General features: G+C 72.5%; 100 protein-coding genes and 4 tRNA genes (2 of these 104 running past the window's edge). 80 read left to right on the top strand and 24 right to left on the bottom strand.

Annotated elements, in window-relative coordinates:
- A protein-coding gene (locus tag ACW69E_RS00750) for a mycothiol-dependent nitroreductase Rv2466c family protein (RefSeq protein WP_457496209.1) crosses the window boundary here: on the top strand, positions 1-547 show its 3' portion. Its footprint begins 101 nt before the window's first position; only the last 547 of its 648 coding nucleotides appear in the window; its start codon lies beyond the left edge, outside the window; its stop codon occupies positions 545-547.
- 253 nt (positions 548-800) lie between these two features.
- Here the strand turns inward: ACW69E_RS00750 and ACW69E_RS00745 are convergent, their stop codons facing one another.
- On the bottom strand, positions 801-2237 hold the full coding sequence (locus tag ACW69E_RS00745; RefSeq protein WP_457496208.1) for an amino acid permease: 1437 nt from the start codon (positions 2235-2237) through the stop codon (positions 801-803).
- Positions 2238-2594: 357 nt separating this feature from the next.
- Here ACW69E_RS00745 and ACW69E_RS00740 point away from each other — a divergent pair, with 357 nt between their 5' ends.
- The 3 genes from ACW69E_RS00740 to ACW69E_RS00730 are packed head-to-tail and all read left to right on the top strand — an operon-like array spanning position 2595 to position 4564.
- Positions 2595-3203, top strand: coding sequence for a biotin transporter BioY (locus tag ACW69E_RS00740; RefSeq protein ID WP_457496207.1), 609 nt, complete (start codon positions 2595-2597; stop codon positions 3201-3203).
- A gap of 26 nt (positions 3204-3229) precedes the next feature.
- Complete coding sequence (locus ACW69E_RS00735) at positions 3230-3718, top strand: ribose-5-phosphate isomerase (protein ID WP_457496206.1); 489 nt, start codon at positions 3230-3232, stop codon at positions 3716-3718.
- 9 nt (positions 3719-3727) lie between these two features.
- Positions 3728-4564, top strand: a complete 837-nt coding sequence (locus ACW69E_RS00730; RefSeq protein ID WP_457496205.1) for an Fpg/Nei family DNA glycosylase — start codon at positions 3728-3730, stop codon at positions 4562-4564.
- 49 nt (positions 4565-4613) lie between these two features.
- Here the strand turns inward: ACW69E_RS00730 and ACW69E_RS00725 are convergent, their stop codons facing one another.
- A complete protein-coding gene (locus ACW69E_RS00725) occupies positions 4614-5843 on the bottom strand; it encodes a GNAT family N-acetyltransferase (RefSeq protein WP_457496204.1) in 1230 nt (409 codons plus the stop codon).
- 114 nt (positions 5844-5957) lie between these two features.
- Here ACW69E_RS00725 and ACW69E_RS00720 point away from each other — a divergent pair, with 114 nt between their 5' ends.
- Together ACW69E_RS00720 and ACW69E_RS00715 are read left to right on the top strand one after the other, a co-directional pair.
- A complete protein-coding gene (locus tag ACW69E_RS00720) occupies positions 5958-7112 on the top strand; it encodes a PP2C family protein-serine/threonine phosphatase (protein ID WP_457496203.1) in 1155 nt (384 codons plus the stop codon).
- A gap of 22 nt (positions 7113-7134) precedes the next feature.
- Entirely contained in the window at positions 7135-7863 is a 729-nt protein-coding gene (locus tag ACW69E_RS00715; RefSeq protein ID WP_457496393.1) for an endonuclease V, read from the top strand.
- Positions 7864-7879: 16 nt separating this feature from the next.
- On the opposite strand, the gene ACW69E_RS00710 is transcribed toward ACW69E_RS00715, so the two are convergent.
- Positions 7880-9121, bottom strand: a complete 1242-nt coding sequence (locus tag ACW69E_RS00710) for an acyltransferase family protein (protein ID WP_457496202.1) — start codon at positions 9119-9121, stop codon at positions 7880-7882.
- 502 nt (positions 9122-9623) lie between these two features.
- Between ACW69E_RS00710 and ACW69E_RS00705 the strand changes: the two genes are divergently transcribed.
- Positions 9624-9818, top strand: coding sequence for a hypothetical protein (locus ACW69E_RS00705; protein WP_093654442.1), 195 nt, complete (start codon positions 9624-9626; stop codon positions 9816-9818).
- A gap of 82 nt (positions 9819-9900) precedes the next feature.
- Here the strand turns inward: ACW69E_RS00705 and ACW69E_RS00700 are convergent.
- Positions 9901-9971, bottom strand: a tRNA-Gly gene (locus ACW69E_RS00700).
- Between the two features lie 114 nt (positions 9972-10085).
- Between ACW69E_RS00700 and ACW69E_RS00695 the strand changes: the two genes are divergently transcribed.
- From ACW69E_RS00695 to clpX, 5 genes are all read left to right on the top strand, one after another.
- Positions 10086-10162 (top strand) — tRNA-Pro (locus ACW69E_RS00695).
- Between the two features lie 98 nt (positions 10163-10260).
- Positions 10261-11670, top strand: a complete 1410-nt coding sequence (gene tig / locus ACW69E_RS00690) for a trigger factor (RefSeq protein WP_457496201.1) — start codon at positions 10261-10263, stop codon at positions 11668-11670.
- 253 nt (positions 11671-11923) lie between these two features.
- A complete protein-coding gene (locus ACW69E_RS00685; RefSeq protein ID WP_177213868.1) occupies positions 11924-12526 on the top strand; it encodes an ATP-dependent Clp protease proteolytic subunit in 603 nt (200 codons plus the stop codon).
- Positions 12527-12590: 64 nt separating this feature from the next.
- A complete protein-coding gene (locus tag ACW69E_RS00680; protein ID WP_457496200.1) occupies positions 12591-13277 on the top strand; it encodes an ATP-dependent Clp protease proteolytic subunit in 687 nt (228 codons plus the stop codon).
- Positions 13278-13456: 179 nt separating this feature from the next.
- Positions 13457-14752 (top strand): ATP-dependent Clp protease ATP-binding subunit ClpX, encoded by a 1296-nt coding sequence (gene clpX, locus ACW69E_RS00675; RefSeq protein WP_457496199.1) that lies wholly within the window; start codon positions 13457-13459, stop codon positions 14750-14752.
- Between the two features lie 102 nt (positions 14753-14854).
- Here the strand turns inward: clpX and ACW69E_RS00670 are convergent, their stop codons facing one another.
- Positions 14855-15793, bottom strand: coding sequence for a hypothetical protein (locus tag ACW69E_RS00670; RefSeq protein WP_457496198.1), 939 nt, complete (start codon positions 15791-15793; stop codon positions 14855-14857).
- A gap of 132 nt (positions 15794-15925) precedes the next feature.
- On the opposite strand from ACW69E_RS00670, the gene ACW69E_RS00665 reads away from it, so the two are divergent.
- The 25 genes from ACW69E_RS00665 (at position 15926) to obgE (ending at position 45579) form a co-directional block, all read left to right on the top strand.
- Positions 15926-18574: a valine--tRNA ligase gene (locus tag ACW69E_RS00665; protein ID WP_457496197.1), complete on the top strand. Its 2649-nt coding sequence runs from the start codon at positions 15926-15928 to the stop codon at positions 18572-18574.
- 102 nt (positions 18575-18676) lie between these two features.
- Positions 18677-20236 (top strand): bifunctional tetrahydrofolate synthase/dihydrofolate synthase, encoded by a 1560-nt coding sequence (gene folC / locus ACW69E_RS00660; RefSeq protein WP_457496196.1) that lies wholly within the window; start codon positions 18677-18679, stop codon positions 20234-20236.
- 4 nt (positions 20237-20240) lie between these two features.
- Complete coding sequence (locus tag ACW69E_RS00655) at positions 20241-20582, top strand: DUF4233 domain-containing protein (RefSeq protein WP_457496195.1); 342 nt, start codon at positions 20241-20243, stop codon at positions 20580-20582.
- Positions 20583-20703: 121 nt separating this feature from the next.
- Positions 20704-21117, top strand: a complete 414-nt coding sequence (ndk, locus tag ACW69E_RS00650; RefSeq protein ID WP_457496194.1) for a nucleoside-diphosphate kinase — start codon at positions 20704-20706, stop codon at positions 21115-21117.
- A gap of 284 nt (positions 21118-21401) precedes the next feature.
- Entirely contained in the window at positions 21402-22421 is a 1020-nt protein-coding gene (locus ACW69E_RS00645) for a rod shape-determining protein (RefSeq protein WP_457496193.1), read from the top strand.
- 129 nt (positions 22422-22550) lie between these two features.
- On the top strand, positions 22551-23558 hold the full coding sequence (gene mreC, locus ACW69E_RS00640; protein ID WP_457496192.1) for a rod shape-determining protein MreC: 1008 nt from the start codon (positions 22551-22553) through the stop codon (positions 23556-23558).
- A 9-nt stretch (positions 23559-23567) separates the two neighbouring features.
- Positions 23568-24257, top strand: coding sequence for a rod shape-determining protein MreD (gene mreD, locus ACW69E_RS00635; RefSeq protein ID WP_457496191.1), 690 nt, complete (start codon positions 23568-23570; stop codon positions 24255-24257).
- Positions 24258-24321: 64 nt separating this feature from the next.
- The gene (gene mrdA, locus ACW69E_RS00630) at positions 24322-26436 is read left to right on the top strand and encodes a penicillin-binding protein 2 (protein ID WP_457496190.1); all 2115 of its coding nucleotides are present in this window, start codon (positions 24322-24324) and stop codon (positions 26434-26436) included.
- Positions 26433-27626, top strand: a complete 1194-nt coding sequence (gene rodA, locus ACW69E_RS00625) for a rod shape-determining protein RodA (protein ID WP_457496189.1) — start codon at positions 26433-26435, stop codon at positions 27624-27626. Before mrdA ends, rodA begins: the two co-directional genes overlap by 4 nt.
- 157 nt (positions 27627-27783) lie before the next feature.
- Complete coding sequence (locus tag ACW69E_RS00620; RefSeq protein ID WP_457496188.1) at positions 27784-29712, top strand: TIGR03960 family B12-binding radical SAM protein; 1929 nt, start codon at positions 27784-27786, stop codon at positions 29710-29712.
- Positions 29713-30134: 422 nt separating this feature from the next.
- On the top strand, positions 30135-30644 hold the full coding sequence (locus ACW69E_RS00615) for a DUF6879 family protein (protein ID WP_457496187.1): 510 nt from the start codon (positions 30135-30137) through the stop codon (positions 30642-30644).
- Positions 30626-31474 carry a helix-turn-helix domain-containing protein gene (locus ACW69E_RS00610; RefSeq protein WP_457496392.1) on the top strand — a complete coding sequence of 283 codons (849 nt, stop codon included), beginning with the start codon at positions 30626-30628 and terminating at the stop codon, positions 31472-31474. The genes ACW69E_RS00615 and ACW69E_RS00610 overlap by 19 nt, the downstream gene beginning before the upstream one ends.
- A 295-nt stretch (positions 31475-31769) precedes the next feature.
- Positions 31770-31907, top strand: coding sequence for a hypothetical protein (locus tag ACW69E_RS00605; RefSeq protein WP_165869562.1), 138 nt, complete (start codon positions 31770-31772; stop codon positions 31905-31907).
- A 14-nt stretch (positions 31908-31921) separates the two neighbouring features.
- Positions 31922-33109, top strand: coding sequence for a cupin domain-containing protein (locus ACW69E_RS00600; RefSeq protein WP_206348763.1), 1188 nt, complete (start codon positions 31922-31924; stop codon positions 33107-33109).
- A gap of 29 nt (positions 33110-33138) precedes the next feature.
- On the top strand, positions 33139-34011 hold the full coding sequence (locus ACW69E_RS00595) for an aldo/keto reductase (RefSeq protein WP_457496186.1): 873 nt from the start codon (positions 33139-33141) through the stop codon (positions 34009-34011).
- Positions 33992-34846, top strand: a complete 855-nt coding sequence (locus tag ACW69E_RS00590) for a hypothetical protein (protein WP_457496185.1) — start codon at positions 33992-33994, stop codon at positions 34844-34846. The genes ACW69E_RS00595 and ACW69E_RS00590 overlap by 20 nt, the downstream gene beginning before the upstream one ends.
- A 118-nt stretch (positions 34847-34964) precedes the next feature.
- The gene (locus tag ACW69E_RS00585) at positions 34965-35393 is read left to right on the top strand and encodes a DUF5753 domain-containing protein (protein ID WP_457496184.1); all 429 of its coding nucleotides are present in this window, start codon (positions 34965-34967) and stop codon (positions 35391-35393) included.
- A complete protein-coding gene (locus tag ACW69E_RS00580; RefSeq protein WP_093849111.1) occupies positions 35390-35611 on the top strand; it encodes a DUF397 domain-containing protein in 222 nt (73 codons plus the stop codon). The genes ACW69E_RS00585 and ACW69E_RS00580 overlap by 4 nt, the downstream gene beginning before the upstream one ends.
- A 313-nt stretch (positions 35612-35924) precedes the next feature.
- Positions 35925-37097 carry a helix-turn-helix domain-containing protein gene (locus ACW69E_RS00575; protein ID WP_457496183.1) on the top strand — a complete coding sequence of 391 codons (1173 nt, stop codon included), beginning with the start codon at positions 35925-35927 and terminating at the stop codon, positions 37095-37097.
- 85 nt (positions 37098-37182) lie between these two features.
- Entirely contained in the window at positions 37183-37779 is a 597-nt protein-coding gene (locus ACW69E_RS00570; RefSeq protein ID WP_457496182.1) for a GNAT family N-acetyltransferase, read from the top strand.
- 152 nt (positions 37780-37931) lie between these two features.
- A complete protein-coding gene (locus ACW69E_RS00565) occupies positions 37932-38678 on the top strand; it encodes a TIGR03936 family radical SAM-associated protein (RefSeq protein ID WP_457496181.1) in 747 nt (248 codons plus the stop codon).
- Between the two features lie 240 nt (positions 38679-38918).
- Positions 38919-43070 carry an Rne/Rng family ribonuclease gene (locus ACW69E_RS00560; RefSeq protein WP_457496180.1) on the top strand — a complete coding sequence of 1384 codons (4152 nt, stop codon included), beginning with the start codon at positions 38919-38921 and terminating at the stop codon, positions 43068-43070.
- Between the two features lie 255 nt (positions 43071-43325).
- Positions 43326-43649 (top strand): 50S ribosomal protein L21, encoded by a 324-nt coding sequence (gene rplU, locus ACW69E_RS00555; protein WP_093654483.1) that lies wholly within the window; start codon positions 43326-43328, stop codon positions 43647-43649.
- 14 nt (positions 43650-43663) lie between these two features.
- Positions 43664-43921: a 50S ribosomal protein L27 gene (rpmA, locus tag ACW69E_RS00550; RefSeq protein WP_206348754.1), complete on the top strand. Its 258-nt coding sequence runs from the start codon at positions 43664-43666 to the stop codon at positions 43919-43921.
- Between the two features lie 212 nt (positions 43922-44133).
- The gene (obgE, locus tag ACW69E_RS00545; RefSeq protein ID WP_457496179.1) at positions 44134-45579 is read left to right on the top strand and encodes a GTPase ObgE; all 1446 of its coding nucleotides are present in this window, start codon (positions 44134-44136) and stop codon (positions 45577-45579) included.
- A gap of 100 nt (positions 45580-45679) precedes the next feature.
- Here obgE and ACW69E_RS00540 read toward each other — a convergent pair whose 3' ends face one another.
- Together ACW69E_RS00540 and ACW69E_RS00535 are read right to left on the bottom strand one after the other, a co-directional pair.
- The gene (locus ACW69E_RS00540) at positions 45680-47752 is read right to left on the bottom strand and encodes a hypothetical protein (protein WP_457496178.1); all 2073 of its coding nucleotides are present in this window, start codon (positions 47750-47752) and stop codon (positions 45680-45682) included.
- 365 nt (positions 47753-48117) lie between these two features.
- Complete coding sequence (locus ACW69E_RS00535) at positions 48118-49278, bottom strand: CDP-alcohol phosphatidyltransferase family protein (RefSeq protein WP_457496177.1); 1161 nt, start codon at positions 49276-49278, stop codon at positions 48118-48120.
- A 328-nt stretch (positions 49279-49606) separates the two neighbouring features.
- On the opposite strand from ACW69E_RS00535, the gene ACW69E_RS00530 reads away from it, so the two are divergent.
- The 6 genes from ACW69E_RS00530 (at position 49607) to ACW69E_RS00505 (ending at position 55375) form a co-directional block, all read left to right on the top strand.
- Positions 49607-49747 (top strand): hypothetical protein, encoded by a 141-nt coding sequence (locus ACW69E_RS00530; RefSeq protein ID WP_457496176.1) that lies wholly within the window; start codon positions 49607-49609, stop codon positions 49745-49747.
- A gap of 390 nt (positions 49748-50137) precedes the next feature.
- Positions 50138-51289, top strand: a complete 1152-nt coding sequence (proB, locus tag ACW69E_RS00525) for a glutamate 5-kinase (protein WP_457496175.1) — start codon at positions 50138-50140, stop codon at positions 51287-51289.
- 212 nt (positions 51290-51501) lie between these two features.
- Positions 51502-51966: a hypothetical protein gene (locus tag ACW69E_RS00520; protein WP_457496174.1), complete on the top strand. Its 465-nt coding sequence runs from the start codon at positions 51502-51504 to the stop codon at positions 51964-51966.
- Positions 51967-52058: 92 nt separating this feature from the next.
- Positions 52059-53336 (top strand): glutamate-5-semialdehyde dehydrogenase, encoded by a 1278-nt coding sequence (locus ACW69E_RS00515; RefSeq protein WP_457496173.1) that lies wholly within the window; start codon positions 52059-52061, stop codon positions 53334-53336.
- Positions 53337-53433: 97 nt separating this feature from the next.
- Entirely contained in the window at positions 53434-54147 is a 714-nt protein-coding gene (locus ACW69E_RS00510; RefSeq protein WP_457496172.1) for an SCO2584 family spore wall biosynthesis protein, read from the top strand.
- Between the two features lie 127 nt (positions 54148-54274).
- Positions 54275-55375 carry an SCO2583 family membrane protein gene (locus ACW69E_RS00505; protein WP_457496171.1) on the top strand — a complete coding sequence of 367 codons (1101 nt, stop codon included), beginning with the start codon at positions 54275-54277 and terminating at the stop codon, positions 55373-55375.
- Here ACW69E_RS00505 and ACW69E_RS00500 read toward each other — a convergent pair.
- Positions 55353-56459 (bottom strand): M48 family metallopeptidase, encoded by a 1107-nt coding sequence (locus ACW69E_RS00500; RefSeq protein ID WP_457496170.1) that lies wholly within the window; start codon positions 56457-56459, stop codon positions 55353-55355. The genes ACW69E_RS00505 and ACW69E_RS00500 overlap by 23 nt on opposite strands.
- A 140-nt stretch (positions 56460-56599) precedes the next feature.
- On the opposite strand from ACW69E_RS00500, the gene ACW69E_RS00495 reads away from it, so the two are divergent.
- The 7 genes from ACW69E_RS00495 to ACW69E_RS00465 all read left to right on the top strand — a co-directional run bounded on the left by ACW69E_RS00495 (position 56600) and on the right by ACW69E_RS00465 (position 61325).
- Positions 56600-56755 carry a hypothetical protein gene (locus ACW69E_RS00495; protein ID WP_457496169.1) on the top strand — a complete coding sequence of 52 codons (156 nt, stop codon included), beginning with the start codon at positions 56600-56602 and terminating at the stop codon, positions 56753-56755.
- 55 nt (positions 56756-56810) lie between these two features.
- On the top strand, positions 56811-57440 hold the full coding sequence (nadD, locus tag ACW69E_RS00490) for a nicotinate-nucleotide adenylyltransferase (protein ID WP_237878733.1): 630 nt from the start codon (positions 56811-56813) through the stop codon (positions 57438-57440).
- Between the two features lie 13 nt (positions 57441-57453).
- A complete protein-coding gene (locus tag ACW69E_RS00485) occupies positions 57454-59364 on the top strand; it encodes a LytR C-terminal domain-containing protein (protein ID WP_457496168.1) in 1911 nt (636 codons plus the stop codon).
- A 151-nt stretch (positions 59365-59515) separates the two neighbouring features.
- A complete protein-coding gene (gene rsfS / locus ACW69E_RS00480) occupies positions 59516-59941 on the top strand; it encodes a ribosome silencing factor (protein WP_457496167.1) in 426 nt (141 codons plus the stop codon).
- Between the two features lie 8 nt (positions 59942-59949).
- The gene (locus ACW69E_RS00475) at positions 59950-60591 is read left to right on the top strand and encodes a histidine phosphatase family protein (RefSeq protein ID WP_457496166.1); all 642 of its coding nucleotides are present in this window, start codon (positions 59950-59952) and stop codon (positions 60589-60591) included.
- Between the two features lie 154 nt (positions 60592-60745).
- A tRNA-Ala gene (locus ACW69E_RS00470) sits at positions 60746-60818 on the top strand.
- Positions 60819-61091: 273 nt separating this feature from the next.
- Positions 61092-61325 carry a hypothetical protein gene (locus tag ACW69E_RS00465; protein WP_093849089.1) on the top strand — a complete coding sequence of 78 codons (234 nt, stop codon included), beginning with the start codon at positions 61092-61094 and terminating at the stop codon, positions 61323-61325.
- Here ACW69E_RS00465 and ACW69E_RS00460 read toward each other — a convergent pair.
- Positions 61304-63004, bottom strand: a complete 1701-nt coding sequence (locus ACW69E_RS00460; RefSeq protein WP_457496165.1) for a glycosyltransferase 87 family protein — start codon at positions 63002-63004, stop codon at positions 61304-61306. The genes ACW69E_RS00465 and ACW69E_RS00460 overlap by 22 nt on opposite strands.
- On the opposite strand from ACW69E_RS00460, the gene ACW69E_RS00455 reads away from it, so the two are divergent.
- Both ACW69E_RS00455 and leuS read left to right on the top strand, forming a co-directional pair.
- Positions 62972-63044, top strand: a tRNA-Ala gene (locus ACW69E_RS00455). The genes ACW69E_RS00460 and ACW69E_RS00455 overlap by 33 nt on opposite strands.
- A gap of 331 nt (positions 63045-63375) precedes the next feature.
- Positions 63376-66273, top strand: a complete 2898-nt coding sequence (leuS, locus tag ACW69E_RS00450) for a leucine--tRNA ligase (protein WP_457496164.1) — start codon at positions 63376-63378, stop codon at positions 66271-66273.
- Between the two features lie 71 nt (positions 66274-66344).
- Here leuS and ACW69E_RS00445 read toward each other — a convergent pair whose 3' ends face one another.
- Both ACW69E_RS00445 and ACW69E_RS00440 read right to left on the bottom strand, forming a co-directional pair.
- On the bottom strand, positions 66345-67541 hold the full coding sequence (locus ACW69E_RS00445) for a (Fe-S)-binding protein (RefSeq protein WP_457496163.1): 1197 nt from the start codon (positions 67539-67541) through the stop codon (positions 66345-66347).
- Positions 67542-67586: 45 nt separating this feature from the next.
- The gene (locus ACW69E_RS00440) at positions 67587-69059 is read right to left on the bottom strand and encodes an FAD-binding oxidoreductase (protein WP_457496162.1); all 1473 of its coding nucleotides are present in this window, start codon (positions 69057-69059) and stop codon (positions 67587-67589) included.
- A gap of 279 nt (positions 69060-69338) precedes the next feature.
- On the opposite strand from ACW69E_RS00440, the gene ACW69E_RS00435 reads away from it, so the two are divergent.
- The 4 genes from ACW69E_RS00435 to ACW69E_RS00420 all read left to right on the top strand — a co-directional run bounded on the left by ACW69E_RS00435 (position 69339) and on the right by ACW69E_RS00420 (position 75060).
- Positions 69339-70130, top strand: a complete 792-nt coding sequence (locus ACW69E_RS00435; RefSeq protein WP_457496161.1) for a hypothetical protein — start codon at positions 69339-69341, stop codon at positions 70128-70130.
- 172 nt (positions 70131-70302) lie between these two features.
- Positions 70303-71181: a DegV family protein gene (locus ACW69E_RS00430; RefSeq protein ID WP_457496160.1), complete on the top strand. Its 879-nt coding sequence runs from the start codon at positions 70303-70305 to the stop codon at positions 71179-71181.
- A gap of 607 nt (positions 71182-71788) precedes the next feature.
- Complete coding sequence (locus ACW69E_RS00425) at positions 71789-72535, top strand: helix-hairpin-helix domain-containing protein (protein ID WP_457496159.1); 747 nt, start codon at positions 71789-71791, stop codon at positions 72533-72535.
- Complete coding sequence (locus tag ACW69E_RS00420; protein ID WP_457496158.1) at positions 72532-75060, top strand: ComEC/Rec2 family competence protein; 2529 nt, start codon at positions 72532-72534, stop codon at positions 75058-75060. The genes ACW69E_RS00425 and ACW69E_RS00420 overlap by 4 nt, the downstream gene beginning before the upstream one ends.
- 114 nt (positions 75061-75174) lie before the next feature.
- Here ACW69E_RS00420 and ACW69E_RS00415 read toward each other — a convergent pair whose 3' ends face one another.
- The gene (locus ACW69E_RS00415) at positions 75175-75645 is read right to left on the bottom strand and encodes a pyridoxamine 5'-phosphate oxidase family protein (RefSeq protein WP_457496157.1); all 471 of its coding nucleotides are present in this window, start codon (positions 75643-75645) and stop codon (positions 75175-75177) included.
- A gap of 127 nt (positions 75646-75772) precedes the next feature.
- On the bottom strand, positions 75773-76018 hold the full coding sequence (locus tag ACW69E_RS00410) for a hypothetical protein (RefSeq protein ID WP_206348734.1): 246 nt from the start codon (positions 76016-76018) through the stop codon (positions 75773-75775).
- 181 nt (positions 76019-76199) lie between these two features.
- Between ACW69E_RS00410 and holA the strand changes: the two genes are divergently transcribed.
- On the top strand, positions 76200-77192 hold the full coding sequence (gene holA, locus ACW69E_RS00405; protein WP_457496156.1) for a DNA polymerase III subunit delta: 993 nt from the start codon (positions 76200-76202) through the stop codon (positions 77190-77192).
- Between the two features lie 274 nt (positions 77193-77466).
- On the opposite strand, the gene rpsT is transcribed toward holA, so the two are convergent.
- A complete protein-coding gene (gene rpsT, locus ACW69E_RS00400; protein WP_457496155.1) occupies positions 77467-77733 on the bottom strand; it encodes a 30S ribosomal protein S20 in 267 nt (88 codons plus the stop codon).
- A gap of 219 nt (positions 77734-77952) precedes the next feature.
- On the opposite strand from rpsT, the gene lepA reads away from it, so the two are divergent.
- Both lepA and ACW69E_RS00390 read left to right on the top strand, forming a co-directional pair.
- Positions 77953-79830, top strand: coding sequence for a translation elongation factor 4 (gene lepA, locus ACW69E_RS00395; RefSeq protein WP_457496154.1), 1878 nt, complete (start codon positions 77953-77955; stop codon positions 79828-79830).
- 398 nt (positions 79831-80228) lie between these two features.
- Positions 80229-82118, top strand: coding sequence for an AMP-dependent synthetase/ligase (locus ACW69E_RS00390; protein WP_457496153.1), 1890 nt, complete (start codon positions 80229-80231; stop codon positions 82116-82118).
- Between the two features lie 93 nt (positions 82119-82211).
- On the opposite strand, the gene ACW69E_RS00385 is transcribed toward ACW69E_RS00390, so the two are convergent.
- The 4 genes from ACW69E_RS00385 to ACW69E_RS00370 form a co-directional block, all read right to left on the bottom strand.
- Positions 82212-83045 carry an SAM-dependent methyltransferase gene (locus tag ACW69E_RS00385; protein ID WP_457496152.1) on the bottom strand — a complete coding sequence of 278 codons (834 nt, stop codon included), beginning with the start codon at positions 83043-83045 and terminating at the stop codon, positions 82212-82214.
- A 168-nt stretch (positions 83046-83213) separates the two neighbouring features.
- The gene (gene hemW / locus ACW69E_RS00380) at positions 83214-84446 is read right to left on the bottom strand and encodes a radical SAM family heme chaperone HemW (RefSeq protein ID WP_457496151.1); all 1233 of its coding nucleotides are present in this window, start codon (positions 84444-84446) and stop codon (positions 83214-83216) included.
- A 112-nt stretch (positions 84447-84558) separates the two neighbouring features.
- Complete coding sequence (locus tag ACW69E_RS00375) at positions 84559-85428, bottom strand: DUF3097 domain-containing protein (protein WP_457496150.1); 870 nt, start codon at positions 85426-85428, stop codon at positions 84559-84561.
- A 75-nt stretch (positions 85429-85503) separates the two neighbouring features.
- Positions 85504-86217 (bottom strand): MBL fold metallo-hydrolase, encoded by a 714-nt coding sequence (locus ACW69E_RS00370; protein ID WP_457496149.1) that lies wholly within the window; start codon positions 86215-86217, stop codon positions 85504-85506.
- A 203-nt stretch (positions 86218-86420) separates the two neighbouring features.
- Between ACW69E_RS00370 and hrcA the strand changes: the two genes are divergently transcribed.
- The 13 genes from hrcA to leuA all read left to right on the top strand — a co-directional run bounded on the left by hrcA (position 86421) and on the right by leuA (position 100140).
- Positions 86421-87437 carry a heat-inducible transcriptional repressor HrcA gene (gene hrcA, locus ACW69E_RS00365; RefSeq protein WP_101254251.1) on the top strand — a complete coding sequence of 339 codons (1017 nt, stop codon included), beginning with the start codon at positions 86421-86423 and terminating at the stop codon, positions 87435-87437.
- A complete protein-coding gene (gene dnaJ / locus ACW69E_RS00360) occupies positions 87438-88565 on the top strand; it encodes a molecular chaperone DnaJ (protein WP_093849068.1) in 1128 nt (375 codons plus the stop codon). It begins immediately after the preceding gene.
- A gap of 137 nt (positions 88566-88702) precedes the next feature.
- On the top strand, positions 88703-89452 hold the full coding sequence (locus ACW69E_RS00355; protein WP_457496148.1) for a 16S rRNA (uracil(1498)-N(3))-methyltransferase: 750 nt from the start codon (positions 88703-88705) through the stop codon (positions 89450-89452).
- Between the two features lie 77 nt (positions 89453-89529).
- Positions 89530-89904 (top strand): histidine triad nucleotide-binding protein, encoded by a 375-nt coding sequence (locus tag ACW69E_RS00350; protein ID WP_206351173.1) that lies wholly within the window; start codon positions 89530-89532, stop codon positions 89902-89904.
- 5 nt (positions 89905-89909) lie between these two features.
- The gene (locus tag ACW69E_RS00345; protein ID WP_457496147.1) at positions 89910-90815 is read left to right on the top strand and encodes a ribonuclease Z; all 906 of its coding nucleotides are present in this window, start codon (positions 89910-89912) and stop codon (positions 90813-90815) included.
- Between the two features lie 246 nt (positions 90816-91061).
- Positions 91062-92378, top strand: a complete 1317-nt coding sequence (locus ACW69E_RS00340) for a glucarate dehydratase family protein (protein WP_457496146.1) — start codon at positions 91062-91064, stop codon at positions 92376-92378.
- A 53-nt stretch (positions 92379-92431) separates the two neighbouring features.
- A complete protein-coding gene (locus ACW69E_RS00335) occupies positions 92432-93502 on the top strand; it encodes a PfkB family carbohydrate kinase (RefSeq protein ID WP_457496145.1) in 1071 nt (356 codons plus the stop codon).
- Between the two features lie 154 nt (positions 93503-93656).
- Positions 93657-94685, top strand: a complete 1029-nt coding sequence (locus tag ACW69E_RS00330) for a PhoH family protein (protein WP_237881369.1) — start codon at positions 93657-93659, stop codon at positions 94683-94685.
- Between the two features lie 21 nt (positions 94686-94706).
- The gene (ybeY, locus tag ACW69E_RS00325) at positions 94707-95204 is read left to right on the top strand and encodes an rRNA maturation RNase YbeY (protein ID WP_457496144.1); all 498 of its coding nucleotides are present in this window, start codon (positions 94707-94709) and stop codon (positions 95202-95204) included.
- Positions 95201-96556: a hemolysin family protein gene (locus tag ACW69E_RS00320; RefSeq protein WP_457496143.1), complete on the top strand. Its 1356-nt coding sequence runs from the start codon at positions 95201-95203 to the stop codon at positions 96554-96556. The genes ybeY and ACW69E_RS00320 overlap by 4 nt, the downstream gene beginning before the upstream one ends.
- 87 nt (positions 96557-96643) lie before the next feature.
- A complete protein-coding gene (locus tag ACW69E_RS00315) occupies positions 96644-97009 on the top strand; it encodes a cytidine deaminase (RefSeq protein WP_457496142.1) in 366 nt (121 codons plus the stop codon).
- 56 nt (positions 97010-97065) lie between these two features.
- On the top strand, positions 97066-98037 hold the full coding sequence (gene era, locus ACW69E_RS00310; RefSeq protein ID WP_457496141.1) for a GTPase Era: 972 nt from the start codon (positions 97066-97068) through the stop codon (positions 98035-98037).
- Positions 98038-98373: 336 nt separating this feature from the next.
- Positions 98374-100140: a 2-isopropylmalate synthase gene (leuA, locus tag ACW69E_RS00305; protein WP_457496140.1), complete on the top strand. Its 1767-nt coding sequence runs from the start codon at positions 98374-98376 to the stop codon at positions 100138-100140.
- A 73-nt stretch (positions 100141-100213) separates the two neighbouring features.
- Here leuA and ACW69E_RS00300 read toward each other — a convergent pair whose 3' ends face one another.
- The gene (locus ACW69E_RS00300; RefSeq protein WP_457496139.1) at positions 100214-101128 is read right to left on the bottom strand and encodes an alpha/beta fold hydrolase; all 915 of its coding nucleotides are present in this window, start codon (positions 101126-101128) and stop codon (positions 100214-100216) included.
- Positions 101129-101368: 240 nt separating this feature from the next.
- Here ACW69E_RS00300 and ACW69E_RS00295 point away from each other — a divergent pair, with 240 nt between their 5' ends.
- From ACW69E_RS00295 to ACW69E_RS00285, 3 genes are all read left to right on the top strand, one after another.
- Complete coding sequence (locus tag ACW69E_RS00295) at positions 101369-102061, top strand: TerB family tellurite resistance protein (RefSeq protein ID WP_457496138.1); 693 nt, start codon at positions 101369-101371, stop codon at positions 102059-102061.
- A gap of 82 nt (positions 102062-102143) precedes the next feature.
- The gene (gene recO, locus ACW69E_RS00290) at positions 102144-102893 is read left to right on the top strand and encodes a DNA repair protein RecO (RefSeq protein ID WP_237882920.1); all 750 of its coding nucleotides are present in this window, start codon (positions 102144-102146) and stop codon (positions 102891-102893) included.
- A gap of 90 nt (positions 102894-102983) precedes the next feature.
- The gene (locus tag ACW69E_RS00285; RefSeq protein ID WP_457496137.1) at positions 102984-103841 is read left to right on the top strand and encodes an isoprenyl transferase; all 858 of its coding nucleotides are present in this window, start codon (positions 102984-102986) and stop codon (positions 103839-103841) included.
- Positions 103842-103930: 89 nt separating this feature from the next.
- Here the strand turns inward: ACW69E_RS00285 and ACW69E_RS00280 are convergent, their stop codons facing one another.
- From ACW69E_RS00280 to ACW69E_RS00265, 4 genes are all read right to left on the bottom strand, one after another.
- Positions 103931-104356 carry a Fur family transcriptional regulator gene (locus ACW69E_RS00280; protein WP_457496136.1) on the bottom strand — a complete coding sequence of 142 codons (426 nt, stop codon included), beginning with the start codon at positions 104354-104356 and terminating at the stop codon, positions 103931-103933.
- A 125-nt stretch (positions 104357-104481) separates the two neighbouring features.
- The gene (locus ACW69E_RS00275; protein WP_457496135.1) at positions 104482-105402 is read right to left on the bottom strand and encodes a metal ABC transporter permease; all 921 of its coding nucleotides are present in this window, start codon (positions 105400-105402) and stop codon (positions 104482-104484) included.
- The gene (locus tag ACW69E_RS00270; protein WP_457496134.1) at positions 105399-106202 is read right to left on the bottom strand and encodes a metal ABC transporter ATP-binding protein; all 804 of its coding nucleotides are present in this window, start codon (positions 106200-106202) and stop codon (positions 105399-105401) included. Before ACW69E_RS00270 ends, ACW69E_RS00275 begins: the two co-directional genes overlap by 4 nt.
- An 11-nt stretch (positions 106203-106213) precedes the next feature.
- On the bottom strand, positions 106214-107272 hold the full coding sequence (locus ACW69E_RS00265) for a metal ABC transporter substrate-binding protein (RefSeq protein WP_457496133.1): 1059 nt from the start codon (positions 107270-107272) through the stop codon (positions 106214-106216).
- A gap of 172 nt (positions 107273-107444) precedes the next feature.
- Here ACW69E_RS00265 and ACW69E_RS00260 point away from each other — a divergent pair, with 172 nt between their 5' ends.
- The 3 genes from ACW69E_RS00260 to dusB all read left to right on the top strand — a co-directional run bounded on the left by ACW69E_RS00260 (position 107445) and on the right by dusB (position 110637).
- Complete coding sequence (locus ACW69E_RS00260) at positions 107445-108827, top strand: glycine--tRNA ligase (RefSeq protein WP_457496132.1); 1383 nt, start codon at positions 107445-107447, stop codon at positions 108825-108827.
- 271 nt (positions 108828-109098) lie between these two features.
- Positions 109099-109410: a hypothetical protein gene (locus ACW69E_RS00255; protein ID WP_457496131.1), complete on the top strand. Its 312-nt coding sequence runs from the start codon at positions 109099-109101 to the stop codon at positions 109408-109410.
- Positions 109411-109494: 84 nt separating this feature from the next.
- On the top strand, positions 109495-110637 hold the full coding sequence (dusB, locus tag ACW69E_RS00250) for a tRNA dihydrouridine synthase DusB (protein WP_457496130.1): 1143 nt from the start codon (positions 109495-109497) through the stop codon (positions 110635-110637).
- A 48-nt stretch (positions 110638-110685) separates the two neighbouring features.
- On the opposite strand, the gene ACW69E_RS00245 is transcribed toward dusB, so the two are convergent.
- On the bottom strand, positions 110686-112161 hold the full coding sequence (locus ACW69E_RS00245; protein WP_457496129.1) for an MGH1-like glycoside hydrolase domain-containing protein: 1476 nt from the start codon (positions 112159-112161) through the stop codon (positions 110686-110688).
- 330 nt (positions 112162-112491) lie between these two features.
- Here ACW69E_RS00245 and ACW69E_RS00240 point away from each other — a divergent pair, with 330 nt between their 5' ends.
- Positions 112492-113697 (top strand): ROK family transcriptional regulator, encoded by a 1206-nt coding sequence (locus ACW69E_RS00240; protein ID WP_457496128.1) that lies wholly within the window; start codon positions 112492-112494, stop codon positions 113695-113697.
- 471 nt (positions 113698-114168) lie between these two features.
- Positions 114169-115343, top strand: partial view of a pyruvate, phosphate dikinase gene (gene ppdK, locus ACW69E_RS00235; protein WP_457496127.1) — the 5' end (the start) only. The gene runs 1564 nt beyond the window's last position; 1175 of the gene's 2739 nt are visible here — the first part of the coding sequence; it begins with the start codon at positions 114169-114171; its stop codon lies off the right edge, out of view.

The following is a 115343-nucleotide window of genomic DNA, read 5'->3' as shown; positions in this document are numbered from 1 at the left end:
GGAGAAGGTCCGCCCGGTCGAGGTGCGCTGGCACGTGATGAGCCTGTCGGTGCTCAACGAGAACCGGCTGGACGAGCTGCCGCGACAGTACGTCGATCTGATCCAGGCCGGCTGGGGCCCGGTGCGCGTGCTCATCGCCGCCGAGCAGAAGCACGGCCCCGAGGTGCTCGGCCCGCTCTACACCGCCATGGGCACCCGCTTCCACAACCGGGGCCTGCCCAACGAGCGCGCCACGATCGTGGACGCGCTGAAGGAGGCCGGCCTTCCCGGGGAACTGGCGGACGCGGCCGACACGGACGTCCACGACGAGCGGCTGCGCGCCTCGCACGAGGAGGGCATCGGCCTGGTCGGCCAGGAGGTCGGCACCCCGGTGATCGCCGTACCGGGTGCGGACGGGAAGCGGACCGCCTTCTTCGGCCCGGTCGTCACCCCGGCGCCCAAGGGCGAGGCCGCCGCCCGGCTGTGGGACGGCACGCTGATGGTCGCCTCCACTCCCGGCTTCTTCGAGTTGAAGCGGACCCGCACGGAGGACCCGAGGTTCGACTGAGCCCTCGTTCCCGCACCCTTCCCCGCGCCCTGTTCCCGTCCACGGACGGGAACCTCCCGTACCACCCGTCGTCCGTGCCGCGCGAAGGCTGAGAAGACGACCGCGCGGGCGGCGGGCGGTACGGGAGCGGCGGGGCCCCGCGCGACGGGGAGGCCGTACGGTGCGCGGGACCCCCGCCCGTTGTTGTTGCACATTATGTGCAACAACAACGGGCGGGCAACAGCGTGCGCCGGGGTGCGCGGAGGCGCGGCGGCTACCGTCCGCGCGCCGCCCCGGCGCCCGCCCTCGCGGCGGCCCGCCGCTGCCGCACCAGCCCGGCCGCGGACAGGGCCAGGGTGAGCCCGGCGGTGAAGGCGAGCTGGGTGCGGGTGTCGCCCTCGCGCAGCATCAGCAGCAGCACCGCGGCCACTCCCGCCAGGGACAGCCAGGTCAGCGCGGGGAACAGCCACATCCGCACCACCAGCCGCTCCGGCGCCTGACGCTCCAGCCTGCGGCGGGTGATGAGCTGGGAGACGGCGATGAAGCCCCACACCACCAGCACGGCGGCGCCCACCATGTTCAGCAGCCAGGCGAAGACGGTCTCGGGCCACCAGAAGCTCAGCAGCACGGCGAAGAACCCGAAGGCGGCCGAGGCGAACACCGTCCGGCGCGGCACCCCGCCGTCGACCCGCCCCAGGAAGGCCGGGCCCTCGCCCCGGGCGACCAGGGAGTACGCCATCCGCGAGGCGCCGTAGATGTTGGCGTTCATGGCCGACAGCAGGGCGACCAGCACCACCACGTTCATGACCTCGGCGGCGGCCGGGACGCCGATGTGGTCCAGCACGGCGGCGTACGGGCCGGAGAGCACCGAGTCGTCGTCCCAGGGGATCAGTGTGACGATCACCGCGATCGAGCCGACGTAGAAGACGGCGATGCGCCACATCGCCGTGCGCACGGCCCTGGCCACACCCCGCACCGGGTCCTTCGACTCGGCCGCGGCGATGGTCACCGTCTCCAGTCCGCCGTAGGCGAAGACCGAGGCCAGCAGGCCGACGACCAGACCCTCCGCGCCGTTGGGCAGGAAGCCGCCCTGACCGGTGAGGTTGGCCAGGCCGGGGGAGGGGGTGGAGGGCAGCAGGCCCAGGACGGCCACGAGACCCAGGACGATGAACAGGACGATCGCGGCGACCTTCAGCGCGGCGAACCAGAACTCGTACTCGCCGAAGTTCCGCACGGCCAGCAGGTTGCTGCCGGTGAACGCCGCCATGAAGACGGCCACCCACAGCCACTGCGGGGTGCCCGGCAGCCAGCCCGTCATGATCGTCGCCGCGCCCAGCGCCTCCACGGCGACGGCCACGCACAGCAGCACCCAGAAGATCCAGCCGGCGGTGAAGCCCGCCCACGGGCCGATCGCGCGCTCGGCGTGCACGGAGAAGGAGCCGGAGGCGGGGTGGGCGGCGGACATCTCGCCGAGCATCCGCATCACCAGCATCACCAGCAGCCCGGAGGCGGCGTAGGCCAGAACGATGGACGGGCCCGCGGCGGCGATGCCCGCACCGGAGCCGACGAAGAGGCCGGCGCCGATCACGCCGCCGAGGGCGATCATCGACAGATGGCGCTGCTTGAGGCCGTGGGAGAGGGCGGAGTGCTCGGTGCCGTCCGCCTTCGGACGGGGGGAGGCGGTGGTCTTCACATCGGGCGTGCCGGACATGGGGAAGGTGCCGTCCAGGGGGTCGGGGGGAAGCGGAACAGTTGGTTCCGCCTCGGTAAGTGTGGGCGTCCGACCCGGTCGGCGGCAACGCCCCCCGCCCCTCTGTCCGCTATCCGGACATCTTGGCCGCTCCGCGTTCACACCGGCGGCGCGCGCCGGCCGTGCCCTCGCGGGTGCCCCGCCGGGGCCGGGGGAAAGCGGCGCCGGCCAGGGCGCACGGCCGCCCTCCAGCTCCCCTCCAGCCGTCTCCCACAAGCTGGACCTGCCCTTCTTTGTCGCCAATCTCACGGGGGCGCCGGGGCTAACGTCGGTTAACGTCGGGGCGTCCCCCGAAGTCCTCACGAGACCGGAGCCGTGATGAGCACCTCTGCCACCACCACAGCCACCGTCCGCCCGGGCGCCGTCCTCGCCGACGTCCTGCCCGCCTCCACCGCCGCCCGCGCCCGCCTGCGTGACGTGGCGCTGGTCCTCGGCGGCGCCGCGCTCACCGGGGTGGCCGCGCAGCTCGCGGTCCCCGTGCCCGGCTCGCCCGTCCCCGTCACCGGCCAGACCTTCGCCGCCCTGCTGCTCGGCGCCGGCCTGGGGCCCCGCCGCGCCCTGGCCTCCATGGGCCTGTACGCCGCCGCGGGCGTGGCCGGGATGCCGTGGTTCGCCGAGGGCGCCTCCGGCGCCTCGATGCCCTCCTTCGGCTACATCATCGGCATGCTGCTGGCCGCCGTCGCCGTCGGCGCCCTGGCCCGCCGCGGCGGCGACCGCGGCGCACTGCGTACCGCCGGGACCATGGCCGTGGGCACCGCGATCATCTACGCCGTCGGCGTCCCCTACCTGGCGCTGGCCACGGGCATGTCCGTCGGCCAGGCCGTCGCCGCCGGTCTGGTGCCCTTCCTGATCGGCGACGCGCTCAAGGCGGCCCTGGCCATGGGGGCCCTTCCCACGGCCTGGAAGCTGGTCGGGCGCAAGTCCTGACCCGGCCCCGAATAGACTCCCGTCCCATGCGCGTGTACCTCGGCTCCGACCATGCCGGCTACGAACTGAAGAACCACCTCGTCCAGTGGCTGAAGGAGGCCGGGCACGAGCCCGTCGACTGCGGCCCCCACATCTACGACGCGGCCGACGACTACCCGCCCTTCTGCCTGCGCGCCGCGGAGCAGACGGCCGACGACGAGGACTCCCTGGGTATCGTCATCGGCGGCTCGGGCAACGGCGAGGCCATCGCCGCCAACAAGGTCAAGGGTGTGCGGGCCGCGCTGGCGTGGAGTGTGGAGACCGCCAGGCTGGGCCGTGAGCACAACGACGCCAACGTGATCAGCGTCGGCGCCCGGATGCACACCACCGAGGAGGCGGTCTCCTTCGTGCGGGCCTTCCTCGACACCCCGTTCTCCGGCGACGAACGGCACATCCGCCGCATCGACATGCTCTCGTCGTACGAGCGGACCGGGAACCTCCCGCCCGTCCCCGCCCACCACCCCCAGCAGGACTGAACCGCACCCGTGCCGGAAGGCCACACCATCCACCGGCTGGCCGCCGACCTCGATGACAGGTTCGGCGGCCGGCCCGTGCACGCCTCCAGTCCCCAGGGCCGCTTCGAGGCCGGAGCCGCCCTCGTCGACGGCCGGACGATGAGCGGCGCCGACGCCCACGGCAAGCACCTCTTCCTCGGCTTCACCCACACCCCGGGGGAGGCCGACGGCGAGTGGGTCCACATCCACCTGGGCCTGTACGGCTCCTTCGCCCTCGGCGAGGGAGCGCCCCCCGCCCCCGTCGGGCAGATACGCCTGCGCCTGGCCGCGGCGGAGACGCCCTTGGCCTACGCCGACCTGCGCGGCCCCAACACCTGCGAACTGCTCACCGCGGCGGAGAAGGACGCGGTCACCGGCCGCCTGGGCCCCGACCCGCTGCGCCCCGACGCCGACCCCGAGCGGGCCTGGGCCCGGATCTCCCGCAGCCGCACCACGGTCGCCGCCCTGCTGATGGACCAGAAGATCGTCGCGGGCGTCGGCAACGTCTACCGCGCCGAGGTCCTCTTCCGGCACAACATCGACCCCTTCCGGGCGGGCAGGGACCTCACCCGCGCCGAATGGGAGGCGGTCTGGGCGGACCTGGCCGGGCTGATGCGCGAGGGCGTGCGGAACAACCGCATCGACACCGTACGCCCCGAGCACACCCCCGAGGCCATGGGCCGCCCGCCACGCGTGGACGACCACGGCGGCGAGGTGTACGTCTACCGCCGGGCCGGGATGCCCTGCCACATCTGCGGCGAGGAGGTCCGCACCGCCCCGCTCGCCGCCCGCAACCTGTTCTGGTGCCCCGGCTGCCAGAAACCCTGACCCGCCGCCGGGCCCGCCGGTCGCCCGGGCCGCTCCGGGGCCCGGGCCGTCAGAAGCCGTGCGGCAGCCACGGAGCGACGGGCCAGGAGAACGCGGTGGCGGCCCCGGCCAGCGCCCCGGGGCGCAGCTCCCGCACCCGTCCGGCGCCCGCCAGCGCGGACAGGGACGTACCGCCCAGGTATATCTCACCCAACTCCCTCGCCCTCAGGGAGAGTTCGGCCGCGTCGCCGGTGCGCTCGCAGGAGGCGCCCGAGGCGTCGCCGGTCAGCCGCCACCGTCCCGTGTTCCAGGGGCAGAAGGCGTCCTCCACCTCCAGCACCACGTCCACCGGCGCCGCGTAGCGGCGGGCCGCCAGCGCCGCGCCCACCTCCACCGGACGCAGGTGCAGCAGATCGCGCAGAACGAGCCCGCACCGCCGGACGTCGCTGACCAGATGGAACAGCGGATCGTCCACCGGACGGGACCTCGCCTCCACCGCCGAGGTCAGGTCGATCCCGGACAGGAAGCGCCACAGCGCCGCGTACGCCGCCGGATCCAGCGCCTCCAGATCGTGCACCACCACCGTGCCGTTCGGTCCGGACGCGTCCCACTGGGGCTTGACGGAGTACCGGGCGTACCCGCGCAGTCCGCCGTCCGCCTCGGCCAGCACACAGCGCAGCGCCGACGCGCCCTCCCGCCAGGCCTCGGGATCCAGCACCCCCTGCCGCTCCCAGCCCGGACGCCGCTCCAGCATGCCGGGCCGGGAAGGCACCCGGTGGGCGTACAGCGCCTCGCACTCCTCCAGCGCCGCCACCGGATCGGCGTTCCGCAGCCGGACCCCGTCCGCACCCGGCGGCACCTCCAGGCGCACCCGGGCCGTGTCGATCCGCGCGCGCACATGACGGGCGGCGACGCCGTACCCGAAGCGGCCGTAGATCGCCGGCTCCGAGGCGGTCAGCACCGCCAGCGGCTCCCCGGCCGCCCGTACGCCGTCCAACTGCCGCCGCATCATGGCGGTCAGGATGCCGCGCCGCCGGTGCGTGGCGGCCACGCTGACCATCGTCAGCCCACCGGTGGGCACGATCGCCCCACCGGGCACCGACATGCGGAAGGAGAGCGTGCCGGCCGTACCGACGATCTCCTCCCCGTCCCGGGCGGCGACCGCCCGTTCGAACTCCGTCAGCTCCCGCCACAGCGCCCGGGCCTCGGGCGGCTCGGACTCCCCGAAGGCGAGTTCGAGCTTCCCGTACCAGTCGTCCCACTCCTCGGGGCGCAGCGTCCGCAGATCCGTACTCGTCATGCGCCCATCCCTATCAAGGAGGCGGGAGCGGGGCGACTGATTATCGAACACCGTTTCAGGTCACCCCATGTCGGGAATCGACGGACCCCCGAACGGGTGGATAAGGTCCCTGACATGGCAGGTCGCACGGGCAAGACCCCTCCCGCGCCCCGGTTGTACCAGGCCCGCAAGGCCGTCCACCGGGCCCGCACCGTCCTGCGCCGCTCCGCCGTCGACTACTTCCGCGGCGAGGGGTCCGACTGGATCGCCTTCGCCGCCCTGCTCGCCACCGTCCCCGCCCTCGCCTACGCCACCGCCGCCGAGCCGCTGTGGTTCGCGCCCGAGGCCCTGGTGCTGCCGGTCATCGCGGGCGGCCTGCTGCTGCGTCCGGCCAGCCTGCTGGTCCTGTACGCCGCCGCGGCCGGCGCCCTGGTCGTGGAGGCCACCGTGCTCGGCCCGTACACGGCCGGGCCCGGCCGCGTCACACCGGGGACGGTCCTGGTGGTGGGCGCGGTCGGGCTCTCCGGGCTGCTGATCGCCCAGTTCCGCAGCCGGGTCGGCGTCCCCTGGCGGCGCGGCAACACCATGCTGTTCGACCTGCGCGAACGCATCCGCGTCCAGAGCAAGCTGCCGAAGCTGCCCGCGGGCTGGCACCGGGAGATGGCGCTGCGCCCGGCGGGCGGGCAGTCCTTCTCCGGCGACTTCGTCGTCGCCACCCTCACCGGACCCGACCGCCGCACCCTGGAGGCCGTCCTCACCGACGTCTCCGGCAAGGGCATGGACGCGGGCTCCCGCGCGCTGCTGCTGTCCGGCGCCTTCGGCGGGCTGCTGGGCTCCCTGCCCCCGCACGCCTTTCTCCCGGCCGCCAACGACTACCTGCTGCGCCAGGACTGGCAGGAGGGCTTCGCGACCTCCGTCCACCTCGTCCTCGACCTCGACAGCGGCGACTACGAGCTGTTCTCCGCGGGTCACGTGCCGGCCCTCCAGCTCAACGCGGGCAGCGGCCGCTGGGAGGAGAAGAACGGGGAGGGGCCGCTCCTGGGCGTCTACGACGGCGCCCGGTTCGACCCGGTCAAGGGCAGCCTGCGCCCCGGTGACGTTCTGATGCTCTTCACCGACGGTCTGGTGGAGACCGCCGAGAGGGAGCTGAGCGAGGGCATCGACCGGCTGACGGGGGAGGCCGACCGCTATGTCGTCGCCGGCTTCGAGGGGGCGGCCTGGCATCTGATCGAGGCCGTCGCCCGCGACGTCAACGACGACCGGGCCCTGCTGCTGATCCGCCGTGACTGACGGCGCGGCGGGCGCGGTCGGCATGGCCGGCGCGCCCCGGTGGCCGGCCACCGAGGCGGAGGCGGTGGCCGAGCAGGAGCGGATCCGGGCCGCGGCCGATCCGGTGGGCCCGGGACCGGCGCCGGGGCAGGCGCGCCGGATCGCCGGGGTCGACGTCACCTACGACGGGGGCAGCGACCTGCTGGTCGCGGCGGCCGTGGTGCTGGACGCGGAGAGCCTGGAGGTCCTGGAGGAGGCCGTCCACACCGGCCGTAGCAGCTTCCCCTACATTCCCGGCCTGCTCGCCTTCCGCGAGCTGCCGCCGGTGCTGGCCGCGCTGGAGAAGCTCGGCACACCACCCGATCTGGTGGTCTGCGACGGCTACGGCTACGCGCACCCCCGGCGGGCCGGGCTGGCGGTGCACCTGGGTGTGCTGACCGGGCTGCCGTGCTTCGGGGTCGCCAAGTCACCCTTCGTCTTCGACCACACCGAGCCGGGGCCGCGGCGGGGCGACACCTCGCCGCTGCTGGACCGGAGATCCACCCCGGCCGAGACCGTGGGCCGCGCGCTGCGCACCCGGCCCGGCGTCAGGCCGGTCTTCGTCTCCGCCGGGCACGGGATCGGACTGGACCACGCCTGCGCCCACACCCTGCGCCTCACCCCGCGTCACCGGCTGCCGGAGACGACGCGCGGCGCCGACGGACTCAGCCGCAGGGTCCTGAGGGAGATCCGGCAGGGCCTGCGGGAGCCGTACGGCGCCGCGGAGCGGTGAGATCCCGGGCGGACGGTCAGCGGGGGTCGGACGTCCCGGCCGCCTGAGGGGCCGTACCGGAGGGCACCGCCGTCCCGTTCGGGTCGGCGGACCCGGCGGACCCGGCCGGTGCGGCGGAGCGCCGCCGGGCCGTCTCGGCGGCGTCGTGCCTGAAGATCCAGTCCATCCTGGGCTCCATCGCGAACCGGAACGTCCGCCGCACCGGCGAGCTGCACAGCAGCGCCGCCAGGGCCGCGGCGCCGATCGTCAGCGCGACGATGCCGGCCGGAGTGGTGATCCAGGGGAACTCGTCGTACCACCCGAAGATCCGCGAGGCCTGCACCAGGAAGCCGTGCAGCAGGTAGGCGTACAGCGTCCCCGCGCCCAGCGCGGTGAACCACGTGTGGCGCCGGGGGACCCAGGCGAAGAAGCAGACGGACAGCACCAGTGAGCAGGCGAACATCGCCAGGTTCATGGCGATGCCGATCCACCAGGGCACGCCGAGTTCCTGACCGCTGCTGTTGTGGTAGAACCACTCGAAGTTCATCCGGGGCCCCGACCAGTAGGCGAAGACCAGTGCCGCGGCGGCCACGGGGAGGCTCAGCAGCCGCGTCCCGCGCCGCCGCACGCGCTCGAAGTGCTCGGGGCGCAGGCAGAGGCCGAGGACGAAGAACGGCAGGAGCTGCAGCACCCGCTGGAGGTCCAGGTCGTTGCCGATGTCGGGCGACACGGAGGCCAGCAGGGCGATGCCCAGGGCCACCGGCAGAGGCCGGCGCAGCGCCTTCCAGACGGGCGTCGTCAGCCGCCACACGAACAGCGCGATCAGGAACCAGGTCAGGTACCAGGGGTCGAGCAGGCTTATGGGGTGCTCCGGGGAGTCCGCCGCCCGCTTGAACAGGCTGTAGGCGGTCTCGAAGATCAGGTACGGCACCAGTACGCCGGTCACCAGCCGCCGCACCCGGCTCGGGCGCATGTCGAAGCCGCGGGAGAAGTAGCCGGAGACGATGATGAAGGCCGGCATGTGGAAGGCGTACACGAAGTTGTAGGCCGCCAGCACCGCCCGCGAGTCGTCGATCACCGGCCGCCAGGCGTGTCCCACCACGACCAGCGCGATCGCCAGGAACTTGGCGTTGTCGAAGAAGGCGTCCCGCTGCTTGCCTCCTCCCGCTCCGTCTCCAGGTCCGGGCCGGACGGTCTCCGGTGCGGACGGCGCGGACGGTGTGGCCGCGTCGGGCCTGGCGGGAGGGAGCGGGGAGCGCTCATGGCCGACTTGGAACATCTGCCGCACCCTAGTGGGAACCCATCCGGAGGTAAATCCGAGGGGGTCTCCCCACTCCCGGAACGGGGAATTGTGACCGGCGCCTCCCGGACGGACCGCGATCGGCGACCTCTCTCGAGATGTGTCCGTTAAGTTCCATTCGCTCGCCCTTTCATTCCGTTTATGCCGGACTTGTCCCCGGGGTGTGCGCCGCTCTCTGCCCCGGAAGTGTTTCTCCGTCCGGCGCGGCCCGCGGCGCCGCCCAATTCCCGTGGTGAAGTTATTGGGAATGTTCTCGGAAGATCCGATCCGAAACACCGGTGCCCGCCGGCGCCCGCCCGGCCGGTGCCGGTGGGGCGCTCCGGCGGACCGGCGCGCTGACACGCCCGGGGCCCGCCGATCCTCCACCTGCCTCCACTGAAACGGCAGTTGGTGGCACGATGGTCACGCCGGGGGCGCGGTGGAGGGTCCCCGGGCCGGCGTTGCCGGCGCAGAGGCGTTGCGACCGAGGGTGTGATCAGTTGTGGCCATTTCACTGTCTGTGGTGCTGCTCTTGGCGATCATCATGGTCGTTCTCATGCGCAGTGGCTCGCTGAAGGCGGGGCCCGCGCTCGTCGCGATCCTCTTCGGCTTCTTCCTGGCTTCCACGGGCATCGCCCCGTCGATCAACCGCTTCCTCGACTCGCTCGCCGAGTCGATCAACCAGATCACTTTCTGAGCCGTGCGCCGGAAAACGGGCGCGGAAACCGGAAACGGAGAACGGCCCGGTCCTCGTCGAGGACCGGGCCGTTCTCCGTCTGAGCGGGCGACGGGAATCGAACCCGCGTAGCCAGTTTGGAAGACTGGGGCTCTACCATTGAGCTACGCCCGCAGCGCCGCCGTCGTTCACAGCGGCAGGCAGATCATACAGACTGCGACCGGCCGAGCGTGAACCGTGTGCGGCACGCTCCGCATCGTACGGCATGTACTCTACGTGTCGCACGGACGGGGTGTGGCGCAGCTTGGTAGCGCGTCCGCTTTGGGAGCGGAAGGCCGTCGGTTCGAATCCGGCCACCCCGACCACGTACTATGAAAGACGCGCCTGTCTGTGTCGTGTCCGCGTGCGGGGCGCCCCACAAGAAGTACGAAGTCCCAGCAGTCAGCCCCCAAGGAGACCGACCGTGAAGAGCGCCGTGGAGAACCTGAACCCCACCCGGGTTCGGCTCACTGTCGAGGTGCCCTTCGAGGAGCTCAAGCCCAGCCTCGACGCGGCGTACAAGAAGATCAACCAGCAGGTCACCGTGCCCGGCTTCCGCAAGGGCAAGGTCCCCGCCCGGGTGATCGACCAGCGGTTCGGCCGGGGCGCGGTCCTGGAGGAGGCCGTCAACGACGCGCTCCCCAAGCTCTACCAGGACGCCGTCGAGGAGGGTGAGCTGAGCCCGCTCGGCCAGCCCGAGGTCGACATCACCGAGCTCAAGGACAACGAGCTCCTCGCGTTCACCGCCGAGGTGGACGTCCGCCCCTCCATCGAGATCCCTGACTACTCCGGCATCGAGGTCACCGTCGACGCCGTCGAGGTCACCGACGAGGACGTGGACAAGTCGGTCGAGCAGCTCCGCGAGCGCTTCGCCTCCACCACCGTCGTCGAGCGCGCCGCCGCCGAGGGCGACGTCGTCAAGATCGACCTGGAGGCCAGCGTCGACGGCGAGGTCCTGGAGGACGGCGTCGCCAAGGGCATCGACTACACCATCGGCTCCGGTGAGCTGCTGGACGGCATCGACGAGGCCGTCACCGGCCTGGAGGCCGGCGGTTCCGCGACCTTCACCTCCGAGCTCAAGGGCGGCTCCGCCGCGGGCCGCGAGGCCGAGGTCAAGGTGGACGTCACCTCCGTCTCCGCCCGCGAACTGCCCGAGCTGGACGACGACTTCGCCCAGATGGCCAGTGAGTTCGACACCTTCGAGGAGCTGCGGGCCGACAGCCGCAAGCGCCTGGAGCGGATGAAGAGGTACGACCAGGCCACCCAGGCCCAGGAGAAGGTGCTCGACGCGCTGATCTCCCTGGTCGAGGTCCCGGTCCCGGAGAAGCTCCTCCAGGACGAGATCAACACCCGCAAGCACAACCTGGTCAACCACCAGCTCTCGCAGCTCGGCATGGACCTCGCGACCTACCTGAAGATGCAGGAGAAGTCCGAGGAGGAGTTCGAGAACGAGCTCAAGGAGCAGGCGGAGAAGGGCATCCGGACCCAGTTCATCCTCGACGAGCTGGTCAACAAGGAGAAGCTGAACGTCAACCAGGAGGAGCTCACCGAGCACCTCATGCGGCGTGCCCAGTCCTCCGGCATGAGCCCCGACCAGTTCGCCCAGGCCGTCGTCGAGGGCGGCCAGGTGCCGATGCTCGTCGGCGAGGTCGCCCGCGGCAAGGCCCTCGCGGTCGTCGTCGAGGCCGCCAAGGTCACCGACACCAACGGCGAGACCGTCTCCATGGAGGACGAGGAGGACGAGACGGAGTCCGGCGAGGCCGCCGACGCCTCCGCCGGTGACGCCTCCTCCGCCGAGTCCGCCGGGCAGAGCGGCGAGAAGTCCGAGGGCTGAGCGGAGGGGCCACGCCCCACGACCGGCCGAACGGGCCCGCGCGCGACACCGCGTGCGGGCCCGTTCGCGTACGGCGGAACACGCCGATTCCACCTGCGGGAACGCTCCCTGCGCTAACAGCGAACAGTTCTCGGACCGGGATGGCGCAGTCGGACCCGCGCGTTAGGGTCCAAGTACAGACGAAGACCCCAGAGACGGCCCTGCGGCAGACGCGGCCGTCCGTATACGAGCAGGTGGACACGTGACGCTTCCGATGCCTTCCGCCGCCACCGAGCCGACCATCGGTGGCCTCGGCGACCAGGTCTACAACCGGCTGCTCAACGAGCGGATCATCTTCCTCGGCCAGCCGGTCGACGACGACATCGCCAACAAGATCACCGCTCAGCTGCTCCTCCTGGCCGCTGACCCGGACAAGGACATCTACCTCTACATCAACAGCCCGGGCGGCTCGATCACGGCCGGCATGGCGATCTACGACACCATGCAGTACATCAAGAACGACGTGGTGACCATCGCCATGGGCCTGGCCGCCTCCATGGGCCAGTTCCTGCTGAGCGCCGGCACCCCCGGCAAGCGCTTCGCCCTGCCGAACGCGGAGATCCTCATCCACCAGCCCTCCGCCGGCCTGGCGGGCTCGGCCTCGGACATCAAGATCCACGCCGAGCAGCTCCTGCGCACCAAGAAGAAGATGACGAGGCTGTCCGCGCTGCACACCGGCCAGAGCGAGGAGCAGTGGACCCGCGACGCCGACCGCGACCGCTGGTTCACCGCCCAGGAGGCCAAGGAGTACGGCCTGATCGACGAGGTCTACGGCTCCGCCACGCAGCTTCCGGGCGGCGGCGGTACGGGCGCCTGAGCGCCTGACGTCCCGCAGCTCGACACCGCAGCCAGTCCATCTCTCCAGAACGGTGTACAGCCACATGAACAGTCAGCACAGCTTCCCCGGGGCCGGGATCCACGACCGCCTCGAGGCCCGCTACACCGGGCCGTCGGCCGAGTCCCGCTACGTCGTTCCGCGTTTCGTGGAGCGCACCTCGCAGGGCGTGCGGGAGTACGACCCGTACGCCAAGCTCTTCGAGGAGCGCGTGATCTTCCTCGGCGTGCAGATCGACGACGCCTCCGCCAACGACGTCATGGCGCAGCTGCTGTGCCTGGAGTCGATGGACCCCGACCGCGACATCTCGGTCTACATCAACAGCCCCGGCGGCTCCTTCACGGCGCTGACGGCCATCTACGACACGATGCAGTTCGTCAAGCCGGACATCCAGACCGTCTGCATGGGCCAGGCGGCCTCCGCCGCGGCCGTGCTGCTCGCCGCCGGCACCCCCGGCAAGCGGATGGCGCTGCCCAACGCGCGGATCCTGATCCACCAGCCCTACAGCGAGACCGGCCGCGGCCAGGTCTCCGACCTGGAGATCGCCGCCAACGAGGTGCAGCGGATGCGCACCCAGCTGGAGGAGATGCTCGCCAAGCACTCCAGCAAGCCGATCGAGCAGATCAGCCAGGACATCGAGCGCGACAAGATCCTCACCGCCGAGGAGTCGCTGGAGTACGGCCTGATCGACCAGATCATCTCCACCCGCAAGACCTCGGTGGGGCTGGGCTGAGCCCGCGGATTCTCCCGAACATTTCCGCCCCCCTCGGGTCGAGTCGGTCCGAGGGGGCCCATTCAGGGGGCCGGGCAAGGTACCGTCATAGGGGGTCCGGGGGCCGCCCCCGCCAAGGCCCAGAGCAAGCACCCGGGTTCGCGGAACTCGACGGATCCCAGGCGAAGGAGAAGCACCTCGTGGCACGCATCGGTGACGGCGGCGATCTGCTCAAGTGCTCGTTCTGCGGCAAGAGCCAGAAGCAGGTGAAGAAGCTCATCGCGGGGCCGGGCGTCTACATCTGTGACGAGTGCATCGACCTCTGCAACGAGATCATCGAGGAAGAGCTCGCCGACACCTCCGAGATGCGCTGGGACGAACTGCCCAAGCCGCGTGAGATCTACGAGTTCCTCGAGGGGTACGTCGTCGGCCAGGAGGCCGCCAAGAAGGCCCTCTCCGTCGCCGTCTACAACCACTACAAGCGGGTGCAGGCCGGGGAGAACGGCGGTCCGCAGGGCCGTGACGACGGGATCGAGCTGGCCAAGTCCAACATCCTCCTGCTGGGCCCCACCGGTTCCGGCAAGACGCTGCTGGCGCAGACCCTCGCCCGGATGCTGAACGTCCCCTTCGCCATCGCCGACGCCACCGCCCTGACCGAGGCCGGCTACGTGGGCGAGGACGTCGAGAACATCCTGCTGAAGCTGATCCAGGCCGCCGACTACGACGTGAAGAAGGCCGAGACCGGGATCATCTACATCGACGAGATCGACAAGGTCGCCCGCAAGAGCGAGAACCCGTCGATCACCCGCGACGTCTCCGGCGAGGGCGTGCAGCAGGCGCTGCTGAAGATCCTGGAGGGCACCACCGCCTCCGTGCCGCCGCAGGGCGGGCGCAAACACCCCCACCAGGAGTTCATCCAGATCGACACCACGAACGTGCTGTTCATCGTGGGCGGCGCCTTCGCCGGGCTGGAGAAGATCATCGAGTCCCGGGCAGGAGCCAAGGGCATCGGCTTCGGCGCCACGATCCGCTCCAAGCGCGAGATCGAGGCCAGCAACCAGTTCGAGGACGTCATGCCCGAGGACCTGGTCAAGTTCGGCATGATCCCGGAGTTCATCGGCCGTCTGCCGGTCATCACCTCCGTCCACAACCTCGACCGCGAGGCCCTGCTGAAGATCCTGGTCGAGCCGCGCAACGCGCTGGTCAAGCAGTACCAGCGGCTCTTCGAGCTCGACGGCGTTGAGCTGGACTTCGACCTCCCGGCGCTGGAGGCCATCGCCGACCAGGCGATCCTGCGCGGGACCGGGGCGCGCGGTCTGCGCGCGATCATGGAGGAGGTCCTGATGTCGGTGATGTACGAGGTGCCCTCGCGCAAGGACGTGGCGCGTGTGGTGATCACCGAGGACGTCGTCCACTCCAACGTCAACCCCACCCTGGTGCCCCGCTCCCGCGGCGAGCGCGACCAGGGGCAGGGGCCGCGCGAGAAGAGCGCCTGAGCGGCGCACCGCGCGACAGGCGATACGCGCGTACATGGCTGGGGCCGTCCGGATTCCGGGCGGCCCCAGTCGCGTGGTGTGCGCGGTGTTCGGCGCCCGAGGTCACCCGACTTCGACGCGCGCCTCCCTGTACAGCTCCGCCGCGATCTCGGCGTTCCCGTCGACGGACTGGCCCTCTTTGCCGGCGATGGCCGCCGCGATGTCCACCTGGGAGACCACGGCGAGGGTGCTGTAGTCGGCCCAGATGCAGACGGGGGCGGTCGTGCGCCGGGTGTCCGGCCCGAGGGAGGACTCCTTCCCGGCGAACTCGATCTTCTGGCACTTCATCACGGCGGTCTCCATCCCTTCGGGAGTCCTCTCCTCCGGGTCGCCCACCAGCTCGGCCCCTTCGTCCTCCTCCCGGGATCCGAGTTCCAGTTTCCTGAACATCGAGTCGACGGCCGCCTCGGGATCCTTCACCTCGCCCCACAGAGCGCTGAAGCTCAGCATCTTCCCTCTGCTGGGGTTGTCGCCGCTGTGGTACTCGGCGACGACCTCTTCGGTGTCGGAGACACCGACCCTCTCCAGGTCCCTCATGTCTCCTGAGTCGAAGCCGTCCGAGGTGGAGGTGGGGCTCTTCCTGTACTCCCCGGCGACCGTCTCCGGCGGGACGATCTTGTACCGCTTGCCGTCGTCGGGGAGGCCGCCGCCGTCGGAGAAGACGAGGTAGCCGCCCACCGCCAGGCCGGCGACCGCGAGGATGGCCACCAGGGCGCCGATCACCTTGCCCTTGCCGCCGCCGGGCGGCGGCGGGGGCATGTAGCCGCCGGGCTGCTGCGGGTAACCGGGCTGTCCCCAGCCCTGCTGCTGGGGGTGGGGGAAGCCCGGCTGAGGCTGACCGGCCTGACCGGGCTGCTGCGGGTAGCCGTATCCCGGCTGCCCCTGCGGGGGCATGCCCGGCTGCTGCGGGTATCCGTACCCCGGCTGAGGGCCGCCGCCGTACGGCGGCGGGGGCTGCTGGCCGTACGGACCGGGCTGTGGCGGTGGCTGGTTGTGACTCACGCTGGGGCTCCCCCTTGGTCGGACACGTTCATCAATGAGCGGTCCCATCCTGGCGGACCCCGGCGCTCCCCCGTCACCCGGACCCCCAAACCGGTTCGAGACCGCCGCACGGCCGCCCGTACACTGGCCGTCGTGACCGAGAACACTCAGCAGAGCCCGACCCCCGCGGGGGCGGAGCCGTCGAACAGCGCCCATGCCGACCTGCCGACCCAGTACGTCCCGGCCGAGGTGGAGGAGAAGCTGTACGAGCGCTGGGTAGAGCGCGGTTACTTCGAGGCGGACGCGGGGAGCGACAAGCCGCCGTACACGATCGTCATCCCGCCGCCCAACGTCACCGGCAGCCTGCACCTGGGCCACGCCTTCGAGCACACGCTGATCGACGCCCTCACCCGCCGCAAGCGGATGCAGGGCCACGAGACGCTGTGGCAGCCCGGCATGGACCACGCCGGCATCGCCACCCAGAACGTCGTCGAGCGCGAGCTGGCCAAGGAGGACAAGTCCCGCCACGACCTGGGCCGCGAGGCGTTCGTGGAGCGGGTGTGGCAGTGGAAGTCGGAGTCCGGCGGCCAGATCTCCGGCCAGATGCGGCGGCTGGGCGACGGCGTCGCCTGGTCGCGTGAGCGCTTCACGATGGACGAGGGGCTCTCCCGCGCCGTCCAGACGATCTTCAAGCGGCTCTACGACGACGAGCTGATCTACCGCGCCGAGCGGATCATCAACTGGTGCCCGCGCTGTCTGACGGCCATCTCCGACATCGAGGTGGAGTACGCCGACCAGGACGGCGAGCTGGTCTCGATCCGCTACGGCGAGGGCGACAGCTCCATCGTCGTGGCCACCACCCGCGCCGAGACGATGCTCGGCGACACCGCCGTGGCCGTCCACCCCGACGACGAGCGCTACACCCACCTCGTCGGCACCGAGATCGAGCTGCCGCTCACCGGCCGGCGCATCCCGGTCGTCGCCGACGAGCACGTGGACCCCGAGTTCGGCACCGGCGCCGTCAAGGTCACCCCGGCGCACGACCCGAACGACTTCGAGATCGGCCGCCGCCACGACCTGCCGGGCATCACGGTCATGGACGAGCACGCCGTCATCACCGCCCACGGGCCGTTCCAGGGCCTGGACCGGCTGGAGGCGCGTTCGGCGGTCGTCGGCGCGCTGCGCGCCGAGGGGCGCATCGTCGCCGAGAAGCGCCCCTACGTCCACTCCGTCGGCCACTGCTCGCGCTGCAAGACGACCATCGAGCCGCGGCTGTCGATGCAGTGGTGGGTGAAGGTCGGCCCGCTGGCGAAGGCCGCCGGCGACGCGGTGCGCGACGGCCGGGTCGCCATCCACCCCAAGGAGATGGAGTCCCGCTACTTCGGCTGGGTCGACAACCTCCACGACTGGTGCATCTCCCGCCAGCTGTGGTGGGGACACCGCATCCCGGTCTGGTACGGCCCGAACGGCGAGACCGTCTGCGTCGGCCCGGACGAGGAGCCCCCGAGCGGCGAGGGCTGGTACCAGGACAGCGATGTGCTGGACACCTGGTTCTCCTCCGGCCTGTGGCCGTTCTCCACCCTCGGATGGCCGGAGAAGACCGAGAGCCTGGAGAAGTTCTATCCGAACTCCGTCCTGGTCACCGGCTACGACATCCTCTTCTTCTGGGTCGCCCGGATGATGATGTTCGGCCTGTACGCGATGGACGGCACCCCGCCGTTCCACCAGATCGTGCTGCACGGCATGGTCCGCGACCAGTTCGGCAAGAAGATGTCGAAGTCCTTCGGCAACGCGGTCAACCCGCTGGACTGGATGGACACCTACGGCTCCGACGCGCTGCGTTTCACCCTCGCGCGCGGCGCCAACCCCGGTGTCGACGTCCCCATCGGCGAGGACTGGGTCCAGGCGTCCCGCAACTTCGCCAACAAGGTCTGGAACGCCACCCGCTTCGCGCTGATGAACGGCGCCACGGTCGAGGGCGATCTGCCCGAGCCCGGGGAGTTGTCGGCGACCGACCGCTGGATCCTCTCCCGGCTGAACACGGTCGTGGCCGAGGTGGACGCGTACTACGACGACTACCAGTTCGCCAAGCTCTCCGACCTCCTCTACCACTTCGCGTGGGACGAGGTCTTCGACTGGTACGTCGAGCTGTCCAAGACCACCTTCGCCGCGGGCGGCGACGCGGCCCGCGCCTCCGCCCGCGTCCTGGGCGAGGTCCTGGACACCACGCTGCGGCTGCTCCACCCGGTGATGCCGTTCGTCACCGAGACGCTGTGGACGACGCTGACGGGCGGGGAGTCCGTGGTGATCGCCGACTGGCCCTCCGACTCCGGCTTCCGCGACGCGGACGCCGAGCAGGAGATCGCCACGCTCCAGCAGGTGATCACCGAGGTCCGCCGTTTCCGCGCCGACCAGGGCCTCCAGCCCGGCCAGCGCGTCCCGGCCCGTCTCACCCTGGAGGGCACCGATCTCGCCGTCCACGAGGCGGCCATCCGCTCCCTGCTGCGCCTGCAGCCGGCCGGCGAGGACTTCCGGGCCACCGCGTCCCTGCCGGTGGCGGGCGCGAAGGTGGAGCTGGACCTGTCCGGAGCGATCGACTTCGCGGCCGAGCGCAAGCGTCTGGCCAAGGATCTGGCGGCGGCCGAGAAGGAACTGGCGCAGACCACGGCCAAGCTCGGCAACGAGGGCTTCCTGGCCAAGGCCCCCGACCACGTGGTCGCCAAGATCCGCACCCGCAGGGAGCAGGCCGAGGCGGACATCGCCCGGATCTCCGCCCAGCTGGAGGCGCTGCCACAGGCCTAGGAGCCCCCGCGGGCGGGTAGGACGACAAGTACGACGAGAGAGCGGTGGCCGCCGCGCCCGGCCCGGGCGCGGCGGCCACCGCCGTCTCCGTACACTGAAACGGTGAGTGAGCAGCCCCCGCACGACCCGCACGAAGGCCCCGGCGACGCCTCCGGTCAGGAGGGGGAGCACGGCGATCCCCTGGAGCGGTTCGACGAGATCATCGACGCCGAGACCGACCGCGACCCCGATCTCGCCGTGATCGAGGCCGGCAGCCGCACCCTGCGCACCCAGGCCGGTCCGGCCGGAGGCGGCGAGCTGCCGACCCGGCCCGAGGACCCGGAGCTGGACCGGGCGCTGCGGGCGGTGGAGACCGAGCTGGTGGGGCGGTGGCCCGAGACGAGGCTGGAGCCGTCCCTGACGCGGATCGCCGCGCTGATGGACGTGCTCGGCGAGCCGCAGCGCTCCTACCCGTCCATCCACATCACCGGCACCAACGGCAAGACCACCACCGCCCGGATGATCGAGGCCCTGCTGGGCGCCTTCGACCTGCGCACCGGCCGCTACAGCAGCCCGCACGTCCAGGCCATGACCGAGCGGATCAGCCTGGACGGCGCGCCGATCTCCGCCGAGCGGTTCATCGAGACCTACGAGGACCTGCGGCCGTACGTGGAGATGGTGGACGCCGCCCAGGAGCACCGGCTGTCCTTCTTCGAGGTCATGACGGGCATGGCGTACGCGGCCTTCGCCGACGCGCCGGTGGACGTGGCGGTCGTCGAGGTCGGCATGGGCGGAAGCTGGGACGCCACCAACGTGATCGACGCGTCCGTCGCCGTCGTCACCCCGATCGCCCTGGACCACACCGACCGGCTGGGGGAGACGCCCGAGGAGATCGCGGCGGAGAAGTCCGGCATCGTCAAGCGGGACGCCACCGTCGTGCTCGCCCAGCAGCCGGTCGAGGCCGCCTCGGTCGTACTGCGCAGGGCCGTGGAGATGGACGCCACCGTCGCCCGCGAGGGCCTGGAGTTCGGCGTCGCCTCCCGCGAGGTCGCCGTCGGCGGGCAACTGCTGACGCTGCGCGGCCTGGGCGGGGAGTACCCGGAGGTCTTCCTGCCGCTGCACGGCGCCCACATGGCGCACAACGCCGCCGTGGCGCTGGCGGCCGTCGAGGCGTTCTTCGGCATCGGCTCCCGGCACGCCCGCACCCTGGACATCGACGCGGTGCGCACCGCCTTCGCCGCCGTGGCCTCCCCCGGGCGGCTGGAGGTGGTGCGCCGCAGTCCCACGGTGGTGCTGGACGCCGCGCACAACCCCGCGGGCGCCCAGGCGACGGCCGCCGCGGTCACCGAGGCGTTCGGCTTCAGCCGTCTGGTCGGCGTGGTCGCCCCCAGCGCCGAGAAGGACGTCAAGGGGCTGCTGGAGGCGTTCGAGCCGGTCTTCGCCGAGGTCGTGCTGACCCGCAACTCCACCCCCCGGGCCATGGACGTGGACGAACTCGCCGCACTGGCCGTGGAGGTCTTCGGCGAGGAGCGGATCCAGGTCGAGCCCCGGCTGGACGACGCGCTGGAGGCGGCCATCACCCTGGCCGAGGAGGAGGGCGAGTACGCCGGCGCGGGCGTACTGGTCACCGGCTCGGTCCTCACCGTCGGCGAGGCCCGGCTGCTGCTCGGAAAGGACAGGTGACACGGTGCGTACGCTCTGCGCGTCCACGCTCGTCGGCGAGTTCCTCGTCATCGGCTTCGCCTCCCTGGTGGCGGTGCGGCTGGGGGAGCTGCCCGCGGGAACGGTGTGGGCCGTCGGCGGCACGGCGATGGCGCTGTGCCTGCTGCTGTGCGGGATGCTCGGCCGGCCCGGCGCGCTCCAGCTCGGCTGGGTGCTGCAGGTCGGCCTGATCGCCTCCGGTTTCGCCGTCCCGGCGATGTTCTTCCTCGGCACGCTCTTCGCCGGGCTGTGGTGGGCGTCGATCCACTTCGGCCGGTTGGTCGACGAGGCGAAGGCGCGGAGGGCCGCGGGAGCCGGTGCCGCCTGACCGGCGCCGCCTGGCCGGCGCCGCGTGACGGGTGCCGACGGGGCGCGGGCGGGCTCCCTGTAGCCTCTGAGCACTTGTGAAAGCCCGTACCTCACGCGAAAGTCCCAAGGAGCAGCCGACCATGAGCCAGCGCACCCTCGTCCTCCTCAAGCCCGACGCGGTCAGGCGGGGCCTGATCGGCGAGATCGTCGGGCGCATCGAACGCAAGGCCGGCTGGACGATCAGCGCGATGGAGCTGCGCACGCTGGACCGCGCCACCCTGGAGCGGCACTACGCCGAGCACGTCGGCCGCCCGTTCTACGAGCCGCTGCTGGAGTTCATGGCCTCCGGCCCGTCCGTCGCCATGGTCGTGGAGGGCGAGAGGGTGATCGAGGGAGTGCGCGCCCTGGCCGGCCCGACCGACCCGATCGCCGCAGCGCCCGGCTCCATCCGGGGGGATTTCGGAACGATCGTGCGTGAGAACCTTGTCCACGCCTCGGACTCCGAGGAGTCCGCCGAACGGGAGCTGAAGATCTTCTTTCCCTCCCACTCCTGACGGCACGTCATAAGTGCGAACCTCTTGACCTGGGGCGATCGATGGAATTCGATCGCCCCATGTGAATTCGCCCTCCACCGGGGGGAACGAATCACCCGGACGCGACGTCACCACATACGGGGATGAACCGCGTTCCGCCGACAATGACGGAGGAGGAACCCTCTCACCGCGTTCGAAGGAGCGCGACTACGATGGAAACTTCTCCGGGCCCCGCAGCGCACGCTGTCGTCCTCCCCTCACATCGCTCCAGTCGGAAGGCCTGACGTATCCTCATGGCGAACAACATGTCGTTCATCGGCCGTGACATGGCTGTCGACCTCGGGACCGCCAACACGCTGGTGTACGTCAGGGGTCGCGGGATCGTCCTCAACGAGCCATCGGTCGTCGCCATCAACACCAACACCGGCGGAATCCTCGCGGTCGGCGCCGAGGCGAAGAAGATGATCGGCCGCACCCCGGGCAACATCGTGGCGGTCCGCCCCCTCAAGGACGGGGTGATCGCGGACTTCGAGATCACCGAGCGGATGCTCCGCTACTTCATCCTCAAGATCCACAAGCGACGCTACCTCGCGCGTCCCCGGGTGGTCGTGTGCGTCCCCTCCGGTATCACCGGTGTCGAGCGACGCGCGGTCATCGAGGCCTCCACGCAGGCCGGTGCCCGTCAGGTGCACATCATCGAGGAGCCGATGGCGGCCGCCATCGGCTCGGGGCTGCCGGTCCACGAGGCGACGGGCAACATGGTCGTCGACATCGGCGGCGGCACCACCGAGGTGGCCGTGATCTCCCTGGGCGGGATCGTCACCGCGCAGTCCATCCGGGTGGCGGGCGACGAGCTGGACAACGCGATCATCCAGCACATCAAGAAGGAGTACAGCCTTCTGCTGGGCGAGCGCACGGCCGAGAGCATCAAGATCACGATCGGCTCGGCGCACGACCTGGAGGAGGACGAGCACACCGAGATCCGCGGCCGCGACCTGGTCAGCGGGCTGCCCAAGACCGTGGTCATCTCCGCCTCCGAGGTCCGCAAGGCCATCGAGGAGCCCGTCAACTCCATCGTGGACGCGGTCAAGACCACCCTCGACAAGTGCCCGCCCGAGCTCTCCGGCGACATCATGGACCGCGGCATCGTCCTCACCGGCGGCGGCGCCCTGCTGCGCGGCCTGGACGAGCGGCTGCGGCGCGAGACGGGCATGCCCATCCACATCGCCGAGGACCCGCTGGACTCGGTGGCGCTGGGCTCGGGCAAGTGCGTCGAGGAGTTCGAGGCGCTCCAGCAGGTACTCGACGCCCAGCCGCGGCGGTGACGCCGGGCCGGGGCGGCCCCACCGCGCCGCCGGCCCCCCGCCGGCGGCCATGAGACGGCGGGCGCCCCGGGAAACCGGATCGGCACCACGGTCAGACAAGTCCAACAAGGGAAGGCACGGCCGTCGCACGTGAGGGATACACGAGAGAGCCGGCTGCTGCTCGTTCTGCTGGTCGCCATCGCGTTCGCACTGATCACGGTGGACATCCGCGGCGGTGAGCGGTCGCCGCTGGACGGGGCGCGGCAGGTGACCGCGTCCGTCCTGGGCCCGGTGGAGAGCGGCGTCGCCACCGCCGTCGACCCCGTCGGCAACGCCATCGCGGCCGTACGGGACTCCGGCGAGCGCCACGACCGGATCAGCGTACTGGAGCAGGAGAACGCCGAACTGAAGCAGAGGCTCGCCGCCTCCGACCGGGACAACGCCCGGGTCGGGCAGCTCGACGAACTGCTGAGGACCGCGGGCGCCGGGCAGTACGGCATCAAGGCCGCCCAGGTCGTCGGGATCGGCGCCGCCCAGGGCTTCTCCTGGACCGTCACCATCGACGTCGGCCGCGCCGACGGCATCAGGCGCGACATGACCGTGATAAACGGCGACGGACTCGTCGGCCGGGTCACCACCGTCGGACCGAGCACCTCCACCGTGCTCCTGGCCAACGACCCCGACTTCACCGTCGGCACCCGGATGGAGGGCACCGGCGAACTCGGCTTCGCGGGCGGCCGCGGCGACAGCGCGCTGACCGTCCAGCTCCTCAACAGCAAGGCCAGGGTGAAGAAGGGCGACCGCCTGGTCACCTTCGGCTCCAGCAACGACCGGCCGTTCGTGCCCGGCGTGCCGGTGGGCGAGGTCATCCGGGTCGACCCGCACAGCGGCGGCCTCACCCGGACGGTGCGGGTGCGGCCGTACGTCGGTTTCACCAAGCTCGACATCGTCGGAGTCGTCGTCAAGCCGCCGCGCACCGACCCGCGCGACGCGGTCCTCCCGCCCAAGCCGAAGGACCGGCCCGCCCCGACGGTCACGGTGACCGCCGACCCCTCGGCCGCCGCCGAGCCGTCCGCCGCCGGCCCCTCGGCGAGCACCGACCCCGCCGCGGACGCCGCTCCCTCCTCGGGCGCCGCCCCCAGCCCTTCCAGGAGCTGACCGATAACGATGCACCCCAACCGGATCCTGCTCTCGACCGCGCTCGTCGTCGTCGCCCTGGTGGTCCAGGTCAGCGTGCTGGCCCGGCTCCAGCTGCCCGGCGCCGTCCCAGACCTGCTGCTGCTGACCGTCCTCGGCCTGGCGCTGGTCTACGGCCACACCGGCGGAGCCCTGGTCGGCTTCGCGGCCGGTCTGCTGGCCGACCTCGCGCCGCCCGCCGACCACGCCGTGGGCCGCTACGCCCTGGTGCTGTGCGTCGTCGGCTACGCCGCCGGCCTGACCAAGCCGGAGAACGGCCAGCACCGCTCGGCCACCGTCCCGATGTTCGTCGTGGCCGGCGCCGCGCTCTTCTCCACACTGCTCTACGCCGGCGTCGGCGCGCTGGTCGGCGACACCGCGGCCCGCCACGTGGGTCTGGGCCTGCTGCTGACCACGGCCACCGTCTACGACCTGCTGCTGGCTCCCTTCACCGTCCCGGTGGTCATGGCCCTGGCCCGCCGCACCGCGCACGACCCGCTCGCCGACACGGCCGGCAGTGCCGGCGACGGCGCCCGCACCTACGGCGGACTGCTCGGCTCCGGAGGGATCGGCGGGCTGCGCGGCCGGTCCGGACGGGCGGGCGCCGTCCGGCGCGGCGGCCTGACGGCCCGGGTCCCCAGGAGCGGAACGGGACGGATCAAGGGCGTCAAGCGGCTGTGACGGCGGCAGCGACTGTGACGGCGGCTGTGATGTCGGCGGCGACTGTGATTGCGACGGAGACGCAGTGAGCAACATTCCCGAGACCGGGCGCACCCCCCGGGTCACCATCCGGCTGGTCGCCATCCAGATCCTGGTCTTCTCCCTGATGCTCACCCTCGGCGGGCGGTTGTGGTACCTCCAGATCCGCAACGGCGAGGAGTACGCCGAGAAGGCCGCGGGCAACCATGTGCAGCAGGTCGTCCAGCCCGCCGTGCGCGGCGCCATCCTCGACGCGCGCGGTGTGCCGCTGGCCGACAACGAGACCCGGCTGGTGGTCTCCGCCAGCCGCACCGAGCTGATGAAGATGGACGACGGCGGCAAGACCGTCCTCACCCGGCTCGCCGACGTCCTGGACATGACGTACAAGGAGGTCTCCGACAAGATCCGCCTGTGCGACGCCGAGACCCCGCAGCCCTGCTGGAACGGCTCGCCCTACCAGCCGATCCCGGTGACCGACGAGGCCACCACGCAGCAGGCCCTCCAGATCCGCGAACGCCAGGAGGACTTCCCCGGCATCACCGCCGAACCCGTCGCCGTCCGCCGCTACCCGGCCCCCTACGGCGCGCAGACCTCCCAGGTCCTCGGCTACCTCTCGCCCGTCACGGACGAGGAGATCGCCCAGACCAAGGACACCGACTCCCCGCTGCTCAGCTCCGACCAGATCGGCCGCTCCGGCCTGGAGCGCCAGTACGACGCGGCGCTGCGCGGCGACGCGGGCGTGACGCGCTACAAGGTGGACAACCTCGGCCGCGTCATCGGCGAGGCCGAGAACGACAAGGGCGAGCCCGGCTCCTCCCTCGTCACCAGCATCGACGCACGCGTCCAGGCCATCGCCGAGAAGGAACTGGTCAAGGCGATGAAGGAGGCGCGCAAGCAGCACGACCGCAACACCAACCGCAACTACGAGGCGGACGCGGGCGCGGTCGTGGTGATGGAGTCGAAGACGGGCCGGATCGTGGCGATGGCCTCCGCGCCGGACTACGACCCCAACGCCTGGGTGGGCGGCATCTCCGCCAAGGACTACGCCAGGCTGACCGGCAAGAAATCCAACTACCCGCTGCTCAACCGGGCCATCCAGGGGCAGGCCGCGCCCGGCTCGATCTTCAAGGTGATCCCGACCGCCGCGGCCGTCAAGGCCGGCTACGAGTTCGACGGCCGCTACAACTGCCCCTCCTCGTACAGCATCGGCGGCCAGGTCTTCAAGAACTTCGAGTCCCAGAACCACGGCATGATCGACCTCGGCCGCGCGCTGGAGGTCTCCTGCGACACCGTCTACTACGCCCTGGCCCACCAGGAGTGGAAGAAGGACGGCGGGGCCGACCCCAAGAAGAACCCCGACGACTGGTTCTACAAGATGGCCCACGAGTTCGGCCTCGGCAAGCGCACCGGGATCGACCTGCCCAACGAGGTCACCGGCCGCGTCCCCGACCGGAGGTGGAAGCAGGAGTACTGGGAGGCCAACAAGGACGCCTGGTGCAAGTACGGCAAGAAGGACGGGGACTACGTCGAGAAGATCGCGTACGAGAACTGCCTGGAGGGCAACAAGCTGCGCGCCGGTGACAGCGTCAACTACTCCATCGGGCAGGGCGACACACTGGTGACGCCCATTCAGATGGCCACCATCTACGCGGCCCTGAGCAACGGCGGCACCGTGTACGAGCCCACCGTCGGCAAGGCCGTCGTCAGCCCCGACGGCAAGACCGTCGAGGAGATCGAGCCGAAGAAGCGCGGCAGGCTGCCGATGGACGCCAAGACCCTGCGCCAGACCGACAAGGCGCTGGAGGGCGTGGCCACCCGCGGCACCGCGGCCTGGCGCTTCGCCGACACCGGCTGGCCGCAGAAGGAGATCCCCATGCACGCCAAGACCGGTACGGCAGAGGTCCACGGCAAGCAGACCACCTCGTGGTTCGCGACCTACACCGACGAGTACACGATCGTCATGACGATCTCCCAGGGCGGCACCGGCTCCGGCGCCTCCGGCCCCGCGGTGCGCGCGATCTACGACGCGCTGTACGGCGTCGGCGAGGGCGGGAAGATCAACGGGAAGAAGGCCCTGCTGCCCAAACCGCAGAGGAAGCTTCCCCGGATCAACCCGGACGGCACCATCGAGGCCCTGCGCCAGGAGGGCTTCAAGCCGTGAGCACCCACTCCTACACCGGGCGGCCCTGGCAGGAGCGCTCCGCATGGAGCAGGCTGACGGCCCGCGACTCCGTCCTGCGCCGCCTGGACTGGACCCTGCTGCTGGCCTGCGTGGCGCTGTCCGTCATCGGCTCCCTGCTGGTGTGGTCCGCCACCCGCAACCGCACCGAGCTGAACGAGGGCGACCCCCAGCACTTCCTGTGGCGCCATCTGATCAGCCTCGCCATCGGCGTCGCGCTGTCCGTGGGCACCGTCTGGCTCGGCCACCGCAGGCTGCGCGGCGCGGTCCCGGTGCTGTACGCGCTGTCGGTGCTGCTCACACTGCTCGTGCTCACCCCGCTCGGCGCGACGATCAACGGCCAGCGCGCCTGGCTGGACCTGGGCGCCGGCCTGTCGCTCCAGCCCGCCGAGTTCGCCAAGATCACCATCATCCTGGGCATGGCGATGCTGCTCGCGGCCCAGGTGGACGCCGGCGACCGGCTCCACCCCGACCACCGCACGGTGATGCAGGCCCTCCTGCTGGCCGCCGTGCCGATCGGGGTCGTCATGCTGATGCCCGACATGGGCTCGGTGATGGTGCTGGTCGTGATCGTGCTGGGCGTGCTGCTGGCCTCCGGCGCCTCCAACCGCTGGATCATCGGCCTGCTGGCCACGGGCGGCGTCGGCGCCGTCCTGGTCTGGCAGCTCGGCGTGCTCGACGAGTACCAGATCAACCGCTTCGCGGCCTTCGCCAACCCCGCGCTCGACCCGTCCGGCGCCGGCTACAACACCAACCAGGCCCGCATCGCCATCGGCTCGGGCGGCCTCTACGGCAAGGGACTGTTCGAGGGCAGCCAGACCACCGGGCGGTTCGTCCCCGAGCAGCAGACCGACTTCGTCTTCACCGTCGCGGGCGAGGAGCTGGGCTTCCTCGGCGCGGGCCTGATCATCCTCCTGGTGGGCGTGGTGCTGTGGCGCGCCTGCCGCATCGCGATGGAGACGACCGAGCTGTACGGCACGATCGTCGCCGCCGGGATCATCGCCTGGTTCGCCTTCCAGTCCTTCGAGAACATCGGGATGACCATGGGCATCATGCCCGTGGCCGGTCTGCCGCTGCCCTTCGTCAGCTACGGCGGCACCTCGATGTTCGCGGTCTGGATCGCCATCGGGCTGCTCCAGTCGATCCGGGTGCAGCGCCCCGTCTCCGCCTGAGCCCCGGGCCCCGACCGTGCCCGCGTAACGGCCGCCCCCGGTACGCGGGCACGGGGCCCGCCCCGGCAGGCGTTACGCTGGATGGTCACTCCCGTCCGCCGAACGCGCGGACCGTCACCCGAGAACCCAGCGAACCCCAGCATCCGAGGACACACCCATGCCTGTCGAGTCGGTCTTCCCGCGCCTGGAGGCCCTCCTCCCGCACGTCCAGAAGCCGATCCAGTACGTCGGCGGAGAACTGAACTCCACCGTCAAGGACTGGGACGCCTGCGATGTCCGCTGGGCCCTGATGTACCCCGACGCCTACGAGGTCGGCCTGCCCAACCAGGGCGTCATGATCCTCTACGAGGTCCTCAACGAGCGCGAGGGCGTGCTCGCCGAGCGCACCTACAGCGTCTGGCCGGACCTGGAGAAGCTCATGCGCGAGCACCGGGTCCCGCAGTTCACCGTGGACGCCCACCGCCCGGTCGGCGCCTTCGACCTGTTCGGCGTCTCCTTCTCCACCGAGCTGGGCTACACCAACCTGCTCACCGCCCTGGACCTGGCCGGCATCCCGCTTCGGGCGAAGGACCGGGGCGTGGACCACCCGGTGGTCGTCGCCGGCGGTCACGCCGCCTTCAACCCCGAGCCGATCGCCGACTACATCGACTGCGCGGTCATCGGCGACGGCGAGCAGGCCGTACTGGAGATCACCGGGATCACCCGGGCCTGGAAGGCCGAGGGCCGCCCCGGCGGCCGCGAGGAGCTGCTGCTGCGCCTGGCGAAGACCGGCGGCGTGTACGTCCCCGGCTTCTACGACGTGGAGTACCTGCCCGACGGCCGCATCGCCCGCGTCGTACCCAATCGCTCCGGAGTGCCGTGGCGGGTGTCCAAGCACACCGTGATGGACCTCGACGAGTGGCCCTACCCCAAGCAGCCCCTGGTGCCGCTGGCCGAGACCGTCCACGAGCGGATGAGCGTGGAGATCTTCCGCGGCTGCACCCGCGGCTGCCGCTTCTGCCAGGCCGGCATGATCACCCGCCCGGTGCGCGAACGCTCCATCACCGGCATCGGCGAGATGGTGGAGAAGGGCCTGAAGAACACCGGCTTCGAGGAGGTCGGCCTGCTGTCGCTGTCCTCGGCCGACCACAGCGAGATCGGCGACGTCGCCAAGGGCCTGGCCGACCGCTACGAGGACGACAAGATCGGCCTGTCGCTGCCCTCCACCCGGGTGGACGCCTTCAACATCGACCTGGCCAACGAGCTGACCCGCAACGGCCGCCGCTCGGGCCTGACCTTCGCCCCCGAGGGCGGCAGCGAGCGCATCCGCAAGGTCATCAACAAGATGGTCTCCGAGGACGACCTGATCCGCACCGTCGCCACCGCCTACGGCAACGGCTGGCGCCAGGTGAAGCTGTACTTCATGTGCGGCCTGCCCACCGAGACCGACGACGACGTCCTCCAGATCGCCGACATGGCCGCCAAGGTCATCTCCAAGGGCCGCGAGGTCTCCGGCTCCAACGACATCCGCTGCACCGTCTCCATCGGCGGCTTCGTGCCCAAGCCCCACACCCCCTTCCAGTGGGCGCCGCAGCTGTCGGCCGAGGAGACCGACGCCCGCCTGGAGAAGCTGCGCGAGAGGATCCGAGCCGACAAGCGCTACGGCCGCTCCATCGGCTTCCGCTACCACGACGGCAAGCCCGGCATCGTCGAGGGCCTGCTCTCGCGCGGCGACCGGCGCATCGGCGACGTCATCCGCGCCGTCTACGAGGCCGGCGGCCGCTTCGACGGCTGGCGCGAGCACTTCTCCTACGACCTGTGGATGGAGTGCGCCGAGCGCGCGCTGGCCCCCCACGGCGTGGACGTCGACTGGTACACCACGCGCGAGCGCACCTACGAGGAGGTCCTGCCCTGGGACCACCTCGACTCCGGCCTGGACAAGGACTGGCTGTGGGAGGACTGGCAGGACGCCCTCGACGAGACCGAGGTCGAGGACTGCCGCTGGACGCCCTGCTTCGACTGCGGCGTGTGCCCGGCGATGGACACCTCCATCCAGATCGGCCCGACGGGCAAGAAGCTGCTCCCGCTGACGGTCGTCAACAAATAGCCGCCCGCCGCACGCGCACCGCGCCCCGCCCCCGGCCAGGGGTATCCGCTGGCCGGGGGCGGGGCGCGCTGACACACTGGCCGCATGCCACTCGTCGTGGGGTGCGGTTCCCGCACGGACGAGAGGCTTTCCCGTTCTGGAAAGCCAGGGATCTTGACCCCGCTGCCCGAAGGTCGGAAGCATCACTCGGGACACCGGCTGTCGACGTGAGGGGGAGGCTGTGGGCGCACCGCTGCGGAAGTTGTCGGGAGACCCGAACTGCAAGAACGGCACGTGTCCGACGCTGTGGGGTACGGACGATGGCGGAAACTACGTGGTACAGGGGTACGTGATCACGGACCCTGAGCGGCTGGCGCAGCTCGATCTGCCCGAGGGAGAGACTGCCGTCACGATCCCGGCTGCGGTTCTTGAGGAGTATTTCGGTGCTCGAGGGTGATGAGTTCGGCCGTCTCTTCGAGACCTTCGAGCGCACGGCCTTCCGGTTGGAGACTCTCGCGGTCTACGACGTCGACGAGGAGCGCGAAGAGATCGAGAGGTTCCTCGCGGGCGAGGACATGGGGCCGGACTGGGACGACAATCCGTGGGTGCGCTCGATGACGGACAAGGGCAAGAGCGTGTCGCGCGTGCACGTCCTGCGTTCCCCGCTGACGGACTACCTCCGGTACGAACTGGCCGCGTACCCCGGAAACATCAAGGCGGGCGAATCCATCGGGATCATCGATCTTGCCGAGCGGGAAGTGACGGGCCTCCCCGATCACGACTTCTGGCTCTTCGACGACCGCGCCGTGTACCGGATGCACTACACGCCCGAAGGCAAGTTCATCGGTGGTGAGCCGCTGCCCGCTGATCGACTCATGGAGTACCGGGGTTACCGCGACGCGGCACTCGCCCACGCCGTGCCGTTCGCTTCCTACTGGGAGCGGCACCACTGACCACGGACTCGATCGGGAAAGCCCTGCGGGCGCTGCGGGACGCATCGGGACTGACCGGTGATTCTGTGGCCCGCAGGGCTTCCATGTCCGCAGGGAAACTCTCGAGAATCGAGAACGGCAGGGTTCTTCCCACCGTCCAGGACGTCGATCTGATCCTTTCGGCGCTCGACGTCTCGGGTGAGGTGAAGGAAAATTTCCTCGCGACTGCCAGAGTAGAGGCTACGGAGGCGACAGCATGGCGCCTGCTGCGCCGCATGGGGCCATGGAAACACCAGAACACCATCAAGGCCATTGAAAGCAGCACGTCTTTGCTCAGGCTGTTTCAGGGACAGCTCATTCCCGGACTCCTCCAGACGCCGGAATACGCCACAGCGGTGTTCTCCCTGCCACCCGCGTTGCCGGAGGAGACCAGGAACCGAACGGTGGCCGCCAGACTGGAGCGGCAGGCGACGCTGTACGAGGACGGCCGATCGTTCCACTTCGTCATCTGCGAACACGTTCTGCGATGGCTGGTCTGCGAGCCGGCTGTCATGGCTACCCAACTGGATCGGGTCGTGTCCCTCTCCCGGCTTCCCAACGTGAGCATCGGCGTCGTGCCGCTGACTGGCCGGATGCCCGACTTCCCCATGACGTGCTTCAGCATCCACGATGACCGGCTTGTGATCGTCGAGACGTTCCACTCGGAGATCACCACGCGTGAACCCAGAGACATCCAGACGTACATCGAGATCTTCGGCCGCTTCTCCGCTGTGGCGCTCCACGGGGACGACATGCGCTGTCTCGTCGAGGGCATCCGAGACGATTTCTTGCCTCAACGGGAAAGAGGGTAGGACTGCCCCGCCAGACCCCCGAGGATGGGTGACGCAACAGAGCGCAGGCGGGGGCAGTTGCGCGAGTGAAAAGGATGATGGCGAAATCCGAGCCCGCGTATCCGGTACTTCCCCTTTCCAGCCGGAACCCGCGCCGGGTGTGGCATGTGCGCGGCGCTGGTCCAGCAGTGTCGGGCAGCCGTGACAGGGGCGAAGCGCCGGTGGTGACGAACGCCGGAGTGGAGTTCCCGAACCACCCGCATCCCGAGCTTCCCGCCTGATTCCCGGCGGGAGTCCCGAGAAGAGAGGTAAGCCGATGGATAAGCAGAGCACCGTCTTGGCCACCCCCGCGGGGGGTGGACTGCTCATCGCGAAGCGGAAGATCGTGGCCGCGCGCACCCGCGCCGAGCAGGAGTCGGACATCAGCAGTGGCCGTTCCGACGGCAACGACTGACGGGAGCGCCCACGTTGCTTGACGCAGCCTCGTGGGCGGGGCGTCTGGGCGGGGACGCGTTCCTCGCCCGGACGTACCACCGCTCCTACGCGCACTTCCCCAGGATCGCTGACGGGGCGGGCCTGTTCTCCTGGGACGACCTGAACCGGATCATCGCCACGCAGCGGCTGGAGCCGCCCCGGCTGCGCCTGTCGGCGGATGGCGAGATGGTCCCGCTGCACCGCTACGCGATCCCGACCACGAACCGCCGCGCGGTCACCTGGTCCCGTATCCAGCCGTCCGACTTCCACGCGCAGCTCAGGGATGGGGCATCGCTGGTCCTCGATGCGGTAGAGAAGATCCACCCCGCTGTGGGGGCGGCTGCCGAGGGGCTGGAACGCTTCCTCGGGACTTCTGTGCAGGTCAACGTGTACGCCTCGTGGACCGAGCGGGAGGGCTTCGGTCGGCACTGGGACGACCATGATGTCGTCGTGGTCCAGTTGCACGGCTCGAAGCGGTGGCGTTTGTGGGGGGCGACCCGTGAGGCGCCCACTTTCCGGGATGTAGAGCCGCCAAAGGAGCCGGAGGGCGAGCCGGTGGCGGACCTCGTCCTGTCCCCGGGGGACGTGCTCTATCTGCCACGCGGCTGGTGGCACGCGGTCACCGCCGACCAGGGGACGGAATCCCTTCACCTCACGTTCGGTATGGTCCCGCACACGGGTGCCGACCTGATGCTGTGGGTCGTCGATCAGCTCCGGGCGTCCCTCGCGCTGCGCAGGGACATTCCGCGCTTCGGCTCGCCGACGGAACGGTCGGACTTCATTGACGCGGTACGCCGCGAGGTGGCCGACATGATGGCGGACCCGCAGCTCGTGGAACGGTGGGCGGAGTCGATCGACACGACCGACCGGGGCCACGCGATCCCGTCCCTGCCGTATGTGGGCGGGCTCCCCGCACTACGGGAGATCACGGTGAAGCTCACCGCTCCGAGAGGCCGCCTGACGGCGAACCCGGCACAGGGCACGGTCACCTTCTCGGCAGCCGGTACCGCTTGGGAATTCGCCGAACCCGCCGCGCCCGCGCTGGGCGCGCTGCTGACCAACCAGCCGACCACGCTCGGCGAACTCGCCGACTCCGCGGGACTGGAGGCCAAGGACGTAGCCGAACTGCTCTCCGTCCTCATTGACGGCCATGCCGTCGCAGTCGTGGGTACGGCGCTGTGACCGCCGTACTCTCCCTGGGGACATACCGCGTGCGTGCCGTCAGCCAGGCGGCACGCACCGCCCTGGCTGCCGGTAGCCCATGGGTGGACACGGCACCCAACTACGCCTATGGCCGGGCGCATGAGGAACTGCGCCTGGTTCTCGGGGAGTACCCGACCGTGCGGGTAGCCACGAAGACGGGGTTCTTCACGGCGGAGCAAGGCCGCACCGCCCTGACCGAGGGCGTGCTCACCCGAGAAGAGGCGGCCAGTAGGCACAGCCTTGAACGGCACTTCGTCCGCTGGCAGACGGAGCGATCCTTGGCCGCGCTCGGGCGCGTGGACCTTGTGTTCGTGCACAACCCCGAGCACCACGGGCACGGCCTTGACCGTGCCGTTCTGCACGGGCGTGTACGGGAAGCCTTCACGGCGCTGGAAGAGTTCGCCCATGCGGGCAGGATCGGCGGGTACGGCGTCGCCACCTGGTCGGGCCTGACCTCCGGAGCGCTCAGCGTGCCCGAGTTGCTCACGCTCGCCCAGCAGGCGGCCGGTTCCGCCGAGCACCACTTCACGGGCTTGCAGATACCCGTCAGCCTGATCATGGATGCCCCGATCACACAGGCCCTGAACGGTGGCGGACCACTGGTACAGGCGAAGGACGCGGGGCTGATCACCTTCGGCTCCGCTCCCCTGCACGGAGGCGAACTCCTCGACGCCGTGACACCCGAACTGGTGAACCTCATCCGCCCCGGCCTGTCGGCCGCAGCCGCTGCCCTGCTGGCCGCTGGCTCGTGCCCTGGTCTCGATGTCGTCCTCACCTCCGCGAGCACCTGCGAGCACTGGGACGATGTGGCCAAGGCTCTGGCCGCGCCGCTGACGGCCCGGGAACTCAGGAAGGTGACGGATGAACTCGCCGGTGAATGAGGAGGTGCGGGCCCTGATGGAGGCCGCCCATGACCGGGCGGCCAAGGAACTCGGCCTCACCTGCACGGGGCCGCCGTCGTGGGGCTTCCTCGGTGTCACCCTCGGACGCCGAGCGGGAGACCGGTGGCTGAGGGTGAGCCGGACGGCGAAGAGGAACGCGGGCAGGAAGCGAGGGGAGGGCATCGTCGGCGCCTCTGAACTGGTGCCTGACGGCGTCCCCCGCCCCCGCCTGTACGAGGTGCACGACTGGACTGACAGGGAATGGGCCTTCGAGGCGGAAGTCCTGGACTACCTCACGCAACCCGTGGTGTCCCCGGATCGAGCCGACATCGACCATGATCCCGGGCTGCCCGACGAGTGGTGGGCGGACCTTCGCCAAGCCCTTGCCCTGCTCACTGAAGCGGAGGGTGTGAGGATGACCGTTCGGGACGTGTGGATCGAACGAGCCTTCCCGCAGTTCCTCGGAGTCCCGGCCCCCGCCGAGGTGAAGCGGGTGACCGGTCACGGTGATCTGCACTGGGGCAACCTCACCGCCGCACCTCTCACCTTGCTGGACTGGGAGCGGTGGGGTCTGGTGCCGTTCGGCTACGACGCGGGGCTCCTCCACGCCAACAGCCTGCTCGTTCCTGGCGTGGCCGCCCGCATCCGCGAGGAGTTCGCGCCGGTCCTCGACACTCCCGCCGGCCGGATCGGGGAGCTCACGGCCCTGGCGGAGATGCTGCAAGCCGTAGCCCGTGGCTGGTACCCCGATCTCGCCCCCCGGCTTGCCGCCCGCGCGGAAGCTCTCACCGGAGTGCGCCCACCCGTCCCGGTGCACTCCGAAGTCGCCGGCTGAAGGGCTCACCCTGTTGCCGAGGCCCCGGCGCATCTCCTCGCGCCGGGGCCCTGGTTTTCGGCTTCTGTGTCCATATGCGTTTGTTTGGGCGTTCTCTGTCAGGGGAGCGGGAGATCAGGTGGAGTCTCTCGCGGCGAAGTGCTGCCAGACCATACGGCAGGGAGCCCTGATTCGCAGCGCCCCGCTCAGCCTCTGGTGCATCCTGGACGAAGCCGCGCTACGCCGTGTCGTGGGCGGGCTGGAGGTCATGAAGAGCCAGCTCGAACGGCTACTGGAGGTGGCAGAAGAGCACGGTCACGTAGTCGTCCAGGTGCTCCCCTTCGAAGCGGGTGCTCATGCCGGCATCGACGGTTCTTTCCAGCTCCTCCACTTCCCGGCCGGATCACCGGTTGCCATCGTCGAGACGAAGACAACCTCTCTGCACCTGGGGGAGGATGGAGACGTGGACCGTTACCAGTCCGCTCTCGGCCCCCTCCGTACGCAGGCCCTCGATGCGCAAGCGACCCGTCGCTTCATCCAAGAACTGATCAAGGACTGCCGTATATGAAGAAGAGCGTCGATCTGACCAACGCCGTCTGGGCCAAGAGTGAACTGTCCAACGGAGGCAACAACTGCCTGGAGGTCGCGTTCGTTGACGGAGTCGTGGCGCTGCGCGACTCCAAGGACGTCGGCGACCCGGACGCGCAGGTCCTGATCATCTCCCGTAAGGACTACGAGCTGTTCACCGAGAGTGTTCGAGCGGGGCAGAAGAGCTTGCTGCCCTGAACCCGCTCCCGAGCGCGTAGCCCGGCCTCGCTCCCTGGGCGTGGGGCCGGGCTACTGTATCGGCCTGAATGCGCCCAGGGTTCACAGACGGCTACTGAGCCAGACCGGCTCGACCGTCGAGGAGCCGCTGCTTCTGAGGGCCGTCAACGCTGCAATCGGTGGTAACAGATGCTCGTAGGTGAACGCCCGTCGACGGCGAGAGCCCCGCTCACGTGCTACGGGGACATTTGACTCGTACAGCTCGCACCCAAGGCACGGGTAGAAGCCCCTGAGAGCATGGAGACTGGGACAACCGACCAGGAAGACATGGCGCATGAGTGCGGAGATCACCACGCCCGGGCCCGGCGCGAACGTCAAGGTTCTGCGTCTGCGGCGGGGTTGGCTGCAGGACCAGCTCGCCGCCAGGGCCGGTATGTCGAAGTCAATGCTCGGGAAGATCGAGCGAGGCGACCGGCCGCTCACCCAGAGCATGGGGGCGGCGCTCGCGAACGCCTTCGGGATCACGCTGGACGAGCTGCTGGGGCAGGCTCCGGTACGGACCGGCGACGAGGACCGGCTGAAAGAGCTGCGGACCGTCATGCGGCGCTTCGATCTCCCGACCGGTGAGCCGGTTCAGGATGACCGGATCGAGCGGGATCTCGCCGAGCTGTTCCGTCTGCGCGGTGACGACGACCTCTCCGCCGTGACCCGGGCCCTGCCCGGCCTGTTGCGGCGGGTGCAGGACCATGCCCACGGCACAGGACTGCCCGAGGACTGGGCAAAGGTCGCCGACGTGTACAGCGCGGTCTACTGGCTGGCGGCCCGGCACCGCTGGATGACACTCGCGGAGCTGGCGGTCACCAGGCAGGGGCAGGCGGCGGAGCGGGCGAACGCCCTGACCCGTGCCGTGGCGGCTCGTGACGAGGCCGGAACCTTCCTCAACGGCGGCGACTTCGCCGGAGGGCTGGCCCTGGTGGACCATGCGGTCGTGCTCGCCGAATCCACCATGCGGGGCAGGCCGCGCCACCTCGCACTGGGGCTGCTGCACCTCAGGGGGATGACCCTGGCGGGCCGGCTGCGGGACGACCGGACCGCCGAACGGCACATCAAGGCCGCACGGGAGGCCGCGGAGGCCGTCGGCACCGATGTCAACGTGCAGGGCGTGCACTTCGGCCCGGAGAACACGGTCACCCATGTGGTGGCGACCCGGGTGGACCTGAAGAGGAACACCGAGGCGCTGGAGGACGGAGAGAGGTATCTCCGCAGCGGGTACTCGCTGCCCGCGACCCGCATCGGCCCGCTCCACATGAACATCGCCAGGGCGAAACTGGCCCTGAAGGACCGGGACGGGGCGGTGGACTCCCTCATGGCGGCCTGGAGCGCCGCGCCGCAGATGGCGAAGGTGCACCCCACCAGTCAGGAATTGAGCAGGGTGCTCGTCTCCCTGCACCGGCGGAGCAACCCGAGGATCAACACTCTGGCGAAGAGGGCGGGCATCCACCTCTGACAGCGCATGACGGGCGGCATCGGAGGGAAGGCCCGGTCAGGGGCACCCGCTGGCCGGGGGCGGGGCGCGCTGACACACTGGCCGCATGCCCGAGCTGATCCTCCCCGACCCGCGCGTCCACGCCTCCTTCCTGGAGGCGATGAAGGAGTTCGAGGCCGAGGGCCGCGGCGGGCCGCAGGACAACTCGATGCTCGGCCGCGACATCCTCCGCTACGGCGGGCGCTGGCACGACCCGGAGGTCTTCGCCGAGTACACCGCCGCCGTCCGCGCCGACGCGGAGGAGGGCAGCCCGCGCCCCGAGGGCCACGTCCCGTGCACCACGCTGTGGTGGGTCGACGGTGACACCTACCTCGGCCGTATCGCCGTCCGCCACCGGCTCAACGGCTTCCTGCTCGACTACGGCGGCCACATCGGCTACGACGTCCGCGCCTGTGCCCGCCGCCGCGGCCACGCCACCGCGATGCTGCGCGCCGCCCTGCCCGTCGTCCACTCCCTCGGCATCGACCCGGTGCTGGTCACCTGCGACGACACCAACACCGCCTCCCGCCGCGTCATCGAGAAGTGCGGGGGTGTCTTCGAGGACCGGCGGGGGAAGAAACTGCGGTACTGGATCGCCACGGGACCAGCCGCGCCGCAGGTGCGCGAGGCCGGTCCGGGAGAGGGCGGGGCCGCCGGCGAGTAGGCTGGTGGGTAGGTACGGGCCTACCGGCCCCGCACCGGCGGGGACGGCCCGGCCGCCAGTGTTCGACCGAGGGGCGCTCGTCGCGCCACCCCGCAGCAAGGAGAAGGATCCTGGGCAAGCGACAGCCCGAAGGCCCGCCGCCCGCACCCGCGGTGCAGCGCATCCGCCTGCGTTACACCAAGCGCGGCCGCCTCCGGTTCACCAGCCACCGCGACTTCCAGCGCGCTTTCGAGCGGGCGCTGCGCCGGGCCGAGGTGCCCATGGCGTACTCCGCGGGCTTCACCCCGCACCCGAAGGTCTCGTACGCGAACGCGGCGCCGACCGGCACGGGCAGCGAGGCCGAGTACCTGGAGATCGCCCTCACCGAGCGGCGCGACCCGGAGGTGCTGCGGCGGCTGCTCGACGAGTCGCTGCCCGACGGACTCGACGTCGTCGACGCGGTGGAGGCGCACACCAGCGGCTTCGCCGACCGTCTGACGGCCTCCCGCTGGGAGCTGCGGCTCGACGGGGTGGAGCCGGAGGAGGCCCGCAAGGCGGTGGAGGTCTTCCTCGCGGCGGACTCGGTCGAGGTCCGCAGGCAGACCAAGAAGGGCGTGCGCACCTTCGACACACGTGCCGCCGTGGCCTCGCTGGAGGCCGACCCGGCCGGGTCCGATAGGCCCGGCGAGGGTCCCTGTGCGATACTGCGCCTGGTGGTACGGCACCTGACACCTGCCGTACGACCCGACGACGTCCTGTCCGGCCTCCGAGCTACGGCCGACCTGGCGCCGCCGGTCCCCGCAGCGGTGACCAGGCTGGCGCAGGGGCCGCTCGATGAGGAGACCGGCACGGTGACCGATCCGCTTGCGCCCGACCGCGACGCAACCCCCGCCGCGACGGTGCCGGACGGCACCGCGTAAGGCCGACGCCGCCGCGCCGCCGATGTGCGAGGCACCAGGGAGCCACCCGGGTCCGGCCGTCAGGCAGGCGCATCCACCAGCAGACTTTCGCCGTGTCCGGGCCCGACGGCACGGAACCGGCGAGCGAGACGACAGCTCCCGTGCGGCGCCCGCGCCCCGGACAGCGGCCCGCGCACATCACGCGGAGCCCGGCCGGATCGAGGCACGGCGCCCGGGAGCGTGAACGGGAGAACCGCCCGCATGCGCGAGCCCATGGAATCCGCGGAGTCCACATCCGCGGAGAACACCGACACCACGCCCGCAGTGCCCGCCGTGACCGGAACGGAGGCGGAGTCCGGGCAGAGCGGCCCCGGCGACACGCTGCCGCCGCGCCGGCGCCGCCGCGCCGTGTCCCGCCCGGCGGGACCGCCCGCTGCGGCCTCGGCCGGGCCGGAGGTCGTCACCACGGCGACCACCGCCGTACCGGCCGGGGACGCGCCGGCGCAGGCCGGCGAGCCCGAGCCCGCCGCCGAACCCGCCGCCGAGGCGCAGGCCGCGCCCGCGCGGCCCAGGCGCCGCGCCGTCCGCCGCGCCTCCGCCCCGGCGGGTCCGCCGCAGGCGGCCGAGACGGTGGTGCCCGCCGAGCCGGCGGACGCGGGGCCGGAGCCCGCCGCCGTTGCCCCCGAGCCGACCGTTGCCCCCGAGCCCGCCGCGGCCGATGAGCAGCCGGCCCCGGCGCGTACGCGCCGCCGCGCCACCCGCCGCGCCTCCGCCCCCGCGGGTCCGCCGCAGGCGGCCGCGCAGGGCGCTGAGCGGGAGGAGCCCGCCGCGGAGGCCGCGGAACCGGCCGAGCCCGTCGCGTCGGCCGCCGAGGAGCAGCAGGCGCCCGCCCGCGCCCGGCGGCGTACCCGCAGGACCGCGGAGAAGGCCGACCGGCAGGAGACCGTCCAGCAGGAGGCCGGGCAGGAGAAGCCCGCCGCCGAAGAGCCGGCCCGGGTGCCGGCCGAGGGCTCTGCCGGGTCCCCGGCAGAGGCGGAGAAGCCCGCGCGGAGCCGGAAGTCCGCGAAGGTGCGGGCGGCCGAGGCCGCCGAGGCGGAGAAGCCCGCGCAGGCCGCCGGGACCGAGCCCGCCGCCGAGCCCGCTCCTTCCCGGCGCTCCCGCAGGAAGCCCCCGATGGCGCCGGTGGCGGTGTTCCAGGCGCCCGTGTTCGCCGAGCCGGTCTTCCAGACCCCGGAGACCGTGGCGGCGGCCGCCGCCGAGTCCGGCGAGGAGGAGGAGCCGGAGACCTTCGAGGAGCACGGGACCGAGGCCGGCGACACCGCGGAGGCCGAGCGCGAGGACCGCTCCGCGGCCCGCCGCCGTCGTCGCCGCCGCAGGAGCGGCGAGCCCGCCGAGCAGGAGGAGCGGGACGAGCAGCCCGCCGCCGGGGCCGGGGAGACCCCGGAGGCCGGGGCCGGGTCCGCGGACGCCGAGGAGGACGGCGGGGAGGACGAGGAACCCTACGGCCGGGGCGAGGCCGGCGAGGGCGAGGAGCGTCCCTCGCGCCGCCGCCGCCGTGGCGGACGCCGCCGCCGTCGCGGCTCCGACGCCGAGACCTCCGAGGACGCCGGTGAGGGCGAGGAGGGCGACGAGACCCGCGAGAGCGCCGGGGAGAGCGGGGCAGTGGCCGACGGGGACGGCCGGGAGGACGAGGAGCGGGGCGAGGACGCCGAGGAGTACCAGGGCGGCTCCAGCAGCACCTCTCGTCGCCGTCGCCGTCGTCGCCGCCGCAGCGGCGAGGCCGAGCCCCAGGCCGCCGAGGCGGCCCCGGACGACCCGGAGCGCACGGTCGTCAAGGTGCGCGAGCCGCGGAAGAAGAAGGACGAGCCCTCCGAGAGCTCCGACGGCGTGCAGTCCATCAAGGGCTCCACCCGGCTGGAGGCCAAGAAGCAGCGCCGCCGCGAGGGCCGCGAGCAGGGCCGCCGCCGTGTCCCGATCATCACCGAGGCCGAGTTCCTGGCCCGCCGCGAGGCCGTCGAGCGCGTCATGGTCGTCCGCCAGAGCGGCGAGCGCACCCAGATCGGGGTGCTGGAGGACGGCGTTCTCGTCGAGCACTTCGTCAACAAGGAGCAGGCCACCAGCTACGTCGGCAACGTCTACCTGGGCAAGGTCCAGAACGTCCTGCCGTCGATGGAGGCCGCCTTCGTCGACATCGGCAAGGGGCGCAACGCCGTCCTGTACGCCGGTGAGGTGAACTTCGAGGCGCTGGGCCTGTCCGGCGGTCCGCGCCGGATCGAGACCGCGCTCAAGTCCGGCCAGTCCGTCCTGGTCCAGGTGACCAAGGACCCGATCGGCCACAAGGGCGCCCGGCTGACCAGCCAGGTCTCCCTCCCCGGCCGCTACCTGGTCTACGTGCCCGAGGGCTCGATGACCGGCATCAGCCGCAAGCTGCCGGACACCGAGCGGGCCCGCCTCAAGCAGATCCTCAAGCGGATCGTCCCCGAGGACGCGGGCGTCATCGTCCGCACCGCCGCCGAGGGCGCCAGCGAGGACGAGCTGCGCCGCGACGTCGAGCGGCTCCAGGCGCAGTGGGAGGAGATCCAGAAGAAGGCCCGCAAGGGCGGCGCGCCGACGCTGCTCTACGGCGAGCCGGACATGACCGTGCGGGTCGTCCGCGACATCTTCAACGAGGACTTCTCCAAGGTCGTCATCAGCGGCGACCAGGCGTGGGAGACGATCCACGGATACGTCTCGCACGTCGCGCCGGACCTCGCCGACCGGCTCCAGCGCTGGACCTCCGAGGTGGACGTCTTCGCCACCTACCGGATCGACGAGCAGCTGATGAAGGCGCTGGACCGCAAGGTCTGGCTGCCCAGCGGCGGATCGCTGGTCATCGACCGCACCGAGGCGATGGTCGTGATCGACGTCAACACCGGCAAGTTCACCGGTCAGGGCGGCAACCTGGAGGAGACGGTCACCAGGAACAACCTGGAGGCGGCCGAGGAGATCGTGCGCCAGCTCAGGCTGCGCGACCTCGGCGGCATCATCGTGATCGACTTCATCGACATGGTGCTGGAGTCCAACCGCGATCTGGTGATGCGGCGTCTGCTGGAGTGCCTGGGCCGCGACCGCACCAAGCACCAGGTGGCCGAGGTCACCTCGCTGGGGCTGGTCCAGATGACGCGCAAGCGGGTCGGCCAGGGGCTGCTGGAGTCCTTCTCCGAGACCTGTGTGCACTGCAACGGCCGGGGCCTGATCGTCCACATGGACCAGGTGCAGACCCAGGGCGGCGGCGGTGGCGGCAAGCGCGGCAGGAAGAAGGGCAAGGCCGCGGCCCAGCAGCCCGAGGCACTCGTCGAGGTCCCCGCCGCCGAGGAGCCGGCCGAGGCCCCCGCGCCCTCCGTGGAGGAGCCCGCGGCCGAGACGCCCGCCGAGGTGGCGGCGGAGGCCGCCGCGCCGACCGCGCTGCCGGAGCCGGAGTTCGTCCCGGACGAGGAGCTGTACAGCAGCGCCGCCGAGGCCGAGGAGGCCGCCCGGCGCGGCCGCAGGCGGCGGCGCACCGGCGGGCGCAAGGTGTCGGCTCCGGCGGGTCCGCCGAAGGCGGCTGCCGAGGTGGAGGCCGCGGTGACGGTGGTTCCGGCGGCCGATGAGGCGCCGCAGGCGCCTGCGGAGGAGCCGGCCGAGGCGGTGGCGGAGCCCGTGGAGGCCCTGTCCGAGGCCGCCGTGTCCGAGACCGCCGCGCCCGAGCCGGCCGCCGAGGCGGCGCCGCGTACCCGGCGCCGTGGTGCGCGCAAGGTGTCGGCTCCGGCGGGTCCGCCGAAGGCGGCCGCCGAGGTGGAGGCCGCGGTGACGGTGGTTCCGGCGGCCGACGAGGCGCCGCAGGCACCCGTGGAGGAGCCGGCCGAGATGGCGGCGGAGCCCGCCCCCGAGCCCGCCGCGCCGGCCCGTCCCCGCCGTCGTGTGGTGCGCCGTGCGGCGGCCCCGGCCGGATCTCCGGAGACGGCCGAGATCACCGAGCCCGCGATCCCCTCCGCCGGGCCCGCGGCCGAACCGGAGCCGGTCGCCGAGGCGCCGGCCGAGGTCTCCGGGGAGGCCCCCTCCCAGTCGGACGGGGAGGCTTCCGCCGAGGAGGCCGCTCCGGCGAAGAAGACGGCCCGCAAGACGGCCAAGAAGGCGGCCGCCAAGAAGACCGCGTCCACGGCGAAGAAGACCACCGCCAAGACGGCGGCCTCCAAGACCGCCGCCAAGAAGACGACGGCCAAGAAGGCGGCCGCCAAGAAGACCTCGGCGTCGGCGGCCAAGAAGACGACGGCGAAGAAGGCCGCGACCAAGACGGCGGCCTCCAAGACCGCCGCGAAGAAGACGGCCGCCCGCAGGACGGCGGCGGCCGAGCAGCAGAACCCGCCGTCCGTCTCGGCCCCGGCCGAGGACTGACGGAGGAAGGACCGGCCCCGGACGCCCATCGGCGTCCGGGGCCGGTTTGACCCCCCGCGACAAAGCCCCGTAACCTTGACTGTCGCGGCGTGTCGATGGACACGCCAGGCTCCTGAGCAAATCCCTCCACGCACTCCGCGAGGTGTCGCGTGAGCGCGAGGAGAGGCCGCTCAATCCACTCGGATCCGCACGGGCCCAGCCCGTGGCGAGCGGCTGGCATCAGGGGCCCCACCCACGAGCGAGAGAGAGTTCCGCGTGTACGCGATCGTGCGCACCGGCGGCCGCCAGCAGAAGGTGTCCGTCGGCGACGTCATTGAGGTTGACCGTATCTCCACCAGCAAGGTCGGCGACAGCGTCGAGCTCTCGACCCTGCTCATCGTCGATGGCGACGCGGTCACCAGCGACCCGTGGGTCCTGGCCGGCGTGAAGGTCCACGCCGAGGTCGTGGACCACCACAAGGGCGCCAAGATCGACATCATGAAGTACAAGAACAAGACCGGCTACCGCAAGCGGATCGGTCACCGTCAGCTGCACACCGCGCTGAAGATCACCGGCATCGACGCCCCGGCGACGAAGTAAGGGACTGAGGAGAGATGGCACACAAGAAGGGCGCATCGTCCACTCGGAACGGTCGTGACTCCAACGCCCAGCGGCTCGGCGTGAAGCGCTTCGGCGGTCAGGTCGTCAACGCGGGCGAGATCCTGGTCCGCCAGCGCGGCACCCACTTCCACCCGGGCTCCGGCGTGGGCCGCGGCGGCGACGACACCCTGTTCGCGCTGGCCGCCGGCGCGGTGCAGTTCGGCACCGCTCGTGGCCGCAAGGTCGTGAACATCGTCCCGGTCGCCGAGTAACCACCGGCACCGGTACGACCCGCAGCACCCTCCGAGGGCGGACCGCCTCCCGTCCGTACGTGCCCCGCGCGTACGGACGGGGAAGCGGTTCCGCCCTCGGCGCGTTGTACGAAGGCGGCCCGTGCCGCCGCACCGGCGCGCGGCGCCGCCCCCGATCGGCGGATCCGCACCCCCCCGCACACCCCTAGAACACCAGCCTGGAGGCACCCGTCATGACCACCTTCGTGGACCGCGTCGAGTTGCACGTCGCCGCGGGTAACGGAGGCCACGGCTGTGCCTCCGTCCACCGTGAGAAGTTCAAGCCGCTGGGCGGCCCGGACGGCGGCAACGGCGGCCGGGGCGGGGACGTGATCCTCGTCGTCGACCAGTCCGTGACCACGCTGCTGGAGTACCACCACACCCCGCACCGCCGGGCGACCAACGGCAAGCCCGGCGAGGGCGGCAACCGCTCGGGCGCGGAGGGCAGTGACCTGGTGCTGCCTGTCCCGGACGGCACGGTCGTCCTGGACCGGCAGGGCAACGTGCTGGCCGACCTCGTCGGCCAGGGCACCACCTTCGTCGCCGGACGCGGCGGACGCGGCGGCCTGGGCAACGCCGCGCTGGCCTCGGCCCGCCGCAAGGCGCCGGGCTTCGCGCTGCTGGGCGAGCCGGGGGAGACCCGCGACATCGTCCTGGAGCTGAAGACGGTGGCGGACGTGGCCCTGGTCGGTTACCCGTCGGCGGGCAAGTCGTCCCTGATCTCCGTCCTCTCCGCGGCCAAGCCGAAGATCGCCGACTACCCCTTCACCACCCTGGTGCCCAACCTGGGCGTGGTGACGGCCGGCGCCACCGTCTACACCATCGCCGACGTACCCGGCCTGATCCCCGGCGCCAGCCAGGGCAAGGGACTGGGACTGGAGTTCCTGCGCCACGTCGAGCGCTGCGAGGTCCTGGTCCACGTGCTGGACTGCGCGACGCTGGAGTCCGAGCGCGACCCGGTGACCGACCTCGACGCCATCGAGGCCGAGCTGGCCCAGTACGGCGGCCTGGACGGCAGGCCGCGCGTGGTGGTGCTCAACAAGGTGGACATCCCCGACGGCCAGGACCTGGCCGACATCATCCGCCCCGACCTGGAGGCGCGCGGCTACCCGGTCTTCGAGGTCTCGGCCGTCAGCCGCAAGGGGCTCAAGGAGCTGTCCTTCGCACTGGCGGGGATCGTGGAGGAGGCGCGTGCGGCCAGGCCGAAGGAGGAGGCGACCCGCATCGTCATCCGCCCCCAGGCCGTGGACGACGCCGGCTTCACCGTCACCCAGGAGGGCGACGGCTTCTTCCGGGTGCGCGGCGAGAAGCCGGAGCGCTGGGTGCGCCAGACCGACTTCAGCAACGACGAGGCCGTCGGCTACCTCGCCGACCGGCTCAACCGCCTCGGCGTCGAGGACGAGCTGATGAAGGCGGGCGCCCGCGAGGGCGACGGCGTGGCCATCGGTCCGGAGGAGAACGCGGTCGTCTTCGACTGGGAGCCCTCGGTGGCCGCGGGCGCGGAGATGCTCGGCCGCCGCGGTGAGGACCACCGCATGGACACCATCCGCCCGGCCGCCCAGCGCCGCCGCGACCGGGAGGCGGAGCGCGACGAGGCGCTGCGCGCGTACGAGGGCTTCGACCCCTTCGAGGAGCAGTAGCCGCGACGCGGCACGGACGCCGGAAGCGGCGGTGGCCCGCACTCCCCCGGGACGGGAGAGTGCGGGCCACCGCCGCTTCGCGGCTCGCCGGCCGGGTGTCTCAGGTGGTGAGGGAGTTCTCCGAGTCGCTGGGGTCGCTCTCCTGACCGGCCTCCGCCGCTTCCGCCGCTTCCGCCGCCTCGGCGGCCACGCGCGGCGCCGGGGCGTCGTCGGTGCGCAGGGCCATCAGCTCGCGGCGCCTGTCCGCCTTGGCGCACAGCGCCGCGACCGCCTGGTCGAAGCGGACGATCGACGGCGGGTCGGCCGGCCCCAGCAGGTGCGTCTTCAGCTCCGTACGGGCCCGCGCCATGGTGTCCCGGGACGGGTCCCGGACGGAGTCCAGCAGGGCGGGCACGCCGGCGGCGTCGGGCGTGAGGATCGTGGCCGCCCGCACGGTCGGCAGGCCGGCCCTGAACTCCTCCTCCGCCAGACCGCTGGTGTTGGCGACCGCGTACGGCTTCTCACTGGCCAGCCAGTCCGAGACCACGCTGGAGACATCGCTGATCAGCAGGTCGGACCGGTTGAAGCAGGCGTACAGGGCGGGGCGCGGCCCGGTGACGATCAGATGCTCCCAGTCGGGGAAGGACGCCCAGTAGGCCTCCTCCCAGGCGGCCGTCGCCGCCGTCACCGCCGCCTCCCGGTCCCCCTCGGGGGCGGACTGGAGCAGCATCCGCTCCATCTCGTCCGCGCTCGGCCGGAACGCCGCGCTGGTCAGCTCGTCCAGCTCGGCGGTACGGCGGGCCAGCTCGGCGGCGGCCTCCGGGCCGGGGCGCGGGCCGGAGCGCCGGGCGTTGGCCTCGGCGATCATCTGCTGGATGCGCTCGTTGGCGCGGGCCGCGCGCGGGTCCACCGAACCGGTCATCGGGTGGGGCTTGTACAGCAGCCTCACCTTCGGGTCCGCCAGCAGGGCGCGGACGATGTTCTCGCCGGCCAGGATGACGGAGGTGTTGCCCGGGTCGTCGGTCCAGCCCTCCCAGGTGGGCGCGTACAGCACAGTGACGGGGCCGTCCGCGGCCGGGGGTCCGGCGTACGGGCGGATCGGCGCGAGCTGCGGGCGGCCGACCTCCACCACGTCGCGGTCGTCGACGCCGATGTCGGCGAGCCGGTAGCGGTCCCGTGCGGCCCGGCCCGCGACCCACACCTCGTCGTATGCCTTGGCGTAGGGGTTGCAGCTGGAGAGCTTGTCGCTCTCGCCGTGGTTGATGAAGGCGTGCTTGATCGAGGGGATGCGCAGCACCTGCGAGGTCTTACCGGAGTTCGCCGGGTGCAGCATCATCTTGAGCGAGGAGTGCTCCAGCCGCATGAGGTGGGCGACCTTGGGGATGCACACGATGGGCACGTCGGTCGCGTCGATCTTCTGCACCATGAACCGCTCGCGCAGCACGATCAGCGGCCTGGCCTCCAGCTCGGAGAGCGTGCCCAGCCACATGTTGGCCTGGTAGGCGGAGGCGGCGCCGCCGGAGAAGTACATCGCCACCGTCGGCCGGTACTCGGCCAGCCAGCGGTCCAGCCACTCCAGCGCCTGCCGCTCGTTCACGGGCTGTGCGCCCGGCCGCAGCCAGGCGGCCAGCCGCAGTATGCCGCCCAGGTGGAGCGCCAGGGTGAGGCCCACGCCCAGCAGGCCCCACCGACCGTCGGTGGTCAGGGCCGAGGCCATCAGGCCGGCCGTGGCGGGCAGGGCGAAGTACAGCAGCCGGCGGCTGGGCTGGCGGGCCAGCAGCCGCGGCGGCGCGGAGGACAGCCGCAGGGCGGAGGCGTCGATGTTGCGGGTGACGAAGGGCAGGGTGCGCCGGCGCCTGATCAGCAGGGAGATCGCCTGGCAGCAGAAGTGCAGGAGGTAGCCGGCCAGCAGGGCCAGGGCGAGGGGCTGCTCCTCCAGCGGGTCGATGCCCGGCAGCCGGACCAGGCCGACGACGATCAGCGCGTCACGCAGCAGCTGGCGGGTGGTGACGTCGAAGCGCAGCCTGCCCAGCGCGGTGACCAGCCAGGGCTGCCGGTGCACCAGGTACAGGTCGAGCACGAGGCCGACGGACGAGCCCACGACGAACAGTGCGGTGTCCGCCAGCAGCGCGCCCAGCGCCTGCGTGAGGAAGGCCGCTCCCAGCAGCACGGAGAGGGCCAGAGCGTGTTTCACCGAGAAACCCGGGGGGGCGGGCCGGGCGGCACCTCTCTCGGACCGCTTCTTGCTGCGGAAAAGCCTCAGGGCTGGGAACGAGGCGGACATCAGGCAGGTCACGCTCCAGGAAGGGACGTCATGCGTGTCGTCTCGCCTACCGCCCACCTCCTGCCTTCCGGGCCTCCCGGCACCGCTCCCCAACGGCGATCGGCATGCGACGGAGTGTTCGACGACCACTCGGTGATGCGTTTGCGGCGCTCATCCTACGGTCACCGCGGCGGTGTCCTCGCGCGGTGCCCTCGCGCAACGCCGGGCGGGGCGGTGAACGGAAAGACATCGCCTCCGTCCGCCGCCCCGCCCGGTGGCGTGCGTGTCCTGCCCGCCTATCGTTTCGCGGCGGCTCCGTCGCGGGACGGCAGGCTCTCCCCGGCCGGGCCGCCGGGCTGGGCCGGGATCCCGGCGGCGGTGCCGGGAGCGGCCTCGGATGCGGTCTGCGGGGCGGCCTCGGGGACCGGGTAGGAGGCCAGAGTGCGCTCGAAGTCCCTGGTGGACAGCAGCAGCTTGTAGATGATCGCGAGCTCGAACACCATCAGCAGGGCACCCGCCGCGATGGTCACCGGCATGATCGCGCCGAGGATCGGCCCCACGATGAAGACGGCCATCTGGAACTCGATGCCGCTCACCAGGTGGGTGCGGACGCGGTGCCGGAGCAGGAAGGTGCGGAAGCGGCCGTACCAGGGGAAACGGCTCTTGAACTCCACGTGCAGGTCGATGACCTTCTTCTCCTGCGGCCGGGCCTGCGCACCGTCCCCGGCCCCGGTGTCCGGGTCGTCCTGACCGCCCTGCCCGGGGCCGTCGCCGAGGTCGGCCGTGGGGTTCTCACGGAGGAGGTCCTCCATGAAGGCGATCCCCTGCTCCTCGTCGGCCTCGTTCTCCCGTTCCTGCTCCCGCTCCCGTTCGCGCTGCTCGCGCTCGCGGTCCTGCTCCAGCTCCTCGGCGGTCATCAGGGCCCTCGCCGCGCGGCGGCTGGCCTTGGCGCGGGCCCTGATCTTCTTGCGCATGCTGTGGCGCACCTTGAAGATCTGGAGCGCGTCCAGGTAGCGCAGGGCGTCCAGGAAGACCACGACGAGGGCCAGCCAGACGTAGGCCACCTCCCCCGTGCGGGAGTACTGGCCGCCCATCAGTGCGATGGCGCAGATCAGCACCCTCACCCGGTCGAACACGTAGTCCAGCCAGCCGCCGAACTCCGAGCCCTTCCCCGTGAGCCGGGCGAGCTTGCCGTCCATGCAGTCCAGGATGAAGCTCAGGTGGTAGAGGCCGGCCCCGATCAGCAGCCACTTCCAGTCGCCGCGCGCGAAGCAGGCGGCGGCGGCGAGGCCGAGGAAGAGCGCCCCCCAGGTGATCTGGTTCGGCGTCACCCTGGTCCACTTCGCCGTCCACCGGACCAGGGGTGTGGCCACGGGATCGACGAGCAGCACCGTCCACCAGGCATCGCGCTTCTTCTCGGTGATGCGGCGCACTTCGGAAAGGGGGGGTATGTCCATGTCAGGTAGATAATCCTCGTAGCCGGTCGTGGGGTGGGCCGGAGCCAGGCGGCGTCCGCGGAACTTGCACACCCGGATGTTCCGCGCAACCCTCGCAAGGGCGCGCAGAGTGTACGCAGCCCGCAGATTGGGTGACCTGCGGGTGCAATCAATCTGAACCCGAAGTTAAGACACATGGGATGACCGGATGGTTGCCCTCGATTTCGGCCACATGTTCGCCGGATGGTCGAGCAGGCCCCGGTTCAGGTGCCGGAGACCGCGGCGCGCCGCTCCCGCCCCCGTCCGCGATGGACGCTCGGGCGCGAAGAACCACTCCACCCCCGGCTCCATGAGCCGGCGGAAGGCCCTGACCACCGGGGGCGTGGTCAGCGTCACGGCCACCGTGGCCGCGGCCGCCACCGGGGTGGCGGTGACGAACAGCACACCCGCCGGGCTGTTCACGAAACCGCCCTCGTGCCAGTCCCGGTAGTGCGCACCCTTGACCGGAAAGCCGTGCGGCGGGTGCGCGTACAGTCTCCCGGCCCCCAGTGCCGTGAAACAGGCGCGCGGGGGAGGGCGTCAGGCTCAGGAAGGCGGCGCTCAGCAGCAGGGAGCAGCCGAGCATGCCCAGCGTCATCAGCACCCCGACCCAGCCGGGAGCGCCGAATTCCTGGGCCGCGTAGCGGTGGCAGAGCCGGCCCGGGACCCCCTCCGGGGCACGGCCCAGTGGGTCGCCAGGGGGCTCTCCGGCGGAAGGCCGCCCCCTGCGGCGCCCGATCGGGCGCACCGTCCGCCGGGCGGAACGGGCGGGCGGGGCGGGTGGGGGCTCGCGTAGATTGCACAGCGACCGGACGAGGATCACACGCAGGGGACGACGCAGGTGGCAGCGGCAGAGCAGGGCCTTCGGCGGGATGTTCAAGACGCCCGCAGGATCGTGGTGAAGATCGGGTCGTCCTCGCTGACCACGGCCGCCGGCGGGCTGGACGCCGACCGGGTGGACGCGCTGGTGGACGTGGTGGCCCGGCACCTCGGCGCACCGGAGGACGAGGACAGCAAGGAGATCGTGCTGGTCTCCTCCGGTGCCATCGCCGCCGGGCTGGCGCCACTGGGACTGGAGAAGCGCCCGCGCGACCTCGCCCGCCAGCAGGCCGCCGCCAGCGTCGGCCAGGGCCTGCTGGTGGCCCGCTACACCGCCTCCTTCGCCCGCTACGGCCGGCGCGTAGGCCAGGTGCTGCTGACCTCGGACGACACCAGCCGCCGCGCGCACTACCGCAACGCCTACCGCACCCTGGACCAACTCCTGGCCATGGGCACGGTGCCGGTCGTCAACGAGAACGACACCGTCGCCACCGACGAGATCCGCTTCGGTGACAACGACCGCCTGGCCGCGCTGGTCGCCCACCTCGTCCGCGCCGAGCTGCTGGTCCTGCTCTCCGACGTCGACGGCCTCTACGACGGCAACCCGGCCACCCCCGGCACCTCCCTCATCGGGGAGGTACGCGGCCCGCACGACCTGGACGGGGTGGAGATCGGCAGCGCCGGGAAGGCCGGGGTGGGCACCGGGGGCATGGTCACCAAGGTCGAGGCGGCCAGGATCGCCGCCGGGGCGGGCGTCCCCGTGGTGCTCACCTCCGCCACCCGCGCCGCCGACGCCCTGGCCGGGCGGCCCGTGGGCACCTACTTCCACCGCACCGGCCGCCGCTCCGCCGGCCGGCTGCTGTGGCTGGCCCACGCCTCCGCCCCGCGCGGCGCGCTGGTGCTGGACGACGGCGCGGTACGGGCCGTGGTGGAGCGGCGCACCTCGCTGCTGCCCGCCGGGCTGGCCGGGGTGGAGGGGGAGTTCTCCGCGGGCGACCCGGTCGAGCTGCGGGACGCCGCCGGGCGGGCCGTCGCCCGCGGACTGGTCAACTTCGACGCGCGCGAGATCCCCCGGCTGATCGGCCGCTCCACCCGTGACCTGGCCCGCGAGCTCGGCCCCGCGTACGAGAGGGAGGTCGTCCACCGCGACGACCTGGTCCTGCTGCGCCACTGACGGCGCCTTCGACGGCGCCTCGACGGCACCTCGAGGGAGCCTTCGGGTCAGCCTTTCAACGGACAGCTTCCCGAAAACCGCCACACGGCGGCTCGAGTACTGGTCAACTTCTGTGGGAGGGCCGCGCCGGGACGGCGTTCCGGGAGGCGGCCGCGACAGCGCAGCCGCACAAGCGCGTTCGCACGAGTTCGGCACCACACGGGAGGCCGCCGGTGAGACGACTGACCAGCGTCGACTTGGGGTACCCCCAGCGAGGCGACGGGGCGGGGAGCCCCCTGCGGGGCCCGGCGGAGCCGGGCGCCCGCCGCGGCGGTGAGGAGGGCCGCTCCGACGGCGCCTCGCGCCTGTGGCACGTCACCCTCAGCGTCTCCGGGGCCGAGGCGCCGCTGCGGGACGTCAGACGGGCGCTGGAGCGGCTCGCCCACGACCACCCCTTCCTGCTGGCCGGCCGGTACGCCAACGACCACGCCGAGATCCGCTACTGGGAGGAGGCCCGCGACCTCCACGACGCCGCGGCCGTGGCGCTGCGGCTGTGGGGCGAGCACCGGGCGTCGGCGAAGCTGCCGCCGTGGGAGATCGTCGGGCTGGAGGTCATCGGCCGGGAGACGTACCACCAGCGGGTGGCGGAGGGCTACGGCCCGCACCCCGTCATCCCGGCCGGCGTCCACCCGTTCTGACCCCGTCCCGCACGGCGGTGGGACGGGCACACCACCCGTCTCGCACTGCGGACCTCCGGATGGACGCCGCCCGCCCTGGCTACGCTGGGAGCATGAGCAGCGCATCGCAGACCTCGCCCGTGACCGACACCGCCCGCCGTGCCAAGGAGGCGGCCGCCGCGCTCGCCCCGCTGCCGCGCACCGCGCGCGACGGCGCGCTGCTCGCGATCGCCGACGCCCTGGTGGCCCGCACCGGTGAGATCGTCGAGGCCAACGCCGCCGACGTGGACAGGGCCCGCGCCGCCGGGGCGGCCGACTCCATCGTCGACCGGCTCACCCTCACCCCCGAGCGGATCGCCGCCATCGCCTCCGACGTGCGGGACGTGGTGGCCCTGCCCGATCCGGTGGGCGAGGTGGTGCGCGGCTCCACGCTCCCCAACGGCCTGGAGCTGCGCCAGGTGCGGGTGCCGCTCGGCGTGGTCGGCATCATCTACGAGGCCCGGCCCAACGTCACCGTGGACGCCGCCGTGCTCTGTCTGAAGGCCGGCAACGCGGTGCTGCTGCGCGGCTCGTCCTCCGCGTACTCCTCCAACACCGCCCTGGTCGCCGTGCTGCGCGACGCCGTGGCCTCCGCCGGCCTGCCGGCCGACGCCGTCCAGCTCGTGCCCGGCGAGAGCCGCGACAGCGTCAAGGAGCTGATGCGCGCCCGCGGCCTGGTGGACGTGCTGATCCCGCGCGGCGGCGCGTCCCTGATCAGGACGGTCGTGGAGGAGTCCACCGTCCCGGTCATCGAGACCGGCACCGGCAACTGCCACGTCTACGTCGACGAGCACGCCGACCTCGACACGGCCGTGGAGATCCTGGTCAACTCCAAGGCGCACCGCCCCAGCGTCTGCAACGCCGCCGAGACCGTGCTGGTGCACTCCGGCATCGCCGACGCCTTCCTGCCGCGCGCCCTGGCCGCGCTGGAGAAGGCCGGCGTGACCGTCCACGGCGACGGGGCCTGGGTGAAGGCGGGCGAGGCGGGCGGCGTGGACGTGGTGCCCGCCACGGAGGAGGACTGGGCCACCGAGTACCTCTCCTACGACATCGCCGCCGCCGTGGTGCCCTCCCTGGACGCGGCGGTGGAGCACATCCGCCGCTGGACCTCCGGCCACACCGAGGCGATCGTCACCTCCGACACCTCGGCGGCCCGCCGCTTCGTGTCGCTGGTGGACTCCACCGCGGTCATGGTCAACGCCTCCACCCGCTTCACCGACGGCGGCCAGTTCGGCTTCGGCGCCGAGATCGGCATCTCCACGCAGAAGCTGCACGCCCGCGGACCCATGGGCCTGCCGGAGCTGACCTCGACGAAGTACGTGGTCACGGGCGAGGGGCACGTGCGCGACTGAGCCCGCCGCCCTCCCGGCGCACTCCCGCGGGGGGCGCGAAGCAGACGAATCACCGTTCTCCCTGCCCAAAGTCCTCCGGCCGGTCTAGGCTGGATCCGTGCCGGAGGATGTGGGGGGCCAGCCGCACCAGAGCGGCGAGGAGCCCGACGACCGCGACCACGCGGCGGCGGACGACGTGTTCGCCTCCGTGGTACTCGACGAGTCCTTCGTACGTGCCGCCCTGATCCACGAGCCCACCGCCGCCGAACGCACGCTTGCCGCCGCCCAGTCCCCCTCCGAGACCGAGGCGGCCCTCGCGCACGACGACCAGTACGGCTACGGACCGTGGCGGGACGATCCCGAGGGCGCCGAACACGACCGCGACCACGGCGGCGACCGCGACGCGGGGGCGGAGGACGGTGGCGACCACCACGGCCGGTACCGCTACGGCCGGCTGGAGTTCGCCGACCGCCTCGACCACCTGGAGTACGTGGAGGACGCCGAGTACCCGGAGGACGCCGGGTACGCCGCCTACACCGATGAGGCCGAGGGCCGGAGCGGCCTCCACGGGCACCCACCGCGCCCCTACCGCGGCCACGTCCGCTGGCAGCGGCCGGTGGCCTGGGTGCTCGCCGTGGTGATGGGCGTCGGCATCGTCGCGATGGCCTTCGCCGCCGTCCACCGGGGCGCCTCCGACCAGCGGCAGCAGACCCCGCCGGAGCCACCGCCGGCGACCAGCGGGGCCGACGCCCCGCCACCGGCCGGCCGGTCCGGCGCGCTGCCCTCCCTTTCCGGCCACTACAGCACGTCCTCGCTCGGCGGCCGGGCATAACGTCCGCCCGCCGGTCCGCCCGCCGGTCCGGCGCCGGGTAGGCCGCCCGGCGGACTCTGACCGATTTTTCCCTGAATCGGGGACTGGGGACGGGTTTGGCGGCCTTTGCCGGATCTACCCTGGGGGTATGACCGGGCCTGGAGAACCACCGCCCCGGGGCTTCTCCGGGGGCGGTGACGACGAGTACCGCTCCACCGTCTTCGACGAGTCGTTCGTCAGGGCTGCCCGTCTCCAGGAGTTCTCCGCGCGGGAGCGGCTGGCCGACCGCGAACACCCCGTACGCCCCCTCCCGCCCCGGCCGCTGCGCGGCAGGCCGTGGCGGGGCCTGGTCCTGGCGGTGCTGATCGTGTTCGCCTTCGGTGCCGTGGTCTACGCGGGGATCCGCACCCAGCAGCAACAGCAGTCCGTGAGCAGGCCGGGGCCGCGGGTTATAAGCAGTACGGTCGTCCCGCTCTCGCCGGGCGGGGAGAGCAGGGTGCCCGGCGGGCGGCCGGCACGGCTGCTCGAACGCAGCCCGGCGGCGGAGTTCTACACCGGGGCCGCCGGAGTGACGCTGCCCCCGGTCCGCTCCACCGCGCACTTCGCCGACAGCCAGGTGCTCGCCGCGCTGGCCGTCGCCAAGGAGTACGTGGTCGAGAGCTCCCTCAACCCCGAGGTGCTGAGCGGCGAGACCGCGCGGCCGGTGCGGATACTGATCGACCCGGACCAGCACGCGCAGTTCGACCGCAGCATCAAGCGGCCCGCGGCCGACGGCCACCACGCGGCGACCGGCTGGCTGGTGCGCTTCGCCCCCGGGCACACGGAGTTCGCCGGCGAGGGGGTGCGCGTCCGCGGCACGATGGAGGTCCGCGAGAGCGAGGCCGACGCGCTGGAGATCGTCACCGACCACGTCTTCGTCTACACCGTCCGCCCCGCCGGGGCGAGCGGCGAGCGGGCGGCCGGCGACCGGCCGGACGGGGAGGCCGCCTCACTGTTCACGGTCCGGCGCGAACTGCGGCTGCGCTTCGACCGCGAGGACCTGCGCGACCAGCACCTGACGGTGGAGCGCAGCGAGGTGCGGGCCGGGCCGATGTCCTGTGCGGCCCCGGCCCACGACGCCCTGCGCCCGCTGACGGCCGGGCAGAGCGCCGGCGCCGACCACCCGGCCGGCACCGACCCGTACGTGCGCGACGGCGGCGACAGCCCGGTGTGCGGGACGCTGGACCCTAGCTCCCTGCCGCGCCCGTAGCGCCCTCGCCGCCCTTCCGGTCCGCGCCGCCGCCGGTGCCGCCCGCTCCGCCCGTGCCGCGTCCGGCGAAGCGGTCGCGCAGCTTCCCGCCCAGGTCGCCGGCGCCGTCGCCCAGGTCCCGCAGCAGGCCCATGAGCGGGTCCTTGCTGGTGCGCACGGTGTCGGAGTAGTGGCTCGCGGACTGCCGGAACGACTCGTAGACCGAGGTGTCCTTGTCGTCCTCGCGCCGGTCGTAATGGCCTTCCATGATCCGCTGGTGGTCGCGGCTCGCGGCCCACTTGCGCAGCTCCGCGGCGCGCACGGTGGTGAAGGGGTGGCTGCGCGGCAGCACGTTGAGGATCTTCAGCACCGAGTCGCGCAGATCGCCGGAGGACTCGTACTCGTCGGCCTGCTTCAGGAAGGCGTCGACGTTCATCTCGTGCAGGTGGTTGCCGCCGGCGATCTTCATCAGGCCGCGCATCGACGCCTGGAGGTCCTGGCCGACCAGCAGCCCGGCCCGGTCCGCCGACAGCTCCGACTTGCGGAACCACTCGCGCAGCGCCGTCACGAGCGCCATGATCGCCACATTGCCCAGCGGGATCCACGCCACCTTGACGGCCAGGCCGGTCAGGAACAGCAGGATCGTCCGGTAGACCGCGTGGCCCGACAGGGCGTGGCCGACCTCGTGGCCGATCACCGCCCGCATCTCCTCCTCGTCCAGCAGCTCGACCAGCCCGGTGGTCACCACGATGACCGGCTCGTCCAGGCCGATGCACATGGCGTTGGGCTTCGGGTCCTGCGTGACGTACATCGCCGGGACCTTCTCCAGGTCCAGGATGTAGCAGGCGTCGCGCAGCATGGCGTACAGGTGGGTGAACTGCGCGTCGTCCACCCGGACCGAGTCCGACAGGAACAGCAGGCGCAGGCTGCGCTCGGGCAGCAGACCGCTCAGCGTCTTGAAGACCGTGTCGAAGCCGCTCAGCTTGCGCAGGGCCACCAGCGCGGAGCGGTCCGCGGGGTGCTCGTACGCCCGTGAGGAGATCCCCGGGAAGCGCCGCCTGCTGCGGCCGGGAAGATGTTCGGTGGTGCCGTTGCCGTCTGTCATGGTCCGCCCCCTGCGGGTCTGGTGTGGGCCCGTCCCCCTTGTCGGCCCCCAGCCTAGGTGGTGGGTGCCACACGCCACAGCACACCGCCCCGCTTACGATGTGCTCAAGTTTCCGCCCCTACCCGATAGGTCTGCCGACGATGACCCTCCCCGACACCGCGCACACCCTGTCCCTCCTGGCCTCCGGCGCCGAGGGCGGCGGTACCTCCGCCAACCCGTACGCCACCGGCTTCGGCGCTCTGGCGGTGCTGCTCCTGCTGCTGTGGATCACCACCCGCTTCAACCGGGACCGCTGAGGCGACGGGTCCGGGCGGCGGCGCGATCGGCGCCGGACGGCTAAGGTCGGCACGCATGGGAGAGCACATAGTGTCCGGCGCCGGCAGACGGCGGCTGGGCGTGATGGGCGGTACGTTCGACCCCATCCACCACGGGCACCTGGTCGCGGCCAGCGAGGTGGCGGCCAGGTTCCACCTGGACGAGGTGGTCTTCGTGCCGACCGGGCAGCCGTGGCAGAAGAGCCACAAGGCGGTGTCGCCGGCCGAGGACCGCTACCTGATGACGGTCATCGCCACGGCCTCCAACCCGCAGTTCTCGGTCAGCCGCATCGACATCGACCGCGGCGGCCGGACGTACACCATCGACACCCTGCGGGACCTCAGGGCGCTGCACGCCGAGGCCGACCTGTTCTTCATCACCGGCGCCGACGCGCTCGCCCAGATCCTGACCTGGCGCGACGTCGACGAACTGTTCTCGCTCGCCCACTTCATCGGGGTCACCCGCCCGGGGCACGCCCTCGCCGACCCGGGCCTGCCGGCCGGCGGGGTGTCCCTGATCGAGGTCCCGGCGCTGGCCATCTCCTCGACGGACTGCCGCGCACGTGTGGCGCAGGGGGACCCCGTCTGGTATCTGGTGCCGGACGGTGTGGTGCGCTACATCAACAAACGCAGGCTGTACCGGGACAGCCGGGCGCCGAAGGGCTAGAGGGGCGGCAGTCGTGAACGACCGACAGGACCCGTACGGGCCGGGGGACCCGTCGCAGACGAGCGGCCACGTCTACGGTTACGACGAGTACGGGCGGCCGGTCTACGGCGAGCCGGGAACCGGCGCGCCGCACGGCGACACCCCGTACGACCCCTCGTACGGCTCCGCGTACGGCCAGGGCGGTCAGACGGGGCAGCAGCCCGCGTACGACCCGTACGGCGCCGGCGCGTACGGCACGGGGTCCTACGACCCCGGCACGTACACCTCCGACCCCTACGCCGCCGGTCCCCATACGGCCGACCCCCACGCCGGGGGCGCCCGGACCGGATACGCGCCGGACGCGTACACCCAGGACCCCTACACCCAGGGCACTTACGTCCCCCAGCCCCGCGGGGGCGGATACGACGGGCAGGACGGCCGGTACGGCGACTGGGACACCTCCGCCACCGGGCGGCAGGACCCGGTGACACAGACGTGGATCCCGCAGCAGGCCCAGGAGCCCTGGTACGGGGAGGGGCCCGCGGAGCACGCCGAGTCCACCGGGCCTACCGGGGCCGCAGGGTCCGCGGAGGCCGGTGACGCGCCGGAGCCCGGGCCCGGCGCGGGCCGCGGAACCGGCGCCACCGTCACCACGGCCCCCGCCGGTGCCGATGCCGACGAGTACCGCACCGAGGAGTTCTCCTTCGTCGAGGAACAGGACGAGGAGTCCGAGGACGTCATCGACTGGCTGAAGTTCTCCGAGAGCCGCACCGAGCGGCGCGAGGAGGCCAAGCGCCGGGGCCGCAACCGCACGGTGGCCCTGGTCGCCGCGCTCGCCGTGGTGCTGGCCGGCGGCGTCGGCTGGCTCTGGTGGGCGGGGATGCTGCCCGGCACCTCCGGGGACGGCGGGACCGGCGAGGCGGCGTCGGGCGCCCAGAAGCGCAAGGTGATCGTCGTCCACCTGCGCGAGATCGACGGCGGGGAGATGTCCACCGCGCTGCTGGTCAACAACGAGACGGCGGGCAGGGGCACCACCGTCCTGCTGCCCAACTCCCTGGTCGTCGCCTCCGGCGGCGCGGGGGAGGGGACGACGCTGGGCAAGTCCTTCGAGGCCGAGGGCGCGGCGGCCACCCGCGACGCGCTGGGCCTGCTGCTGGGCACCGACATCAGGGGCACCTGGCGTCTGGACACCCCCTATCTGGAGAACTGGGTCGACCTGGTCGGCGGCATCTCCCTGGACGCCGACACCACCGTGCCCGGCGCGAAGGAGGGGGACGATCCGCAGGTGCGGCGGGGAAAGGGACGCGACCTGGACGGGAGGGCCGCCGTCGCCTACGCCACCCACCGGGCCGCGGGCGAACCGCAGACGAAGCAGCTCGCCCGGTTCGGACAGGTCCTGCGGGCCACGCTGGAGAAGATGTCCGACGATCCCAGGACCGCCACCGGCACGATCCGGGCGCTGACCCAGATCCTCGACCCCTCCCTGACCGACGGACAGCTCGGAGCCAGCCTCGCCTCGCTGGCCGGATACGCCAAGAAGGACGCCTACGGCACCGAACTGCTGCCGGTGGAGACGGACGGCACGCTCAGCGACGCCACCAGCGAGGGCCTGGTGAAGGACGTGCTGGGCGGCACGGTGAAGAACACCGACCCGAACGCCACGCCGCGGGTGAGCCTGAAGGACGCCACCGGGGACGAGAAGGCGGCGAACAACGCCCGGGTGGCGCTGGTCAACGGCGGCTACACCGTGGTCGGCGGCGGCAGCGCGGACGCCGCGCAGGCCACCACCAGCGTGACCTACTCCGAAGCCGGGGACAGGGCCAGGGCCGAGGAGGTCGCCAGGACGCTCGGTCTGTCAGAGAAGGCCGTGGCCGAGGGCAGGGGCGCGGCGAACGCCGACATCACGGTGGTGCTGGGCCGCGACTACGAGCCCGGGGGGCCGTGAGGCCGCGGTGGAGCGGCGGAAGGCCCGGTGGCGGCGGCGGTGGCCCGGCGGGTGGGGCTCCGCCGGGCCGCCGCCGGGCCCTACGGAGCCGGTCCGCGGCGGATCGTGAGACCCTGGAGGGGTTGTAGACCACCGACCGAAAGCGTTGCCTGTGACCGCCACGGACCGCTCCATCGAGCTGATCAACGCAGCAGCCCAGGCTGCCGCCGACAAGCTCGCCCAGGACGTCGTCGCGTACGACGTCAGCGATGTGCTCTCCATCACCGATGCCTTCCTGCTGGCCTCCGCGCCCAACGACCGCCAGGTCAAGTCGATCGTCGACGAGATCGAGGAACGGCTGCAGAAGGAGAAGGGCGCCAAGCCGGTGCGCCGCGAGGGCGAGCGCGACGGCCGTTGGGTCCTGCTGGACTTCGTCGACATCGTCGTGCACGTCCAGCACAGCGAGGAGCGGGTCTTCTACGCGCTGGAGCGCCTGTGGAAGGACTGCCCGGAGATCGACCTGCCCGAGGACGCCAAGGCCACCCGGGGCAAGGGTGAGGCCGGGGCCGCCGCGAGCGAGGGCGGTGAACCGAGCTGAACGGGCGCGTGGCGGGGCGCGGCCGCCGCATCGTGCTGTGGCGGCACGGACAGACCGCGTGGAACCTCGAACGCCGCTTCCAGGGCACCACGGACATCGAGCTGACCGAGGAGGGTCTGGAGCAGGCCCGCCGGGCCGCGCGGCTGCTCGCGGCGCTCAGGCCGGACGCGATCATCGCCTCCGACCTGAAGCGGGCCGTGGACACCGCCGCCGAGCTGGCCGCGGTCACCGGCCTGGAGGTCACCCGCTACGAGGGCCTGCGTGAGACGTACGCGGGCGTGTGGCAGGGGCTGACGCACGAGGAGATCCTCGAGCGCCACGGCGAGGAGTACGCCGCCTGGAAGCGCGGCGAGCCCGTGCGGCGCGGCGGCGGTGAGCTGGAGACCGAGGTGGCCGACCGCGCGGCGCCGGTGGTCGAGCGCAACGCCGACAAGCTGCCCGACGGCGGAGTCCTGGTCGTGGTCAGCCACGGCGGCACGATCCGCACCACCATCGGCCGCCTGCTGGACCTGGAGCCGGGCTCGTGGGAGTCGCTGGGCGGACTGACCAACTGCTGCTGGTCCGTCCTGGGCGAGGGGGCGCGCGGCTGGCGGCTGCTGGAGCACAACGCCGGAACGCTTCCCCAGCCGGTCCTCGGCGACGACGTCTGACACGCTCCGAGGGCAGGCCCGGAGGACCGGCCCGGAGACGGCCCGGAAGGCGCGCCCGGGGCGGGCCGGCGGCGGATTTCGCATTCGGGCAGGTCACCGGTTAAGCTTCTTCCCGTTCACGGCACCGCGGTGAAAGCGGCGGAGCCGGAGCGATGGGGCTATAGCTCAGTTGGTAGAGCGCTTGCATGGCATGCAAGAGGTCAGGAGTTCGATTCTCCTTAGCTCCACAGGCGACGAAGATCCCGTCCCCCACCGGGGGCGGGATCTTCGCTTTTCCGGCAGGGGCCGCCCCGGAGAGGCGAGGGGGAAGCGGAACCTCGCCGCCCCCGTTCGCGCCCTCCTGCCCGCGGACGGAGCATGGCAGAATCGGAACGCCGGACGGGCCGCCGCGCGCGGCGCGGGCCCGCCGGGGCGTTCGGAGACATCGAGGACGGCAGAGACAGCGGAGGGGTTCCCCACGTGCGCACGCCTGCGGTCACGGCTGGAGTTGACTGACGGACATGGGTGCACACAGCAGGAAGTGCGACTGGTGCGGCAGCGGGACCCCGATCGTCCGCGACATGGAACCGGTCAACACGGCGTACCAGTACTGGTGCGTCGAGTGCGCGCGGGCGCTGATCATCAAGGGCGACCCGATCGAGACCTACCGCGAGCTGGAGGGCGAGCCGATCTACGGCCGGCTCCTGGAGGAGCACTGCACCCTCAAGCGCTTCTACTCCTTCGTGGCGGCCTGACCGTCACCCGCCCCCGCACAAGGCCGTGAGGCCGTACGGGCCCTGGGAGCGGGGAGGGTGCCGAAGGAGCCGGGCGGCCCCTGGCACGGAGCGGGCCGCCGCAGCGCGCGTACCGCCAGGACGGCGGCGAGGGCGAGCAGCGCCGAGCCGGCCGCCGGGTAGACCGCCGACAGCGCCATCTGCGCACCGCTCTGCCGCAGTTCGAACCGCTCCAGGGACGAGCCGTGCGGCACCCACCACAGCGCGTACGAGCAGAACAGCAGCGTCGCCAGTACCGTGCCCGTCCACCACGGCGCACTGCGGCGGCGCAGCGCCTCCGAGCCCAGCAGCAGCACGGCGGGCACGCACCACACCCAGTGGTGCGACCAGGAGACGGGGCTGACCAGCAGCGCGGTACAGGCGACGCAGACGGCGGCCCAGGCGTGCGCGGAGGGCAGCCGGCGCGGGCCGGCGAGCACGGCGGCCACCGCGACGGCGAGCCCCGCCGCGGCCGCCGCGGCGGCGAGCACCGTCCAGCCGGCACCGGGCTCGGCCGTGTGCAGCAGCCGGGCCAGGACGCCGCGCAGCGACTGGTTGGCGGTGTCCTCGACCCGGCCGACGCGCTCGGGGGAGAAGACGGCCCCGGTCCAGAAGTTCCGCGAGTCCCGCGGCAGCACCAGCGCCGCCAGGACGACCGTCCCGGCGAAGGTGCCCGAGGCGACGGCGGCCCGGCGCAGCCAGTGGTTCCACAGCCGCGCCGAGGGGCCGGCGAGCCGCCTCTGCCGCCAGGCCAGCGTCAGCCCGCACAGGGCCAGGAACACCGCGAACAGGGCGGGGGTCAGTTTGATACCGGCGGCCACCCCGATGCCGGCGCCGGCCCAGCGGTGACCGGAACGCCGGGACAGGTCCCACAGCACCAGCACCGCCAGCAGCAGGTTGATCTGGCCGTACCGCAGCGTCGTCCACACCGGCTCGCACCAGACGGCGACCGCCGACAGCGCCAGGACGGCGGCCGGGCGGGGAAGGCGCAGCGGACGCCCGGTCAGCCGCAGCGACAGGTGGACCAGGGCGACCAGCAGGGCGAGGTTCGCCCCGGTCGCCAGCAGCCGCACCGTCGGCACGTCGACCAGGGTCAGCGGTATGAACAGCAGCGCGGCGAACGGCGGGTAGGTCATGGGCAGTTCGGCGTGCGTGGTGCGCATCGCGTACAGGTCGCCGCCGGTGCGGGCCGTCCAGCCCCCGGCCCGGTAGACCATCAGATCGATCATGGAGACGTCCGCCGCGCTCCGGGCCGCCAGGAAGGCGGTGAAGGAGATCAGGCAGAACACGGCGGCGAGCCGCGTGGACCGCTTCAGCAGGTACGCCCGCGCCGCGGGGAGCCGGCGTTCGGCGGTCAACTGCAGCGTACTCACGGGCGGCTCCGGGTCCTGGCGGTGGCGGTCGTCGGGTCGGGCGGGGTGGTCGGGACCTTCCACGGCCGGCCGTGTGCGTGGACGTGCGCGCGGGCGCGGCCGGTTGCCCGGACGCGGCGGGCGGGTGCGTACGGGCGTGGGGGTACGACAGTACCCGGACGGCCGTGACCTACCCGTTATGGGATTTGGCGAAGGACGCTCACAGGCGTGTACAGTAGGCATCGCCGCAGCGGGGGACCGCGGCGGAGAAAGCAAGGGGCTATAGCTCAGTTGGTAGAGCGCTTGCATGGCATGCAAGAGGTCAGGAGTTCAATTCTCCTTAGCTCCACAGTGGGAGAGCGGGCCGTCCGGAAGGGCGGCCCGCTTCCGTCTGTCCGGACCGTTTCCAGGCCGTGTCCGGGTCATGGCCGGGTCATGGCCGGGCCGTGTCCGCGCCCCGGACGGCCGCGGGAGCGGGAAGACGCCTTGCGGTACCCTGACGGCATGCGTGCCGTACGCCTTCTGCTTAGCGGGCCGCGCTGAACCAGCGCCGACCCTCCGGTCCCGGTTCCGGTGAGGTCGGAACCAGCGCGGCATCCCCTCCTGTGCGAGGGGTCTTTTCGTTTCCGGGCCGTGAGCCCTCCCGCAGGCAGACGACGACCGATGGAGCTTAGAGGACGATGAGCGAGACCACCGCCGCCGCGGAGACCGCGGCCCCCCATCGCTACACGGCCGCACTGGCCGCGGAGATCGAGGCGCGCTGGCAGGACTTCTGGGACGAGCGCGGGGTGTACGAGGCCCCCAATCCCACCGGGGAGCTGGCCGGCGATCCGGAGACCGTCGCCCGCCCCAAGCGCTTCATCATGGACATGTTCCCCTACCCCTCGGGCGCGGGCCTGCACGTCGGACATCCGCTGGGCTACATCGCCACGGACGTCACCGCGCGCTATCTGCGCATGACCGGCCACAACGTGCTGCACACCCTGGGCTTCGACGCCTTCGGCCTGCCCGCCGAGCAGTACGCCGTGCAGACCGGTACCCACCCGCGGGTGTCCACCGAGGCCAACATCAAGAACATGAAGGCCCAGCTGCGGCGGCTGGGCCTGGGCCACGACCAGCGCCGGTCCTTCGCCACGATCGACCCGGACTACTACAAGTGGACCCAGTGGATCTTCCTGCAGATCTTCAACTCCTGGTACGACGAGGAGGCCGGCCGGGCCCGGCCGATCTCCGAACTGGTCGGGCAGTTCGAGTCCGGCACCCGCCCCACGCCGGACGGCCGTGCCTGGAGCGAGCTGAGCGAGACCGAGCGGGCCGACGTACTGGGCGGGTACCGCCTGGCGTACGCCTCCGACGCGCCGGTCAACTGGTGCCCCGGTCTGGGCACCGTCCTGGCCAATGAGGAGGTCACCGCCGAGGGCCGCTCCGAGCGCGGCAACTACCCCGTCTTCAAGGCCAAGCTGCGCCAGTGGAACATGCGCATCACCGCCTACGCCGAGCGGTTGCTGCGCGACCTGGACGCGCTGGACTGGCCCGAGGCGATCAAGCTGCAGCAGCGCAACTGGATCGGCCGCAGCGAGGGCGCCCGCATCGAGTTCCCGGTCGAGGGCGCCGGCGGCCCCTCCGACGCCGGCCCCGGCGAGCGGATCACCGTCTTCACCACCCGTCAGGACACGCTGTTCGGGGCCACGTACATGGTGCTGGCGCCCGAGCACGAGCTGGTGGACCGGATCGTCCCCGACGCCTGGCCCGAGGGCACCCGCGAGGTGTGGACGGGCGGCCACTCCACGCCGTCCGAGGCGGTCTCGGAGTACCGCAAGCGGGCGGCCGCCAAATCGGACGTCGAGCGGCAGGCCGATGCCAAGGAGAAGACCGGCGTCTTCACCGGCGCCTACGCCGTCAACCCGGCGGGCGGTGAGCGGATCCCCGTCTTCATCGCCGACTACGTGCTGATGGGCTACGGCACCGGCGCGATCATGGCCGTCCCCGCGCACGACAGCCGCGACTTCGCCTTCGCCCGCGCCTTCGAACTGCCCATGCGCTGCGTCGTCGAGCCGACCGACGGCCGCGGCACCGACCCGGCCACCTGGGACGACGCCTTCTCCTCCTACGACGCGGCCATCGTCAACTCCACCGGTGTGGAGTTGTCACTGGACGGTCTGGGCGTGACCGAGGCCAAGGCCCGGACGACCGAGTGGCTGACCGAGCGCGGCATCGGCGAGGGCACCGTCAACTACCGCCTGCGCGACTGGCTGTTCAGCCGCCAGCGCTACTGGGGCGAGCCGTTCCCGATCGTCTACGACGAGGACGGCGTGGCGCACGCGCTGCCCGAGTCGATGCTGCCGCTGCAGCTGCCCGAGGTCGAGGACTACTCCCCGCGCACCTTCGACCCCGACGACGCCGACACCGAGCCCGAGACCCCGCTGTCGCGGAACGAGGAGTGGGTGAACGTCACCCTGGACCTGGGCGACGGGCGCGGCCCGCGCAGGTTCCGCCGCGAGACCAACACCATGCCCAACTGGGCCGGTTCCTGCTGGTACGAGCTGCGCTACCTGGACCCGCACAACAGCGAGAAGCTGGTCGACCCGGAGATCGAGCGCTACTGGATGGGCCCGCGCGAGGGGATGCCCACCGGCGGCGTGGACCTGTACGTCGGCGGCGCCGAACACGCCGTGCTGCACCTGCTGTACGCCCGCTTCTGGTCCAAGGTGCTGTACGACCTGGGTCACGTCTCCTCGGCCGAGCCGTTCCACAAGCTGTTCAACCAGGGCATGATCCAGGCCTACGTCTACCGCGACTCCCGAGGCATCGCGGTGCCCGCGGCCGAGGTGACCGAGCGCGACGGCGCCTACTGGTACAACGGCGAGAAGGTCGACCGGGCGCTGGGCAAGATGGGCAAGTCCCTGAAGAACGCCGTCACCCCGGACGAGATCTGCGCCGAGTACGGGGCGGACACCCTGCGGCTGTACGAGATGGCGATGGGTCCGCTGGACGTCTCCCGTCCGTGGGACACCCGCGCGGTCGTCGGCCAGTACCGGCTGCTGCAGCGGCTGTGGCGCAACGTCGTCGACGAGGCGACGGGCGAGGTCTCGGTCGTCGACGCCGAGCCGGACGAGGAGACCCTGCGCGCGCTGCACAAGGCGGTCGACGGGGTACGGCAGGACATGGAGGGCCTGCGCTTCAACACCGCCATCGCGAAGATCACCGAGCTGAACAACCACGTCACCCGGCTGCGCGAGGTGCCGCGTTCGGTGGCCGAGCACCTGGTGCTGCTGATCGCGCCGCTGGCCCCGCACATCGCCGAGGAACTGTGGCGCAGGCTGGGCCACGACACCGGCGTCGTCCACGAGGACTTCCCCGCGGCCGATCCGCGGTACGTGGTGGACGAGACGGTGACCTGCGTCGTGCAGGTGCGGGGCAAGGTCAAGGCCCGTCTGGAGGTCGCCCCGGACATCTCCGAGGCCGACCTGGAGGCGCGGGCGCTGGCCGAGCCGGCGGTCGTCGGCGCACTGGGCGAGGCGGGCGTCCGCAAGGTGATCGTGCGGGCACCGAAGCTGGTGAACGTCGTCCCCGCCTGATCTGCGGAGCACCCGCGCCACACGGCGGCGGGGCCGCGGCCGGTGAGCCGCGGCCCCGCCGCCGTGTGCGTTCAGCCCGCCGCCGGCCCGGTCCCCGGCTCCGACCGCGCCGCCATGGCGAGCAGTTCGGCCAGGTGCACGGCCTTCGTCCGGGAGCGCGTACGGCGCAGCCCCTGCCTCAACTGGCGCAGGCAGCCGGGGTTGACCGCCACCACGTAGTCCACGTCCAGCTTCCGCAGGGCCTCCAGCTTCGGGTCCAGCACCGCCCGGCTGTCGTCCGGCCGCAGCATCGCGTACGTGCCGGCGGCGCCGCAGCAGCCGTCCGCGCCGGGCAGCTCGACGTAGTCGGCCACCGCGGCGACGAGTTCGCGGGGCGGGCGGGTCACGCCCAGGCCGTTGCGCAGGTGGCAGGAGTCCTGGAGGGCGACCCGCGCCCGGCGGCCGCCGACCGTGACCCGGCCCAGGGGCCGGTGGCCGGTGCGCTCCAGGTACTCGCTCAGCTCCCTGACCCGGTCCCGGCCCAGGTGGTGGGCGAGATGGGCGGCGCAGCCGCCGGAGGTGGTCACGATGGTGCCGGGCAGCCGCTCGCCCAGCGCGCGGGCCATCCCGGCACCGGCGGCGGAGTCGCCGTTGTGGGCGTGCAGCGCGCCGCAGCAGCCCTGCCCGGCGGGGACGGCGACCTCCGGCCGCAGTTCGCGCACGGCACGCGAGACGGACGGATACAGCCCGCGCTCGACGCAGCCCAGCATCAGCGACACCGGCCGCTCCCGCTCCCCGCGCGCGGGACGGCGGTCCCGGGCGTGGCGCCGTACCAGCCCCTGGAGACGCAGCAGCCACGCCCGAGACACCACGGCCATCAGCAGACGGGCGATCATGGGCCGGCCGCGCCCCTGCCACTGGTGGTCGCGCCACTGTTCCAGCAGCTGCCCGTACTCCACGCCCGCCGGGCAGACCGGCTCACAGGCCCGGCAGCCCAGGCAGAACGACGACTCCTCGGCCAGGGTGGGGTCGTCCGGGGCGAGGTCGCCGGACTCCAGCGCCCGCATCAGGGTGATACGGCCGCGCGGGGAGGAGGGCTCCTGGCGGGTGAGGGCGTAGGTGGGGCAGGCGGGCAGACAGAACCCGCAGGAGATGCAGCGGTCGAGCAGCGCCTTGTCGAAGACGCCGAGCCCCTCGCCCTGCCCGGGGGAGGGGACGGGATCGGAAGGGGGCCCGGGGGAGGGCGCGGGATCGGGGCCGGGCGCGGGACGGGGTGCGGAGTCGGTCATCGGGGGTCCTTCCGTGGACACCCCCGCCGTCGGGCGGGGAGGAAGTCAGGATCCGAGCTTTCCGGGGTTGAGGATGCCCGCCGGGTCGAAGGCCTTCTTGACACGGCGCAGCAGGGCGACCTGGTCGTCCCCGATCCGGTCCGCGAGGTAGGGCAGCTTGGCGGCGCCCACGCCGTGCTCGCCGGTGATGGTGCCGTCCAGGGCGATGGCGGCCGCGAAGATCTCGGCGAACGCCCGGTGGGCGCGGCCGGCCCCCTCGCCGTCGTCGGGATCGAGTACGCAGGTGGGGTGGAGGTTGCCGTCCCCGGCGTGACCGAAGGTGGCGATCCGCAGGTCGTGGCGGTCGGCGATCTCGTCGATGCGGTCCACCATCTCGGCGAGCCGGTGGCGGGGCACGGTCGCGTCCTCCAGGATCGTGAGCGAACCCAGCCGGGAGAGCGCCGGCAGCGAGCAGCGGCGGGCGGCCAGCAGGGCGTCGGCGCGGGCGACGTCCTCGGCGAGGGTGACCTCCAGTGCCCCGGAGCCCTCGCACACCTCCCCGATACGGGCGAGGGTGCCCGCCACGGTGCGCCGGGAGCCGTCGTCGCCGAAGAGCAGCAGCGCCCCGGCGTCCCGCCGCAGACCGAGCCCGGCGAACTCCTCGACGGCCGAGACGCACTTGCGGTCGAGGAACTCCAGCGTGGCCGGGACGATCCCGTCGGCGATGACGGCCGCGACGGCCCGGGAGGCGTCGGCGAGCGAGTCGAAGTAGGCGACCCCGGTACCGGTCTCCTCGGGAGCGGGCAGCAGGGCCACGGTGGCCTCGGTGATCACCGCGAGGGTGCCCTCGGAGCCGGTCAGCAGCCGGGTGAGGTCGTAGCCGGCCACGTCCTTCCACAGTCGGCCGCCGGTGCGGATGACCTCCCCGGTGGGCAGGACGGCCTCCAGGCCGAGCACATGGTTGCGGGTGACGCCGTACTTCAGGCCGCGCAGGCCGCCGGCGCAGGTCGCCACGTTGCCGCCGACGGTGGAGACGGTGCGGCTGCCGGGGTCGGGGGCGTACAGCAGGCCCTCGCGCGCCGCCGCGTCCGCCAGCGCGGCGGTGGTCACCCCGGGCTGGACGCGGGCCAGCAGCTCGGCGGGACTGACCTCCAGGATCCGGTCGAGCCGAGTGAGCACCATGACGATGCCGCCGCGCAGGGGCACGGTGGCGGCGCACAGGTTGGAGCCCGCGCCGCGCGGTACGACGGGTACGCCCCGCTCGGTGGCGTACCGCAGGACCGCGGCGACCTCCTCGGTGCTGCCGGGCAGCACCACGGCCTGCGGCCGCGCGTGGAAGAGGGGGGTGGCGTCACGGGCGTAGGCGGCCAGCGCCCCGTCGTCGGTCCTGACGTGGTCGTGCCCCACGATGGCGGCCAGATCCCCGGGCAGGTCCCCGGGCAGTCCCCGGGGCAGGCCGCCGGCCGGACCGCCCGGCGGACTCCCCGCCGGTTCCCCGGCCCGGCGTCCGGCCGGGCCCGTCTCCGCGTGCGTGTGCATCGGCGCACCACCATCCAGTCCGACTACGGGCGTGGACCGACGGTAGACCAGCGGGCGGACGGCGGCGAGGAGGCGGGGAGAAGAGGAGGACCGGGCAGTGCTCAGGGAAGCGGCGGGGAAACGATCGGGGACCGCCGGAACCCCTACGGGACGGATGCGGGGGGCACTCCGGGCCCGCCGGAACCCGGGACCGGCTCCGCGCGTTTACCCTGGGAGGACGACCGCCCCCTCCGGACTGCCGGAGGGCGGCGGCACACCGGCCGACGAGGGAGCGGAGCTGTGGAGTTCGTCATCGGTCTGCTGGCCTTCCTCTTCGTGCTCTTCGTCGTCCTCGGCGCGATCGCCACGGTGAAGACCGTGCGAGCGGTCAGGCGCGGCGTGGAGCGGACGGGGCAGCAGGTGCGCCGCACCGTCGAGGAGACCACGCTCAAGGCCCGCAGCGCCCAGCCGGGCCCGGTGGGCGAACTGGCCCGGGTACGGCTGGAGCTGCGCAGCTCCCTGGACAGCACGCGCCGCGCGCTGGAGACCGGGGCCCGGCACGACCCCTCGCTGAGCGAGGCGGCCGGCCTGCTCGACCGGCTCGACGAGCACGCCCGCCAGCTCGACGGCGAGCTGCGGCTGCTGATGGAGCGCGAGCCGGACCGCCGCCGGATCGCCGCCCGGCTCCCGGACGCGCGGGAGCGCGCCGACCGCATCCGCGCCTCCGCCGACTCGCTGCGCTTCGCCGCACAGGACCGGGCCCGGCGGCACGACGAGGACGGACTGACCGCGCTGAGCGAGCAGATCGAGATCGAGGCGGGCGCGCTGCGGCACTGGACGGACCCGGTCGCCGGGAACGCATCCGGGGCCGCGGTCCCCGGGACGGCCTCCGGCGCGCAGAGCCCTGAGCGGGACCCGAGGGAGCGGCAGAGCCCGGACGCGGCGGACGCCCCCGGAGCGCGGGCCCGGCAGGCACCGGGCATCGAGGGCCCGAAGGGCGGTCCGCAGGACCGCACGGCGGACTTCGGCACCGACTTCACCAAGGAGTTCGGGCCGGACTTCGGCAAGGGCCGCCCGCAGAGCGCCTCGTGACCCCGGCGCGGCCGGCCCCGGCCGCCCGTCCGGATGGTCCGGCCCCACCGCCCGAACCGCACCACCGCGAAAGGCCGTCGAGTGAACCTCCGGGCAGCCGGCCGCCGTACCGCGGACCGCGGCGCACCGCTCGCTTCACCGCGGCGAGGAAAGGCCCGGTAATCTCCGCCCCATGTCCCGCCATGTCGCGATCGTCACCGATTCCACGGCCTACCTGCCGCAGGCGGCGCTCGAACACCACCGCATCGCCTCGGTACCGCTGACCGTGGTGCTGGGCGACCGGGCACTGGAGGAGGGCACCGAGCTCTCCGCCCGCTCGCTGGCCGAGGCCCTGCGGAAACGGCGGTCCGTCACCACCTCCCGTCCCGGCCCGCAGGTGTTCGCCGAGGTGTACCGCTCCATCGCGCGGGAGCCGGGAGTGGAGGGCATCGTCTCCCTCCATCTGTCGGCCGAGCTCTCCGGCACCTACGACGCGGCCGTGACCGCCGCGCGGGAGGCGCCCGTACCGGTGCGGGTGGTGGACACCGGCATGGTGGCGATGGCGCTGGGCTTCTGCGCCCTGGCCGCCGCCGAGACGGCCGAGGCGGGCGGCACGCCGGACGAGACGGTGGCCGCGGCCCGGAAGCGGGCCGAGGGGACCTCCGCGTTCTTCTACGTGGACACCCTGGAGTACCTGCGGCGCGGCGGCCGTATCGGCGCGGCCCAGGCCCTGCTGGGCTCGGCCCTGGCGGTCAAACCGCTGCTGGAGCTGGAGGACGGCCGTATCGGCATGCTGGAGAAGGTCCGCACCGCCTCCCGGGCCATCGCCCGCCTGGAGGAGATCGTGGCGGAGCGGGCGGGGGACGCCGAGGTGGACGTCGCCGTCCACCACCTGTCGGCCGCGGACCGTGCCGACCAGCTCGCGCAGAGGCTGCGCGCCCGGCTGCCCAGGCTTGGGGAACTGCACGTCAGCGAGGTGGGAGCGGTCATCGGCGCACACACGGGACCGGGGCTGCTGGGTGTCGTGGTGTCACTCCGACAGGTGACGAGGTTGTCCACAACCGGCGGGTAGTCCACGGAGAGAAGCCGCGACCGGACGGGGCGGGCACTCCCGCCTACCGTCGGGCGGCATGAGCACCCCACCGCGTCTCCGGTCACGCATTCCTGCCTCCCGTATCTCCACCTCCCGCCCTTCGGCCCGCCCGCCCCTGCGTCCTCTGGCGGCAGGCCCCGGCCGCCACCGGGGCCCCGGTCCGGCCGTCCCGTACGCGGGGCGGCGCGGGCGCCGGCGGGAGATCCGGCGGGCCGCCGAGGGGGCGCCCCTGAGGGCCCGCGCGGACGCGCTGCTCGGAAACGCCCCGCCGATGCCGGTGCCGGCGCCGGGGCATGGGCCTGCCAGGCCGGAGCCGGGTGGGCCGGACACCGGCGTCCCGGCCGCCCCGCTGTCGCGGACGGAGGCCGTCACGGCCGCGCGCGACGCGGTCCGGCAGGCACGGGCCGACCGCCTGGCGGCGGGGCGCCCACGGGAGCGGACGGTCGAGCGGGTGCCGGTGCCGCGCCCGGCCGGTTCCGTCCCCGGCAGCACGCCCACGCCCGCTTCCATGTCCACGCCCGCTCCCGTGTCCACGCCCGCTCCCGCTTCCGAGGCCGAGAAGGACGCAGGCTCAGGTCCCGGCCCCGTGGGCGCGTCCCGGCGCGCACGGCTGGCGGAGGCCGTACGGGACAGGCTGCCGCTGTGGGTGCGCACGCGGTGCGGAGTGGAACCGCGCACGCTGGCCGCACTCGCCCTGGCCCTGGCCGTGGCCCTCGGTTTCGCCCTGCACCACTTCTGGGGCGGGCGCCCGCAGGTGGTGCAGGCGCCCCCGGTGGAATCGGCCTCCCGCTCGACTCCCGTGCCCTCCCAGACCTCTGCTTCGGTGCCCTCCTCCGTACCGGCGCCCGCGGCGGCCCCGGGCACGGTCCCCGGTGCGGGTGCCGGGGGAGGAGCACTGCTGGTGGACGTGGCGGGCGAGGTCCGCAGGCCAGGGGTCCACCGGCTGCCGGCCGGCGCCCGGGTGACCGACGCCCTGCGGGCCGCGGGCGGCGTCCGGCCGGGCACCGACCTCCACGGCCTCAACCGGGCACGGCCGCTGGCCGACGGTGAGCAGATCGTCGTCGGGGAGCCTCCCACCGAGGCGGCCGCACCAGGCCCGCCCGCCGCCGGGGCCGTGGCCGGGGGCGGGCCGGCGGCGGGCGGACCGGTCAGCCTCAACTCCGCCACGGCCGAACAGCTCGACGCCCTCCCCGGTATCGGGCCCGTGATGGCCCAGCGCATCATCGACCACCGCACCGAGCACGGCGGCTTCTCCTCCGTCGAGGAGCTCCGCGAAGTCAGTGGAATCGGGGAACGCCGCTTCGCCGAGCTGAAGCCGCTGGTCGTACCGTGACCGCGAACACGCAGGCGGACAAGGAGGGCCGTACGACGGCCCGGCCGGCGGTCCACTCCGCCGCCGGCCGCCGGCTGGGGGCGGCGGAGCCGCGCCAGGAGGGCCCGGCCGACCTGCGGCTGGTGCCGCCGGCGCTGGCCGCCTGGGGCGCGGCGGCCCTGGCCCTGGGCGCTCCGGGCGGCGCGGCCGTCGCGGGTGTGGCGCTGTGCCTCCTCGGCGCGGCGGCGTGCCTGGCCCCGGGCCGGGGCCGGGGCGGAGTCCGGGGAGGCGGGCGTACGGCCGCCGCCATGACGCTGGTGTGCGCCGCCGCCGGCGGCGGGGTGGCCGCGGCGCACGCGGCCGATCTGCACCGAGGCCCCCTCCCGGCGGCGGCCCGGCAGTACGCGCACGTCACCGCCGAGGTGGCCGTCACCGGCGATCCGCGTGTGGTCCGGCCCCGCGTGCGCGGCTCGGAGCAGACGGCGGGCACGGTGATACTGCGGGCCGAGGCCCTGCGCGTCACCGCCGCCGACGGCACGGTGACCGCGACCCGGTCGCCGGTGCTCGTCCTGGTACGGGACACGGACTCGGCGGCCGGACCGCCCGCGGGATGGCTCGAGCTGCTGCCCACCACCCGGCTGCGGGTCCAGGCCCGGCTCCTGCCACCTCAGGACGGTGCCGGGGGGCGCGACATCGCCGCCGTCCTGAGGGTGAGCACCGGCGGACCGCCCACGGTGACCGCTGGGCCGACGGCGGTCCAGCGCATCGCGGGAGAGTTGCGCTCCGGGCTGCGGGAGGCCAGCGACGGCCTGCCGGGCGACGCGCGGGCGCTGCTGCCCGGGCTGGTCGTCGGCGACACCTCGCGCATCCCGGCCGACCTCGACGCCGCCTTCCGGGCCGCCGACATGCTCCATCTGCTGGCGGTCAGCGGGTCGAACCTCGCGATCCTGCTGGTGCTCCTCATCGGGCCGCCGGGCAGGGCCGTACGCGCCGAACGCCGGGGCATGGCACCCCGGCTGGGGATGTCGCTGCGCACCACCGCGGTCGCCGGGGCGCTGCTCACCCTCGCCTTCGTGGTGGTCTGCCGCCCCGAGCCCAGTGTGCTGCGGGCGGCGGCCTGCGGGCTGATCACCATCGTGGCGATCGGCACCGGAAGGCGTAGATCCCTGCTGCCGGCCCTGGCCGCCGCCGTACTGCTGCTCGTCCTCTACGACCCGTGGCTCGCCCGCGACTTCGGCTTCATCCTCTCGGTCCTGGCCACCGGTTCGCTGCTCACCGTCGCACCCCGCTGGAGCGAGGCCCTGCGCCGCCGACGGGTGCCGGGGAGGCTCGCCGAGGCGCTGGCGGCGGCCGCGGCGGCGCAGGCGGTGTGCGCGCCCGTGGTCGCGGTCCTCGCGGCCCACGTCAGCCTGGTGGCGATCCCGTGCAACATGCTGGCCGAGTTCCTGGTCGCGCCCGCCACCGTGCTGGGCTTCGCCGCCCTGGTCACCGCGCCCCTCGCGCCGCCGATGGCCGAGGCGCTGGCCCGGCTGGCGGGCTGGCCCACCGGGGCCGTCGCCGCCATCGCCCGGACGGGGGCCTCCCTGCCCGGCGCCGAGATCGACTGGCCCGGCAGCTGGACCGGCGCACTGCTGCTGGCCGCTCTCACCGCTGCGGCGGTCCTGGCGGCCCGCCGGCTGGTGCGGCACCGCTGGCTCTGCGCGGCCTGCGCCGTACTGCTGGCCCTGGCGGTCCTGCGCCCCGCCCCGCTGATCCGCCCGCTCACCGGCTGGCCGCCGCCGGGCTGGCGGCTGGCGGTCTGCGACGTGGGCCAGGGCGATGCGCTGGCACTGGCGGCCGGGGACGGCGCGGCCGTGGTCGTCGACGCCGGCCCCGAGCCGGAGACGGTGGACCGCTGCCTGCGCACCCTCGGCGTCACATCCGTTCCCCTGCTGGTGCTCACCCACTTCCACGCCGACCATGTCGCGGGACTGGCCGGGGTGCTGCGGGGTCGTGCGGTCGGGGCGATCCAGACCACCTCCCGGGGCGAGCCGGCCGGGCAGGCGGCGGCGGTGCGCCGGGAGGCGGTCCGCGCGGGGGTGCCGGTGATCGGGGCTGAGCCGGGGGAGCGGCGCCGGATCGGCGACCTGTCCTGGGAGGTGCTCTGGCCCCGCCGACCGCCGCCTCCCGGGCCGCCCTCCGCCTCGGGCGAGGACGCCAACGACGCCAGCGTCACCCTCCTCGTCCGCGCGGCCGGCCTGACCGTCCTCCTCCCCGGAGATCTCGAACCCCCGGCGCAGCGAGGCCTGCTGGCGGCACACCCCGGCCTGCCCGCGGTGGACGTCCTCAAGGTGGCCCACCACGGATCGGCCCACCAGGATCCGGCTCTGCTGGAGCGGCTGCGTCCCCGCGTCGCCCTCGTCTCCTGCGGGGAGGGCAACCCTTACGGCCACCCGTCACCGAAGGTTCTCGCCGGACTGCACGCCCTGGGCTCCGCCGTCGTGCGCACCGACACCCACGGCTCCCTGGCCGTCACCGCGGACGGCACGGTGGTTCCATCGGGCTGACGGGACACCGGGGTGCCGGCCGTGTCCGGCGGGCAGGCCGGAGCGGGAGAGTGGTGTGCGCGTCCACCGGTCGCCGTCGGGGCCGCCTCGCCGCGGGGTCTCACCGCAGGCCCGTCAGCACGCGAGCCACCGCCCGCCGCGCACCAGCTCCCGGCCGGCCAGCTCGTTCTCCTCTCGCCAGGCCAGCAGCCTCTCCGGCCGCAGCCGGAGGTAGACCCATCCGGACTTCTCACGCGGATCCCAGCCCAGCTTCGCGGCGAACGCGTCCGCCTCCGGTCCGGGCAGCTCGCCGGGGGCGAGGATCTCGGCGCGGGTGTCGATCAGGACCACGTCCCGTGTGTGTCCCAGCGCCACCCGTGCCCGCGCCTCCCGGCCCGCCGCCCGCAGGTTGCGGACGGTGGGCCGGGAGGCGCGGGTGGAGATCAGCAGCGAGCCTTCGGACCAGAGGAACGACAACGGCACGAGACAGGGGGTGGCGTCGGGATTCACCGTGGACACCCATGCGTCCACGTCCTCCTCCAGCCGCTTCAGGACATCGCGTCTGCGCTGCTCCGCCGTACGCGGAGCCGGATGAGGGGCCGTCATACGCCGGACGCTAACCGGCGGCCCGGCCCGGCGCATCGGGCGGACGCCCCGGGCCGCAGGCCCTACGCCGCCCACCGCCCGGACAAACCGTTTCCGGCCCGTCCGCCGGACACCGCCCGCGCCGGTCTCAGTCCCTCTCCAGCCAGCCGTCGTACTCGGCGGCGAGGGCGTCCAGTCCGGCCGGGTCGTACGCGCCGCCCGGGTCGTCGAGGACGACCAGCCACTGGGCGTCCTCCGCGTCGTCCTCGCCGGCCAGTGCCTCACGGACCGGCCGCGGCTCCTCCGCCAGGCCGAGCCGCTCGGCGACCTCCTCGGCCACCTCCTGCGCGGCGTCGCGGTCGGGGAGCACCAGGATGTGTCGTACGTCGTCCACCGCGCCATTGTGCGACAGCCGCCGGAGCGTCCCGCGGACAGGTCCCGACCAGCCCGCGGACAGGTCCCGGCCGGTCCCGACCGGCCCCGGCCGACCTCGCCTGGCCCCGGCCGACCTCGCCTGGCCCCGGGCGCCCCCGGCGCCCCCGGACTGTCGGCGGCTCATGGGATGCTGGTGCGCGATGGCCGGTAAAACCAGGAAGTCCCCGACCGACGACCCCCTCGCCCCCGTCACGCTCGCGGTGGGCCAGGAGGATCTGCTGCTCGACCGCGCGGTGCGCCAGGTGATCGACGCGGCCAGGGCCGCCGACGCCGACACCGACGTGCGCGAACTCGCCCCCGCCGACCTGCGGCCCGGCACGCTGGCGGAGCTGACCAGCCCGTCCCTGTTCGCCGAGCGCAAGGTCGTGGTCGTCCGGGACGCGCAGGACCTGGCCGCCGACACGGTCAAGGACGTCAAGGCGTATCTGGGCTCCCCGGCCGAGGAGATCACCCTGGTGCTGGTGCACGCGGGCGGTGCCAAGGGCAAGGGGCTGCTGGACGCCGCCCGCAAGGCGGGCGCGCGCGAGGTCGCCTGTCCGAAGATGACCAAGCCCGCCGACCGGCAGGCGTTCGTGCGCGGCGAGTTCCGTGCCGCCGGGCGATCGGCCACGCCGGAGGCCTGCCAGGCCCTGGTGGAGATCCTCGGCAGCGATCTGCGTGAACTGGCCAGTGCCTGCTCCCAGCTCACCGCCGATGTCGAGGGCACCATCGACGAGGCGGTCGTGGCCCGCTACTACAGCGGGCGCGCCGAGGCGTCCAGCTTCACCATCGCCGACCGGGCGGTGGAGGGCAGGCTGCCCGAGGCGCTGGAGGCGCTGCGCTGGTCGCTGTCCACGGGGGTGGCCCCGGTGCTGGTCACCAGTGCCCTCGCCCAGGGGGTGCGGGGCATCGGCAGGCTGATGTCGGCCCCGCGCGGGATGCGTCCCGGGGATCTGGCCCGTGAGCTGGGGATGCCGCCGTGGAAGATCGACCGGGTCCGCCGGCAGATGCGCGGCTGGTCGGCGGCCGGGGTGTCGGCGGCGCTGCGCGCGGTGGCCGAGGCGGACGCGGCGGTCAAGGGCGGCGGGGACGACCCGGAGTACGCCCTGGAGAAGGCCGTCATCACCATCGCCCGCGCGGCCCGCTCCCGCTGAGGCGGAGAGACACGAGGGGAACCCGCGGGGAAGCGACGCGCGGCGGAGCGATGCGCACGGGGTGCGTACGGAGGCGGAATGTGTACTGCCCGCCGGGGGGAATCCGGCGGGCAGTCTCGCTTTACGGCCTGTGAGCAGGCTCTTTGTCGTGCGCCGCACCCGCGTGGCGAACGCAGGCCGCGTGCGGCGCGGTGGGCCGGCGCGGAGCGGTGAGAGGGTCCGCTGGATTCCGCTTCGGCACCGGGGTGGGCCGTCAGACGGAGGCCCGGGGGTTTCAGCCCTTGAGAGCGGAGACCTTCTGGGCCAGAGCCGACTTCTTGTTGGCGGCCTGGTTCTTGTGGATCACGCCCTTGCTGGCGGCCTTGTCGAGCTTCTTGCCGGCCACGCGCGCGGCCTCGACGGCCTTCTCGGCGTCACCGGCGGCGATCGCCTCACGGGTGCGGCGGATCGCGGTCTTCAGCTCGGACTTGACCGCCTTGTTGCGCTGGCGGGCCTTCTCGTTGGTCTTGATCCGCTTGATCTGGGACTTGATGTTCGCCACGAAGGAGCCTTCTCGGGTGTGATGAGGTGTGATTCCGTGCCCGTCTCCCCGTGCGGTCCCGTCGCACCGTCCGCGCGCCGGGCCCCGCGCGAGGGCATTGAGACACAGTCGGTCAGGGTACCAGCAGGCCTGATCGGCTCCCAAACCGGACCGTAAGCGCCACTCATGGGACGATGGGGGAGACGTACCGATCCGAGCCATGACCCGACAGGACCCTGCGTGCCCGCGACCCCATCGAACGTGCCGGAGCCGAGCCGTACCGACCCGGCGCTGATCCGCAACTTCTGCATCATCGCGCACATCGACCACGGCAAGTCGACGCTCGCCGACCGGATGCTCCAGCTCACCGGTGTCGTCGAGCAGCGCCAGATGCGCGCCCAGTACCTCGACCGCATGGACATCGAGCGCGAGCGCGGCATCACGATCAAGTCCCAGGCGGTCCGCCTGCCGTGGGCCCCCACCGAGGGTGAGGAGAAGGGGACGACCCACATCCTCAACATGATCGACACACCCGGGCACGTCGACTTCACCTACGAGGTGTCCCGCTCGCTGGCCGCGTGCGAGGGGTGCATCCTCCTGGTCGACGCCGCCCAGGGCATCGAGGCCCAGACGCTCGCCAACCTCTACCTGGCGATGGAGAACGACCTCACGATCATCCCCGTCCTCAACAAGATCGACCTCCCGGCCGCCCAGCCGGAGAAGTTCGCGGCCGAGCTGGCGCACCTCATCGGCTGCGACCCGTCGGAGGTCCTGAAGGTCTCCGCCAAGACCGGCGAGGGCGTCGACGCGCTGCTGAACGAGGTCGTGCGGCAGGTCCCAGCCCCGGTCGGCGTCGCGGACGCCCCCGCCCGCGCGATGATCTTCGACTCGGTCTACGACGCCTACCGGGGCGTCGTGACGTACGTGAAGGTCGTCGACGGCAAGCTCTCCAGGCGCGAGCGCATCCAGATGATGTCCACCGGCGCCGCCCACGAGCTGCTGGAGATCGGCACCAACAGCCCGGAGATGCTGCCCTCCGACGGCCTGTCCGTCGGCGAGGTGGGCTATCTGATCACCGGCGTGAAGGACGTGCGCCAGTCCAAGGTCGGCGACACCATCACCCAGTTCTCCAAGGGGGCCACCGAGGCGCTGGGCGGCTACAAGGACCCCAAGCCGATGGTGTTCTCCGGCCTGTATCCGCTGGACGGCTCGGACTACCCCGAGCTGCGCGACGCCCTGGACAAGCTCCAGCTCAACGACGCCGCGCTGGTCTACGAGCCGGAGACGTCCGCCGCCCTCGGCTTCGGCTTCCGCGTGGGCTTCCTCGGCCTGCTGCACCTGGAGGTCATCCGCGAGCGCCTGGAGCGCGAGTTCGGGCTCGACCTGATCGCCACCGCGCCCAACGTGGTCTACCGGGTGGACATGGAGGACGGCACCGAGCACATCGTCACCAACCCCAGCGAGTACCCGACGGGCAAGGTCGCCCAGGTGCACGAGCCGGTCGTCCGCGCGACGGTGCTGACCCCGAACGACTTCGTCGGCGCCGTGATGGAGCTGTGCCAGTCGCGGCGCGGCAACCTGCTGGGCATGGACTACCTGTCCGAGGACCGCGTCGAGCTGCGCTACACCCTTCCGCTGGCGGAGATCGTCTTCGACTTCTTCGACGCCCTCAAGTCCAAGACCCGCGGTTACGCCTCGCTCGACTACGAGCCGACCGGTGAGCAGACCGCCGACCTGGTCAAGGTCGACATCCTGCTGCACGGCGACAAGGTGGACGCCTTCTCCGCGATCGTCCACAAGGACAAGGCCTACAGCTACGGGGTCAGGATGGCCTCCAAGCTGCGCGAGCTCATTCCCCGGCAGCAGTTCGAGGTGCCCATCCAGGCCGCCATCGGCTCGCGCGTCATCGCCCGCGAGACCGTCCGCGCCATCCGCAAGGACGTGCTCGCCAAGTGCTACGGCGGTGACATCTCCCGCAAGCGGAAGCTGCTGGAGAAGCAGAAGGAGGGCAAGAAGCGCATGAAGGTGGTGGGCCGGGTGGAGGTCCCGCAGGAGGCCTTCATCGCCGCGCTCTCCTCGGACTCCGACGCCGGCGGCGACGCCAAGGGCAAGAAGTAGGGTCCGCCCGGGCCCGCCCCCGCGGGCCGGTGCGCGGGCCGGAAACCGCGGGACGGAGCAGGACGGAGCGTTCGTGAGGGCGTCGGCAGGGCCCGCTCGGGCCCTGCCGACGCCCTCACACGTGCGGACCGGTGCGCGGGCGCACGGGCGGGCGGCGGTGTATGTGGTGTATGTATCGCACAGGTCACGGCTTCACGCAGGCGGTGTGCAAGCTCTTTCAAGGCGGGGCCTTCCGTCTTAGGCTGATCGCCCGCTCGGTTGTTACTCGCGAGTCACTCAATACGCACAGAGCAGTACGCACAGCACGGAACCGTTCCGTCTTTTCCCCACCCCAGCACTCGCGGTGGACCGAGCCTTGGAGCCACCCCCCTGCACCGTCGCGGGCCCCGGAGGATGTTGTGAGCGACAACCAGTCCCTGATCCAGAACCGTCCGCCCTCGGTGGCGAACCTCTTCCTGGAGCGCATCGAGGCGACCCCGGACGGCGAGGCGTACCGCTATCCCGTGCCCCCGGCCTCGGGCGAGGGCCCGGACGAGTGGCGCTCCTACACCTGGGGCGAGGCCGCGCGGCGGGTCTTCGCGATCGCCGCGGGCCTGATGGACCTCGGGGTGAGGCCCGAGGAGCGGGTCGCCATCGCCTCCAACACCCGGGCCGACTGGATCCTGTGCGACCTGGGAGTGCTGTGCGCCGGAGCGGCCACCACGACCGTCTACCCCAGCACCAACGCCGAGGAGACCGCCTACATCCTCGCCGACTCCGAGAGCCGTGTGCTGATCGCCGAGGACGCCGGGCAGCTCGCCAAGGCCCGTGAGCGCCGCGCCGAGCTGCCGGACCTCGCCCACGTCGTCGTCATCGAGGCGGAGGGCGCCGTGGCCGCCGAGGGCGACCCGGAGGGCTGGGTGCTGTCGCTGGACGAGCTGCGCAAGCGCGGTGAGGCGTACCTGGAGGAGCACCCCGAGGCGGTCAAGGAGACCGTCGGCGCCCTGCGCTCCGACCAGCTCGCCACCCTGATCTACACCTCCGGCACCACCGGCCGGCCCAAGGGCGTACGGCTGCCGCACGACGCCTGGTCCTACATGGCCAAGGCCATCGCCGCGACGGAGCTGGTCCGCGCCGACGACGTGCAGTACCTGTGGCTGCCGCTGGCGCACGTGTTCGGCAAGGTGCTCACCGCGGCCCAGATCGAGGTCGGCCACGTCACCGCCGTGGACGGCCGGGTCGACAAGATCATCGAGAACCTCCCGGTCGTGCGGCCCACCTACATGGCCGCCGTCCCCCGGATCTTCGAGAAGGTCTACAACGGGGTCGCGGCCAAGGCGCGGGCGGGCGGCGGCGCCAAGTACAAGATCTTCAAGTGGGCCTCCGGGGTCGCGCGCGAGTACGCCAAGGTCACCCAGGACAACTTCCGCCGCACCGGCACGGCCTCCGCGCCCGCCGGCCTGAGGATGAAGCACGCGGTCGCCGACAAACTCGTCTACGCCAAGCTCCGCGAGGCCTTCGGCGGAAGACTGCGCGCCTGCGTCTCCGGCTCCGCCGCCCTGGCGCCGGAGATCGGCTACTTCTTCGCCGGCGCCGGCGTCCACATCCTGGAGGGCTACGGCCTCACCGAGTCCAGCGCCGCCAGCTTCGTCAACCCCGGCGAGGCGTACCGCACCGGCACGGTCGGCAAGCCGCTGCCCGGCACCGAGGTGCGCATCGCCGAGGACGGCGAGATCCTGCTGCGCGGCCCCGGCATCATGCAGGGCTACCACAGGCTGCCGGAGAAGACCGCCGAGGTCCTGGAGGAGGACGGCTGGTTCCACACCGGCGACATCGGCGAGCTGTCGGAGGACGGCTACCTGCGGATCACCGACCGCAAGAAGGACCTGATCAAGACCTCCGGCGGCAAGTACATCGCCCCGGCCGAGGTCGAGGGGCAGTTCAAGGCGGTCTGCCCCTACGTCTCCAACATCCTGGTGCACGGCGCCGACCGCAACTACTGCACCGCGCTCATCGCGCTCGACGAGCCCACCATCATGGGCTGGGCCGAGGAGCACGGGCTCGGAGGGAAGAGCTACGCGGAGGTCGTCGGCTCCGAGGAGGTGCACAAGCTCGTCGACGGCTACGTCCAGCGCCTCAACGAGGGCCTCCAGCGCTGGCAGACGATCAAGAAGTTCCGGATCCTGCCGCGCGACCTGGACATCGAGCACGGTGAGCTCACCCCGAGCCTGAAGCTGAAGCGGCCCGCGGTGGAGAAGGAGTTCGGCCACCTGATCGAGGAGATGTACGAGGGCGCACGCGAGGCGTGAGACCCGGGGCCCGGAAGGGGCCGGGGACGTCGTGACGCGGGCGTCCCCGGCCCTTCCGGCCTTCTCCCCCCGGGCTCCGTGCGGGCCGTGGGCCTAGGGCTTGCGCCCCACACCGCAGAAGGCGTCGACCTCCTCCTCGTCCTCCCCGGGCCGGCCTTCCCGCGCGAGGTCGGGCCGCCAGCGGTTGCACGACACCACCCCGGGCTCCACCAGTTCCAGGCCGTCGAAGAAGGCGGCGATCCGCTCGGGGCCGCGCAGGACGAGCGGTGCGTTGCCGGAGGAGTTCCACACCTCCACGATCCTGTCCGACCGCTCGCCGTGGATGACGTTGGTGCCGTCGTACAGCACCAGATGGCTGCCCTGCGGCAGGGCGGCCATCAGCCGGCGCACGATGCCGTACGCCTCGTCGTCGTCGGTGACGAACTCCATGATGCCCATCAGCAGCAGGGCGACGGGCCGGGTGAGGTCCAGCGCCGACGCGGCGCGCCGGATGATCGTCTCGGGGTCGCGCAGATCGGCGTGGATGTACTCGGTCGTGCCCTCGGGCGAGCTGGTGAGCAGGGCGCGGGCGTGGGCCAGTACCAGGGGGTCGTTGTCGACGTAGACGACGCGCGACTCGGGGGCCAGCCGCTGCGCGATATCGTGGGTGTTGTCCACGGTGGGCAGCCCGGTGCCGATGTCCAGGAACTGGCGGACGCCGGCCTCGGTGACCAGGTACCGCACGGCCCGGCCGAGGAGGGCCCGGGAGGCGCGGGCCAGCCGGGGCACGTCGGGGAGGATCGCCGTGATCTGGTCGCCGACCGCGCGGTCGACCTCGTAGTTGTCCTTCCCTCCCAGCCAGTAGTTCCAGATCCGGGCCACGTGCGACACCGTGGTGTCGATCACCGGCGGCGCCTGCGGTTCGGGTACGGGCGGGTGGTCGCTCACGGGAGGTGCCTCCTGTCGCGAATCACGGCGATGGTCGTCGCACAACGTAACCCGACTGCCCCCTCGGCGAGGCAAGTTGGCACCCGGTCGGCACGGCGGCCCGATCCCTGCGGAGATCCGGCGTGTTCCGTGCGGCACCGTTCCGTGCGGTGGAGCGGAGGCGCCCGCCTAGTCCACCAGGTCGCGGACGACCGCGTCGGCCAGCAGCCGGCCGCGCAGGGTCAGCGCCGCGCGCCCGCGCTCGTACGCCTCCGGGCGCAGCAGCCCGTCCGCCAGCGCCCGCTCGGCGGCGCGCGCCCCGGCCGGGGCCAGGACGTCCAGCGGTACGCCGTCCACCAGCCGCAGCTCCAGCAGGATCCGCTCCACGCGCCGGTCCCCGTCGTCCAGCACCTCGCGGCCCACGCCCGGTGAACGGCCCTCGGCGAGCGCCTGGGCGTACGCGCCGGGGTGCTTGGCGTTCCACCAGCGCACCCCGCCGACGTGGCTGTGCGCCCCCGGACCGGCGCCCCACCAGTCGGCGCCCGTCCAGTACAGCTCGTTGTGGCGGCAGCGGGCGGCCTCCGTCACCGCCCAGTTCGACACCTCGTACCAGTGAAGACCGGCAGCCGACAGCATCTCCTCGGCGATCAGGTAGCGGTCGGCGTGCACGTCGTCGTCCGTCATCGGCACCTCGCCGCGCCGGATGCGGGAGGCCAGCCGCGTGCCGTCCTCCACGATCAGCGCGTACGCCGAGACGTGGTCGGGCCCGGCGCCGAGGGCGGCCTCCAGCGAGGCCCGCCAGTCGTCGTCGCTCTCGCCCGGGGTGCCGTAGATCAGGTCCAGGTTGACGTGCTCGAAACCCGCCGCGCGGGCCTCGGCCACGCACGCCTCGGGACGGCCCGGGGTGTGGGTGCGGTCCAGCACGGCCAGCACATGGCGCCGGGCGCTCTGCATGCCGAAGGAGATCCGGTTGAAGCCCGCCTCGCGCAGTCCGGCCAGGTACGCCGGACCGACGGACTCCGGATTGGCCTCCGTGGTGACCTCGGCGCCTTCGGCCAGCCCGAACTCCTCGCGGATCACCGCCAGCATCCGCCCCAGGTCGGCGGCGGGCAGCAGGGTGGGGGTGCCGCCGCCGACGAAGACCGTCCGAACCGGCCGGGGATCGTCGCCGAGCACCTTGCGGGCCAGCCGCACCTCCTCGGCCAGCGTCTGTGCGTAGTTCTCCCGGGAGGCGAGCGCGCCGCCGGAGCCGCGCAGCTCGCTCGCGGTGTAGGTGTTGAAGTCGCAGTAGCCGCAGCGCGTCGCGCAGTACGGCACGTGCAGGTAGAAGCCGAGGGGGCGCCGTGCGGCGTCCGCCAGGGCGTGCGCGGGCAGGGAACCGTCGGCGGGGACGGGCTCGCCGTCGGGCAGTGCGGAAGGCATGGGGTCCATTGTCCCGCACCCGTTCCGAACCGGGCCGCGCCCCGGCGGCCCGCGGCAGGCCGGGCCGGAGGGCGGAGGGCCGGGCGGGCGGATGGCGCACCGGCCCCGGAGCTCACCGCCCGTCGGGCCCGCCCGCCGGTGAGCCCACCGTGACGTGGTCGATCAGCCGCTCGACCGGGCCGAGCAGCCCCGGCTCCAGATCCGTGTAGTCGCGCACGCTCCCCAGGATCCGCTTCCACGCCGCGCCGGTGTTCTCCGGCCAGCCCAGCGCCCGGCACACCCCCGTCTTCCAGTCCTGGCCGCGCGGCACCCGGGGCCAGGCGCCGATGCCCAGGGCGGACGGCTTCACCGCCTCCCAGACGTCGATGTACGGATGGCCGACGACCAGCACGTTCTCATCGGTTACCTCGGCGGCGATCCGGGACTCCTTGGAGCCGGGCACCAGATGGTCCACCAGCACGCCCAGCCGGGCCTCGGGAGTGGGGCCGAAGGCCTCCACGACCGCCGGGAGGTCGTCCACGCCCTCCAGGTACTCCACGACCACGCCCTCGATCCGCAGGTCGTCGCCCCAGACCTTCTCCACCAGCTCCGCGTCGTGGCGCCCCTCGACGTAGATGCGCCCCGCCCGCGCCACCCGCGCGCGGGCGCCCGGCACCGCCACCGACCCCGAGGCCGTGCGCCGGGACGCCTTCGGGGCGGGCGGGGCCGCCGCCCGGGGCCGGACGAGGGTGACGGTCTTCCCCTCCAGCAGGAAACCGCGCGGCTCCATCGGGAAGACCCGGTGTCTGCCGAAGCGGTCCTCCAGCGTGACGGTGAACCCCTGCGCCGTCCTCTCGCAGCGCACCACGGCCCCGCAGAAGCCGGTCGTGACCTCCTCCACCACCAGATCCGGTTCGGCGGGCACCTCGGGCGCGGGCCTGTGGTTCCGCGAGGTCCGCTTCCACGGAGGGGTCAGGTCGGGGCCGTACTGTCTGCTGCGCATGCGGTCATTGTGTTACGTGATCTCCGCTGTGAAACCTGGGTCGGAGCCCCGCCGCGAAACCCGCCGGGGCACCCGTCAGACGGTGCCGAAGCGCTCCGCCAGCCCGTCACGCTGGGCGCGGACGAAGGCGGCGTCCACCACCGCCCCGTGGCCCGGCACGTACCGCGCGTCCTCGCCGCCCAGGGCGAGCAGCCGGTCCAGCGCGGCCGGCCAGTGGACGGGGTGGGAGTCCGGGCCCGCCTGCGGCTCGCCGGACTCCTCCACCAGATCGCCGCAGAAGACCACGTCCGGCCCGCCCAGGGCGCCGGGGACCACGACCGCCAGGTCGTGGGCGGTGTGCGCCGGACCGACGTTGGCCAGGAGCGCCTCCCGGCCGCCCAGCTGGACGGTCAGCTCGCCGGCTACCCGGTGGTGCGGGTGGACGAGTACGTCGACCGCCTCGGCCGCCTCCCGCGGGTCCACGCCGTGCCGCACGGCGTCCTGGCGCAACTCGTCCTTCGAGTGGACCAGCAGGTCCTCGATCCCCACCGCCCCGTAGACCTCCACCCCGGCGAAGGCCGAGGCGCCCAGGACGTGGTCGAAGTGCGGATGGGTCAGCGCCACATGGGTCACCGGCAGTCCGAAGCGCTCGTGCAGGTACCGCCGGACGCGCGCGCCGTCACCCAGCGTCGCGCCCGTGTCGACCACCAGCATCCCCGACTCGCCCGCCACGGCCCCGACCGTCTCGTCCCAGCCGGGCATGCGGCGGCGTACGACTCCAGGCGACAGCTCTTCCCAATCCGTCTCCATACCGCGACGCTAGCGCCATCACGCGGGCGGTGCCCGCCGGGATGTGGCGGGGATCGCCCTCCCGGTCGGCGCCCGCCCTTGCCCTGGCCACGGTCACCGGCCGTACACTGGCACAGGGTGACTGGCACTCACCGGCTGAGAGTGCCAGAGAACGCCAGGGAAAGAGGACCGGAAAGAGACGGCCGGACGGGAGGTGCGCCCAGATGCTCAGCGAACGCAGACTCGAAGTCCTGCGCGCCATCGTCCAGGACTACGTGGGCACGCAGGAGCCGGTGGGCTCCAAGGCGCTGACCGAGCGGCACAACCTCCAGGTCTCCCCGGCCACCGTGCGCAACGACATGGCGGCCCTGGAGGACGAGGGGTACATCGCCCAGCCGCACACCAGCGCGGGCCGAGTTCCCACCGACAAGGGGTACCGCCTGTTCGTCGACAGGCTGGCGGGCGTCAAGCCGCTGTCCAAGCCGGAGCGCCGGGCGATCCAGAACTTCCTGGAGGACGCCGTCGACCTCGACGACGTCGTCAGCCGCACCGTACGGCTGCTGGCCCAGCTCACCCGCCAGGTCGCCGTCGTCCAGTACCCCTCGCTGACCCGCTCGACCGTCCGCCACGTCGAGCTGCTGCTCCTGGCCCCCGCGCGTCTGATGCTCGTGCTGATCACGGACACCGGGCGGGTCGAGCAGCGCATGGTGGACTGCCCCGCCCCCATCTCGGAGTCGTCCCTGGCCGATCTGCGCGCCCGGCTCAACAGCCGGGTGGTCGGCGAGCGCTTCTCGGAGGTGCCCAGGCTGGTGCAGGACCTGCCGGAGTCCTTCGACGCCGAGGACCGCGGCACGGTCTCGACGGTGCTCGCCACCCTCCTGGAGACTCTGGTGGAGGAGACCGAGGAGCGGCTGATGATCGGCGGCACCGCCAATCTCACCCGCTTCGTGCACGACTTCCCGCTGACCATCCGGCCGGTGCTGGAAGCTCTGGAGGAGCAGGTCGTCCTGCTCAAGCTGCTGGGGGAGGCGAAGGATCCGGGCATGACGGTGCGAATCGGTCATGAGAATGTTCACGAGGGGCTGACGTCCACGTCGGTCGTCTCGGTCGGTTACGGTTCGGGAGACGAGGCGGTCGCCAAGCTCGGTGTGGTCGGGCCGACCCGCATGGACTACCCCGGAACGATGGGAGCGGTACGCGCAGTGGCACGTTACGTCGGACAGATCCTCGCGGAGTCGTAAGTGGCAACCGACTACTACGCGGTCCTGGGCGTACAGCGCGATGCCTCGCAGGACGAGATCAAGAAGGCCTTCCGCAGGCTCGCGCGCGAACTGCACCCTGACGTCAACCCGGACCCGAAGACGCAGGAGCGGTTCAAGGAGATCAACACCGCCTACGAGGTGCTCTCCGACCCGCAGAAGAAGCAGATGTACGACCTCGGCGGCGACCCCACGGGCGGCGCGGGCCGGGGCGGCGGCTTCGGCGGGGGCTTCGGGAACTTCTCCGACATCATGGACGCCTTCTTCGGCGCCGCCTCCCAGCGCGGGCCGAGGTCCCGCACCCGGCGCGGCCAGGACGCCATGATCCGGCTCGACATCGAGCTGGACGAGGCGGCCTTCGGCACCACCAAGGACATCCAGGTGGACACGGCGGTCGTCTGCACCACGTGCAGCGGCGAGGGGGCGGCCCCGGGCACCTCCGCGCAGACCTGCGACATGTGCCGCGGCCGCGGAGAGGTCTCGCAGGTCACCCGGTCCTTCCTGGGGCAGGTCATGACCTCTCGTCCCTGCCCGCAGTGCCAGGGCTTCGGCACGGTCGTGCCCACCCCCTGCCCGGAGTGCGCCGGTGACGGCCGGGTGCGCTCGCGGCGCAACCTGACGGTGAAGATCCCGGCCGGCGTCGACAACGGCACCCGCATCCAGCTCGCCGGCGAGGGCGAGGTCGGCCCGGGCGGCGGCCCGGCGGGCGACCTGTACGTCGAGATCCACGAGGTGCCGCACCCGGTCTTCCAGCGGCGCGGCGACGACCTGCACTGCACGGTCACCATCCCCATGACGGCGGCGGCGCTGGGCACCAAGGTCCCGCTGGAGACGCTGGACGGCCTGGAGGAGGTCGACATCCGGCCCGGCACCCAGTCCGGCCAGTCGGTCCCGCTCCACCAGCGCGGCGTGACGCATCTGCGCGGCGGCGGCCGCGGTGATCTGATCGTCCATGTGGAGGTCCAGACGCCGAACAAGCTGGACCCGGAGCAGGAGGAGCTGCTGCGCCGCCTGGCCAAGCTGCGGGGCGAGGAGCGGCCCACGGGCCAGTTCCAGCCGGGGCAGCAGGGGTTGTTCTCGCGGTTGAAGGATGCGTTCAACGGTCGCTGAGACGGTGCTCAGGCGGTGCTGGGGCGGGTCGGCCGGGGGTCCGGGGGCCGTCCACGGCGGGCGTGGCAGGATGCCGTCATGCCCACCGAGCTGATCACCCCGGCCACCGGGCCGGCGCACCCCGCCGGGCGGCCGGTGTGACCGCCCCCGTCTTCCTGGCCGAGACCGCCGCCCTGGCCGGTGCCGCCCCCGGCGCCGTGCTGGCGCTGGAGGGGCCCGAGGGCCGGCACGCCGTCGCGGTACGGCGGCTGCGCGCGGGTGAGGAGGTCGTCCTCACCGACGGGGCCGGCACCGGGGCCTTCGGCACCGTCGCGGCGGTCGAGGGGAAGGACCGGCTGGAGGTCGCCGTCACCGAGGTGCGCACCGAGCCGGAGCCGCGCCCGCGGATCACCGTCGTCCAGGCCCTGCCCAAGGGCGACCGCGGCGAGCTGGCCGTGGAGACGATGACGGAGACGGGCGTGGACGCGATCGTGCCCTGGTCCGCTTCGCGCTGCGTCACGCAGTGGCGGGGCGAGCGCGGGCAGAAGGCGCTGCGCAAGTGGCGTTCCACCGCGCGCGAGGCCGGCAAGCAGTCGCGCCGGCTGCGCTTCCCGGAGGTCGCCGAGCCGGCGACCACCCGGCAGCTGCTCCCGCTGCTGTCGTCCGCCGCCTTCGCCGCGGTCCTCCACGAGGAGGGTTCGCTGCCGCTGGCGACCGCCGGGCTGCCGGACGAGGGCGAGCTGGTGCTCGTCGTCGGCCCGGAGGGCGGGGTCGCCCCGGAGGAGCTGGAGGCGTTCGCGCGGGCGGGCGCGCGCCCGTACCGGCTGGGCCCGAGCGTGCTGCGCACCTCCACGGCGGGCACGGCGGCGGCGGCGCTGCTGCTGGGACGCACCGGCCGCTGGTCCTGATCACCCGCGCCGGGGCCGGGGTACGATCGGCGCTGCGTGACCACCGATCGACCCACCTCACAGCGGGAGGCGCCACCGTGGCGGAGGAACCGCAGGCGGACTGCCTGTTCTGCAAGATCGTCGCGGGGGACGTTCCGGCGACGATCGTCCACGAGACCGACACCACGCTCGCCTTCCGGGACATCAACCCGCAGGCGCCCACCCATGTGCTGGTGATCCCCAAGGAGCACCACCCCGACGCCGCGGCGCTGGCCGCCGCCGCCCCGCAGCTGGCCGCCGACGTGTTGCGCGCGGCGGGCGAGGTCGCCGAGCAGGAGAACATCGCCCCGCCCGGGGGCGCCACCGTCGGATACCGGATCGTGTTCAACACCGGTGCGGGCGCCGGGCAGACCGTCTGGCACGCGCACGCCCACGTCCTGGGCGGACGCGGTCTGAACTGGCCCCCCGGGTAAGCCCGTTGTCCGTACGCGAACTGGTCGTGCTGGGCACCGCCAGCCAGGTGCCAACCCGCCGGCGCAACCACAACGGCTATGTGCTGCGCTGGGACGGCGAGGCGCTGCTGTTCGACCCCGGCGAGGGCACCCAGCGCCAGATGCTCCGCGCGGGCGTGGCCGCCCACGACCTCACCCGGCTGTGCGTCACCCACTTCCACGGCGACCACAGCCTGGGCCTGGCCGGGGTCATCCAGCGCATCAACCTCGACCGGGTGCCGCACCCGGTCACGGCGCACTACCCGGCGAGCGGGCAGCGCTTCTTCGACCGCCTTCGGTACGCCACCGCCTACCGCGAGACGGCCGAGCTGCGCGAGGAGCCGGTCGGCGCCGACGGCACGCTGGCCGCCACCGCCGCGTACACGCTCCAGGCCCGGCGCCTGTCCCATCCGGTGGAGTCCTACGGCTACCGCCTGGTCGAGCCCGACGGGCGCCGGATGCTGCCCGAGCGGCTCGCCGCCCACGGCATCCTCGGCCCGGACGTCGGCCGCATCCAGCGCGAGGGCGAGCTGCGCGGGGTCACGCTCGACGAGGTGAGCGAGACCCGTCCAGGGCAGAGCTTCGCCTTCGTGATGGACACCCGGCTGTGCGAGGGCGTGCACGCCCTCGCCGAGGGCTGCGACATGCTGGTCATCGAGGCCACCTTCCTCGACGAGGAGGAGGCGCTGGCGCAGGAGTACGGCCACCTCACGGCGGGCCAGGCGGCCTCCGTCGCGGTGCGGGCGGGGGTTCGGCACCTGGTGCTCACGCACTTCTCGCAGCGCTACGACGACCCGGCCCGGTTCGCCGCCCAGGCCCGGGAGGCGGGGTTCGCCGGGGAGCTGACCGTGGCCGAGGACCTGATGCGGGTGCCGATGCCCCGGCGGCGCTGACCGCCGCCCGCGCACCCTCTCCGCCCGCACCCTCCCCCTCCCCGGCGCCCGCCCGGCCCGCTTCCGGCCGCGCCGCCGCGCGCCCCTTTCCGAAAACGTACGGGCGCCCTTGACGCCCTCCTCCGCCGTACCTAGTCTCCGTCTCCGCACATGGACAGGGTTCACATAGGAGAACATGTTGGTGGCGGGGCTGCTCCGTGATCCGGGAGCCCGGCGCCGCCGGCCCCGACCCGGCAGGAGCCGCCGATGAAGGACCTGACCGTCACCGAGGTGCGCCTGACCCCGATCCTCGTCGCCGACCCGCCCCTGCTCAACACCCAGGGCGTCCACCAGCCCCACACCCCGCGCCTGATCGTCGAGGTGGTCACGGCCGGAGGCGTCACCGGGGTCGGGGAGACCTACGGCGACACCAAGTACCTGGACCTGGCACGCTCCCTCGCCCGGCGGCTGCCCGGACATCCGGTCAGCGACCTGAACGGGCTGCTCGCCCTCGCCGGCGGACTCCCCCTGGACGGCCACCGGACGGACGGCTCGGTGGACGTCGGCGGACTGCGCGGCGTCCAGACCGCCGGCAAGCTGCGGCTGTCCGTCGTCTCCGGCTTCGAGGTGGCCTGCCTGGACGCCCTGGGCAAGGCACTGGGGATGCCCGTGCACGCCCTGCTCGGCGGGAAGGTGCGCGACCGGGTCGAGTACAGCGCCTACCTGTTCTACCGCTGGGCCGAGCACCCCGGCGGCGCGGCGGGCGGCAGCGGCGGCCGAGGCACTGCCGGCGACGACTGGGGCGCCGCCCTCGACCCGGCCGGGATCGTCGCCCAGGCCCGCCGTCTCGCGGCCGACCACGGCTTCGGCTCCTTCAAGCTCAAGGGCGGGGTCTTCCCGCCCGAGGAGGAGACCGCCGCCGTCCGGGCACTGGCGGAGGCGTTCCCCGGCAGCCCTCTGCGCCTGGACCCCAACGGCGCCTGGTCGGTGGAGACCTCTCTGAAGGTCGCGGACGAACTGCGCGACGTGCTGGAGTACCTGGAGGACCCGGTCACCGGCACGCCCGCGATGGCCGAGGTCGCCGCACGGGCCGGAGGGCTGCCGCTGGCCACCAACATGTGTGTGACCACCTTCCCGGAGATCGCCGAGGCGTTCACCACCGGCGCCGTCCAGGTACTGCTCAGCGACCACCACTACTGGGGAGGGCTGCGCAACACCCAGCAACTGGCCGCGATCTGCCGCGCCTTCGGCGTCGGGGTGTCCATGCACTCCAACACCCACCTGGGCGTCAGCCTCGCCGCCATGACCCATGTCGCCGCCACCGTCCCCGGCCTGGAGCACGCCTGCGACACCCACTACCCCTGGCAGACCGAGGACGTGCTCACCGAGCGCATCGCCCTCCGCGGAGGCGCCGTCACCGTCCCCGACGCCCCCGGCCTGGGCGTCACCCTCGACCGCGAGCGCCTCGACGCCCTCCACCGCCGGTGGCTGGCCGACGACGGCCCGATGCGCGACCGGGACGACGCCGCCGCCATGCGCCGGGCCGACCCGGAGTGGGAAACCCCCTCCGTACCGCGCTGGTGACGCCGTACGCAACTCGCGGCCGGCCCACCGCGCCGATCGTGCACACTGGCCGCATGCTCGACCCGCTCGCCGCGCTCCGCACCCCCGACGACCCGCCCTGCGACGTCTACCTGACCGGGACGGTCTTCCTGGACATCGTCTTCACAGGCCTGGACTCGGCGCCGGTGCGCGGCACCGAGTCCTGGGCGCGGGGCATGGGGTCGAGCCCCGGCGGCGTCGCCAACATGGCCACCGCCCTGGCCCGGCTCGGCCTGCGCACCTCGCTCGCCGCCGCCTTCGGCGACGACATGTACGGCGAGTACTGCTGGGAGGCGCTGGAGAAGGGCGAGGGCATCGACCTGTCGCTGTCGCGCACCGCACCCGGCTGGCACTCGCCGGTCACCGTCTCGATGGCCTACGAGGGCGAGCGGACGATGGTCTCCCACGGGCACGAGGCCCCCCGGCCCGAGGAGCCCGCACCCGGCGACCCGCCCGCCGCCCGCGCCTGCGTCGCCTCCCTCCGGCCCGGCAGGCGCCAGGAGTGGATCGCGCGGGCGGCCCGGTCCGGCAGCCGGGTCTTCGCCGACATCGGCTGGGACGAGACCGGCCGCTGGGACCCGGACGACCTCGCCGACCTGGAGCACTGCGAGGCGTTCCTGCCCAACGCCCAGGAGGCGATGCGCTACACCCGCGCCGACTGCCCCCGCGCCGCCGCCCGCCGCCTGGCCGAGAGGGTGCCGCTGGCCGTGGTGACCATGGGGGCCGAGGGCGCCGTCGCGGTGGACGGCGCCACGGGCGAGACCGCCGAGGTGCCCGCCATCTCGGTGGAGGCACTGGACCCCACCGGCGCCGGGGACGTGTTCGTGGCCGGCTTCGTCACCGGCAGCCTGGCCGGCTGGCCGCTGGCCGACCGGCTGGCCTTCGCCGTCCTCACCGCCGCCCTGTCGGTACAGGAGTTCGGCGGTTCGCTGTCCGCGCCGGGCTGGGCCGAGATCGCCGCCTGGTGGCAGCGCGTACGCGACTTCGACGAACAGGATCCGGCCGCCCTGAGCCGCTACGGCTTCCTGGAGGCCCTGCTGCCCGGCTGCGCCCGGCCGTGGCCGCTGCGCCGCGCGGTGCCGACCATCGGCTTCCGCCTGCCCTGACCCGGCTCCGCGGCATCCGCCCGCGGAGCCGGGCATGCAAATCGCTACTGACCTGTCAGCGCCACGTCGTACCCTGGAGGTCCAGGCGCGCGGCGGCGACAGACCGGCGGCACAGCAGCGACAGAGAGGGACGCGCAGGCCACAGAGCCGGCCCATGACTCAGACACAGACGGACCAGGCACGGTCCACCCAAGCGAGTGCCCGTTTCACCGTCCCGGCCAAGCACCCGATGGTGACGGTGCTGGGTTCCGGCGACTCCCTCCTCCGCGTGATCGAGAAGTCCTTCCCGTCGACGGACATCCATGTACGCGGGAACGAGATCACCGCGACCGGCGAGGCGGCGGAGGTCGAACTCGTCCAGCGGCTCTTCGACGAGATGATGCTGGTGCTGCGCACCGGCCAGCCGCTGACGGAGGACGCGGTGGAACGATCGATCGCCATGCTCCGCGACGCGGACGGCGGCGCCGAGGAGACACCCGCCGAGGTGCTCACGCAGAACATCCTGTCCAACCGCGGCCGCACGATCCGCCCCAAGACGCTCAACCAGAAGCGCTACGTGGACGCGATCGACAAGCACACCGTCGTCTTCGGCATCGGCCCGGCGGGCACCGGCAAGACCTACCTCGCCATGGCCAAGGCGGTGCAGGCCCTGCAGTCCAAGCAGGTCACCCGCATCATCCTGACCCGGCCCGCCGTCGAGGCGGGGGAGCGGCTGGGCTTCCTGCCCGGCACCCTCTACGAGAAGATCGACCCGTATCTGCGGCCGCTGTACGACGCGCTGCACGACATGCTCGACCCCGACTCGATCCCGCGCCTGATGGCCGCCGGGACGATCGAGGTCGCGCCGCTGGCGTACATGCGCGGCCGGACGCTCAACGACGCCTTCATCATCCTGGACGAGGCGCAGAACACCAATCCCGAGCAGATGAAGATGTTCCTCACCCGGCTCGGCTTCGACTCCAAGATCGTGATCACCGGCGACGTCACCCAGGTCGACCTGCCCGGCGGCACCAGGAGCGGCCTGCGCCAGGTGCAGGAGATCCTCGAGGGCGTGGAGGACGTCCACTTCTCGCGGCTCACCAGCACCGACGTCGTGCGGCACAAGCTGGTCGGCCGTATCGTCGACGCCTACCAGCGCTACGACGACAGCCACGGCACCACCGACGGCAGTGACCGAAAGTAACGGAAAGCAACCGCCATCCACATGTCGATCGACGTCAACAACGAGTCCGGCCGCGAGATCGACGAGCGGGCGATCCTCGACATCGCCCGCTACGCCCTCGCCCGGATGCGCATCCACCCGCTGTCGGAGCTGTCGGTGATCGCCGTCGACACCGACGCCATGGAGCAGCTCCACAAGCAGTGGATGGACCTCCCCGGCCCGACCGACGTGATGTCCTTCCCCATGGACGAGCTGCGCCCGCCCTCCAAGGACGGCGACGAGCCCCCCCAGGGCCTCCTCGGCGACATCGTGCTCTGCCCCGACGTCGCCGAGAAGCAGGGCGCCGACGCCCCGACGAAGCACTCCATGGACGAGGAGCTGCAGATGCTCACCGTCCACGGGGTGCTCCACCTGCTCGGCTACGACCACGAGACGCCCGGCGAGCGGACCGAGATGTTCGGTCTCCAGACGGCGATCGTCGACGGCTGGCGCGCCGAGCGCGGCATGGAGGGGCCCTCCCCGGCCCCGACGACGACATGAGCACTCCGCTGATCGCCGCGGCGGTCCTGCTGGTCGGCCTCGCCTGGCTGGCCGCCTGCGCCGAGGCCGGCCTGGCCAGCACCACCAGCTACCGCGCCGAGGAGGCCGTACGTTCCGGGCGGCGCGGCGGTGACAAGCTGGCCGCCGTCGCGGCCGACCCCACCCGGTACCTCAACCTCGCCCTGCTGCTGCGCGTGACCGCCGAGATGTCGGCCGGAGTCCTGGTCACCTACGGCTTCCTGCACACCTTCGAGGTCACCTGGCAGGCGCTGGCGGCGGCCGGCGGCGCGATGGTGCTCGTCTCCTACGTCGCCGTCGGGGTCTCGCCGCGCACCATCGGCCGCCAGCACCCGCTGAACACCGCCACGGCCGCCGCGTACGTGCTGCTGCCGCTGGCCCGTGTGCTCGGCCCGCTGCCGCAGCTGCTGATCCTCCTGGGCAACGCCCTGACCCCGGGCAAGGGCTTCCGCAAGGGCCCGTTCGCCACCGAGGCCGAACTGCGGGCCATGGTGGACCTGGCCGGGCGGGAGGCGCTGATCGAGGACGAGGAGCGCCGCATGGTGCACTCGGTCTTCGAACTGGGCGACACCCTGGTGCGCGAGGTGATGGTGCCGCGCACCGAACTGGTCTCCATCGAGCGGTTCAAGACCATCCGCCAGGCGCTCACCCTGGCCCTGCGCTCGGGCTTCTCCCGCATCCCGGTGACCGGCGAGAACGAGGACGACATCGTCGGCATCGTCTACCTCAAGGACCTCTCCCGGAAGGTCCACATCAACCGCGAGACCGAGAACGACCTGGTCTCCACGGCGATGCGGCAGGCCGTCTTCGTCCCCGACACCAAGAACGCCGGCGACCTGCTGCGCGAGATGCAGAAGGACCGCAACCACGTCGCCGTCGTGGTCGACGAGTACGGCGGCACCGCCGGGATCGTCACCATCGAGGACATCCTGGAGGAGATCGTCGGCGAGATCACCGACGAGTACGACCGGGAGCTGCCGCCCGTCGAGGACCTGGGAGAGGGCCGCCACCGGGTCACCGCCCGCCTGGACCTGGGCGACCTGGGCGAGCTGTACGGCCTGGACCTGGAGGACGAGGACGTGGAGACGGTCGGCGGGCTGCTGGCCAAGCTCCTGGGCCGCGTCCCCATCGCGGGCGCCGCCGCGACGGTGGAGCTGCCCGAGGGGCGCGGCGGCCACCACACCGACCACCTGGGCGAGCCGGCGCTGCGCGGCCTGCGGCTCACCGCCGAGTCCCCGGCCGGCCGCCGCAACCGCATCGTCACGGTCCTGGTCGAGCCGGTCCGCGCCTTCGAGCCGGAGCCGGAGGACGAGGCGGCCGGGACCGGCGGCTGACGGCCGCCGACCCAAGGGCGGCGGGCGCGGGCGGCCGGCGGGGCGCCCGTTCCCGGACCGGGCCGCCCCTTCGCGCGGTGAACACATATGCTCACCCGCATGAGCGAAGCCGCCGACCTGGATCCCGAAGACCGCAAGATCGTCACCCTCGCCCGCAGCGCGCGGGCCCGCAACGCCGTGCCCGAGGGCGCGGCGGTGCGCGACGAGACCGGGCGCACGTACGTGGCCGGAACCGTCGCCCTGAAGTCGCTCCGGCTGAGCGCGCTGCAGACGGCCGTCGCGATGGCGGTGGCGTCCGGAGCCAAGTCCCTGGAGGCCGCGGCCGTGGTCTCCGAGGCGCCCGCCGTGCCCTCCGCCGACCTCGCCGCCGTCCACGAGCTGGGCGGCCCCGCCACCCCGGTACTGCTGGCCGGCCCCGACGGCGCGGTCCGCTCCACCGTCACCGTGGGCTGAACGGCCGGGCGGGGGGCGGGGCGGCCGGTGCGGGGGCACCCCGCGAATCGGGGAGAATGGCCACCATGAGCGACCGTTCCCCCTCTTCCCGGCCCGAGCAGCAGGCGGAGTCCGCACCGCACCGCGCGGGCTTCGCCTGCTTCGTCGGCCGCCCCAACGCGGGCAAGTCGACCCTCACCAACGCCCTGGTGGGGACGAAGGTCGCGATCACCTCCAACCGCCCGCAGACCACCCGCCACACCGTGCGCGGCATCGTCCACCGCCCCGACGCGCAGCTCGTCCTGGTGGACACCCCCGGCCTGCACAAGCCGCGCACCCTGCTGGGCGAGCGCCTCAACGACGTGGTGCGCACCACCTGGGCCGAGGTCGACGTGATCGGCTTCTGCCTGCCGGCCGACCAGAGGATCGGCCCCGGCGACCGCTTCATCGCGGGCGAGCTGGCGGCGCTGAAGCGCACCCCGAAGGTCGCGATCGTCACCAAGACCGACCTGGTGGACTCCAGGGCACTGGCCGAGCAGCTCGTGGCCGTCGACCGGCTCGGCAAGGAACTGGGCATCGAGTGGGCCGAGATCGTCCCCGTCTCCGCCACCGCGGGCGACCAGGTGGGCCTGCTGGCCGACCTGCTCGTCCCCCTCCTGCCCGAGGGCCCGCAGCTCTACCCGGACGGCGACCTCACCGACGAGCCCGAGCAGGTCATGGTCGCCGAGCTGATCCGCGAGGCGGCGCTGGAGGGGGTGCGCGACGAGCTGCCGCACTCCATCGCCGTGGTGGTCGAGGAGATGACGCCGCGCGAGGGGCGCCCGGCGGACCGGCCGCTGCTGGACGTCCACGCCAACGTCTTCATCGAGCGCCCCAGCCAGAAGGGCATCGTCATCGGCCCCAAGGGCAGCCGGCTCAAGGAGGTCGGCACCAAGTCCCGCAAGCAGATCGAGGCGCTGCTGGGCACCCCCGTCTACCTCGACTTGCACGTCAAAGTCGCCAAGGACTGGCAGCGCGACCCCAAGCAGCTGCGCAGGCTCGGCTTCTAGCCGCTCCCGGAGGAGGGCGCGCCCGCAGGCCGCCGTACGCCGTACGACCCGGCCCCCGCACCCCGCCTCGGCGCGGTGCGGGGGCCGGTCCGCGAAAGCCGTGCTCACCCATGTGAGTTCTCGCATACTGATACGCGCCGCCACGCACCGTCCGCCTCGGTTACGCTGAATCGCATCATGCGTTTTGGGCTGCTTCTCCTTAGCTGCCGCGGCGAGGGCCTGTAGTCATACGGCCGACCCCCTCCCCGCGGAGTTCGGTGATGCCGTCGTCGGCCCCTTCGAAAGCGTTCGGAAAGCGCTTCGAAGCCCATCGCCCTCCACAGGAGCCCAGTCCACATGAGCAGTGATTCCTCCCGCGTAGGCCGCCCCACGCCCGTCACCGCCGCCACGGTGGCCCAGAAGCCCTCGGGCATGCCGATCCACCGCTACCACGGCTACGAGGCCGTCGAGCTGCCCGACCGCACCTGGCCCGGCAAGCGGATCACCAAGGCCCCCCGCTGGCTGTCCACCGACCTGCGCGACGGCAACCAGGCGCTGATCGACCCGATGTCGCCCGCCCGCAAGCGCGAGATGTTCGACCTGCTGGTCCGCATGGGCTACAAGGAGATCGAGGTCGGCTTCCCCTCCTCCGGCCAGACCGACTTCGACTTCGTGCGCTCCATCATCGAAGAGGGCGCCGTCCCCGAGGACGTGACGATCTCGGTGCTGACCCAGGCCCGCGAGGACCTGATCGAGCGCACCGTGCAGTCCCTGGCCGGCGCCCACCGGGCCACGGTCCACCTGTACAACGCCACCGCCCCGGTCTTCCGCCGCGTGGTCTTCCGCGGCTCCAGGGACGACATCCGCCAGATCGCCGTGGACGGCACCCGTCTGGTGGTCGAGTACGCCGAGAAGATCCTGGGCGACGAGACGGTCTTCGGCTACCAGTACAGCCCGGAGATCTTCACCGACACCGAGCTGGACTTCGCCCTGGAGGTCTGCGAGTCGGTCATGGACGTCTGGCAGCCCGAGGAGGGCCGCGAGATCATCCTGAACCTGCCCGCCACCGTCGAGCGCTCCACGCCCTCCACTCACGCCGACCGCTTCGAGTGGATGTCGCGGAACCTGTCGCGGCGCGAGTTCGTCTGCCTGTCCACCCACCCGCACAACGACCGCGGGACCGCCGTGGCCGCCGCCGAGCTGGCCGTGATGGCCGGCGCCGACCGGGTCGAGGGCTGCCTGTTCGGGCAGGGCGAGCGCACCGGCAACGTGGACCTGGTCACGCTGGGGATGAACCTGTTCAGCCAGGGCATCGACCCGCAGATCGACTTCAGCCGGATCGACGAGATCCGCCGCACCGCCGAGTACTGCAACCAGATGGAGATCCACCCGCGCCATCCGTACGCGGGAGATCTGGTCTACACCGCCTTCTCCGGCTCCCACCAGGACGCCATCAAGAAGGGCTTCGAGGCCATGGAGGCCGACGCGGCCGCGGCCGGCAAGCCGGTGGAGGAGATCGAGTGGGCGGTGCCGTACCTGCCCATCGACCCCAAGGACGTGGGCCGCTCCTACGAGGCGGTCATCCGCGTCAACTCCCAGTCCGGCAAGGGCGGCGTCTCCTACGTCCTGAAGAACGAACACAAGCTGGACCTGCCGCGCCGGATGCAGATCGAGTTCTCGAAGATCATCCAGGCCAGGACCGACGCCGACGGCGGCGAGATCACCCCGGCGCAGATCTGGGAGACCTTCCGCGACGAGTACCTGCCCAACCCCGAAAACCCCTGGGGCCGCGTCCAGGTCCGCAACGGCCAGACCACCACCGACACCGACGGCGTGGACACCCTCACCGTCGAGGCGGCCGTCGACGGCACCGACACCGTGCTGACCGGCAGCGGCAACGGCCCGATCTCCGCGTTCTTCGACGCGCTGGAGGGCATCGGCATCGACGCCAGGCTGCTGGACTATCAGGAGCACACCATGAGCGAGGGCGCCTCCGCGCAGGCCGCCTCGTACATCGAGTGCGCCATCGACGGCAAGGTGCTGTGGGGCATCGGCATCGACCCCAACACCACCCGCGCCTCCCTGAAGGCGATCGTCTCCGCCGTCAACCGCGCCTTCCGCTGACGCGGCACCCTCCGCTGCGAGCACCGCCCGCCCCCGCCGGACGTCCGGCGGGGGCGGGCCGTCTCCACGGGGGTCACCGCGCGGGGCGGGCGCGGTCCAGCAGGGCGCGCAGGATCTCCCCGGCGTGCGTCCACAGCAGCGCGCCCCCGGCGCCGGGGACGGTGTGGCGCACCGCGCCGGGGATGCGGGCGGCCAGGCCCGCGCCCCGGTCGGGGGAGTGGCCGGTGTCCTCCTCCCCGTACCACAGGTCCACCGGCACCGCGATGCGCGAGGGGTCGAGCCCGTGGGCGCTCCAACGGCCCATGGCCAGGGCGGTGTCGCGGGCGTAGCCGCCCGGCCCCTGGGCGAAGCCCTCCTCCAGGGCCCGCCGCCAGGCGGCGTCGAAGGCGGGGTTCAGGTAGACCGCCAGATCGCACCCGGGACTGTTCGACACGATCATCTCGCGCAGGGCGCCGGGCGTGAGACCGGCGAAGATCCGCTCGGCGGCGGACGGATCGGCGACGGCGGTGTCCACCAGCCGCCGCAGCTCCCGCGGGAGCACACCCGCGAACCGCGGCTCGGCGACCTCGTCCGCCCCGGAGACCACCGCGAGCGCCGCCACCACACCCCGCTCGGCGCAGGCCAGGGCGAACGGCGCACCCTGCGAGTTGCCCACCATGGCGGGCCGTACCAGGCCCCGGGCGGCGGCGAAGGCGCGGACGTCCTCGGCGAAGTCGGCGAAGGTGCGCCCGGGGAGCGGGCCGGAGGCGCCCAGCCCGGGCCGGTCCAGGGAGACCAGCCGCACTCCTAGCCGGGCTACCGCGCCGGCGCCGAACCCCAGGTGCCTGCTGGTGCCCGCGCCCGGGCAGAACAGCACGGGGAGGCCGTCCCGCGGCCCCCACTCCGCCCAGCCCAGCCGTCTTCCGCCGGGAAGCCGCTGTTCGCCCGTGCGCTCCGGGCCCGTGATGGTCCGCGTGATGTCCGCGTCCTCCGGGTGGATGGTGTTCACGGGTGTCATCCTGCTGGCCGCGGCGGCGGTACGCGACCGGTTTGCCGGGGCTCCCGGCGTCCTCGGCGCCCCATGCTTTCGCAAAGGTTTACGTCCGGCGCGGGGACGCCACGGAACCCTTTCCGACCTGCGCGTACGCCTTCCGGACCGGCCCGCAAGGGCCACAAGGGGAAGGGACGGGTGACCTCCGGGGTACTGACGGCACCTCACCGATGTGGTTAACATCACGCCCACGCGGCAATGGCGCAGGAGCGTGACGGAGGTACGGCAGTGGTGCACCCCCGGGGCCGGGACGGCCGGAGACTGCGGCTGGCGGGCGTCCGCACGGCCTGGCACACGGTCGACGACGGCGAGTTCTTCTGTCCCTCCTGCGGCGGCGACCGCAACTACAGACGCCGCACCGGGCGCCGCCGCCTGGTGGTGCTCGGCCTCCCCGTGCTGCCGCGGGGCGAGGCCGGGCCCGTGCTGGAGTGCGCGGCCTGCGAGGGGCACTTCGGCACCGACGCCCTCGACCACCCCACCACCACCCGGCTGGGCGCCATGCTCCGCGACGCCGTGCACGCCGTCGCGCTGGCGGTGCTGGCGGTGGGCGGCTGCGAGGCGCGGTCGGCCCGTGAGGCGGCCGTGGAGGGCGTGCGGGCCGCCGGTTTCACCAGCTGCTCCGAGGAGCAGCTGGTCGCCCTGCTCGCGGCGGTGGGCTGCGACGGGGTCACCATGGAGATAGAGCTGCACGAGGCCCTGGCCCCGCTCGCCCCGCACCTGGCCGGGCCCGGCCGCGAGAGCCTGCTGCTGCTGGGCGCCCGGATCGCGCTCGCCGACGGCCCCTACACCCCCGGCGAGCGCAGGACGCTGGGCATGGTGGGGCGGACGCTGAGGCTGTGCGGGGAGGAGACCGACCGGCTGCTGAACGCCGCCCGCACCACCCCTTCCTGACGCTTCCCGGCCCCGCGCGCCCCGCCCGTGTTCCTCCGGCCCGCGTCCCCCGGCCGGGGGAAGGGTGGGAGACAATGGGGGAATGAGTCTGTTCCGCGACGACGGCGTGGTCCTGCGCACCCAGAAGCTGGGCGAGGCCGACCGCATCATCACGCTGCTCACGCGCGGACACGGACGGGTACGGGCCGTGGCCCGGGGCGTGCGGCGCACCAAGTCGAAGTTCGGGGCGCGGCTGGAGCCGTTCTCCCACGTCGACATCCAGTTCTTCGCGCGCGGCAGCGATCTGGTCGGCCGCGGCCTGCCGCTGTGCACCCAGACCGAGACCATCGCGCCGTACGGGCGGAACATCGTCGACGACTACGCCCGCTACACCGCCGGGACGGCCATGCTGGAGACGGCCGAGCGGTTCACCGACCACGAGGGCGAGCCCAACGTCCAGCAGTACCTGCTGCTGATCGGCGGCCTGCGCACCCTCGCCGCCGGCGAGCACGCCCCGGCGCTGGTGCTGGACGCCTTCCTGCTGCGCTCCCTGGCGGTGGGCGGCTACGCGCCCAGCTTCGAGGCGTGTGCCCAGTGCGGGCTGCCCGGCCCCAACCGGTTCTTCTCCGTCGCCGCCGGCGGGGTGGTGTGCGCCGACTGCCGCAGGCCGGGCAGCGTCGTGCCGTCCCCCGAGGCGCTGCGGCTGCTGGGCGCGCTGCTGACGGGCGACTGGGCGACGGCCGACGCGGCCGAGGCCCGGCACGTGCGCGAGGGCAGCGGGCTGGTGTCGGCGTATCTGCACTGGCACCTGGAGCGGGGCCTGCGCTCCCTGCGCTACGTCGAGAAGACCTGAGGGAGCCGACCGGCTACGCTCCCGGTATCCCTTCCCCGTCCTCACCCAGGCGCGGCCCTCCCGGGCCCCGCCCGACTGGAGATGAACCGCATGGCACGGCGCGGAATGCTGTCCCGGCAGCGTCGCGAGTACCTCACGCCCGAACCGCACCCCTCCGGCGCGCGCCCGCCGAGCATCCCCGCCGATCTGGTGCCCAGGCACGTGGCGGTGGTGATGGACGGCAACGGGCGCTGGGCCAAGCAGCGCGGGCTGCCGCGCACCGAGGGGCACAAGGTCGGCGAGGGCGTCGTGATGGACGTGCTCAAGGGCTGCCTGGAGATGGGCGTGAGGAACCTCTCCCTGTACGCCTTCTCCACCGAGAACTGGAAGCGGTCCCCCGAGGAGGTCCGCTTCCTGATGAACTTCAACCGCGACGTCATCCGCCGCCGCCGCGACGAGATGGACGCGCTCGGCATCCGCATCCGCTGGGTCGGCCGGATGCCCAAGCTGTGGAAGTCGGTCGTCCAGGAACTCCAGGTGGCGCAGGAGCAGACCAAGGACAACGACGCCATGACGCTGTACTTCTGCGTCAACTACGGCGGCCGGGCCGAGATCGCCGACGCGGCGGCGGCCATCGCGGCGGACGTGCGGGCCGGGCGGCTGGACCCGTCGAAGGTGAACGAGAAGACGGTGGCGAAGTACCTGTACTACCCGGACATGCCGGACGTGGACCTCTTCGTGCGGCCCTCGGGCGAGCAGCGCACCTCCAACTACCTGATATGGCAGAGCGCGTACGCCGAGATGGTCTTCCAGGACGTGCTGTGGCCGGACTTCGACCGCCGCAACCTGTGGGACGCGTGCCTGGAGTACGCCCGCCGCGACCGCCGCTTCGGCGGCGCCGAGCCCGTGGCGCCCGCCCCGGGGGAGGCCTCCGGGCAGCCGGAGGGGACCGTACCGCCGCAGGCCTGACGCCGCGCGTCCGGGCACGCGGCGCCGGATGCGCGGCGCGGCCCGGACGCTCCCGCCGGGAACGTCCGGGCCGCGCCGCGTCCGGGCCCTCAGGCCTTGGCGCTCCGGGCGGCGGCGCACTCGCCGCAGGTGCCGAAGATCTCGATGGTGTGGGCCACGTCCACGAAGCCGTGCTCCGCGGCGATGGAGTCCGCCCACTTCTCCACCGCGGGCCCCTCCACCTCCACGGCCCTGCCGCAGTTGCGGCAGACCAGATGGTGGTGGTGGTCGTCGGTGCTGCACCGGCGGTAGACGGCCTCGCCCTCGTCGGTGCGCAGCACGTCCACCTCGCCGGCGTCGGCGAGCGACTGAAGCGTGCGGTAGACGGTGGTCAGACCGACGGAGTCGCCTCGGTGCTTGAGCATGTCGTGCAGCTCCTGGGCGCTGCGGAACTCGTCGACCTCGCTGAGCGCCGCCGCCACAGCGGCGCGCTGCCGGGTCGACCGGCCGCGTACGGGGGGACCTGCGGTCGCCACCATTGCCTCCTAGAGTCGGCGCTACCTCGCGTAGCTGATCGGCCATTGTGCCAGGTGCGGCGGGCGCCGCCGGGCGCCGCGCACCGGTGGTGTCATCGGCCGCGCCGTCCGCCGACAACCATCGGTCACCGCACGACCGTAACGCCTTCGGCCGCCCGCCGGTCCTCCCCCTCCCGGTCTCCTGCCCGCTCGCCGGGTCCGCTCCCCTCCTCCTGTCGCGCCCGCGCCCTCAGCCGCGCGCGGTTGAGCAGCGGGGCCGCCGCGGACAGGAGGGCGAACAGCGCGATGGCCAGCAGCACGATGGTGGCGCCGGGGGGGACGTCGGCGTAGTACGAGGTGGCGGTGCCGGACACGGACACCAGCACGCCCATGCCCACCGCGAGTCCCATGGTGGTCGCGAAGCCGCGCGTGACCTGCTGGGCCGCGGCCACCGGGATCACCATCAGGGCGCTCACCAGCAGCAGGCCCACCACCCGCATGGCCACGGTCACGGTGACGGCGGCGGTGACGGCCAGCAGCAGGTTGAGCAGCCGCACCGGAAGCCCGCTGACCCGGGCGAACTCCTCGTCCTGGCAGACGGCGAAGAGCTGCCGCCGCAGTCCGAAGGAGACCGCCAGGGCGAGGACGGACAGCACCACGATGGCGGTGACGTCCTCGGACGAGACGGTCATGACCGACCCGAAGAGCGGGGAGAGGAGATCGGCCGTGGTGCCGCCCGGCGCCAGGTTGATGATCAGGACGCCGCCCGCCATGCCGCCGTAGAACAGCATGGCCAGGGCCACGTCGCCGCGCGTTCTGCCGTACCAGCGGATCAGCTCCATCGCGACCGAGCCGAGCGAGGCGACCACCACGGCCGTCCACACGGGGCTGGTGCTCAGCAGGAAGCCCAGCGCCACACCGGTGAGGGCCACGTGCCCGATCCCGTCGCCCATGATCGCCTGGCGGCGCTGGACGAGGTAGATGCCGATGGCGGGGGCCGCGACGCCGACCAGCAGCGCGGCGAGCAGGGCGCGCTGCATGAAGGCGGGCTGGAGGATCTCGATCATGTCAGCAGTCCGGTCCGGGTCGGTTCGGCCAGGTGATCGGCGTGCGGGTGGCACGCCTGGTCGTGGAGGTGCGCGGTGCCCTCCACGCGCTCCACGCGGCCGTCGTGCAGGACGACCGTGCGGTCGATCAGCGGGGCCAGCGGGCCGAGTTCGTGCAGCACCAACAGGACGGAGACGCCCTCGCCGGTCTGCTCGCGCAGCGCCTCGGCCAGGACGCCCTGGCTGAGCAGGTCCACGCCGGCCAGCGGCTCGTCCATGACCAGCAGCTCGGGCTCGCCGGCCAGCGCACGGGCTATCAGCACGCGCTGGTGCTGGCCGCCGGAGAGCGCGTTCACCGAGTCCCGCGCCCGGTCGGCCAGCCCGACCAGCTCCAGAGCCCGCCGCACCGCCGCCCGGTCGCCGCGGCCCAGCGGCCCCAGCCGCCTGCGGGCCAGCCGTCCGGAGGCGACGACCTCGCGCACGGTCGCGGGCACGCCGGCCGCCGCCGTCGAGCGCTGCGGTACGTAGCCCACGCGGTGCCAGTCGCGGAAGCGGCGCAGCGGGGTGCCGAACAGCTCCAGCTCACCGCCCGAGGTCTGCACCTGGCCGACGGCGGCCCGCACCGTCGTGGACTTGCCCGAGCCGTTGGCGCCGAGCAGGGCGACGACCTCGCCCCGCCCCACGGCCAGGTCGATGCCGCGCAGCACCGGCCGCGCCCCGAGCGAGGCGGTCACGCCCCGCAGGGAGAGCACCGAAGGCGCCGTCGCCGGTGCCGTCGCGTCGGCCGCGTTCCGTGCCGCGGCGGTGTGCTCGTCCGTCATGATCGGCCTCCTCACCGGGCGCCGAGCGCCTTCCGCAGGGCCTGGAGATTGGCCCGCATGACCTCGAAGTAGTCGTCGCCCGGGGAGGCGTCGGTGATTCCCTCGACGGGGTCGAGGACGTCGGTGCGCAGCCCGAGGTCGTCGGCGAGGGTCTTCGCGGTGCGCTCGCCGGCCGCCGCCTCGAAGAAGACCGTGTCGACGTCGTCCTCCTCGGCCACCCGGTGCAGCTGCTTCATCCTCGCGCCGCTGGGCTCGGACTCGGGGTCGAGACCGGCGACGGACTCCTCGTGGAGGCCGTAGCGGTCGGCGAGGTAACCGAAGGCCGCGTGTGCGGTGATGAAGGTGTCGGTCCTGCGGTTCTCCAGGCCCTCGCGGAAGTCCGCGTCCAGGTCCTTGAGCTTCTTCGCCAGGGCGTCGGCGTTCTTCCGGTAGTCGTCGGCGTGGTCCGGGTCCGCCTTCGCCAGGGCGTCGCCGACGCCTTCGGCCACCTCGGCGTACCTCACCGGGTCGAGCCAGACATGCGGGTCGGCGGCTCCCTCGCCGCCGTGGTCGTGGCCCTCGTGGCCCTCCTCGGCGGGCTCCTCCCCGTGACCCTCTTCCCCGTGACCCTCCTCGTGCTCGGAGGTGTGCTCGTCCCCGTGCTCCTCCTGGTGGCCCGAGCCGTGCTCCAGGGGCTCGGTGTAGGAGGTCGCCTCGGCGACGTTCTCCACGCCGGACTGTTCGATCGCCTTGTCCACGGCCGGCTGGAACCCCTTGAGGTGGACCACCAGGTCCGCCTCGCCCAGCTCGGCGGTCTGCCGCGGGCTCAGCTCCAGATCGTGCGGCTCGACGCCGGGCTCGACCAGGGAGGTGACCGAGACGTGCTCCCCGCCTATCTCCTCGGCGAGGAACTGCATCGGGTAGAACGACGCGACGACGTTCACCCCGTCGCCCGCTCCTCCTCCCGTCTGGCCGCCCGAGCCGCAGGCGGTCAGGCCGAGCATGCCCAGAGCGGCGGCTCCGGCCAGTGCGGTACGGGAGGCGGCGCGGCGGCGGGGGCTGGATATGAGAGGACGGCGTCGAGCGTTCATGACACTCATTTTCGCCCTAGTTGGAAATGATTGTCAAATGAGATGGAGGTTTCGGCGATCGGCGGCGACCGGGTTTCCGGCATCCCGCGTCCGAACCCCGAACCGATTTGATCCCGCCCCGGTCATCGCCGGTAACCTGAGGCATTCCGTCGTCTGTACCGAAGAGAGCACCGTGGCCGCCGACAAGATCGACACCATCGTCAGCCTCAGCAAGCGCCGTGGCTTCGTCTATCCCTGCAGCGAGATCTACGGGGGGCAGCGGGCCGCCTGGGACTACGGCCCACTGGGTGTGGAGCTGAAGGAGAACATCAAGCGCCAGTGGTGGCGCTACATGGTCACCTCGCGCGACGACGTCGTCGGAATCGACTCGTCGGTCATCCTCGCCTCCGAGGTCTGGGTCGCCTCCGGCCACGTGGCCACCTTCACCGACCCGCTGACCGAGTGCACCTCGTGCCACAAGCGGTTCCGCGCCGACCACCTCGAGGAGGCGTACGAGGCCAAGCACGGCCGCCTCCCCGCCGCCGGCCTGTCGGACGTCAACTGCCCCAACTGCGGCGTCAAGGGCCAGTTCACCGAGCCCAAGCAGTTCTCCGGCCTGCTGTCCACGCACCTCGGCCCGACCCAGGACTCCGGCTCGGTCGCCTACCTGCGTCCCGAGACCGCACAGGGCATCTTCACCAACTTCGCCCAGGTGCAGCAGACCTCGCGCCGCAAGCCGCCGTTCGGCATCGCGCAGATGGGCAAGTCCTTCCGGAACGAGATCACCCCGGGCAACTTCATCTTCCGCACCCGTGAGTTCGAGCAGATGGAGATGGAGTTCTTCGTCAAGCCGGGCGAGGACGAGAAGTGGCACGAGTACTGGATGGAGCAGCGCTGGAACTGGTACACCGGGCTGGGCCTGCGCGAGGAGAACATGCGCTGGTACGAGCACCCGGCGGAGAAGCTCTCCCACTACTCCAAGCGCACCGCCGACATCGAGTACCGCTTCCGCTTCGGCGGCGGCGAGTGGGGTGAGCTGGAGGGCGTGGCCAACCGCACCGACTACGACCTGAGCTCGCACTCCAAGGCCTCCGGCCAGGACCTGTCGTACTTCGACCAGGAGGCCGGCGAGCGCTGGACGCCGTACGTCATCGAGCCCGCGGCCGGTGTCGGCCGCACGATGCTGGCCTTCATGCTGGACGCCTACACCGAGGACGAGGCGCCCAACGCCAAGGGCAAGATGGAGAAGCGCGTCGTGATGCGCCTCGACCCGCGCCTGTCGCCGGTCAAGGTCGCCGTCCTGCCGCTGTCGCGCAACCCGCAGCTCTCCCCGAAGGCCAAGGGCCTGGCGGAGACGCTGCGCCGGCACTGGAACATCGAGTTCGACGACGCCGGCGCCATCGGCCGCCGCTACCGTCGCCAGGACGAGATCGGCACGCCGTTCTGCGTCACCGTCGACTTCGACACCCTCGACGACAACGCCGTGACGGTGCGCGAGCGCGACACCATGAAGCAGGAGCGCGTCTCGCTCGACCAGATCGAGTCCTACCTCGCGGCGCGGCTGATCGGCTGCTGAACCCGCCGTAAGGGCGGTACGCGCGGCTCTTGTGCGGAGGCCTCCGGACCCGGTGCGGGTGCGGAGGCCTCCGGCCGTCCCCGGCACCCGCACCGGGTCCGGAAGGCGGGACGGCCCTGCCGCCGCCCCGGCCGCGTCCCGTTTGCCGGGATCCGGAAACCGGCCGCCGCCGAACACTGCCCCACACGGCTCTGGTGCCGCCGCGCGCCGCCTCCCAGAATCGGCCGGGCACACACGGACGGGGTCCGGAGGACGGCAAAAGGGGGGACGCATGCTGACGACGGGCACGGTGACCACGGGCACGGTCAGCGGTTACGGACAGGACGGGCGCATCCACGAGGTGAGGATCACCCGTGAGCTGTGTCTGCGCCGCGGTACGGGGGAGGGCCGCCATCTGGTCTGCGGCACCTGCGACCGCCGCTTCACGGCCCACGGCCTCGCACGCGCCGAGGCGGCCCACCACCTGGCCGAACACGGCGCGCGCGGCGGCGGGCCGCGGCTGAGCCCCGCGCCCTGGATCCTCGGGCTGATCGGGCTGGCAGGCTTCCTCGCGGTCTTCACGCCCGCCTTCCTGGGGCACTGACCCCGCCGGGGGCGGGGGCATACGGGGGAGCGGTCCGGATGGGGGACAATTGAGGACCGCCCCCGCCCCCGAGCGACGACGAGGATGCCCGCCCCCATGTCACAGCAGCTCGCCATCGGTCCGCACACGGTCCGGCCGCCAGTGGTCCTCGCGCCGATGGCCGGGATCACCAACGCGCCGTTCCGGACGCTGTGCCGCGAGTACAGCGGTGGCCGGGGGCTGTTCGTCAGCGAGATGATCACCACCCGGGCACTGGTCGAGCGGGACGCCAAGACCATGCGGCTCGTCCACTTCGCCGAGACCGAGAAGCCGCGCTCCATCCAGCTCTACGGAGTGGACCCGGCGACCGTCGGCAAGGCCGTCCGCATGATCGCCGACGAGGACATGGCCGACCACATCGACCTCAACTTCGGCTGCCCGGTGCCCAAGGTGACCCGCAAGGGCGGCGGCTCGGCGCTGCCGTACAAGCGGAACCTGCTGCGGGCCATCCTGCGCGAGGCCGTCACCGGCGCCGGCGGGCTGCCGGTGACCATGAAGATGCGCAAGGGCATCGACGACGACCACCTCACCTATCTGGACGCCGGGCGCATCGCGGTGGAGGAGGGCGTCACCGCCATCGCCCTGCACGGCCGCACAGCCGCCCAGCACTACGGCGGCACCGCCGACTGGGACGCCATCGCCGCGCTGAAGGAGGCCGTGCCCGAGATCCCGGTGCTGGGCAACGGCGACATCTGGTCGGCCGACGACGCGGTGCGGATGATGCGCGAGACCGGCTGCGACGGCGTCGTGGTCGGACGCGGCTGCCTGGGCCGGCCGTGGCTCTTCGGCGATCTGGTGGCCGCCTGCGAGGGCAGGCCGGAGCGGGCCGAGCCCACCCTGGGCGAGGTCGCCGCGGTGATGCTGCGGCACGCCCGGCTGCTGGGGGAGTGGCTGGAGGACGAGGCGCGCGGGGTGATCGACTTCCGCAAGCACGTGGCCTGGTACACCAAGGGCTTCCCGGTCGGTTCCGAGATGCGCCGGAAGCTGGCCGTCGCGTCCTCGCTCGCCGAGCTGGAGGACCTGCTGGGCGAGCTCGACCTGGACCAGCCGTGGCCGAAGGGTGCGGACGGACCGCGCGGGCGCACCTCCGGACGCAACCGGGTGGCCCTGCCCGACGGCTGGCTGGACGACCCGTACGACCGCGCGGGCGTCGCGGCCGAGGCCGAGCTGGACACCTCCGGCGGCTGAACCGGCCCCGGGCGCACCGGGCCGGTTCAGCCGCCCCGGGGAGCCCGCTCAGCCCGCCGTGCCGCTGCGCACCAGCGCCCCGACGCGCATCCCGGTGCGCACCGCCGCGCGGTCCGCGGACCGGTCGGCGCTGCGGGAGAGCAGGTCCAGGGCGAGCGCCGCCGTCCAGCTGAACTCCCGGGCGCCCCGGCCCGCCCCGGTGTGCGGGTCGACGTACTCGGCGAAGCCGGAGGCGGCGGCCGAGGCCAGCACCGCGGCGCGCAGGGAGTCGGCCCGGTTGGTGTGCCCGTACTGCCTCAGACCCCGCTCCACCAGCCAGTTGACGTTGAACCAGGCCGGTCCCCGCCAGTAGCGGCACGAGTCGAAGGCGTGGCCCTTCAGGTCGTAGCTGGGCACCAGGCGGACGGTGTCGCCCAGGCCGAAGTGCTCGCCGCCGACGGTACGCAGCAGTGTGCGGACGATGTGCCGCGGCAGACCGGGGACGATCAGCGGCACCAGTCCGGCGGCGCTGCGCTCCCGGATCGGCTCGCCGCGGTGCCCGGCTCGTACGTCGCGGCACAGGAACATGCCGCTGTGCTCGTCCCACAGGCGTTCCACCAGGGCGCCGGTCAGCCGCGCGGCCCGCGCGCGGTGCCCGCCGGGGTCGCCCTCCGGCCCCTCGGCACCGACCTCGGCGGCGATCTGCGCCAGGGCGTGCTCGGAGGCGATCAGCAGGGCGTTGACGCCGGGGTCCTCCACCGCGAACGGGTGCGGGGCGTCGGCGTCCCGGTAGCCGTGGTCGCGGTAGTCGGCCGCCAGCCGCACGTACCGGCCGTAGTCCAGGTCGGTGGGGCGGTCGGCGGCCGAGCCGTGGTCGAGGTCGCAGCGGCGGAAGGAGCAGGGGTCGGCGGGCTCCACGCGGGACAGGGGGGCGTCCCAGGCCGGGCTGTTGTCCATGCCCGGCTCCCACGGGTGGACGGCCGACACCAGTCCGTGCCCGCCCAGGTCGCGGTGGGCGGTCAGGTAGCGGTGCCAGGCGACCAGCCGCGGGTAGAGGCGTCTGAGGAAGCCGCGCCGCCGCGAGGTCGCCGGGTCGGCGCGGTGCACCAGCCAGGCGGCGAGCGCGTGGACGGGCGGCTGCACGATTCCCGAGGTCTGCGTGTGCCCGGGCGCCCCGGCCCCGGCTCCGGCGGTCGAGGAGCGCCAGAAGTCCGGGCTGGGGAAGTACGCGCCGAGCGGCACGGACGGGTTGAAGACGATGTGCGGGACGCGGCCGTCGCCCCACTGGGCGGCCATCAGCGTCTCCAGCTCGCGCTGGGCGCGCGGCGCCGACAGATGGCGCAGGCCGATCGCGACGAACGCCGAGTCCCAGCTCCACTGGTGCGGGTACAGGCTGCGGGAGGGAACGGTCGAGGCGCCCGTCCAGTTGCGCAGCAGCACCTGGCGCGCGGCCTGGCGCAGCTCGGCGGCGGTGACGCCGACAGGCGGCCGCTGGGCGGGGATGAACGGCCGGGCTGTGGTGAGGGGGAGCGGGACGGGCTTCATCGGACCGCCGCACCCGTGCCGGAGCGGGCGGTGGAGCGTGCCGCGCACGCCCGTGGTCCCCCGGCCCGGGGGGCGGGCGGGCATATGGGGGTGTCGGTGGACTGGGTGACGCGCTCCACGAGAACTCCGGTGTCTGTACGACTCCTAGGTTACGCCTCCATAAGCCTAGGGTTCTGTCTCGCGAAAAGGCAGAAGTGATCCTGTGAGACCCGACACAGGAGGGCGCAGGGGGTGGCCGGGTGTGCACGGCGGGTGGGCGGACGGGGGCTGAGCAGGGCGTGTGGCAGGGGCGGGACGGCTGCGGCCGACAGGGGCGGAGAAGATGGCCGTATGACCGGGAACCAATCCAGCGCGGGACATCTGCTGCGACTGATCCGCAGCGGGCAGGCGACCACCCGCGGCGAACTCCAGCGAGCCACCGGACTGTCCCGATCCACCGTCGGCCACCGCCTCGACCAGCTCTTCGGGGCGGGCTGGATCCGCGACGGCGCCACCGTGCCCGTGGGCGGGCCGGCGGGCGGGCGCCCGTCGAACCGCCTGGAGTTCGACGGCTCGCACGCAGTGGTCCTCGCCGTGGACGTGGAGACCAGGCACGGGCTGGCCGCCGCGCTGGACCTCAACGGCCGGGTGCTGGCCGAGCACACCGGGCCGCTGAACATCGAGGACGGCCCGGAGAACGTGATCGACCGGGTGGCGAGGTGGTTCCCGCCGCTGCTGGAGCGGGCCGGGGCGGCGCCGGGAGACGTCTGCGGCATCGGGGTGTCGGTGCCGGGGCCGGTCGACCGGGAGACGGGGCAGGTGGTCCAGCCGCCGATCATGCCGGGCTGGGACCGCTACCCGATCCCGGAGCGGATGCGGCGGGCGTATCTGCGGCGCACCGGCGCGGACGGCGAGGGCCCCGTGGTGCTGGTGGAGAACGACGCCAACCTCATGGCGTACGCCGAGCAGCGCACCGGCTGGCGCGACTGCGGCGCCTTCCTGCTGGTCAAGGTCTCCACCGGCATCGGCGCGGGTCTGGTGGTGGACGGCGAGATGTACCGCGGCATCGACGGCGGCGCGGGGGACATCGGGCACATCAGACTGCACGACCGGCCCGACGCGCTGTGCATGTGCGGCTCGTACGGCTGCCTTGCGGCGGTCGCCAGCGGCCGGGCGCTGGCGGCGCGGCTGACCGGCTCCGGCGTTCCGGCCGCCTCCGGCACCGGGGTGCGCGAACTGCTGGCGGCCGGACAGCCCGACGCGGTGCGGCTGGCCCGGGAGGCGGGGCGCCGGGTGGGGGAGGTGCTGGTCACCGTCGTCACCGTGCTCAACCCCGGAGTGCTGATGATCGCGGGCGATCTGGCCGGCGCCCCGTTCGTCACCGGGGTGCGCGAGCTGCTCTACCAGCGGGCGATGCCCCGCAGCACCGCTCATCTGACCGTGGTCACCTCCCGGCTGGGGGAGCGGGCGGGTCTGGTGGGGGCGGGGGCGATGGTCGTGGAGCACCTGTACGCACCGGAGCGGGCCGATACCCGGCTGGCCGCCATGGGGCTGTGAGGCGGGGTGCCGAGAGGGCCGGGCGGGGGCGCGTCTACCGGGTGCTCATTCGAGCGGCGTAGCTCCCTTATGTGTCCAATGGCTGAGATGCCGGGCCCGTCAAGAGGGTGATGCTCGCCACTCTGATCGGGCTCTCGCTCATATGAGCACTCAAAACAGCCCTGCACTTCTCAAAGAGTGGCACTCGGTGCCACCCTTCTTCCGTTCACCCGCCCGCCGTCGCACTCACCCAGGGTGGCGAAAACGGGGGCCACCCGTCACCCGGCGCATCGATCGGTTCGAGTGGTGAACGAACCAAGTCGAGCCACTTGAATCAGCCTTTACTTTCGATCCTTCGGCGGATCGGCGGTTACGCCCCCATGGACCACTGGTGGCCGTACTCGAAATCCTTTGATCTGGGTACGCTCCCCGCCGTCAGGGCAGCCTTCCCCCGGCCTCCGCCGAGGGGATCCAGCGAGGAGCGCGATTCTCTTGCCGGAAAACCAAGAGCCTCACGTAACCCAGAAGTTCGTCTACGACTTCACCGAGGGCAACAAGGACCTCAAGGACCTCCTCGGAGGCAAGGGAGCCAACCTCGCCGAGATGACCAACCTCGGTCTCCCGGTCCCTCCCGGGTTCACCATCACCACCGAGGCCTGCAAGGTCTACCTCGACTCCGGCTCCGAGCCGCCGGCCCTCCGCGACGAGGTGAGCGCCCACCTCGACGCCCTCGAGGAGAAGATGGGCAAGAAGCTCGGCCAGGCGGACGACCCCCTGCTGGTGTCCGTCCGCTCCGGCGCCAAGTTCTCCATGCCGGGGATGATGGACACCGTCCTGAACATCGGCCTGTCCGACGCCTCCGTGGCCGGACTCGCCGCCCAGTCCGGGGATGAACGTTTCGCCTGGGACTCCTACCGGCGCCTGATCCAGATGTTCGGCAAGACCGTCCTCGGCGTCGACGGCGACCTGTTCGAGGAGGCGCTGGAGGAGGCCAAGCGGGCCCGGAACGCCTCCACCGACGTCGACCTGGACGCCGGCGACCTCAAGGGCCTGGTCGAGCAGTTCAAGGGCATCGTCGCGGAGCAGACCGGCCGCGACTTCCCCCAGGACCCGCGCGAGCAGATGGACCTCGCCGTCCGCGCGGTCTTCGACTCCTGGAACGGCGAGCGCGCCAAGCTCTACCGCCGCCAGGAGCGCATACCCCACGACCTGGGCACGGCCGTCAACGTCTGCTCGATGGTCTTCGGCAACCTCGGCCCCGACTCCGGCACCGGTGTCGCCTTCACCCGCGACCCGGCCAGCGGCCAGCAGGGCGTCTACGGCGACTACCTCGCCAACGCCCAGGGCGAGGACGTCGTCGCCGGCATCCGCAACACCGTGCCGCTGGCCGAGCTGGAGACGATCGACAAGAAGTCCTACGACCAGCTCATGCGGATCATGGAGACCCTGGAGAACCACTACAGGGATCTGTGCGACATCGAGTTCACCATCGAGCGCGGCAAGCTGTGGATGCTCCAGACCCGGGTGGGCAAGCGCACCGCCGCCGCCGCGTTCCGCATCGCCATCCAGCTCGTCGACCAGGGCCTGATCGACGAGACCGAGGCGCTGCGCCGCGTCAACGGCGCCCAGCTCGCCCAGCTGATGTTCCCGCGCTTCGACGAGAGCCG

The sequence above is a fragment of the Streptomyces sp. SS8 genome (assembly GCF_054072955.1).
The sequence above is the reverse complement of the archived record's forward strand: the minus strand, read 5'-3'. Positions and strand labels throughout refer to the sequence as shown.

Bases quoted from the DNA above. Each gene is read 5' to 3' on its own strand.
- ACW69E_RS00745 (WP_457496208.1), bottom strand. From the start codon at position 2,237: ATGTCCGGCACGCCCGATGTGAAGACCACCGCCTCCCCCCGTCCGAAG.
- ACW69E_RS00740 (WP_457496207.1), top strand. From the start codon at position 2,595: ATGAGCACCTCTGCCACCACCACAGCCACCGTCCGCCCGGGCGCCGTC.
- ACW69E_RS00735 (WP_457496206.1), top strand. From the start codon at position 3,230: ATGCGCGTGTACCTCGGCTCCGACCATGCCGGCTACGAACTGAAGAAC.
- ACW69E_RS00725 (WP_457496204.1), bottom strand. From the start codon at position 5,843: ATGACGAGTACGGATCTGCGGACGCTGCGCCCCGAGGAGTGGGACGAC.
- ACW69E_RS00720 (WP_457496203.1), top strand. From the start codon at position 5,958: ATGGCAGGTCGCACGGGCAAGACCCCTCCCGCGCCCCGGTTGTACCAG.
- ACW69E_RS00715 (WP_457496393.1), top strand. From the start codon at position 7,135: ATGGCCGGCGCGCCCCGGTGGCCGGCCACCGAGGCGGAGGCGGTGGCC.
- ACW69E_RS00710 (WP_457496202.1), bottom strand. From the start codon at position 9,121: ATGTTCCAAGTCGGCCATGAGCGCTCCCCGCTCCCTCCCGCCAGGCCC.
- ACW69E_RS00685 (WP_177213868.1), top strand. From the start codon at position 11,924: ATGCCTTCCGCCGCCACCGAGCCGACCATCGGTGGCCTCGGCGACCAG.
- ACW69E_RS00680 (WP_457496200.1), top strand. From the start codon at position 12,591: ATGAACAGTCAGCACAGCTTCCCCGGGGCCGGGATCCACGACCGCCTC.
- ndk (WP_457496194.1), top strand. From the start codon at position 20,704: ATGAGCCAGCGCACCCTCGTCCTCCTCAAGCCCGACGCGGTCAGGCGG.
- ACW69E_RS00645 (WP_457496193.1), top strand. From the start codon at position 21,402: ATGTCGTTCATCGGCCGTGACATGGCTGTCGACCTCGGGACCGCCAAC.
- mreD (WP_457496191.1), top strand. From the start codon at position 23,568: ATGCACCCCAACCGGATCCTGCTCTCGACCGCGCTCGTCGTCGTCGCC.
- ACW69E_RS00620 (WP_457496188.1), top strand. From the start codon at position 27,784: ATGCCTGTCGAGTCGGTCTTCCCGCGCCTGGAGGCCCTCCTCCCGCAC.
- ACW69E_RS00605 (WP_165869562.1), top strand. From the start codon at position 31,770: ATGGATAAGCAGAGCACCGTCTTGGCCACCCCCGCGGGGGGTGGACTG.
- ACW69E_RS00590 (WP_457496185.1), top strand. From the start codon at position 33,992: ATGAACTCGCCGGTGAATGAGGAGGTGCGGGCCCTGATGGAGGCCGCC.
- ACW69E_RS00580 (WP_093849111.1), top strand. From the start codon at position 35,390: ATGAAGAAGAGCGTCGATCTGACCAACGCCGTCTGGGCCAAGAGTGAA.
- ACW69E_RS00575 (WP_457496183.1), top strand. From the start codon at position 35,925: ATGAGTGCGGAGATCACCACGCCCGGGCCCGGCGCGAACGTCAAGGTT.
- ACW69E_RS00570 (WP_457496182.1), top strand. From the start codon at position 37,183: ATGCCCGAGCTGATCCTCCCCGACCCGCGCGTCCACGCCTCCTTCCTG.
- ACW69E_RS00560 (WP_457496180.1), top strand. From the start codon at position 38,919: ATGCGCGAGCCCATGGAATCCGCGGAGTCCACATCCGCGGAGAACACC.
- rpmA (WP_206348754.1), top strand. From the start codon at position 43,664: ATGGCACACAAGAAGGGCGCATCGTCCACTCGGAACGGTCGTGACTCC.
- obgE (WP_457496179.1), top strand. From the start codon at position 44,134: ATGACCACCTTCGTGGACCGCGTCGAGTTGCACGTCGCCGCGGGTAAC.
- ACW69E_RS00535 (WP_457496177.1), bottom strand. From the start codon at position 49,278: ATGGACATACCCCCCCTTTCCGAAGTGCGCCGCATCACCGAGAAGAAG.
- ACW69E_RS00530 (WP_457496176.1), top strand. From the start codon at position 49,607: ATGAGCCGGCGGAAGGCCCTGACCACCGGGGGCGTGGTCAGCGTCACG.
- ACW69E_RS00515 (WP_457496173.1), top strand. From the start codon at position 52,059: ATGAGCAGCGCATCGCAGACCTCGCCCGTGACCGACACCGCCCGCCGT.
- ACW69E_RS00505 (WP_457496171.1), top strand. From the start codon at position 54,275: ATGACCGGGCCTGGAGAACCACCGCCCCGGGGCTTCTCCGGGGGCGGT.
- ACW69E_RS00500 (WP_457496170.1), bottom strand. From the start codon at position 56,459: ATGACAGACGGCAACGGCACCACCGAACATCTTCCCGGCCGCAGCAGG.
- ACW69E_RS00495 (WP_457496169.1), top strand. From the start codon at position 56,600: ATGACCCTCCCCGACACCGCGCACACCCTGTCCCTCCTGGCCTCCGGC.
- nadD (WP_237878733.1), top strand. From the start codon at position 56,811: ATGGGAGAGCACATAGTGTCCGGCGCCGGCAGACGGCGGCTGGGCGTG.
- ACW69E_RS00465 (WP_093849089.1), top strand. From the start codon at position 61,092: ATGGGTGCACACAGCAGGAAGTGCGACTGGTGCGGCAGCGGGACCCCG.
- ACW69E_RS00460 (WP_457496165.1), bottom strand. From the start codon at position 63,004: ATGCAAGCGCTCTACCAACTGAGCTATAGCCCCTTGCTTTCTCCGCCG.
- leuS (WP_457496164.1), top strand. From the start codon at position 63,376: ATGAGCGAGACCACCGCCGCCGCGGAGACCGCGGCCCCCCATCGCTAC.
- ACW69E_RS00445 (WP_457496163.1), bottom strand. From the start codon at position 67,541: ATGACCGACTCCGCACCCCGTCCCGCGCCCGGCCCCGATCCCGCGCCC.
- ACW69E_RS00440 (WP_457496162.1), bottom strand. From the start codon at position 69,059: ATGCACACGCACGCGGAGACGGGCCCGGCCGGACGCCGGGCCGGGGAA.
- ACW69E_RS00430 (WP_457496160.1), top strand. From the start codon at position 70,303: ATGTCCCGCCATGTCGCGATCGTCACCGATTCCACGGCCTACCTGCCG.
- ACW69E_RS00415 (WP_457496157.1), bottom strand. From the start codon at position 75,645: ATGACGGCCCCTCATCCGGCTCCGCGTACGGCGGAGCAGCGCAGACGC.
- holA (WP_457496156.1), top strand. From the start codon at position 76,200: ATGGCCGGTAAAACCAGGAAGTCCCCGACCGACGACCCCCTCGCCCCC.
- hemW (WP_457496151.1), bottom strand. From the start codon at position 84,446: ATGCCTTCCGCACTGCCCGACGGCGAGCCCGTCCCCGCCGACGGTTCC.
- ACW69E_RS00375 (WP_457496150.1), bottom strand. From the start codon at position 85,428: ATGCGCAGCAGACAGTACGGCCCCGACCTGACCCCTCCGTGGAAGCGG.
- ACW69E_RS00370 (WP_457496149.1), bottom strand. From the start codon at position 86,217: ATGGAGACGGATTGGGAAGAGCTGTCGCCTGGAGTCGTACGCCGCCGC.
- hrcA (WP_101254251.1), top strand. From the start codon at position 86,421: ATGCTCAGCGAACGCAGACTCGAAGTCCTGCGCGCCATCGTCCAGGAC.
- ACW69E_RS00340 (WP_457496146.1), top strand. From the start codon at position 91,062: ATGAAGGACCTGACCGTCACCGAGGTGCGCCTGACCCCGATCCTCGTC.
- ACW69E_RS00335 (WP_457496145.1), top strand. From the start codon at position 92,432: ATGCTCGACCCGCTCGCCGCGCTCCGCACCCCCGACGACCCGCCCTGC.
- ACW69E_RS00330 (WP_237881369.1), top strand. From the start codon at position 93,657: ATGACTCAGACACAGACGGACCAGGCACGGTCCACCCAAGCGAGTGCC.
- ybeY (WP_457496144.1), top strand. From the start codon at position 94,707: ATGTCGATCGACGTCAACAACGAGTCCGGCCGCGAGATCGACGAGCGG.
- ACW69E_RS00320 (WP_457496143.1), top strand. From the start codon at position 95,201: ATGAGCACTCCGCTGATCGCCGCGGCGGTCCTGCTGGTCGGCCTCGCC.
- ACW69E_RS00315 (WP_457496142.1), top strand. From the start codon at position 96,644: ATGCTCACCCGCATGAGCGAAGCCGCCGACCTGGATCCCGAAGACCGC.
- era (WP_457496141.1), top strand. From the start codon at position 97,066: ATGGCCACCATGAGCGACCGTTCCCCCTCTTCCCGGCCCGAGCAGCAG.
- leuA (WP_457496140.1), top strand. From the start codon at position 98,374: ATGAGCAGTGATTCCTCCCGCGTAGGCCGCCCCACGCCCGTCACCGCC.
- ACW69E_RS00295 (WP_457496138.1), top strand. From the start codon at position 101,369: ATGGCGCAGGAGCGTGACGGAGGTACGGCAGTGGTGCACCCCCGGGGC.
- recO (WP_237882920.1), top strand. From the start codon at position 102,144: ATGAGTCTGTTCCGCGACGACGGCGTGGTCCTGCGCACCCAGAAGCTG.
- ACW69E_RS00285 (WP_457496137.1), top strand. From the start codon at position 102,984: ATGGCACGGCGCGGAATGCTGTCCCGGCAGCGTCGCGAGTACCTCACG.
- ACW69E_RS00275 (WP_457496135.1), bottom strand. From the start codon at position 105,402: ATGATCGAGATCCTCCAGCCCGCCTTCATGCAGCGCGCCCTGCTCGCC.
- ACW69E_RS00270 (WP_457496134.1), bottom strand. From the start codon at position 106,202: ATGACGGACGAGCACACCGCCGCGGCACGGAACGCGGCCGACGCGACG.
- ACW69E_RS00265 (WP_457496133.1), bottom strand. From the start codon at position 107,272: ATGAACGCTCGACGCCGTCCTCTCATATCCAGCCCCCGCCGCCGCGCC.
- ACW69E_RS00255 (WP_457496131.1), top strand. From the start codon at position 109,099: ATGCTGACGACGGGCACGGTGACCACGGGCACGGTCAGCGGTTACGGA.
- dusB (WP_457496130.1), top strand. From the start codon at position 109,495: ATGCCCGCCCCCATGTCACAGCAGCTCGCCATCGGTCCGCACACGGTC.
- ACW69E_RS00245 (WP_457496129.1), bottom strand. From the start codon at position 112,161: ATGAAGCCCGTCCCGCTCCCCCTCACCACAGCCCGGCCGTTCATCCCC.
- ACW69E_RS00240 (WP_457496128.1), top strand. From the start codon at position 112,492: ATGACCGGGAACCAATCCAGCGCGGGACATCTGCTGCGACTGATCCGC.